Origin of the sequence: Nonomuraea sp. NPDC050202 (genome assembly GCF_040656115.1) — a bacterium.
In the GTDB taxonomy this organism is placed as follows: domain Bacteria; phylum Actinomycetota; class Actinomycetes; order Streptosporangiales; family Streptosporangiaceae; genus Nonomuraea.
Window position 1 is genome coordinate 1 of record NZ_JBFALF010000006.1, and the last position, 107700, is coordinate 107700.

Consider the following 107700-nt stretch of genomic DNA (forward strand, 5'->3'; position numbering starts at 1 on the left):
CGACCGGCCGCCTGCTCGGCCCTGAGCTCGCGCTCCAGCTTCTCCGGCAGGTGCTGGGACCACTCCTGCAGCAGCCGGGGGCGGCCGACCAGCACGGCATGGCCGTCCACAATGCCCTGCACGCCCAGCCCTTCGACGTTGGCGAAGTCTTCGACGGTGGCCTCCGAGCGGGCCTCGCGGGCGATGGCCTGCGCGATCGGGTGCTCCGAGGCGTGCTCCAGCGCCCCGGCCAACCGCAGCACCTCTTCCTCGTTCTCGCCCTCGGCCACGTGGACAGCCGTGAGCGTCATCTTGCCCTCGGTGACCGTGCCGGTCTTGTCCAGCACGACCGTGTCGATCCGGCGGGTGGACTCCAGCACCTCCGGCCCCTTGATCAGGATGCCGAGCTGGGCGCCCCGCCCGGTGCCCACCAGCAACGCGGTCGGCGTGGCCAGCCCCAGCGCGCACGGGCAGGCGATGATCAGCACCGCCACCGCGGCGGTGAACGCCGCCCCCACCCCGTCGCCGGTGCCCAGCCAGAAGCCCAGCGTGCCGAGAGCGAGGGCGATCACGATCGGCACGAAGATGCCGGAGATACGGTCGGCCAGCCGCTGCACCTGCGCCTTGCCGGTCTGCGCCTCCTCCACCAGCCTGGCCATCTGGGCGAGCTGCGTGTCCGCGCCGACCCGGGTAGCGCGGACGATCAGCCGCCCGCCCGCGTTCACCGTCGCCCCGGTCACCGGATCGCCCGGCCGCACCTCCACCGGCACCGACTCGCCGGTCAGCATCGAGGCGTCCACCGCCGAGGTGCCCTCCTCGATGACCCCATCGGTGGCGATCTTCTCGCCCGGCCGGACGACGAACCGGTCCCCGCTCTTGAGCTGCTCGACCGGGATCCGCCGGCCGTCGGCCAGCTCCACGTCCTTGGCGCCCAGCTCCATCAGCGCCCGCAGCGCCGCCCCGGCCCGCCGCTTGGAGCGGGCCTCGAAGTAGCGTCCGGCCAGGATGAACGCGGTCACCGCCGCCGCCGTCTCCAGGTAGATGTTGCCCGAGCCGTCGGTGCGCTCGATCGTGAACGCGAACGGGTGCGTCATCCCCGGCGTGCCCGCGCTGCCGAAGAACAGCGCCCACACCGACCAGCCGAGCGCGGCCAGCGTGCCGAGCGAGATCAGCGTGTCCATGGTGGCCGCGCCGTGCCGCAGGTTGGTCCAGGCGGCCTTGTGGAACGGCCAGCCCGCGTACGCCACCACCGGCGCGGCCAGCGTCAGCGACAACCACTGCCAGTTCGTGAACTGCAACGCCGGGATCATCGCCATCGCCACCACCGGCACCGACAACACCACCGAGACGATCAGCCGCTGCCGCAGCGACCGCAGCTCATCCACCGGCTCGTCCGGCGCCGGGGCGGCCTCGGGCAGCTCGGCCGTGTAGCCGGCCTTCTCCACCTCGGCGATCAACTGCCGCGCATCCACGTCCTCGGGAAAGGTGACCTTCGCCTTCTCCGTCGCGTAGTTGACCGTCGCCGTCACGCCGTCCAGCTTGTTCAGCTTGCGCTCGATACGGTTGGCGCACGATGCGCACGTCATGCCGCCGATCGTGAGTTCGACAGCTCTGTCCTGGGTGGCTCCGCCCAGAGAAGACATCACCTCTCCTTTCTTCAGCGGGTTTCGTTTCTCAGTGGCTGTGGTCGTGGGTCGCGGAGGGGGCGTGCCCGTCCGACAGGGTGGCCGTGGCGGTGAAGCTCGCCGTACGGACCTTGCCCTCGTGCTTGAAGTCGAGGAACAGCCGGTAGTCGCCGCGGCTGGGCGCCTGCGCGTAGAAGGTGATCTCGGGCCCCGCCTGCTTGCTCTCCTCCGGGTGTACGTGCAGGTACGCCAGGTCGCCCGCGCGCAGTGCCACCAGGTGACCGTACGCCCCAAGGTAGGGCTCCAGGTCGGTGACCGGCTCTCCGTCCTTGCTGACCGTCAGCGTGAGCTTGCCGGAACTGCCCGGGACCAGGTCGCCGGCCAGGTTGACCGTGTAGTCGTCGACGGCCGCCGTACGGCTGACGTGGGGCAGCGGCTCGGGCCGGTAGTCGCCCGCGGCCTGCAGGTCCGCGCCGAGCGTGAGCTTCTCCCCGCCCGCGGGGACGAAGTCGGCGAACGCCCGGTACGCGCCCGCCTTCGGCAGCGTCAGCTTGACCGACCACGTGCCGTCGGGGGCCAGGTCGGGGTGGAGGTGCTGGAAGCTCGTCAGGTCGCGGGAGGCGACGATGAAGTGCAGCTTCTTGTCGTGCTCGACCTGGTAGTCGGTGACGGGCTTGCCGTCGGGGCCGATCACGGTGAACTTGAAGTCGGTCGGAACCCCGGCCGTGAGCGAGGTGATCGGGTTGAGTGTGTAGCCGTTCTGCGACACTTGGAGCCCCCCAGGGGTATCGCTGGTCTTGCTTGCCGCTTGTTGCCGCTGCTCGGGCTGGGTGGCGTGGTCGTCGCCCGCGTGGCCTTCTGTCGCTGCGTGGCTGCCGGGGCCGTCCGCTGCGTGGCTGCCGGACCCGTCGGCTGCGTGGCCGCCCACGCCCGGGGCGGTCGCGATCGCCGTGCTCGCCGGGGACGGGCCCACCACCTTGCCCACGCCCAGGGCGCCGCCGAAGACGACGGCCAGGCCCAGGGCGTACGAGCCGAGCTTGGCGGCCGTGTTCATGATCGATCCGCCAGCTCGTAGCCGGCCTCCTCCACCGCGGTGGCGATCCTCGCGCGGTCGACGGGGCCTTCGCTGCCAACGGTCAGCAGGCCGGTGGCCAGGTCCACCTCGACGTTCGTGACGCCGGCGACCTCGCTGACCTCCTCCTTGACCGAGCTCACGCAGTGGCCGCAGGTCATGCCGTGCACGGTGTAGGTGGCGGTGCTCATCGCTGTCTCCTTGGACGTCATCGTCGTCTCCAGTCTCTGCTTCGAGTCTAACACCGTACCCCCCTAGGGTATTGGAGTCGGGGTCTTGTGAGATTCGGGTCACGTTTCTCTTGTGGATACGGATGGCGTACGCCTGGCGGCATGTCGTCACCCTGCCCGCTTCTCATACCCCTTGGGGGTATCTCCGAACGATCCGGAACCTAATACACCCCCCGGGGGTATGTCAAGCTGGCCGATGTGGCCCGAAAGCCTAGAGGCATTGACCTGGGTCAGCAGGTGTGTGGCGGAGGCCTGCGTGTGCTGTGTGCGGCGTTCTGGGACCAGCGATGAACGCCGGCAAGCGCACTCCCCCAGGCTCCCTGGAAGGGCGCTCGTCCCTCCTGCACCATGGACACGCGTCACCCCATCAGGAACCCCCTGCGCATCCGGGCTGGATATTTGGCATGATCGAGCTGTTGTCCCAGATGGGCCACACATTCGGCCCATCTGGTCAGAGCACAACACAGGGACCGCAGCCATACCTTGCTAGGCTGCTTGTCAACCGTTGGGTCTCACCCCGGCAGGTGAGACCGTCGAAGAAGTGGGGTCACACCGTGAAGAAGCTGCTCGTTCTGGCGCTGATCGCCCTCGGGGGGTTGCTGATCTGGCGTAAGGTGCAGGCCGACCGCGCAGAGCTCGATCTCTGGACAGAGGCGACCGGTAGCGAGAACTAACCGACCGGCGAGGCGATGAGTGACGTCGTCCCCATCAAGCTGGCGTGCCTGGACCTGGCAGGCACCACAGTCGGTGACATCGCCATGGTCGAGCGCGCCTTCGCCGAGGCGATCGCGACCCAGGGCATAGTGCCCGGGACCGGAGCGTACGCGCGTGCCATGGTTCACGTGCACCGGTCCCGGGGCTGCCCCAAGATCGATGTCTTCCGTGGGATCTTCCCCGGCAACGAGGCCCAGGCCCAGGCGGCTAACCTGACGTTCGAGCGCTCCTACGAGGGAGCGCTGGAGCGGGCAGGTCTCGTCCCCGTGCCCGGAGTCCTGGAGGTCCTCGACAAGCTCCGCGGCACCGGCATCAAGCTGGCCCTGATCACCGGCTTCAGCCGCACCACCCTGAGCCGTGTCCTGAGCGTCCTGGGCTGGCACGACAAGATCGACCTGGCCATCTCCCCCGAAGACGCCGGCGGCCGCGGCCGCCCCTGGCCCGACATGGTCCTCCACGCCGTACTCCGGCTGGGAGTGCCCGACGTACGCCAGGTGGCCGTCATCGGCGACTCGGAGAGCGACATGCTCTGCGGCAAGCGAGCCGGGGCATCGATCGTGGCAGGCGTCATGACGGGCGTGCACAGCAGAGAACGCCTCCTGAAGGGCGGCGCCACCCACATCCTCGACTCGATCGCCGACTTCCCGAACTTGATCCTGAGCGACGACCTTGGTACGACGCAGGTAGCTTCCTCCGCCCGGTAAGCTATCTTCGTCGAAGGGGCCTTAGCTCAGTTGGCAGAGCGCCTGCTTTGCAAGCAGGAAGTCAGGAGTTCGAATCTCCTAGGCTCCACCAGCAACAACGCACCCCCATCTAAGATCACTTAGTGGGGGTGCGTGACTGAGTGAGTGACTACGCCTCTTCCTGTACTGGGAAGATGCTGTCCATGGCCTCTGCTCCTTCCAACAACACCGGCCGGAGCTGGAACCGGTAGACCGTCTCCGTGACCACGGTGTTGGCGTGGCCCACCAACCGCGAGATGTCCTCGATCGGCACGCCGGAGTCCGACAGGAGCGACACGAAGCTGTGCCGCAGCTCGCGAGGCGTCCACTCAGCACCCGCCAGGCCCGCGCTCACAATGACTTTGCGGAAGTCCCGCCGCACGTTCGTAGCGGTCAGGGCCGTGCCGTTCTTCGTGCGGAACACCAGGCCGTCAGTCCCGCCGTCCACCGCGGCCGGCGCCTTCTCCTGGTCCTCCATCAGCAGCCGCAGAGCCTTCACCGCGCGAGCGGGCAGCTTCAGCGTCCGGCGCGACTTCACGGTCTTCGTGTCACCCTTTTTGCGCACGGATCGCCAGACGTACATCGCGAACTCCCGATGCGCCCACCCGGCCCCCGTGACCGGAAGCCACGCCTGGCGCCTCTCGTCGAAGGCCACGACGTGCGACCACGTCAGCGCCCGTACCTCTTCCGTACGAGCTCCAGTGAGCAGCGAGAGCAGGATGTACGCCCCGATCCGGATGTCTGCCTGTTCGGCCGCGACAACCACGGCTTCGGCTTGCGCCACGGACAGAGCTCGGGAAGGCCGGCCAGCCTGCCCATCGGGCACGTCGCACAAGTCCACGACATTCCGCCGCACCTTGTCTCGCTTCATCGCGTTCCTGATCGCCCGGTTGAGCACGGAGTGGAGCAGCTTCAGCGACCGCGTGCTCAGTACGGTGGCCTTGTCGGCCAGCCACTTGTCGACGTCCTCGACCGACAGGTCACGGAGCCTGCGGCGGCCCAGGGCGGGCACGATGTGGAGCCGGGCGAAGTCGGTGTAGAGCCTCACGGTCTTCTCATCCCGGCCCCGGAGCCCATGTTCCAGCCAATAGGCCACGGCGTCCGACACGGTGTAGTCGTGCGGCGCGATCGCCAAGCCATCCTCGTAGTCGCGAAGGATCTCCTTCAGCTTGGCCTTGGCCTCCGTCTTGGTCTTGCCGCTGCCCTTCTTGACGATCCGCTTCCCGGCCGCGTTGTAGCCGATCGTCACCGAGGCGATCCAGCGCTGCCGCCGCTCATCCCAATGAAGGCCGCCGTCACCAGGGCTCCTTCTCTTGGCCATCATCGAGCCTCCGCCTCACGTTCCAGGAGCGCGATGTACTCGCGGATGGCGGTCGAGGGAACCAGCCTGGTCCGTCCTTCCTTGACCGTGCGCAGTCGGCCTGAACGAATCAGCTCATAGATCGACGAACGGCTCTGCCCCAGGAGCGTCATGGCATCTCGGACTCGATAGAGCCGCACGTCGTCGGTCGCGTTCATGATGGATGGCCCTCCTTAGGCGGATCGAGAGAATCAATGAGCAGAGACTCGCCCGGCGTGTAGCCCTGGCCGGCGAAGCTCCAGTGAGCGAGCACGAGCGTGGTGTCGTCCTCTCGCGGCATCAGGCCGGCCGCGCGCAGCTGCTCATGCCGGTAGTCGGCGCGTTCCTGCCGGATGGCGCCGAGGGTGGTGGAGTAGGCACGGGACCGCGTGGAGAAGTGGCCGCGAAACCCGAGCATGTGGGCCCACTTGCGCAATCGCAGGCCGGTCAGCTCGGGGAAGGTGTCAGGGTGGCCGAGCCGCCAGGCCGTGCGAATCAGTCGTGCAGCGTGCGGGGTAGCTCCTCGCTCGTGCAGGTGGGTCAGGTCATGCTCGTGGACCCGGCGGTCCAGGGTCCCAGAGGTTTCCGCGGCCTTGGTGGCGTACTTGGCGATGTAGCCCGCGACCGCTTGTTCGGACAGCTCGCCGTCGAAGTCGCCGCCATGAACCGGCTTGACGTCAACCTGGCGACCCCAAACCAGGTACTCGGTCGGTTGCCCGAGCCGAGGTGCCTCCAGCCTTACGGCAGCGGCGGCCGAGCGGATCGCGCTGTCCAGCAGCTGCACCGTGGCCCACGCCGGAGGCGGCTCGACGTCGGTCGGCTCAGTGGTCCGGCCATCGAGGCGGATCACAGCGTGGAAGTGCACGACGCCACGAGCCTGGTATTCGGCGACCTTGGCGAAGGACACCCGTACCGCCTTGCTGAACGCGGTCTGGGTCAGCCCGGCCGAGGCCGCCAGATGACGCCGCAGGTAGACGGTGAAGCGACGCCAAAGGTCGCCCGCGTGCGCGTTCCACAGCACGTGACCGACGTAGTCGTAGGTATCTGGGTTGAGAGGCTGACCGATCCTGGTGTCGCCGGCCTGGTGGCGTTCGAAGCAGGCAGAGCCGGAGCGGCGGGGATGGCACACCGGAGCGACGCCATCTTTGCCGGGTCCCCGATGCACCGCACCGAACGTCGGAGCAGTCAGTGTGGCGAAGACCTTCGGATGCGCGCGCACGGTGGTGGGCACGCCCTTCGCGCCTCCGAGGAGCCCAGCCCGGATGAGGTGGTACGTGTCCCGGCGATACAGCTCGGAGCAGGACGGGCAGCGGGAAGCGCGTCGATTCCCACACCGGATGAGTAGCTGTCCGTGTGGCTCGTTATCCGTGCGGTAGTGGGCCAGGACTTCGCCGGACGCGGCATCAAGAGTGATGCTCTCGCCAGTCAGCCGGACCGGTTCTGCACAGCCGTGCAGACGATGGACTTGGTCTAGCCAGCGGATCAGGTTGGTGCTCGAATGCCGGGCCAGGTCACGAATGGCCGTCCCAGTCAGTACGGCGAGCGCCCCCGCATCGCTCACTGAATGATCCTCCTTACCTCGACGATCGTGATGTGCGGCCGACAGGCTGCGCACTGCTGGTCAGCGGGCAGACGACGACCGCAGGCAAGCTGTCGCTCGTGTCCCCGGGCGCGAACTCTGATGGGGCGCTGACACGCAGCGCTCGCGAAGTGGTTCACCACACGGCGGGCCACGCTCCACGCGTGGTGTCCACCAGTCGCCAGAGTCTCGATGACAACCACCTGGTAGCGGCTCACTGGGCTCCTTCCGGTCCCGTGGCGATCACGCAGGGCGTGAAGCTCCGGGCACCCGCCCAGCCCGGTGCAGAGCTGAGCGAGCACCCGCAACCTCAGCCGAACCAGCGCCCCAGGCCCTTACCTCGCGCGCCTGCCTGCCGCAGGGCGTCCTCACGCAGGCGCTTGGCCTTCCTCGTCCCGACCGCAGCCTCCAGTTGGGCTTCGGCCCTACGCCGCTCCACGCTGGTCACGCCGTGACCGTTCGCGGCCTGGGCCAGCTTGTTGAGCTCGTTGGAGTTCTGCGTCCTGGCCCTGAGCGCGGCCAGCTGCTCCTCAGTCATCCGGCTTCTCATTGGCCCGCCCCCCGGGCCTGCTCTCGCTCGGCCCGGTCGGCCTCGTCCTGGGCGAGCAGCTCGTCATAGGCGTCGCGCACGGTCTGGGGCTCACCGCCGGGCCAGATGCCCGGCTTGCCGGGGTGGAAGATCCGCGTCTTTGCTGCCATCGTGGAGTTCTCCTTCGTGGAGCCTCCAGGGCCGGGAATCTTGGTCGAGGATCGGCCCTGGGGGATTTTCGTTGTCTGCCTTCGTCGAAGCTGGACTTCGGTCTCACGGTCGACTCCAGGGATCGCTAGCCGTCCCGCTCGATCTCGTCGAACATGGCCTCCTCACGGGCCTTCAGATCGGCCTGTGCCTCAGCGAAGGCCTGCCGGTGAGCCTGGGTGAGGCTGTAGCCCTGCTCACGGAGCTGTCTCACCCGCCGGTCGTAGTCCATGGCTGTCTCCTCCTTCCGCCGCTCAGTCGTCGGTGTGGTTGTCGATGCCGGTGCCGGTGCAATCGCGGCAGGTCTGGTTGTCGTCATCGACGCCAGAGCCATTGCAGGTGCAGCACCGATAGGCCCCCAGCGGTGCGGGACGCCCGTTCGCTTCGGTCACCAGCCCGTCACCTCCCTTCGGGCCTGCCGAGGTCGGTCCACCAGCACTGATCCCCCTCGCATGTGATCGGCGGCGGCGTGCTGCTACTCGCCGGGCTCACGGGCGGCACCACGCGCGCCGGCGCGGCCGGGCCGCTCTCGCCGAAACCACCGGACAGACCCAGGGCGACCAGCGCCACGCCTCCGATGGCCAGCCAGGCAACCGCGCCACGGACCTGCCGACCCTGCTCCGGCAAGTACGCGCTCACGCTGTCGTCACCGCCCCTCGGTAACTCAGAGCCGCGGTGTACTCGTTCATGGCCTGCTCGCTGACCGCGACCGCGCAGTAGGTGATCGGTCCGAAGTCGCGCGTCGTCTGGTAGTGCGTCCCGCCACTGGCCGGTGCGCCGATCAGGTCGGCCACTCGGTCCACGGCCGCACACTGCTCCTGGTCGGTGCCACTGGCGTGGACGCTGATCGTCTCGCCATAGCTCGGCACGGGCACCTTGGGGTTGTCAGCCAGGAACCGCGCCAGCGCACGCAGCCCAGCGATGAACTCGGCTCGAACGGTGGAGTCGGTGGTCATCATCAACGAATCTCCTCGTCTCTCGATGTCGGTCGGAATTGACGTCTCAGCCGCCGCCAAGGCCCAGGCGGTCAGCCAGACCGGCGGCCAGCTCAGGGGCGACATTCATCCGGGTGCGCAGCACCTCAGTGGGGATCGGCCTGCCGTGCGCGGCCTCGTACTCGGTGGCCAGACGGCGCGCGTAGCCGAGCAGCGCAGGCGCCGGCACCGGCCCGTCCTCGTCCGGGGAAGCGGACGAAGGGGGAGCCTGTTCGAGCTGCGGTGGCACCCCGTCCTCCGGCGCAGCGGCCGGCTGCTCAGGCTCATCGACGCGGGCAGCATGAACACGCTGCGCAGGTCCTTCTTCTGCCGCAGGCTCCTCGTATGCGGGTGCAGCAGGCTCACTGCGGACGGCCACCGTGTCAGGGCCCGAATGGCTCGCACGCCGTTCCAGCATCGACATGGCGATGAGGAACGCTCCGGCCGGGGTCGCGGCCAGGATCCAGCCCCACGCACTCTGCGGCGCTTCCGCCAAGTTGGCCGCCAAGGTCAACACGATCCCGCCAGCCAGGACCAGCGCAGGCCATGACAGCAGTCCGCGGCGACGTCGGCCCGTGCGCTTATCCCTCTGGATCTCCCGCGCAGCCATCACGCACAGCAGGTCGATACAGACCGCCACCGCCCACGCCCGCCAGCCGTGCTGGCCATACTTGCGCGCCAGGCTGGAAATGTGATCGAACGATCCGACAGCCGCGATCACCGCTAGGACGGTCACCGGCGCAGAGTCGACCATCATCGAACGGAGCCGGTTCATCGTGCACTCTCGCGTTCCTGGCGACGGAGCGCTTCCCAGCGCTGGCCCTGCCGGTAGCTCACGCCGACGCGTTCAGCAGCCTGCGCGATGCTGTGGCCCTGCTCTTCACGCAGCCACGTGTAGTCCTCGCGCCGACCTGCCGCTTGCTCGGCGTACTTCGCGCGGGACTTGGCCGCGCCACGTTGCCGTGCCGCCGTGGCAGCACTCGGTCGTGCCTTCACGCTGATCTCCCCAATCGGGCATGGATCGGGTAGGGACGTGGCGTGATCAGGGCTCACGCCTGGCCCAGGGAGTTGCCGTCAGACGGCTAGACCGGCAGATCCTCGAAGTCGGGTTCGGTGAACTCCTCCACCGCCTGCTCCAACTCCGCCGCGTCGGCCACCTCGATCGCCGGTCCGCCAGTCAGCAGCGCCCACGACGGAGCCAGCTCCGCATGCTCCTCAGCCGCAGCTTCGGCTTCCTCCTCAGTGACGTGCACCGAGCGCTCCAGGTGCCACCTGCTATCGGCCCCCAGCACCACAGCCGTGCCCGGCCGGTCCGGAGAGATCTGCCGAGCCGCCACCACAGCCCGCGAGTCCATGTCACCCAGGCACATCTTGGCCGTCTCGTCGTCATTGACCATGTGGCAGATCCGGCCGGTCAGCTGCGCACGCAGCGCGGTCACACCTGGCCCCAGGTCCGAGCCCACGCGCTGCCCGCACACCACCAGGTAGATACCGAACGCGCGGCCCAGCTGAGCGATGCGCAGCAGCCGGGTGGCGACCGCGGCGACCTCTTCCTTCTCCGCCTTCGGATCGGCCATCAGGAAGAGCTCGGCCACCTCGTCCACCAGCACGACGATGGGCATCGGCCGCGCCTCGTCCGGCAGTCTCGGGTGCCAGATGTTCTTGACCCGGTACTGGCGGCACAACGCCATCCGAAACGTGATGATCCCGACCAGGTCGGCCAGCAGCCGCGCGCACTCGGCACGCTCGGTGGCCAGCGCCGACAACCGTCTCTGATACGGAGTGAACTCCACCCCGCCTTTGAGATCGAAGCCGACCAGCGCCACTGGCTGCGGCGCGAGACCCGCGATCAAGGCGTTGGCCAGATTCGACTTCCCGGACTGAGTAGCGCCCACGTTCAGCCAGTGCGGCACCTTCCGGAAATCGATGATGAACCACTCACCGGAGTCCAAACGGCCCACCCGCACCCGCAGCAGCCCATCAGCCAGGGACTGACCGCCGGCCACCGTCTCCAGCGGATCGACCATCGTCGCGGCCAGCGTCACCTTGCCCGGCCGCCAGCCGACCAGGCGCACACTGTGCACCCGCCAGGCGTGCGCCAGCTTGTCCAGCACCCGCTCGTAATCCTCGGGGGTCTGGCCGTCGTGCAGCCGTACCGTCACCCGGAAGCCCGTGGACGTCGGCCGCAACAGCCCCAGACGCGGAGCCCGCTCAACCTCCACCCGCCGCAAACTACGGCGTTGCTTGGTAAGCATCAGGCCCTTCACCTGGGGTACCTCCCCTTCGCGTAGGCGATGGCGTCGAGCACAGCGTTGCTCTCATGGTCGGCCAGCCAGGCCAGCGCACAGTCAGCCTGCTCCGGCGTCAGCTCCGCCAGCTCCGCGTTCAATCGCCTCCAGAACTCCGCGAGCTCCACGCCTCAGCCCCCCAACCCAGGAAAGCCGGGGAACGTCCACCGCCAGCGACGCCGATGCCTGGACAGACCGCAGCCCGAGGCCACCGCCCGCCACGTCCCGTACACCACCAGCGCCTTGACCGGAAACCCGATCACGTACCAGAACGAGGTCGGCGCCCACCGCCGCCACGCCCACAAGCCCGTGCTGACAGCCAGCAACGCCAGCCCCAGCCAGACCGCGAAGTCGGCCATACTAGACCGGTCTCCTCTCCTCTTACGTGGGTGGACGGAGACCCCGGAGCGGCCCAAGCCGCCAAGCACACGGCCGCTCCGGGACCTCTCGTATTAGGCCGCCTTCTCCGGCGCCGGCCGGATCGCCTCGCAGCGAAACCCCATCCCGGAACGCCCGTTCATCTGCCAGTAGAAGCAGGTCAGACCCACCGGCTTGACCTTGCTGCCGACCACGATCTGCGGGAAGTCCGTGGACGGGAACGTCACCGTGATCACCGGGTTGCGCCGGTCGTCGTTCGGCATGGGCAGCAGCGGCAGCGTGTACAGCTCGCGCCCCTCCGCGTCCTTCTTCACCTCACCCGTCGCGCGGTCCACGATCTTGGGCTCAGCCTCACCCGCGACCGTGAACGACAGCGACGCGATGTCCACCGGAATGTTGCGCATGCGCGCGTCCCCTCTCCGAGACGTAGCCTCTAGTCACCTACTCGACTAGAGGAGTTGCTTGATACATGTATAGAGGAGTAGAGCAGAGGTGTCAACGACTAGTGCGCAGGAAGTTCGTAGGACAGCAAGAACGCATCCCCAGACATGATCGTGTCGCACACCTCTACCGCCATACCTTCGAGGTCGTACGCCGTCCGTATGAGACGGAACACAGGAGTACCCGCGGACAGATTCAGCAGCTTGGCCTCGTCGCGCGTCGGCATGCGCGTGGACACGTCCTCTACGAACCGTTCCAGAGTGTGTCCCTGATCCTCGATGCGCGCGTAGATGCCACCCGGCCCGGAGTTCGGCTCCATGATCTGCGTTCCCCGCGCGATCTCCGCCGGGATGTACGAGGTCGCAAGCTCGACAGGGTGCCCGTCCCGGAGGTACCGCCGACTACGGGCCACCACGGCGGTGTCAGAGGCGATCCGCAGGCGCTCACTGATCTCCTGCGGTGGTTGTACCTCGCTGATGGCGATGTGATCGACTTGCGGCTTGACGCCCACAGCCTCCGATTCGGCGAGAAACGCCGCCTTCCCGTCCTTCCGGTGACGTCGGGCGAACCGGTCAGAAGCCAAGCGCTTCACTGGAGGGCGCCGGCGGACGAAGACCCCGCGGCCGTGCTCGGCAACCGCCAGGCCTTCGTTCCGCAGCTCTTGGATCGCTTGGCGTACCGTCATGCGAGCAACACCGTAGTGTTCGATCAACTCCGCTTCCGAAGGAAGCTTCTCGCCTTCCCTGAGCCGACCGCTCTCAATGGCCTGCCGTAGCTGGTCTGCGATCTGGCGGAACACGGCGCGATCGCTGGACGGATCGATCTGGTGGATCAGAATCCCTTCGTTGACCACGCCCAGCTCCTTCACTCGTCTGTACATCTACTACCGATACCCTATCCGTGGGAGGTAACTGATGGTCGAGCTCGACCGACGCCACTCGGTGAGCGTCGCTGGCGTGGTTGTCGACGACTCGGGTCGAGCCTTGTTGACGCGCCGGGCGGACAACGGGGAGTGGCAGGCCCCTGGTGGCGTACTCGAGATCGGGGAGACCATCACGGACGGTGTCCGTCGCGAGGTCCAAGAAGAGACTGGCCTGATAGTAGAGCCTCTGGCCCTTACCGGCGTCTACAAGAACATGGCCCGCGGCATAGTGGCCCTCGTGTTCCGTTGCAAGGCCGTCGGCGGTCAGCTCACCACCAACGACGAGGTCACCGCCTTCCAGTGGGCATCTGAACCTGAGATCAGAGACATGGTCACCGAGGCGTTCGCCATCCGCATCATCGATGCCCTCCACGAAGGAACCCCAGCGATCCGGCACCACGACGGAATCAGCCTCATGTGACCTCTGGTTGGGCTGTTACAACTTTCCCTGCGGTTTCAAGCCCGCCGCTGCGCGGCGGGAACCGCGCGATCTTGGGGCGGTAGAGAACGTCCGGCATCTGGGTGCCGGGGTATGGGCCTGGGAGGGGTCTCCAAGAAGAGGCCGTGAAGAGCGGCGTCAAAAGTACCGGCATAGAACCAGGCCAGCCCATCCGGACCCGTCTCCGTCGTGGGAGGCGTGATCCCCTCGAAGAACAGCTTCAGCGACTCTCCGCCCTACCTCAGTGCCCGCCGGCAGCGCACCGCCGCAGCGACCAACGACACAACGCCTGGCCCTGCGCGCTCGCTCGCGGCGGGCTGCGGCTCTTCGGCCGGTCCCGCCGCGGCGGCGCGCGTGCCGGCAAGCCGGCACCTCCGGAAGAAGGCGGCAAGAGTCGCCAGGCGCTGCGCCCTCTTCATGCATCTACGCTCTCAGCCCAACGATCGAGGAACCCAGGACAAGCAGCCCTCAAGCCTCAACCCGTGACTCTGCCTGGCGGAGACGGACGGCGGCCAGCTGCAGAAGGAAGGGAAGGCAGAGCACGCAAAGGGCAGAAGACCTTGGGGCTCTGCCCCAAACCCCGGCCCTCCTCGGAGATGAGCCAGACCCGCCCATCACGGGAAGTGGCTGAGGTCCTGTGCGGTCATCTCCTCGTCGGCCACCCAAGGGACACCAGACCAGCCGCACCAGGGCAAGCCGCCATGTGCGGGCAGGGCAACCAGCGCGCGAGGAAGCTCACCGGGACACATGTACACGCGAATGACGGCTTGCCCTGGCACGTCCGGCCCGGTATAGCTACGCCTGCCCGACGAGGAGATGACCGTGATTGCCATCCTATGGAGCCTGAGCTGCGCCAACGCTGGCTCAGAAATCCTTACACACTGGAAGTGCGCCCTAGGCGAAGCACGTGATAACTCGCCCTAACGTATATAGGTGTGATTATGTTCGCGCCGGTGGGTACTCAATTTTAGCCAGTTCTTCTCGTACCTTTTCCGCTGCAGAATCATCTTTCGGGATCATAAGCAAAGCTGGGCGCACCGATTCGGCAGAGCCGGGAGGGAGCCAATACACCGGATCCTTAGATTTGAAACCCTTATTGTCTTCATCCAATACGCGGCCCGCCATAGGCACAATTAAGCCGATATTCCGCAGTTTTTTTAGTGCAGCACCTATTGGTGACTCAAGAAGCTTATGGTATTGATTGGCTGACAGGTGGCCGCGGTGTTCTTGTCCTAGTTCTCTAATCAACTCTGTTGCTACGCTGCCGACGGTCAGCAGAGACGCCTGCGCTGCTGTGACTCTGTCTGAGAGACCACGATGGTTGGCGACTGCTTGAAGCTGGGCTTCGATGGTTTGGCTGAAATTCGCCAGGGCCTCCTTTATGGAATCAATCTCTTCCCTGGTTACAGCTTCGCCAGCGTCCAGCCGCTTCTGTCTATTTCGCAGAATTTCCCCTTGTAGCTCCGCTGTTAGTCCCTGTGCAATGGAATCTGATTCGATATTTGATGCGTCAAAGTTAGGCGGTCGATCGTCGTTGCTCACTAACATCTTGTCCCAAGCCGCTTTGATGAGCCCTGTCGTGTCGGCCGACAGTCGCTCTATTGTAAATTCTATCTTTGTCAAAGATGCTCGAGCTTGTTCATTGACTCGATTTGAATCCTTTTGTACGAGCACGGCAAAAGCGATTGCGACCACGGACAAAATAATGCCTGTGATTCCCGAGAAAAGCCCTACCCACGTACTTACAGTTTGCAGTCCAGAATCCATGATTTGGGACGTCCTTATCATCTGATAGGATCAACGGCAACCGACGAGTATAGTGGATGTCCCAGACCTACGAATGAGACATGGGACAGTAAAACAGTAACGCCAATCGACGGCCCGACGTGCTCAGGGCAGTCCGATCCCCCCGCCGAAGACGCACTCAAGCTGCAGCAGCATTGTGCAGCAACCCGACCGGCTACCAGAGACCGTTGCTAACCTTCGCTGCCAGGCCCAACCTTCAATGACCTTCATGCCGGGAGTTCGGGATGAAGAGGCAGTGTGCCACCGGCCACGCACAGCCCGAGGATGAGTGTCCAAATGGGTGACAACGGCCTATCACCACAACGCACCCTCCTGAACGCCTGTGGACGTAGACGGACCTGGAGCGCACCGTCCGCGCACGTGGGACATGTGTTCCACTTCGTTTGCAAGCAGGAAGTCAGGAGTTCGAATCTCCTAGGCTCCACATGTATGAAAGCCCAGGTCAATGGCCTGGGCTTTCGATCTTCTGTAGGGCTGTTCAGGGTTCCGTGCCCGGTGACCTCGCTAAGCGCCCCTCGGGCTACGTCGTTCAACTTTTGTGCGCTCCCGCTGTCGCGCGTCCGTCGAGTGCTGATAGATCAGGGTGGCCCGCGTGCTGGAGTGACCCATTCGAGCCATCAGGTCCCGTGTGGACGCCCCCGCGCTGGCAGCGAGCGTGTTGCCCGGTGTGTCGCAGGTCATGAAAGTGGATCTTCGGTACGCCCGCCTTCGAGAGCCTTGGCCCAGACGCGGCGGTTGAGGTTCGTGTTGCGGAGCGGGCCGTTGTCCGGGCCGACGAAGACGAGGCCCTCGTCCCCGTCAAGGGGCGGCGGCGCTGCGCGCCGTCGCCCATATGCAGCACGACGATCGCCACGGGGTGGCCGGTGTTCGATGTGGTCGGGGGCGATCGAAGATCCGGGGTTCGTTCCTCACCCCGGCTTACCAGGGACCGTGGCTGATCGTGCAGGGGCGACATCGTGATGTGTCCAAGATGCACCTCCGCCATCGTGCGCTGCTATAGAGAGGGTTCATGACCGGTACCGTCGCATCCCCGAAGCGAATCGCGTGGTTGGCCCCGCTCGCCGTCAACGTCCTGTTCGGTTACTTTGCGGTTTTTCCGCTGAGTCTCGTCTGGTACTACCTCACCAACTCTCCGCTAGTCGCTCTGGGCCTGACGGAACGGGACCCCACCGACAACGACGGAATTCTTGGTTACCTGATTGTGCTTGGCGGTGTAGGACTTTTCATCGCCCTGTGGGCGGTGGTCAATCTCGCACTCCGGGCGCTTTTGAGATTGCCTGCACGGTCCTATTGGCCGGTTTCGGTGCCCCCGTTGTTCGGCCCGTTCATCCTGACCTGGATGTTTCCCGCCGCATACGATCTTTGGAAGATGCCGCTGGGCTAGCCATGACCCACTCCTGCCCTCAACGGCCGTTCCCCGGCATCGCTCATGAGCGGTGTGGAGACGTGGGTGTACCGTTCGGTGGTGGTCACCCTCGAGTGGCCGAGGATCTCCTTAACCACGCCGTGCCCGTTGGGGCGGGAAACAAGGGGGAGCAGCGGGGAATCACGGGGAATGCGATCAGCGCTGTGATCTGCGTCTCCGCAGGTCGGCCAAGATCGGTATGCGTCTTTGCAAGCAGGAAGTCAGGTGTTCGAATCTCCTAGGCTCCACTGAACTTCGAAGGCCACTTCTTGTGATCGGGAAGTAGCCCTTTCAATTTTGTACAGCTGCAAAATACAGCTACGGTGACGACTCGCCCCGGCGTCAGGTGTTCGGCTCCCCTGAAAGCGAGTCGACGAACGCCTCAGCTTCTGACTGGCTCATGTCCTCGGTGTTTCCGCGCAAGGAAGACGGCTTGCTTCCGGTGGCCGGCCTCAATCAGTTTGCGGATCCGGGTGGGGAGGTCATCCTCATCGAACACCGGGAAGCCCGGCAGGGCCTCACCGGCACGTAGAACCTTCGCGACTTCCAATGCGGTCGGCCCGGACACCTGGGACTCCTTGCGGATCAGGTTCACAGCGTCATGAAACCGTCCCGCCTCGATCAGGTCGTGCGCCCGGCCCTGCACATCGACAGGAGTCATGAGGTCCAGTCCGACGTAGATACGCGATACCTTGCGTTGTCTCAGCCACACGGGCCCGGCTCCGCGTCCACGATGACCACCAGCTTGCCGCGCGTGTGCCCCTCCGCCAGGTCCTCGTAGGCACGTACCGCGTCGCTCAGGAGGTAGGTCCGGATCTCCGGCTCGGGCAGCGTGCCGTCCAGGACGTGGGCGGTGAGAGCGTCCATGGTGCCGGGGTGGAGGTCGGTGGTGCCCATCACCGTGGTGACCGCCGGGTGCGTCGGCGTGCCCGGCGTGGTGCTGAGCAGCCGTCCGCCGGGGCGCAGCGCCGTGGTCGCCGCGAGCACCGCCTCGCCGGTCAGCGCGAGGTTCACCACGGCGTCGACGCCTTCCGGGTGGCGGCGCCGTACCTCCTCGATCGGGTCGCTCTCGCGGTAGTCGATCACGTCGGCGGCTCCCAGGCTTCGCACGTAGTTCCCGTCGGGCGCGGTCGCGGTGGCCAGGACCGTGCACTGCCTGGCCAGCAGCGGCACCACGACGCTGCCGATGCCCACCGGCGCGCCGATCACCAGCACCGTTTCGCCCGGCCGGAACTGTCCGCGGCCGAGTACGGCGAGCCCGGTCATGCCGGTGCTGGGCAGGGCGGCCGCCGTGGTGGCGCTCAGCTTCGGTGGCCTCTTCGCCAGGTACGGCCCGGCCTGAAAGGTCGCGTACTCGGCCAGCGCCCCGGAGGTGACGGCCGGGATGCCCACGCCGGAGGCGAACGACGGCGGTGCGCCGAAGCCGAACACCTCCTCACCCACCTCGAATCCATCCGTCCCGGGGCCGAGCTTGGTCACCGTGCCGGCGACGTCGGTGCCGGGGACGAAGGGGAAGTCCAGCGGCACCATCTCGCGTACCGTGCCCGCGGTCATCAGCAGGTCGGCGGGATTGAGCGAGGCGGCCGCCACCTTGATCTGGAGTTGTCCCGGACCGGGCTCGGGAATCGGCAGGTCCTCGATGGCGAACGAGGCAGGCGTGCCGTACGTACGGACGACAAGGGCTTGCATGACCATCCTTACTGCGAGACAGGTTGTCTCTTTGCAGGCATACTGTCCGGCCCAGTACGAGGTGGACAGTCTCAACACTGGCGTTCCGTCTCAAACTGGACAGGCGGCCCGAAATGTCTCAGGAAATGTCCGAGTCCGGCGCATGAGGTATCCGCACGGCCGCCGCTTCCCGCGCACGCTCGGCCGGATCCATGAACCCTCTGACGGGCCGAGCAGCTCGTTCCTTGAGCGATACCCGTGCTCAGTAGCTGTCGCTCCAGCGGTACCAGTGGCCCTGGACGTGCTCGAACGACGAGGCGACAGACGGATCGGAGTCATCGGTCGGTACGCGCTCGGGGCTCCAGACGTAGCCGTAGGGATCCACGCTGGGCCCGTTCTCGCCCACCTGGAAATAGACCCGATCGCCCTCCCGATAGACGGCCTGGAATTCAACCTCCCCGACTTTCCGTGGCCGGCCGATTGAGCCGTCTTCCGGCCCGATCGCCCGGGCGACCTGCTCCATCTCGGCGAACGAACGCATGACGCGTTGCTTCTCGACGTACCCGCAGGACGTCAGCAACGCCAAGGCGGCGCAGGCCAGCAGTATTCTCATGCCTTCGGTCCTCGAAGAGGGGGCCAGTCCCGTGCTCGTGACGCTCCGTTCAGACGCGGCGGCCCGGTGCGGGGGGCACGCGTTCGAGCTTGGTCCACCCCGTCCAGCCTCGCTGCTGCAGCAGCTCGATCAGCCGGCGTGCCGGCGGCACGGTGTCGAACGCCAGCTTGTCCATCAGCTTGACCAGCGATGAGTCGATGTCGGTGTCGTCGACATAGTCCTCGCCCCGCTCCTCCGCCATTCGCGTGAGGTAGGCGGCCAGCTTGTCGGCCAGCTCGATCAGTCGCGGGTCGTCGTCGTCCCGGTCGAGAGCCTGGCCAAGGGTGAGGTAGAAGTCGACGAGCCGCGGGTCGGCGATCTGCTCCCGCTTGCGCGCCATCCACTCCGGGACTCGCTCGGGTGAGTGCGCGGCCAGCGGGATCCAGCCGTCGCGTTCGGCCTGGACGATCCGCTCGTCGACGCCGAGCACCCGCAACCGGTCGAGGTACTCGACCACTTCCGGGGGCAGTGCCAGGCTGTCGCCGGAGATGAGCCGGGCGATGCGTTCCCGGTGCCGCTGCCGTTGCGTGATCTCGGCGCGCAGCCGTCTGTCGATGTCCGCGACCGCCGCGGCGAACTCCTCCTCGTCGGCCTGCAGCAGCTCCCGCACCCGCGCCAGCGGGACCCCGGCCTCGGCCAGCGTCCGGATCTTGATCAGCTCCACCACTGCGGCGCCGTCGTACCTGCGGTAGCCGAAGTAGTCTCGCTCCGGCTCCGGAAGCAGCCCCTTGGCGTGATAGTGCCGCACGGCGCGCACCGTCACCCCGGTGTACGACGCCAGCTCGCCGATGGTCAGCATCAGGCCAGCCTCCCATGAGTCGCTCAGGAGGCCGTCCGGCCGGCCGGGCCGCGTGCGTCGCGGATGATCCGGGCGATCTCCGGGGCGTGCGTAAAGACCAGCTGGTGGTCGGCGTCGAGCCAGGACGTGGTGATGTGCGGCTGCTCGCGGACGAGCCGGTCGACGCCGGCACGCCAGTTCCGGTTGAAGCGCTGTGCGTGCTCCTCGCCGCTGTCGCCGGCCATCGAGGTCGACATGATCATACGGATGGGCCGGTCGATCTTCCTGTACCGGTCGAGAATCCCTGACCGGATCACATCGATCTCCAGGTTCAGGTCGAGGATCTCCTGGGAGGTGAGCAGCACCTGACGCGCGGTGCCCCGCTCGGCCTCCTGCTGCGCCGCCAGGCCCTCCCACATGGCGCGGAACTGCGGCAGGACGGCCTCGGTGATGAACGGTTCGGGCACCGGGTTCGCCCCGTCGATGAGTACGAGTTCCGCGACGGTGCCAGGATGCCGGGAGGCGTAGTGCACGGCCAGGTCCGCGCCCAGGGAGTAGCCCACCAGCACGGGCGGCGCATCCAGGTGGAGACGTTCCAGCTCTGTCATCACCGCGGCGAGATCGCCGAGGAACGCCTCGAAGGAGTAGCGGCCGGCGGCCGAGGCGAGGCCATGGCCCCGGAGGTCGAAGGTCACCACGTCGTGGTCGCGGCGCAGCAGCCCGGCCAGCTCGTGCAGGCCGGCCTGGGTCGAGTTCAGCCCCGGGCACAGGACCAGCGGTCGTCCCTGCCCGCCGCGGGACACCGGGATCGTGACGCCGTCGTGGTGGATCGTGAAGTGCCGCATCGTCCTGTCGCCTCTCTCAGCCTGCTCTCCAGCGCCGCCGTGGCCTGGCGACCTCGACCGCGCTGGTTTCGTGGTCATGGCGCCATGCTGAGGGGTTGCCCCTGCGTCAGGGGCAACCCTCGCGGCGGATCAGAGCGAGCTCTGGATTCAGCGATGACGTCCCATGCGCCACGGTCGCCGACGTGCACTCGTTCGCGGCGTGGGCCGGCCCGCCGATCAGGGGCGAGCGGCGGCGGCCTTGTGACGGTGAGAGGCGCGGGCCTTGCCGCGGTTCCATCGAGCACCAAGTGCGGCGCCGGACGTTCCTCCTCGGGGGTGGAACGTCGAAGCGGCCCTCCTCCGGAGCGCCGCCCGTGCTCTCCGCGGCATGACGTGTCACGGCGTCCGCCTGCACCGAGCCAGGGTCAGGGCTTCAACGCGATGGCGTGCACGGCCTCTTCGATCTTCTCCAACCCCCGCCTGAGAACCTGCGCCTGGTGCAGGCTCGCCCACACCTGCGCCGTGGCCACATCGCCCTTCTGCAGCGCCTTGCGAGTTTCGCTCTCGTAGTCGGTATTCCCGAACGGCTCCATCGGCTCCTCCTCGTGGCTGACGTACGGCCACTGCCCCCAGGAGGCCCGGCCCTCACCAGCCAGGGCGACATATGCTCGGCGGCCGATGGATCGTGAAGAGGAATCAGGGGTTCGCCGAACTACGGGTGTTCCGACGTAACAGCCTGAAAGGCCGGCATGCATGACCGCTCCCCTTCAAGACGCGGCGCCTCCCAGTGAGGACACCGACGCGCAGGTGATAGAGGCGTCGTGGCGCGACCCTGATCGCTTCGGCGCCGTCTTCGATCGTTACTTCGCCTCCATCCACCGCTACGTTCACCTGCGCCTGGGTGAGTCGGCCGCCGACGACCTCGCCGCGGAGACCTTCCTGCGCGCCTTCCGCAGCCGGGATCGCTTCGACCTCACCTGCCCCAGCGCCCGCCCCTGGCTGTACGGCATCGCCTCCAACCTGGTCGCCGACCATCATCGCGCCGAGGCGCGCCGGTATCGGGCGCTGGCCAGGAGCGTCGGTGCCGGAGAGGTCGCCAATCATGACGAGCGGGTGGTGCAGCGGGTCTCGGCGGCGGTCATGCAGCCGCGGCTGGCCTCCGGCCTGGCTCGGCTCTCGGCCGGGGACAGGGACGTCCTGCTGCTGGTCGCCTGCGCCCAGCTCAGCTACGAGGAGGTCGCCGCGGCGCTCGGCATCCCCCAGGGAACGGTGGGATCGCGCCTCAACCGGGCCCGCAAGAGGCTCCGCAAGATCATCGGTTCCGCCGGGGAGGCACTGTGATGAACGAACTCGAAGCGATCAAGGGCCACCACGACAGCCTGCCGGGACCCGCGCCCGAGGTGACCTCGCGTGCCTGGGCGCTGCTCACCGAAGAGGCCGAGCGGGCCGAAGGCGGCCACCCTGAGCGGCCCCTCGGCAGACCGCGAGGCAGGCGGTGGGTGGTGCGGGCCGGTGTGGCCGTGGGCCTGGCGGCGGCGGTGACCGCGGGGATGATCTTCGTGCGTGGTGGTGACGAGTCCGTTCCGTTCGGGACGGCTCCGGCCGGCGCCGCCGAGTTGCTCCGGCACGCCGCCACGGTCGCGGCGCGGGAGGAGGTCCAGCCAGGGCCGGGGCAGTTCCTGTACGTCGAGCAGAAGGACGTCACGTTCGCGTCCGACTCCGAGGGCGAGTACACCCAGGACGTGCGCCGGGAGGTGTGGATGCCGGGCGGGGATCCCGGCAAGGCCCTGACGCGCTCGACGTACGGGCGGACGACCGTCATCAGCGGCGGGCACCCGGAGCACGTGCAAGCCCCCGGAACGGTGGAGTACCAGCGGGCGGGGCAGTGCCGCGGCGGCTTCTCGGGCCTGCCGTTCCAGGCCGCCGATCTCCCTGGCGACCCCGACAGGGCGCTGGCGAAGGTCCGCCAGGAGGCGGAGACGTTCGTACGGTCGGACCAGCGCAGGCGAGGAGAGGCGGGCCTGAGCCGGAAAGAGATCGACATGCGGGTCGAGAAGGTCGTCGCGAGCTCGTTGCTCAGGCTGGCGCAGAACCCGCTCACCCCCTCCCGGACCAGGGCCACGGTCTTCGGCGCGCTGTCGAAGCTGGCGACCGTGACCGTCGTCCCGGATCTCACCGACCCGGCCGGACGGCATGGGGTGGGCGCCTCGATCAAGTTCGAGACTCCCGGCGGCGGCTGGGAGCGCGGAGAGCTCATCTTCGAGCCGGCGACGTACCGGTTTCTCGGCTACCGGAGCTGGATCGGGCAGCCCGAGGGCGGGCAGGTGAGAGAGATTCCGGGCGCGAGTACGGCGATGCTGACGGTGAAGGTCGTGGACTCCATGCCGGAGGTGCCGAAGGACGCCGGCAAGCCGATGTTCTGCTGATCTGGTCACCGAGTCGTGTCACGGGGATCCGGGGAGGATCCCCGTGACGAGTCGGAGTCGCCCATGGTGATCAGGCGGCGTCGAGGGCTTCGGTGATCTTGCGGGCCATCTCGGTCGTGGTGGGGTCGGGCCGGCCCTGCTGAGCGGCTTCGACGGAGACCAGGATGGTGCGGCGGAAGTTGTCGGCCTCTTCCGGAGCCTGCTGCTTGAGCAGGGTCATGGAAGCGGTCAGGGCGGGCAGGACGACGTCGGCGAGTGTGGCGGTGGTCCTGCCGTACTTGACGCCCTTGGGGGCCTTGGCCAGGACGTGTCCGGTCAGGCCGATGGCGGAGGTGAGGGCGATGGAGCCTTCGGTGGCGGCCTTGTGGGCGGAGGTGGCGGCTCCGGCGGCGGACATGAGGGAGACGGCGCCCCAGCCGGCGATGCGGAGGGTGAGCTGGTCCTGGGCGGTGAGGGTGACGGACATGGTGGTGTGCTCCTTCAACGGTGAGTCGGTTGAGCGGGCAGGTGCTGCTCCGTTCATGTCCTCTACGATCGACGGTCGCTCTGATACGGGGCCGTCGCCGTGCTGACGCCACCGCTGACACGCCCCCCCGCGGGGTCACCGGCCCCCTGACGCCTCCACGAGCACCTCCCCGGCCGCCGTCCGCCTGTACAGCACCGACCGGGGGCGCGGTGGCCCAGGTGACGTCGCCGGCCGCGGCGATGACGGTGCTGGCGGCCGGATCGGTCGCCGTGACCCTGACTCTCGCGGCGCTGGGCGGGCGCGAGGAACGGCGGCTGGGGCGTCCGGGCGTCTCCAGGACCGTGCACGTCCGTGACGTGCACGGGCGTCGGGTTCTCGCCCCGGGGATCGTGACGATCCTCGGCACGGAGGGCGGGAGTTATCACGTCCGCGACGCCGAGCCGCACGAGGCCGCCCGGGTGCTCTGCTCCGAGGAGACCTGGCAGGGGTAGCACCGCGATGGGCCGGCGCGCGATCATGGCCTGCGTGGCGATGCTCCGGTTACTGGCGATCAGCCTGCTCTGCGGTGCCGTGGCGGTGCCGTTCCTCGGGGAGCCACGTGGTGACGGCTTCGAGCACGCGAGGTTCGCGGTGCTCATGGCGCTGGTCGTGGGTCAGGTCATCACCGTCCCCATCGGGTCGGTGGCCGGTCTCGTGCTCGTCGCCATGGGCGCGTGTGCCCGAACCCCCGGCTACTTCCTGGGCGCGATCACGACGGCGTTCGGCGCGATCGTCGCCACCCAGGCCTGGCCCGCGACGAGCTGGGTCGACGGAAGTTCCGGCCTTGGCGATCCGGAGGCCGAATCCGTCGTGGCGCTTCTGGCCATTGCTTCCGGCCTGTTCACCCTTCTCATCGGCCTTTCCATCGTCTTGTTGCGATGGTCCGGCTACGACCCGCGAACCGCTCCGGTACGTCGCAGCAGGGTGAGACGTAAGCCGCGAACCCCCTGAAATCCCCCTTCAGTTCGCAACCTTGCCAAGACCGGCAATCCCCATCAGGATGAAAAGCCGATGAGATCGGCGAACGGGCGCCCCCGCGCCTTCCCCTTTTACATCGTCTGCGACGTCTCGCACTCGATGCACACCGCCCGCGACGACGGACGGCCCACCCCGTTCGAGGTGCTCTCCAACTGCGTGGGCGAGCTGCTCTTCGAGCTGGAGGCGGGCGATCCGGGCGTCAGCGAGGCCGCGCACGTGGCCGTGGTGTCGTTCTCCGACAAGGTCGAGCTGGTACTTCCGCTGACCAGGCCGTGCGACGCGATGAGGGTGCCGGCGCTGAGGCCGGGCAGGCAGACGGATTACCTGGCGGTCTTCAGCGAGCTCGTGAAAATCATCGAGAAGGATCACAGGAAACTCTCACGGCAGTTCGACGTGCGGGCGCCGGTGATCTTCTTCATCACGGACGGGGAGCCGTACGTCGGCAAATCCCATCAGGACGTCGAGATCTGGGGCCCCGCGCGCGACCGGCTGGCGAGCCTTCAACCGGCTCCGTACATCGTGGCGCTGGGGTTCGGGACGGTGCGGGAGGAGACGCTGCGGCGCGTCGCCTCCACGCTGAGGGGCGAGGTGCTGGCGTTCGCGGGCGAGGTCGCGACGGGGGCGGCCACCGTGCTGCACGGCATCGCGCAGGCCGTCTCCGACAGCATCAGCGCCTCCGTCAACAGGAACACGGCCGTGCTGCGCGGGCCTGACGGGATGCGGCAGCTGAGATGATCAGGGCGGCGCTGGCGGGGTTACTGCTGGTCATCGGGATGGGTCCGGTGGGAGTGCGGCCTGGTCCGGCGCCGGAGCAGGAGCTGGTGGCCGCGGGCCATGGGCCGGAACCGGTCGTGACGGTGACCGCGACGCCCGGCCAGCGCCAAGGCAGCGGGGAGACGGGGTCGGGCTGGCCGTGGTGGATCCTGTCCGGCATCGCGGGTGGCGGCGCCGTACTGCTCGGGCAGGTGCTGCTGCGGCGCAGGGCCCGCGCCGCGGCCAACGGCAGGACGCCGCTCGGCCCGTTGCCTCAGCCGCTGCCCGTCCTGCTGGCGGGCGGTGCGGACTCGCGCGCCCCCGGCGTCGCGCTCGACGGCGGCATGCTCGCCCAGACCACGGTCCGCGCCGTGAGCCTGCGCGGCCGGCGGCACCGCTACCGCGGCGAACCCCTGCAGGACGCCTACGCCGTACGGCTGAGCGCGGACGGGCGGTGGGTGATCGCGGCCGTGGCCGATGGGCTGGGCAGCACCCTGCACGCCGAACACGCGGCCGCGGTGGCCGTGCGCGCCGCCACGAACCTGGCCCTGACCCCCGGCCTCGGCTGGCACGCGGCCTTCGCCACCATCGCGGGGGAGGTCATGCGCGCCACCGCCAGGCTCGGCGACCGGCGCACCGGCAGGCACGGCGCCGGGGCATCGGATCCGCCCGCCACGACGCTGACGATCGGGGTGGTCCCCGCGGACGGCAGGCGCGGGATCGCCGCGTGCGCCGCCATCGGAGACTCCCCGGCGCTGTGGCTCCATGACGGCACGTGGACCGAGCTCTTCCCACCGGAGGGGCGGCCTGGCAACGTCACGTCCGCCCTGCCGGAGGACCTCGGCGAGCTGCGGGAACGGCAGATCGATTGGGGGCCGGGAGATGTGCTCGTCCTGTGCAGCGACGGCTTCGGAACGGCCCTGGGCGGCGGCGGAAGCGTGCTCGCCCAGCGGCTCGTCACCTCGTGGAGCTCCCCGCCCGCGCTGCGCAGCTTCCTGTGCGACGTGGACTTCCATCTGTCGACCTACGACGACGACCGGACGGTTCTGGCGTTGTGGGCGGGCCGTCACGACACGGCCGTCCTGTGACAGGAGTGCGGCGGCAGCAGCATGAACCCCCCAGACGTGGTCGAAGAGGCGGATCTGACGCCTTCCGCGGACGCCGACGGCTACTACCTGCGCCCGGGCGGTCAGGCGCGGAGCCTGGAGCCGTGCGAGGTCGGCGGCGTGCCCGGCCGGTTCCTGTTCAAGCGGTACGACGAGGAGACGCTGGCGGGGCTGGACGAGGACGCCCTGCTTGCCATGGTGCGCTGGCGGCGCGAACTCCCCCGGCAGGACCGCGCGGCACTCGACCGGCGCTGCGCCTGGCCGATCGCGGCGGTCGGGCGGGACCGGATCACCGGCATCCTGATCAGGCCCGCTCCCGAGCAGATGTTCGTCGAGCTGCGCGACCGGCGGGTCCCGCGGCACCTGGACGAGCTCACCCGGTCGCCCGAGCGGGTGGACGCCCTGCGCGACCACTACGGCACGCGCTACTACGAGCCGCCGTACAAGCTGGCCGTGCTCGGCCGGCTGCTCTCGACCGTGCAGTGGCTGCACGAGCAGGGCTACGTGGTGGGCGACCTGCAACTGCGCAACGCCGTCTTCACCATCGACCCGGCGCCCGCGGTGTACCTGCTGGACTGCGACTCCTGCCTGCCGGTCGGCGGGCGCGGTGCCCTGCCGGAGGCCGATCCCGAGCAGTGGAAGCTCCCCCGTGAAGGGGCGTTCACCCCCGAATCGGACTATTACAAGTTCGCCTGGGCCGTCGTACGGTGCCTCCAGGAGAGCGCCGAGACGTGGTCGCTCGACGAGACCGCGCTCGCCAGGGTCCTGCCGTCGCGGCATCGCCGCCTGATCGAGCAGTGCGTGGACGGCGCGCCCGCATCGGTGGACGTCGAGCGATGGCGGGCGGCGGGCGAGTCGTGGCGCTGGCTCGTCACTCCCGAGCGCATCTACGTCGAGACCGACTCCAACCTGCGCGAGGCGTGGCGGCGGGGGAGGTCCGCGGTCGGCGACGGCTCGCGCTCCCGGCACGGGGGAGTCGTGGTGCTGATCGTCGTCCTGGCGGCGATCGCCGTCGTCGCCCTGGTCACGTGGGGAGTCTGAATGAACACCGGCGAGCCACGGCGCATCGGGCCCTACGAGGTGCTCGGCCGCCTGGGCGCCGGCGGCCAGGGTACGGTCTACCTCGCGCAGGGTGAGGCGGGCCGGGTCGCGATCAAGCTGATCCACGCGCAGGGGGCGGCCGATCCGAAGGCGCGCAGGCGGTTCGCGGACGAGGTGGCCATGGCGTCGCGGGTGCCCAGGGCGTACACGGCGATGATCATTGACGCGGCCATCGACCGTGACCAGCCGTACATCGTGAGCGAGTACGTGGAAGGCCCGTCCCTGCAGGAGCTCGTCGAGACGCACGGGCCGCTGTCGGGATCCGCGCTCGAACGCCTGGCGACCTACACGGCCACCGCGCTGGCGGCGATCCACGGCGCGGGGGTCGTCCACCGGGACCTCAAGCCCGCCAACGTCATCGTCGGCCCGGACGGGCCGCGGGTCGTGGACTTCGGCATCGCGCGCGCCCTGGAGGCGACCGCCGCGATGACCACGCCGGTGGGGACCCCGGCCTATCTCGCGCCGGAGCAGGTGGGCGGGGTCGACGCCGAAGTCGGCCCGCCCGTCGACGTGCACGCCTGGGCGGCGACGGTGTACTTCGCCGCCACCGGCAAGGCGCTGTTCGCGGGGAGCAACGTGGCCTTCATCATCAACCGCGTCCTGAACGAGACCCCCGACCTGAGAGTGATCTCCGAGCCGCTGCGTTCACTGATCGCCGAGTGCCTGGCCAAGGACCCGGCGCGGCGGCCGGCCGCCATGGACCTGCTCGGCCGCCTCGTGGGGTACCAGTCGGAGACCACGGCGGCTACGATGCCGCGTACGGTGCTCCTGCCGGCCACCATCGGGACGCTGAAGGAGACCACCACGCTGGGCAGCGGGTCCGCGGCCGACATCGTGATCCACGGGGCGGGGATCGCCCCCGCGCACGCCACCGTACGCAAGGTGAGCGCGGGGTACCGGCTGCACGATCACAGCGGCGGGCTGGGGACGTTCATCGACGGCCGCCCTGTCCTGTACGCGACCCTGCGGCCGGGTGATCGGTTCAGGATCGGCACGGCGTTGCTCCGCCTCACCGCGGCGGGGGAGCTGGAGCGCGTACGGCTCAGCCGGATGTACCCCGCGCGCTGGTGGCTGCTGCTGCTCCTCGTCACGGCGGTGGCGCTGGCGGTGATCGTCGTGGTCACGGGATAGTCACGGGCGTGGGCGTGGTGACGTTCACGCGTTCCCCGGTCTTGGAGTCGAGGGTGAAGGCGCCGCTGGCGCCGCGGATGACGTTCGTGCCGGTGAACAGGTAGAGCTGCCCGCGCACCGCCGCGGCCGAGGGCAGGCTGAGCTGGGACGGGTCCACGCCGATGGCGGCCTTCTGCACCGCGGTCGCCGCGGCCGTCACCGCGTCGTACGCCAGGATCGCCAGCCCGCTGCCGAGATGCCCCGCGGGGAACGTCACCCCGTGGTGCGGCGCCACGAACTCGTTGCGGAAGTCCCGGTAGAGCTGGCGGTGCGGATTGTCCTCGTGGTCGAGCCGGTTGGGATCGGCGAGCGGCACGAACATCACCTTGATGGGCGCCTCCGGGTCGTGCAGCGACGGGTCGCTCGGGTCCTGGTCCTGGGCGTCGTCACCGGTGACGACGGTGATGGGCGTGGATCTGCAGGGCCGGCTGCGCAGCAGCTTGAGGAAGGTGGGCATGAACGCCTGACGGCCGGCGTAGAAGATCATGTCCGTCTTCGTCCCGCAGATGGTGTCGCTGATGGTCCGCAGGAGCGAGGGGCCGCCACGCGGGTCGAAGGGGAAGCTGAGCCCTGACCTGTCGACGTACGGCTTGAGCCCGAGTTTCGGGTCGAGGAAGGCGTCCTTCAGCGAGCGGGCGTACAGGTCCTTGGTGCCCTGCGGGGTCACGTCGGCCCACATCAGCGCCGCGTTCCCGCCGACCTTCTTCTTCTTGAACTCCTCGGCGATGGCGGCGAGCTGGGCCGAGGTGCTGACCGCGGTACGGGTGAGACCGGGGATGGGCCCGGCGGCGTCGATGTCGCCGGTGGTGTTGAACCCGGCCGCGGTGATGAAGTCGGCGACCATCGGGATGCCGGGATCCTTGGCCAGGGCGCGTGCGGCGTCGATGCTCTCCTGCTGGCTGGGGCCCATCCCGGTGACCGCGACGATCTGCCCGGGGCTGCCCGTCGCGCCCGTCGCGGCGTTCTTCCGCACCGCCTGCACCGTCGTCCGCCACTGCGAGCCGTCGTGCCCCGTGTTGGCCAGCAGGAGCCGGATCTTGGGGAACGTCTCGGACCGGTTGGCCCGGTACTGGCCGATGAACGCCCCTTCGAGCTGGTGGAGGGCGCGCTCGCCGACCAGCCCGCGCGGGCCCGCCCCCATCGGGGCCATGAGCGCGATCGTGCTGTAGTCCTTGCCCTGGGCGACCTGGCGGTTCTCCGCCGCGATGGCCTCCAGGATCTGCTGGTACTGCTTGCCCAGCACCATCGTCCCGTCGGCCGGGTCCATCAGCCCGACGCATTCACCGTCGACGTCCACGACGTCCGCGCTCCCGGTGTCGCAGCCGCCCCACGGCCACCAGCCCTGGGTGTAGTTCACGAGCACGACCGTGGAGATCAGGACGGCGACCACCACGACGATCACCACCAGGCGCCGCCGGAACACCGTTCCGACCTGGCGTAACAGGCTCAATGCGCGCGCGGCTGGGGAGGGTGCCGGTGCCGGTTCGTCATACATCTGGACTCCAAGGCCGTCACTGAACCCGTGACCGTGCAGCGCTCGCACGCTTTCCCTCCCTGAAGCGGCGGACGCCTAAACTCACCGTCATTAAAACGTGATCAATGGTGGCCGGACAACAGCCTGCGAACATGGTTCAGCATCACTCTTGGGACAGATGGGGCACAAGGTGATGCACTACAGCACAATCGAGGCATGGGAAACCCTCGGCAGCCCGCCCCGCGGGACTACCCCGGTGTGGTGGCCACCCTGGTGGCGATCCTGGCGGTCCTCCTGCCGGGCGGCCTGGCGTTCAGCGTCCACCGATACCTGAACGGCCCCGCCCCGATCACCGGCGTCGCCCTGTCGGCCACGGCCACCACCCCCGAGCCCGCCCGGCCGAGCCCCGGCAAGAAGGCACGCCGGGACGCGCCGATCAGCGACGACGAGTTCGGCGACTGGAACTTCCGCATGGGCGGTGTCGCGTTCAAGGCCAAGAGGGTGAGCGGCTGGACGTACGACTCCTGCGCCCCGGTCGACAGGCAGGGCGTGCTGGCGGAGAACGGCTGCGAGCGTGCCGTCCAGCTCGCCTACTCCGCCTACAGCGGGCATCTCACCGCGGTCCAGGTCATCCTGGCCTTCCCCAGCGACAAGGCCGCCAAGGCGACGGCCGCGCACCTGGCGAGCTCCTCGCGGGGCGTGAAGTGGCGGCGGGACAAGGTGCTCGACGCGTACGTCTACGGCAGGATCCGGTCGGGTGCGATCGGGCGGTACGTCGTCTACACCGCCGTCACCGCGGACAAGACGGCCCAGGCCAAGGCCGCGCGGTTCCACCGGTATCTGCAGGCGGACCACCTGAACTACTTCGTCTTCCGGGACGCGAACGTCACGGGCTGAGGACGCTCCACGAGGTCACGGGCAAGATCGACCAGGTGGGGCAGGCGCAGGGTTCGAGCCCGGTCGGCGGAGCCCACCTTCGTTGGTTCGGGGCCGGTGTGGCCGGCTGAGTGTTGACGGCTAACATCGCGATCGTGGCAGATTGGGAGCTTCGTCCGGCTTTGGCGGCGGACGTCGAGCCGGTGGCCGAGCTGCGGGCCCTGGTGATGCGTGCGGATCTCGAACGGCTGGGCCGCTACGACGAGCACCGCGTGCGGCAACGGCTGCGTGACGCGTTCGAGCCGGCCCACGCCTGGATGATCGAGGTGGGCGGGGCCTTCGCCGGCTGCGTCGCGCTGCGACCGGCGCAGGGCTCGTACTGGCTGGAGCACTTCTTCCTGGACCCGCGGCTGCAGGGCAGGGGCATCGGCTCGGCCGTGCTGGGCCGGCTGCTGGAGCGCTGCGACCGCGAGAACGCCGTGGTGAGGCTGAACGTGCTGCAGGGCAGCCAGGCGCGCCGGCTGTACGAGCGGCACGGGTTCACGGTCGAGTCCGAGGACGAGGTGGACGTCTTCATGGTGCGGGCGGTCAGCTCCCCGTCCAGGGACGGAGCTTCTCCGGGTTGAGCACCGCCCAGATGTGCTTGATGCGGTCGCCCACGATGTCGAACGCCAGCACCGACACGGTGACGCCGTCGAGCTGAGCCACCAGCCCTGGCTGGCCGTTCACGGTGCGCTCGACGAGCTCCAGGCCGGACCGCGTGTCCATCCGGTCGGCGAAGAAGTGCGCGATCGGCTCGGCGCCCTGGACGGGGTGGAGCGCGGCCGTGACGAGGCCGCCGCCGTCGCCGGTCGCCGTGGCCTCGGGGTCGAGGATGGCGATGAGGGCGTTGATGTCCTTGCCCTCCCAGGCCCGCTTGAAGGCCCTGACGACGCCGGCCTGCTGGGAGGACGGCGCCGCCGGGACCCGTGAGTCGCGGATGCGGCGGCGGGCCGAGGTGGCGAGCTGGCGGCAGGCCGCCGGGGTGCGGCCGACGACCGCCGCCACCTCGGCGAACGGGTAGCGGAACACGTCGTGCAGGATGAACGCGACGCGTTCCGCCGGGGTCATGGACTCGAGCACGACGAGGAAGGCCATGTTGATCGACTCGTCGAGCGTGACGCGGTCGGCGGGGTCGCCCGGCTGCCCGTCCGGCCACTCCGTACGCTCGGGCAGCGGCTCGGGGATCCACTCGCCCACGTAGCGCTCGCGCCGGGCGCGGGCCGAGCGGAGCAGGTCGAGGCAGATGCGGCCGGCGACCCTCGTCAGCCAGGCGGCCGGCGAGTCGATGGCCTCCTGCTGCTGCCGGGACATGGCGTACCAGCGGGCGTAGGTCTCCTGCACCACGTCCTCGGCGTCGGCCAGGGAGCCGAGCAGCCGGTAGGCGAGGTTGATCAGGTGCCGCCGCTCGCTCATGATCAGGCTCAGCTCGGGATCGGGTTGGGTGCCCATCGTGCCGCCGGCTCCTTCGGTCGTTGTGCCTTCATCCGCTTCGACGAGACACCGGCCCGGACTGTGAGGTCGCTCGTCGCCTCACATCGCGCGCGGCTGCGTCGTCGTACCGGCGAACCGAACGCCGAGAAGGGATCGATCATGGAACCCGTCAACGTCGCGATTATCTATTACAGTGCCACGGGCACCGTGCACGCCCTGGCGCAGGCCGCCGCCGAGGGCGCGGAGAAGGCCGGCGCCGACGTGCGGCTGCGCAAGGTCGCCGAGCCTGCCCCGCAGGAGGTGATCGACTCCAGGCCGGAGTGGGCCCAGCACGTCAGGGACACCGCCGGCGTCGCCGTGGCCGGCGCGGACGACCTGGCTTGGGCCGACGCGGTGCTGTTCGGCACGCCCACCCGCTTCGGCAACCCGGCCAGCCCGCTCAGGGTGTTCATGGAGAGCGTCGGCAACCTGTGGTTCCAGGGCAAGCTCGCGGACAAGGTGTACTCGGCGTTCACCGCCTCCAACACCGCCCACGGCGGGCAGGAGTCCACCATCCTGGCGCTGGCGAACACGTTCTACCACTGGGGCGGCATCATCGTGCCTCCCGGCTACACCGACCCGATCCAGTTCCAGACGGGCAACCCGTACGGCACCTCCCACGTGGCCGGCGACGGCCCGCCCAGCGAGGTCGCGCTGCAGGGGGCCCGCTACCAGGCCCGCCGCGTCGTGGACACCGCCGCCGCGTTCAAGGCGGGCCGCGCCGCCTGAGACGGTCGCGCGCGACGGCTGCCCGACCGCCGCCGTTGCCGCCGGACCACCTGTCGTGGCGCAGCGTCGAAGGTGCCTGAGACGGTCGCGGCGTCCGTATCATCTCGGCATGGAGCTGAACCCGGAGCCGCGCCTCAGCCGTCGGGTGGTGCTCCTGGCCGCCGGCGGGCTGCTGGCCGGCTGCTCCCGGCGGCCCGAGGCCGATCGGGTCCGGTTACGGCTGGCCACCGGGCCGGCGGGGGCGGTGTACCGGCGCATCGGCGGCTCGCTGGCGGAGCACATCTCCGAGCAGGTGCCGGGCGCCACGGTGACGACCGTGCCGAGCAGGGCGTCCACCGACAACATCCGGATGTTGCGGGCCGGCGAGGTGCAGCTCGGGCTGACGAGCCTGGACGCGCTGATCACGGCGGACGGCAGCGCCCCTGAGGGGCTCTCGGCGGTCTGCCGGCTGTACGACAGCCACCTGCACCTCGTGGTCATGGCCGGCTCGGCGATCGCCGAGTTCGGCCACCTGAGGGGCAGGCGCGTGTCCCTCGGCGCCCGCGACTCGGGCACCGAGTTCACCGCGCTGCGGGTGCTGCGGCTCGGCCGGGTGCGGGCCGACGCGCGTTACCTCAGCCAGGCCGAGTCGGCGGCGGCGCTGCGCGACGGCGGGATCGACGCGATGTTCTCCCTGACCGGCGTCCCGACACCGGCCATCACGGAGCTGGCCCAGCGGCACCCGGTGCGGCTGATCCCGCTGGAGGAGCAGGCGGGCGAGCTCTTCACCGCGTTCCCCGGCCCCTACACCCCGGCCATGATCCCCGCGACCGCCTACGCCGGGGTCCCGGCCACCCGTACGGTCGCCGTGCCGAACGTGCTGCTCGCCCGCAACGACCTGCCCGACGACCTGGTGTACGCCATCACCGACACGATCTTCACGCACACCGGCACGATCACCTCCGCCTCCCGTGACGGCGCCGGAGCCGTGCCCGACGCCGTTCCTGAGGCGTGGCAGATCAACGTGCGTACGGGGATCGCCACCGCGTCCATCCCGCTGCACCCGGGCGCGGCCGCCTGGTTCCGTGCCCGCAAGCACTAGTGCCCGCAAGCACTAGTGCCCGCCAGCGCTAGTCCCGGACGATCGGCAGCGCGACCACCGCGGCGAACCCGTGCCCCGACCCGTCCGGACGCGGCAGCCCCTCCTCCAGCAGCAGCTCACCCCCGGCCGCCCCGACCAGGTCGGCGCAGATCGCCAGCCCCAGCCCCGTCCCGGGCACGTTCTGGTGCCGCGGCGACCGCCAGAACCGCCGTAGCGCCTGGGCCCGCTCGGAGGCGTCGAGCCCCTGCCCGTCGTCACGGACGGCGATCGTCACCACGTCCCCACCGGTCCGGGCGGTCACCTCCACCACCTGTGCCTCCGACAGCCGCAGGGCGTTGCTGACCAGCTCGTCCAGGATGCTGCCGAGCCCGCCCGTGGGCTCCAGCAGCCGCAACCCGGGCGGCACGTCCACCGCCAGCGTCCGCCCCGACGTCGCCGTCAACGCCCGCCACCGATCCACCCGGGTGGCCAGCACCGCGTCCAGCTCGACCGGCGAGGCCGTCCGTATGCTCTCCATCCGCGCGCTGGCCTGCAGCGAGTTCAGCAGCCGCTGCATGGCCTTCACCTCGTCGACGGCCACCTCGTACACCGGCCGCCCGCCCCCTGCCAGGTGCGGCTCCATGCTCTCCACGGCGAGCCGGAGGCTGGTCAGCGGGTTGCGCAACTGGTGCGAGGCGTCGGAGACGAACGCCCGCTGCCGCTGCACGGCGTTCTCCACCGCGTCCATCATCGTGTTGAACGACCCGGCGAGCCGCCGCAGCTCGACCGGCCCGGCCTCGGCGTCCGCCCGGATCGTGAGGTCGCCCTGCGAGATCCGCGAGCTGGCGGCGTCCAGCTCCCGCACGGGACGCAGCACCCACGCCGACACCGGCCAGGCGACGGCGATCAGCGCGATCAGCGGCAGCAGCCCGAGCGCGGCGAGCTGGGCCCACTGCAGCAGGACGCGCGAGCGGGTCTTCGACAGGTCGGAGATGGTCACGACGGCGCCGACGACCTCGCTGTCCCGGCCCACGGGCTCCGCGACGACGAGCGCGGAGCCGTCCCACGGCGCCCATTCGCCCGACGGCTCCGAGCGTGTCCCGGCCAGCGCCGCGGTCACGATCCGGGGCAGCGCGGGCTCGGCGCGCGCCGCCTCCTGGTACGCGCGGGCCGGCCCGAGCAGCACCGTGCCCGAGGTGTCGATCACCGCGGCCGGGATGCCGTACAGCTCGTGGTAGCGTGCCAGCTCCTGCTGGAGGGCCTCGGTCCGCCCGGTCGACAGCGCGGTCTCGGCCAGCGACGCGAACCGGCCGACGTCGCCCAGCCGGTCCACGTACGTCTCCTGCATCTCCCGCTCGGCCAGCGTGACGCTGTGCGGCGCCCCGAGCGCGGCGACGAGCAGGACCGCGAGCGGCACCAGGACGATGAGCAGGCGGCGGCGCACGGCGCGTCAGCCGATCAGCTCCGGCTGGCCGGCCAGGAGCCGATAGCCGACTCCGTGGATCGTGCGGATGGGCACGGACGGGCCGAGCTTGTTCCGCAGCGCCGCGATGTGCGTGTCGAGGGTGCGGCTGGAGGACTCCCAGGTGGCGCCCCAGATCTGGTCGAGGATGACGTCGCGGCTGACCACGTTCGGAGCCCGGCGGGCCAGCAGCAGGAGCAGCTCGAACTCCTTGCGCGTCAGCGTGACGGGCGCGTCCTCGACGAAGACCTCGCGGGTGGCGACGGCGATCCGCATCGGGCCGAGCACGAGCGGCTCGTCCGGGTGGCTCAGCGCACGGGCCACGCGGGTGCGCCGCAGCACGGCGTCGATCCTGGCCAGCAGCTCGGGGACGCCGAACGGCTTGACGATGTAGTCGTCGGCGCCGGCGCGTAAGCCGCGTACTCGCTCGTGCTCCTCCGAGCGCGCGGTCACGGCGATGACGGCAGTCTCCGGCCGGTCGCGCAGCTTGCGGATCACGTCGAGACCGTCGCCGTCGGGCAGGCCCAGATCGACGAGCACCACATCGGACGGCGCGGCGCGCACGGCCTCCGCGGCGGTGGCGATGCGGTGGACCTCGAAGCCCGCCTGGGCCAGGACGGTCACCAGGCCCCGCGCCACGCGGTCGTCATCCTCGATGATGGTGATCCGCATACCGGCGGATTGTACGGCGCGGATCGGCGCTTGTGTTAGCCCTTCACTTCTTGGGATTCTTCTGACATCCAGCGCATTCCTTGAGATTTCTCTGACACCATCCGCGTCCCTGCCACCCGAGACTGAGGCCGCGCACTCACTGACTAACGGGCATGCGCTGACGAGGAGGTCGCCATATGAGAACGACCAGCAGGTACCGGGCCTCCGCCCGGATCATCACCGCGATCGGCGTCGTTTCGCTCGTCGCCGCCTGTGCCGGCAACGGCGGCACCACCGCCACGGGAGGCGCCACGGGCGGAGGCTACCCGGACAAGAACATCACGTTCGTCGTGCCGTTCAGCGCGGGCGGACCGACGGACACCGTCACCCGCATGATCGCCGAGCCGATGGCCGCCAAGCTCGGCGGCAAGATCGTCGTACAGAACGTCGAAGGCGCCGGCGGCACGGTCGGCGCCGGCGAGGTCGCGCGGGCCGATCCCGACGGCTACACCGTGCTCATGCACCACATCGGCATGTCCACGGCCCCCGCCCTCTACCAGAACCTCGACTACAAGCCGCTCGAGGACTTCCAGACGGTCGGGCTCGTCACCGAGGTGCCGATGACGATCGTCGCCCGCAAGGACTTCGCGCCCAAGACGCTCCAGGAGCTCGTCACCCACGTCAAGGCGAACGCGAGCAAGGTCACCCTGGCCAACGCCGGCATCGGCGCCGCCTCCCACCTGTGCGGCCTGCTGTTCCAGACCGCGACCGGCGTCAAGCTGCAGGAGGTCCCGTACGAGGGCACCGGCCCCGCGCTGACCGACCTCGTCGGCGGCCAGGTCGACTTCATGTGCGACCAGACGACCAACACCAGCGGCCAGATCACCGCGGGCGAGGTCAAGGCGTACGCGGTCACCACGCCGGAGCGGGTCAAGAGCCTGCCCGACCTGCCCACCACGACCGAGGCGGGCCTGCCGCAGCTCCAGGTCAGCGTCTGGCACGGCCTGTACGTCCCGAAGGCCACGCCGCCGGAGGTCGTCCAGAAGCTGACCGAGGCGCTGAAGGTGGCGCTGGCCGACCAGAAGGTCATCGACCAGATGGCCAAGCTCGGCACCGCGCCGGTCCCGGCCGAGGACGCCACTGCCGAGGCGCACCGGACCAAGCTCCAGGAGCAGATCGGCACCTGGGGCAAGGTGATCGCCGACGCCGGGGTCAAGGCCTCCTGAGGTGAAGCACCGCCGATCCTTCCCTGACGTCCTCGCCGGAGTCGTCTTCGTCCTGATCGGTGGCGCGTTCGCGGCGGGGTCGCTCGGCTACGAGCTGGGCACCCCGCTGCGGATGGGCCCCGGCGCCTTCCCCTTGCTGGCCGGCGCGGTCGTGGCCGCCCTGGGGCTGGCGATCGTCGTCAAGGGGCTCGTCGCGGGCGAGGTGGCCGCGTTCGGGCCGGTCCCCTGGCGGGCGATCGCCGTCATCGTGCTCGCGCTGCTGTTCTTCGGGTTCACCGTACGGGGCCTCGGGTTCGTGCCGGCGTCGGCGGTGACCGCCCTGCTCACGACGCTGGCCAGCACGCGCGTCCGCCCGCTCATGGCCGTGGCGGTGACGGCCGGGCTCACCGTGGCCGGCACGCTCATCTTCGTCGTCGGACTCCAGCTACGGATCCCGCTCGTGGGCCCGTGGCTGGGCTTCTGACGCTGCATCCGGATTGAGAGGGCATGGAACTTCTCGACAACCTCGCACTGGGCTTCTCGACAGCCCTCCTCGTCCAGAACGTCCTGTACTGCTTCGTGGGAGTGCTGCTCGGCACGGCGGTCGGCGTGCTGCCCGGCATCGGCCCGACGGCCACGGTGGCGATGCTGCTGCCGATCACGTTCAGCTTCGAGCCGGTGACGGCGCTGATCATGCTGGCCGGCATCTACTACGGCGCCCAGTACGGCGGCTCGACGACCGCCATCCTGATCAACCTGCCCGGCGAGTCGTCGGCCGCGGTCACCGCACTCGACGGTCACGAGATGGCCCGGCAGGGCAGGGCCGGCGTGGCGCTGGCCACCGCCGCCGTCGGCTCCTTCGTCGCCGGTACGATCGCCACCGTCGTGCTGGCCGTCGCGGCCCCGCCGCTGGCCAGGGTCGCGCTGCAGTTCGGCGCGGCCGACTACTTCTCGCTGGTGCTGCTCGGCCTGATCGTGTCGATCGCGCTGGCCCGCGGCTCGGCGCTCAAGGCCCTGGCCATGATCGGGCTCGGCGTCCTGCTCGGCACCGTCGGCCAGGACATCTACACCGGCACCCCCAGGTTCGTCTTCGAGCAGCGGGAGCTGTACGGCGGCATCGACTTCGTGTCGGTCGCCGTCGGCATGTTCGGGGTGGCCGAGATCCTGCGCAACCTGGAGAACGAGCGGACCCGCACGATGGTCGTCAGCAGGGTGAAGAACCTCTGGCCGACCCCCGAGGACCGGCGCAGGATCGTCGGCCCCATCCTGCGGGGCACCGGGCTCGGCGCCGCGCTCGGCGTCCTGCCCGGCGGCGGCCACGTGCTGGCCTCGTTCACCTCCTACGCCGTGGAGAAGCGGATCTCCAAGCGGCGGCAGGAGTTCGGGCACGGCGCGATCGAGGGCGTCGCCGGCCCCGAGTCGGCCAACAACGCCGCCGCCCAGACGTCGTTCATCCCGCTGCTCACCCTGGGCCTGCCCGCCCACCCGGTGATGGCGCTGATGGTCGGCGCGTTCATCGTCCACGGCATCACCCCGGGCCCGAACGTCCTCACCGACGAGCCGGAGCTGTTCTGGGGGCTGATCGCGTCGATGTGGATCGGCAACGTGCTGCTCGTGCTGCTGAACCTGCCGCTGATCGGCATCTGGGTGCGCATGCTGCACATCCCGTACCAGGTGCTGTTCCCGATGATCATCCTGTTCGCGGCGATCGGCACGTACTCGCTGTCGTTCAACGCGTTCGACGTCTACGCGATCGTCTTCTTCGGCCTTCTCGGGTACGTCCTGATCAAGTGCGGCTGCGAGCCCGCGCCCCTGCTGCTCGGGTTCGTCCTCGGCCCGCTGCTGGAGGAGAACCTGCGGCGGGCGCTCATCATCTCCCGCGGCGACGCGACGGTCTTCCTCACCCGCCCGATCTCCGCCGTCCTCCTGCTCCTGACCGTGGCGGCCCTGGTGGTCGCGGTCCTCCCGGCGATCCGCAGGCGCCGCGAGGTCGTCTTCTCCGAGGACGAGTAGGCCGGGCCGGGCGCGGGCGAGCCGGGTCCGCCGGGGCGACAGTCCTGTGCGAGCGGGCATGACGCCGCCCGCTCGCACAGGACCCCGCGCTACGTCACGCGGGTTCCCCGACCGAACCCGCTACGACGAACGAGATCAGACCAGGTCGAACCGGTCGGCGTTCATGACCTTGGCCCACGCCGCGACGAAGTCCCGCACGAACTTCTCCTTCGCGTCGTCGCTCGCGTACACCTCGGCCAGCGCCCGCAGCTCCGAGTTCGAGCCGAACACCAGGTCGGCCCGGGTGCCGGTCCACTTGAGCTCGCCCGTGTCGGCGTCGCGGCCCTCGAACGTGCTCTGGTCCTCGGACGTCGCCTTCCACGTCGTACCCAGGTCGAGCAGGTTGACGAAGAAGTCGTTGGTCAGGACGCCGGGGGTCGTGGTGAAGACGCCGTGCTGCGTCTGCTGGTGGTTCGCGCCGAGGACGCGCAGGCCGCCGACGAGGACGGTCATCTCGGGCGCGGACAGGTTCAGCAGGTTCGCCTTGTCCAGCAGCAGGAACTCGGCCGGCAGGCGGTTGCCCTTGCCGAGGTAGTTGCGGAAGCCGTCGGCGGTCGGCTCGAGCGCGGCGAACGACTCCACGTCCGTCTGCTCCTGCGTGGCGTCCACGCGGCCCGGCGTGAACGGCACCTCGATGTCGAAGCCGGCGTCCTTGGCCGCCTGCTCCACCGCCGCGCCGCCGGCGAGCACGATCAGGTCGGCCAGCGAGACCTGCTTGCCGCCGGTCTGGGCGCCGTTGAAGGCCTTCTGGATGCCTTCGAGGGTGCCGAGCGCCGTGGCGAGGCGGTCGGGGTCGTTGACCTCCCAGCCGATCTGCGGCTGCAGACGGACGCGGGCGCCGTTGGCGCCGCCGCGCTTGTCGCTGTTGCGGTAGGACGAGGCGGACGCCCACGCGGTGGACACGAGCTGCGACACCGGCAGGCCCGAGGCCAGGATCTGGCTCTTGAGCGCGGCGACGTCGTCGGCGTCGATGAGCTCGTACGTGCGCGCGGGCAGCGGGTCCTGCCAGGGCAGCACCTCGGACGGGACCTCCGGGCCGAGGTAACGCACGATCGGGCCCATGTCGCGGTGCGTCAGCTTGTACCAGGCCTTGGCGAACGCGTCCGCGAACTCCTGCGGGTTGTCGCGGAAGCGGCGCGAGATCTGGTCGTAGATCGGGTCGACGCGCAGCGAGAGGTCGGTCGTGAGCATCGTGGGCGCGTGGCGCTTGGACGGGTCGTGCGCGTCGGGGACGGTGCCCTCCCCGGCGCCGTCCTTCGGCCGCCACTGGTTGGCGCCCGCCGGGCTCTGGAACAGCTCCCACTCGTACCCGTACAGGATCTCGAAGAAGCTGTTGTCCCAGGTGATCGGGGTGTTGGTCCAGATGCCCTCGAGGCCGCTGGTGATCGTGTCGCCGCCCTTGCCGGTGCCGAACGTGTTGCTCCAGCCCAGGCCCTGCTCCGCCAGGGTGGCGGCCTCGGGGTCGGCGCCGACGTGGTCGGACGGGCCCGCGCCGTGGGTCTTGCCGAACGTGTGACCGCCCGCGATCAGGGCGACGGTCTCCTCGTCGTTCATCGCCATCCGGCGGAACGTCTCGCGGATGTCCCTGGCCGCGGCGAGCGGGTCGGGGTTGCCGTTCGGGCCCTCCGGGTTGACGTAGATGAGGCCCATCTGGACGGCGCCCAGCGGCGTCTCCAGCTCACGGTCGCCCGTGTAGCGCTCGTCGCCGAGCCACGTGGTCTCGGGACCCCAGTAGACGTCCTCCTCGGCCTCCCAGACGTCCTCGCGGCCGCCCGCGAAGCCGAACGTCTCGAAGCCCATCGTCTCCAGCGCCACGTTCCCGGCGAGGATCATGAGGTCGGCCCAGGAGAGGTTGCGGCCGTACTTCTTCTTGACCGGCCACAGCAGGCGGCGGGCCTTGTCCAGGTTGGCGTTGTCGGGCCAGCTGTTGAGCGGCGCGAAGCGCTGCTGGCCGGCGCCGGCGCCGCCGCGGCCGTCGCTGATCCGGTACGTGCCCGCGCTGTGCCAGGCCATCCGGATGATCAGCGGGCCGTAGTGCCCGAAGTCGGCCGGCCACCAGTCCTGGGAGGTGGTCAGCACCTCGGCGATGTCACGCTTGACGGCCGGGAGGTCGAGGCTGAGGAACGCCTCGCGGTAGTCGAAGTCGTCGCCGTAGGGGCGGGCCACGGCGGGGTTCTTGGCGAGGATCCTCAGGTTGAGCCGCTCCGGCCACCACTGACGGTTGCCGCCACCCTGGGTCGGGTGGGCAGCGCGCGTGTGCGCGACCGGGCAGCCGGCGCCTTCGCCCTCTGCCTTCGGGTCTGTGACGATCGCGTCATGGTTCTCGGTCATGGGAATCCTTCCAGGACTTGGGTTCAGCAGCTCACGCAGTGCGGTTGGTGGAGCAGTCGGGGCACCGGCCCCAGTAGATGACCTCGGCCTCGTCGATGGTGAAGCCGTGGTCGTCGGCGGCATGCAGGCACGGGGCATGACCGACCGCACAGTCGACGTCGGCGACCGCGCCGCACGACCGGCACACGATGTGGTGGTGGTTGTCCCCCACGCGCCCCTCGTACCGGGCCGGGCTCCCGGCCGGTTCGATCCGGCGCACGAGACCCGCCGCGGTGAGCGCGTGGAGGGCTTCGTACACGGCTTGCAGGGAGACATGACCCACACGCTCGCGCACCCCGGAGGCGATCGCCTCGACATCGAGGTGGTCGCCGTGCCGGACGGTGTCGAGCAACGCGACCCGGGCGGCGGTCACCCGCAGGCCGGCGCCGCGCAACTCCTCGGCGGTGGTCGGAGTCCTGGGTGCGGTCATGGCGCCACAACTTACCGGCATAAACACGAGAGATACAAGATAACGAACAGTCCCAGTTATGTCCCGGGTCAGGGTTTTACCGTCCGCCCGGCCGAGCTTGAGAAAACGGCTGCTCCGCACGTGTGCGAGAGTGAGCGTACGTGCCGCCTCGCCCCCCGGGAGCCGACAGCTCATGCCGCCCACCGACCCAGCTCGCCTGGCCGCCTACGACGCCGTGTCCACCGCGCTGGCCATGCTGAGCGACCGGGAGGTGGCCGAACTGGTCGCGGCGGCCGAGCCGCGCGGGACGGGCATCGGCGGGCGATCGGCGGAGCTGGAAGTGACCGGGACCCGCGTGTTCGTCAAGCGCGTTCCGCTCACCGACCTGGAGTGCCGCCCGGAGCACGTACGGTCGACGGCCAACGTCTTCGGCCTGCCGACCTTCTACCAGTACGGCGTCGGCTCGGCCGGGTTCGGCGCCTGGCGGGAGCTGGCGGCCCACGTCATGAGCACGAACTGGGTGCTGACGGGCGCCTTCGCCGGGTTCCCCCTCCTGTGCCACTGGCGGGTGATCCCCGATACCGCTCCGGAGGGGTTCGCCGACGAGTTCGGCGGCATCGACGGGGCCGTGGCGCACTGGGAGGGCTCCGGCGCCGTGCGCAGGCGCCTGGAGGCCATCGCGGCCTCCTCGCGCAGCCTGGTCCTGTTCCTGGAGCACCTGCCGGCGACGCTGGCGTCGTGGCTGTCGGAGCACCGGGCGAGCGAGCCGTACCCGTGGCTCGAACAGGCACTCGCCGGCGGCACCGGCTTCCTGAGCTCGCAGGGGTTCGTGCACTTCGACGCCCATTTCCTGAACCTGCTCACCGACGGCCGCGAGATCTACTTCGCCGATCTGGGGCTGGCCCTGAGCACGCGGTTCACGCTGTCCGCCGAGGAGTCCCGCTTCCTCGACGATCACCTCTCCTACGACCGGTACTACACCACCAGTCACCTCCTCCGCCACCATCTGCCGGGCGGCACGCGGGAGAGGCGGGAACACGTCCGGTTCCTGCGCGAGTGGGTGGCGGGCGGCGTCCGGCGCGATCAGCTCTCCGAGGCCGTCGCCGGGCTCGTCGATCGGCACGCCGCGACCGCTCTTGTCTTCGAGGAGTTCGCCGGGCGGCTGGTCGGCGAGAGCAAGCGGACGCCTTTCCCACGCGGGGAGCTCGACCGCGCGTAGCGGTCAGCCGGCGTGCCAGAACGTCGACAGCACCACGTGCACGGCGGTCGCGCCCAGGACGCTGATGACCGCGTTGCGGGTCTTCAGGTGCAGCCCGACCGCGGCCGCCAGGGCCAGGACGGCCGGCACCATGGCGGTCCAGGGCGTGGGGCGCAGGTCGCGCAGGGTGTAGAGGGCCAGGATCAGCATGATGCCGGTGGGCATCTGCAGGGCCAGGAACTGCAGGACGGACGAGCGCCGCAGCGGGCCCAGCACGGCGAAGGGCAGGGCACGCAGGCCCCACGTGATCGCGGTGCTGACGGCCACGACGGCGGCCAGGTAGAGCGGGGTGGGCACGGTGGTGCTACCTCTCCGGGCCCAGGCCCGAGGTCGATACCGGTACGGGTGAAGGGGCCGAGGGCGTCGGCCTGGTGGCCGTGGCGCCGGCAGTGACGGGTGCGGTGACCGGGGCCATGACCGGGGCCGGGCGGCGGTGGCGCAGGGCGTACCGGATGAGCAGGCCGGCCGTGAACAGGCCCATCGCGACCGGCAGGAGCTGCCCCGGGGTCAGGAGCGCGGCACCGGCGAAGCTGGCCGCGGCCAGCAGCGGCGTCGGCAGGTCGCGCCGGTCCCGCCAGGCGTCGATCGTCAGCACCACGAACAGGGCGGTCAGCGCGAAGTCCAGCCCGTGCAGGGTGACCGGGACCAGCGCGCCGGCGAGCGCTCCCGCGGTGGCGCCGCCGACCCAGTAGGCCTGGCACAGCGCCTGCATCCACAGGATGCGCGCGCCGCTCCAGCCGCAGGCGCGCCCGCCCGCAGTCAGCGCGTACGCCTCGTCGGTGAGCGCGAAGGTCGCGTAGAGGCGGCCGAGCGGGCGGACCTGGCGCAGCGGGAAGGACAGGGCGTAGAAGACGTGCCGCATGTTCACCAGCAGCGCCGTGACGGCGATCTGCGCCAGGGGCGTCGCGGCGGCGACCAGTCCGAGCAGCAGGAACTCCAGCGACCCCGCGTAGATCACGGCGGTGAACACCGTCGCCCACCACCAGTCCAGCCCGGCGTGCACCACCAGCACGCCGAAGCTGACCCCGAGGGGGAACAGGCTCAGCCCCACCGAGGCGGTGTCGGCCGCAGCCGCCGTGAAATCCCGCGTTCGCATGAAAAGCAATTTTAGTGCGTATCCCGCATAATATGGTTTCACGCGTTAGAGGAAATCGGATAGATGAGCAATCCTATTATCCTGGATCATGTTGATCGTGAAATTTTGTTCCAACTGGCCCAGGACGGCCGGATGTCGAACGTGGAGCTGGCCCGCCGGGTGGGGCTGACGCCGCCGCCGTGCCTGCGCAGGGTCAAGCGCCTGGAGGAGGCCGGGGTGATCGCCGGATACCGGGCGCAGATCTCGCCCGAGGCGCTCGGCCGCTCGCTGGAGGTGGTCGTGTCGGTGGAGATCGCGGTCAACGACCTGCAGACCGTCGAGGAGTTCGAGTCGCGGGTGGCGGCGCTGGAGGAGGTGCTGGAGTTCCGGCGGATGTTCGGGCGGCCCGACTACTACATGCGCGTGGCGGTGGCCGATCAGTTCGCCTACGAGAAGTTCCTCAGCCGGCAGATCCTGCCGCTGCCCGCGGTCTCCCGGGTGGACTCCCACCTCACCATGAAGCGCATCAAGGATTAGCGGCCGGGTTCTCCGACATGTAGGCTGCCTACGTGTAGCGTGCCTACATTTGTGAAGGAGACACCCACATGAGTGCGGAACAGGCCAGCGGATCCACCGGGCGGACGGTGCGGCTCGTCGTCCTCGTCATTGCGGGGATCGTCGCCGGGAACGTGCTGGTCACCCTGCTGATGACCCGGGACACCGGCCTCGGGGTGGACGAGCTCATCGCCTTCGCCGGAGGCGCCGTCCTCGGGCTCCTGGTCGAGTTCGGGGTCTTCCGGCGGTCCGGGCGCTGAGCCGTGGACGCGCTCGACCTGGCTCGGCTCGAGTTCGGGATCACGACGAGCCTGCACTTCCTCTTCGTCGCCCTGACGCTCGGTCTCGCCCCGCTGATCGCGTTCCTGCAGACGCTCTGGGTCGTCCGGGGCAACCCCCTGCACGAGCGGCTGACGAAGTTCTGGGGACAGATCTACATCGTCAACTACGGCCTGGGCATCATCTCCGGCCTGCTGCTGGAGTTCCAGTTCGGCCTCAACTGGAGCGGGCTGACGCACTTCGCCGGTGAGCTCTTCGGCGCGCCCATGGCGATGGAGACGCTCTACGCCTTCTTCGTCGAGTCGACGTTCCTCGGGCTCTGGATCTTCGGCTGGGGCCGGCTGCCGAAGGTGGTGCACCTGCTGACCTTCTACGTCGTGGCGATCGCGGCGATCGGCTCGGCGTACCTCATCGTGGTCGCGAACGGGTTCCTGCAGAACCCGGTGGGCTTCGAGCGGGCCGGCGACGCGCTGCGCGTGGTGGACGTCGGCGCGGTGTTCACCAACCCCGCCGCGCTCCTCGCCGTGGGGCACATCCTGCCCGCCGCGCTCATGGTCGGCGGCTTCTTCATGGCCGGGGTGAGCGCCTGGCACTTCCGCCGGGGGACCGGCGAGGTGCCCTTCTTCCGCCTGTCCATGCGGCTCGGACTCACCGTCGGGTACGTCGCCACCTTCTTCACCATCGGCTTCGGCGACGCGTCGGTGCTGTGGGTGGTGCGCAACCAGCCCACCAAGCTCGCGAGCGGCGCGGAGGCCCTGCGCGCCGCCGAGCGGATGGCCGCCGAGCACGGCCCCGGCGACTACCTGGCCCCCACCTGGGTGCCCATCGCGCTCACCCTGATGTTGTCGGTCGCCTACCTGTACGTGCTCTTCGCGCTCGTCCCCCTCGTGCTGCTCGGCCGGGGCCGGATCGAGCGGCGGCGTTTCCTGCTCGGGGTCGGGGTCTGGACGATCCCGCTGCCGTTCCTGACCGTGATCCTCGGCTGGACGGTCCGCGAGATCGGACGGCAACCCTGGGTGATCTACGACGTCCTGCCCACGAGCGAGGCCGTCTCGGACATCAGCACCGCGGGCGTCCTGGCCTCGCTGGTGATCTTCACGACCCTGTACGTGACGCTGGTGGTCATCGGCTACCTCGTGATCGCCAGGATCGCCAGGGCGGGGCCGCGCTCGCTGGTGCTCGGAAGTGTGCTGGGGGACGAGGAACTGGTCAGGGAGCGCTGATGGAGATCGTCTGGCTGCTCGTCGTCGGCCTGCTGCTGGCCGGCTGGTACGCGCTCGACGGGTTCGCGCTCGGCGCGGGCATGTTCCTGGCCGCGCTGCGCGGCGACGCCCGGGGCAGGCGCCGGGTGGTCGCCGCCATCGGGCCGTTCTTCCTGGCCGGCGAGGTCTGGCTGATCGCCTTCGCCGGCGTGCTGGCGGTGACGTTCCCCGACGCCGAGGCGGCGCTGTTCACCGCGCTGTACCCGGTGATCGTGGTGATGGTCGCGGCGTGGTTCGTCCGCGACCTCGGGATGTGGTTGCGCGCGCGCCGGCCGGAGCCCGGCTGGCAGCGGCGGTGGGAGACGGCTCAGGCGGGCGCGAGCGCGGTCTTCGCCGCGTCGGCAGGCCTCTTCCTCGGCAACGCCGTGCAGGAGCCCGGGGCCGGGGCGCTCTGGTGGCTGAACCCGTACGCGTTGCTCGGCGCGCTGGCCACGGTGGCGCTCTTCGGCCTGCACGGCACGGCGTTCCTGGCGCTGCGCGCGACGGGGGAGCTGCGCGAGCGGGGCAGGCGCGCGGGCGGGCGGCTGGCGCCCGTCGTGCTCGTGCTCCTGCTGGCGCTCCTCGCCACGGCCCCGCTCGCCTCCGCGCCGGGCCTCGTGCCCCTCGCCCTGGTCCCCGGTCTCGCCGGCCCGGCCGCCGTCGCGCTGGCCTGGCCGGCCCTGAGGAAGGGCCGCGACGGCGCGGCCTTCGCCGGGACGGCGCTCGCCGCGCTCTGCCTGCCGCTGACCGCCGGGGCCATGATGGCCGGGCGGCTGCTCGAAGGGGTGGCCGGGGCGAGCACGATCGACCAGCTCACGAGGGTGGCGCTGCCGATCCTGCCGTTCCTGCTGGCCGCCCAGGCGGTGCTGTGGTGGGTGCACCGGCACCGGCTGAGCGATCGCTCGGTGACGTTCTTCTGAGGCTCGGTGACGTCCTGCTGGGAAAGGAGATGAAGGCCGGGGCCCGCGCCTGATACGGTGCCCGCCGCTGAGCGAAGCGGCGTGCGACGCGAGGAGGACCCCGATGTCCCGTTGCCCTGAGTGCGGCGCCCCCGATGCGCCGAAAACCTGCGAGGAGCTGTTCCACGAGCTGCTGACGCTGGACTACTCGATGCGGCCGCCGTGGTCGCCCGTACACGCCGTCACGGTGGCCTGCTACTACCTGCAGCACCCCTCGCGCGGCGCCGGCTCGGCCACGCCGGCCCAGTGGGCGCTGCTGCACGTCTACCTGCGCGGCGGGCTCGCCGCCCTCACCCCGTTGACCCGGCGCGCCCGCCGGCTCAACTCCCACCGCCACGGCGGCCACACGCCCGGCGCGGACGACTTCCCCGGCGCGCCGCCCTTCCCCGGCGGCGCCACGCCGCCGTCCGGGTACGCCACGACGATCACCGACGTCGCCCTGGACGGCACCTTCCCGGCCGAGGGGCACGAGGAGCGCGTCAGGCGCTGGGCGGCGGACACGGTGGCGGCGTGGGGGTGGGCGTGGGGGTGAGGGTGTCGAGCAGCGTGCGGACGAACGAGGCCGCCGCCTCCTTGTCGTCCCGGAACCCCGCCTCCGACATGTGCTCCAGGAACGCGTACTGGAAGCAGGCCCCGAGCAGCAGCCCGGCCGCCGCCCGCACGTCCGCCCCGGCCCGCACCCGGCCCGCCGCCTGCTCGGCGCGCAGGTAGGCGGCCAGCGCCTCGTTCGGCTTGTGCGGCCCGGCTCCCTCCTGCCGTAGCTCTTCCTTGTGCGTGGTCAGGGTGGCCGGGTCGGCGAACACCGAGGCGAACATGGGGAACCCGGCGCGGTACAGCTCGATGGCCGCCCTGGCCACGGCGGTGAGGGCGTCCGCCAGGCTGCCCCCGCCGCGCAGTGCCCCGGCGAGCGGGGAGAAGTCGGGGGAACGCTCCCGCATCACGGCCACCATCAGGTCGGCCTTGCTGGGGAAGTGCTTGTACAGGGCCGCCTCGGTGAAGCCGGCGGCCCGCGCGATCTGGCGCGTGGTCACGTTGGCCAGTCCTCGCTCGGCCATGACCTCGGCCGCCGCGTCGAGGATCACGTCTCTGGTGCCCATGGTCGCCCTCTCGCCGTTGACATGGTTAGTAAACACTCACTAGCCTGCGATCCGGGTTAGTAAGTGTTTACCAACCAGGAGTTTAGATGAAGATCACCATTTCCGGCGCGCCGGGTGGCACCGGCCGGCACGTCGTGGAGCAGGCACTCGACGGCCCGGCCACGGCCGGCCACACCAGCTCCCTGGGGTCCTGACCGTGAAGAGAGCCATCGTCATCACCATCAGCCTGCTGCTCGCCGCCGCGCTCTGTGCCACCGGGACCGTCGCCTACCTCACCTTCCTCCGCCCCGCCGACAACCCGCCCGCCGACGCCTGCGCGACGCGGGCGGCCAGGCCGCGCGTCGTGGCGGCCGGAGCCAGCATGACCCAGGGCTCGCTCGGCGCCGACTGGGTGGCCTCGCTGCGCGCGGCGTTCCCCGCGTACGAGTTCGTCAACGCGGGCAGCAACGGCGACACCACCGCCGACCTGCTCCAGCGCGTCGACACCGACATCGTGGCCTGCCGCCCCGCCGCGGTGACGCTCCTCATCGGCACCAACGACGTACGCAACGGCGTCCCGCCGGCCGAGTACCGCGCCAACCTGCGCGCGATCGTGGACCGCGTCAGGAGCGGCACCGGCGCCCGCGTCGCCCTCATGTCCCTGCCCCCGCTCGGCGAGGACCTGAACGCCCCGATCAACCGCACCCTCACCGGCTACAACGCCGCCATCAAGGACCTCGCCGCCCGGACGGGAACGGACTACCTGGCCCTGCACGAGCGCATGGCGGACATCCTCCGGCACGGCACCCGGACGTCGTACGGCTTCAGCTTCCCGCTCGCCTTCACCGTCGCCGCCCAGCACTACCTGCTCCGGCGCACCTGGGACGAGATCGCCCGCGCGGGGGGCCGGGAGCTCCTCGTGGACCACATCCACCTGACGGACCGGGGCGGCGCCCTCGTCACCGAACTGGCCGGCGGCTGGCTGACCGGCATCAAGGGCACATGACCGGCGCAGGTCGTACGGGTGGAAGCCCGCGCCTCGCAGGCGCCTCGGGCCGGACAGGTGTCAGCCGAAAGCGGAAGCCCGCTGCGGGCAGGGCCGTCCTGATTACGCTCGGCCTCATGACCGAGACTTGGGACCCTTCAGCCACGGGCGTGCTGCGCCTGCCATCGGGCCGCCTCGTCCGCGGCAGGGGCCTGCGCCACCCCCTCCCCTCAGGCCCGCAGCCGGCCTTCGCCCTCTACCTCCTCGGCAAGGAGCCACCGGGCGTCGGCTGGGAGCACCGGTGGGTGCGCTGGCCCGACTTCTGGCTCCCGTCCGACCGCCCGGCCGCGGCCGAGGCCCTGCGCGAGGCGTGGAGCCGCGCCGCCACAGAGCGCGTCGAGGTCGCCTGCGGCGGCGGCAAGGGCCGCACCGGCACCGCCCTGGCCTGCCTGGCCGTGCTCGACGGCGTCCCCGGCGACCGCGCGGTGACCTACGTGCGCGAGCACTACGACAGGCACGCGGTCGAGACCCCGTGGCAGCGCCGCTTCGTCACCCGCTTCGACGCCTCCCCCGTCACCCCGTAGGAGGCGTCACTCCACGGTCCGCAAGATCCGCTCGATCGACTCCGTCCGGGAGCGCAGCTCCGCCAGCTCGGCGGCCATGCGCTCCTGCGCCTCCACCGTGCTCCGGGCGAGCTCCTCGAACCGCGCCACGAGCCCGCGCAGCTCCTCGGCCGCGTCGGCCTGCCGCCGGGACTTGCGGGACTCGAAGATCCCCACGGTGAAGACGCTGATCAGGAACGTGACGAGGATCAGCACCCCAAGGAAGAAGATCACCTCGGGCCAGGTGTACGACATCAGGAGCCCTCCTCGGGGTCCGGCCTCGTGAGCGTCCTGGCCGCCTCGGCCAGCGAAGACGCGGTCAGGTGCAGGCTGAAGTCCGTGACCTCGTAGTACTTCATGGCCTTGCCGTCGTCCGACAGCTCCAGGCTGCCGGCGATCAGCCCGGCGGCCTCCAGCCGCCGCAGGTGCATGTGCAGCAACGGGCGGCTGACGCCGATCTCGCGGGCCAGGTGGCTCACGTAGTCGCGCCCGGCCGCGAGCCGGGCGATGATGCGCAGCCGCAGCGGGTTGGCCAGCGCGGCGAGCATCTCGACCAGGTCGTCACCCGTCGGCCCGGCCTCCGTCATAGCTTCCCATCACCTGTGAGCGTCACCTTGCGGGGCACCGTAACACAGCGGTTCAGGCCGCCCTGACCGCTTCCGGCTCCTCCGCCGGCGCCGCCCGGTCCCCCTTGGCCAGGGCCAGCCCGGCCGCCAGGCAGATCAGCGGGATCGCCGGGATCACGTACCGTACGTCGAAGGCCGCCAGGAACGGCGGCGAGGCGACCAGCGCGAGCGCGGCCAGCCCCGGCAGCAGCGCGTCCCAGCGCCGCCTGGCCAGCGCCGCCGCCAGCGTCCCGAGCAGGGCCAGCGTGAGCAGCGGGAACGGCACGTACCCGAAGCGCTGGTAGGCCCGCAGCCACCCGGCGAACGGCTCCACCACCCGGGTCGCCGCCGGGCCCGCCTCGTACGACTCGGCCACCCCGCGCACCGACTCGCTGATCGGCCGCTCGGAGACGGGCAGCTTGTACGGCGTCTTCTCCTCCACCCCCGTGCGCTCCCAGCGCAGCAGCTGCTTGAGGTCGGTCGCCACCGCCCCCAGGTACGCGCCCGGCTGGGCGAGGATGGCCTGCCTGGCGAACTCGCCGGCGAGCTGGTTCCTGTTGGCCGTGCCCGGCACCTTGAGCAGCGGCGAGAAGCTCTCCCACAACCAGTGCGGCGGATACGGCCGCTGCTCGACCGGCATGTCCGGGCAGAGCACGGACAGCCGCTCCGGCGGCTTGATGACCGCGCAGTCGGCGAAGCTCATGGTCCTGGACCACAGGAAGTTCCCGTCGGCCTCGGTGAGGCCGAACTTGCCCTTCTCCACCTTCATCCAGGTCGCGTACGCGCCGAGCGGGATCGCCCCGGCCACCAGCAGCGCCACCAGGGGGCGCCAGCCGTACCGCCTGATCAGCAGGTACGCGGCGGTCAGGAGCAGCAGCGGCAGGCCGACGGTCCTGGTGATCCCGGCCAGGCCCAGCAGCATCCCGCCCACGGCGGCCGTGGCCGGGGTGACCCGCCAGACGATCAGCGCGATGGCCGCCGTGACGAGCACGACGAAGACGGCGTCCGCCATGATCATGTGCTCGAGCAGGATGAGGAACTCGTCGTAGAGCAGCGGCGTGACCAGCAGCGTCGCGCCCCAGCCCGGCAGGCCGCGGCGGCGCAGCAGCGCGTACAGGGCCACCGCCAGCGCGAGCATCAGCAGGTGCTGCAGGACCGTCACCAGCGTGAGGCTGTGCGCGGGCCGCAGCAGCGCCAGCAGCAGGGAGTAGCCGGAGGGGCGCGCGGTCCCCGGTGCCAGCTCCTCCTTGAGGAAGGCGAAGGAGTCGCCGTAGAAGAGGATCGCGGGCGGGAAGCCGAGCACCGCGAGCACCCGCAGCCCGATCGCCGGCAACATGGCGATGACCAGTGCGCGATGGGCCAAGACAGATCCGCTTCCTCGTGTGTCCGGGCCCCCACAATAGTGGACATCCCGGTCACCGCTCCGGGATACCGCGGGCCCCCTTGTCGGCGCCATTACCGAATGACATTCTGGAATTCGGTCGCCAATCTGTCGTCGCGTCTCGCGGAGGACATCCATGACCATCGACAAGGAAGCCCTGCGCCGGAAATATCGCGAGGAACGCGACAAGCGGCTGCGCCCGGACGGCAACGACCAGTACCTCCGCCTCACCGGCCGCTTCTCCCGCTACCTCGACGACCCGTACACCCCCCGGATCGAGCGCGACCCCAAGACCGACCACGTGACGTTCGCCTTCATCGGCGGCGGTTTCGCCGGGCTCGTCACCGGCGCCCGGCTGAAGGAGGCGGGGGTCGAGGACGTCCGCATCGTGGAGAAGGGCGGCGACTTCGGCGGCACCTGGTACTGGAACCGCTACCCGGGCGCGCAGTGCGACACGGCCTCGTTCGTGTACATGCCGCTGCTCGAGGAGACCGGCCACATGCCGACCGAGAAGTACGCGCACGCGCCCGAGATCCTCGAGCACTGCCGCCGCATCGGCAAGCACTACGGCCTGTACGACAACGCCCTCCTCCACACCGAGGTCACGGACCTGACCTGGGACGAGGCCCGCTCCCGCTGGCTGATCAGGACCGACCGCGGCGACGCGTTCACCGCCCAGTTCGTCGCCATGGGCATCGGCCCGCTGCACGTGCCCAAGCTGCCCGGCATCCCGGGCATCGACGACTTCCGCGGCCACGCCTTCCACACCAGCCGCTGGGACTACGCGTACACGGGCGGCGACCCCTCCGGCGCGCCGATGGACCGGCTGGCGGACAAGCGGGTGGCCGTCATCGGCACCGGCGCCACCGCCGTGCAGTGCGTGCCGCACCTGGCCAGGGCCTGCGCCGAGCTGTACGTCTTCCAGCGCACGCCGTCCTCCGTGGACGTGCGCGACAACCGGCCGACCGACCCCGAGTGGTTCGCCACGATCGCGACGCCCGGCTGGCAGCAGCGCTGGCTGGAGAACTTCACGGCCAACCAGACCGGCGCCCCCGCCGAGAAGGACCTGGTCATGGACGGCTGGACCGACATCTCCCGCCGCTTCCGCGCCAAGATCGAGCACCTGCGGCCCGAGGAGCTCACCCAGGAGAGCATGCTGGCCGCCTTCGAGGACGCCGACTTCGAGAAGATGGAGGAGATCCGCGCCCGCGTGGACGCCGTCGTCCAGGACCCGGAGACCGCGCGCAACCTGAAGGCCTGGTACCGCCAGCTCTGCAAGCGCCCCTGCTTCCACGACGAGTACCTCCAGGCGTTCAACCTGCCGAACACCCACCTCGTGGACACCGGCGGCAAGGGCGTCGAGCGCATCACGGCCCGGGGCGTGGTGGCGGCGGGCCGGGAGTACGAGGTGGACTGCGTCATCTACGCCTCGGGCTTCGAGGTCGGCACCGACTACACCCGCCGCGCCGGCTACGACCTGACCGGGCGCGGCGGCGTCCGGCTGTCGGAGCACTGGGCCGACGGCATGCGCACGCTGCACGGCGTCCACGTGCACGGCTTCCCCAACGCCTTCCTCGTCCAGCCGACGCAGGGCGCCAACCTCATCTCCAACATCCCGCACAACCTGACGGAGGCGGGCAGGACCATCGCCGTCACCGTCAGGCACGCCGTCGACCACGGGTACGCGGAGGTCGAGCCCACCAAGGAGGCGGAGGAGGGCTGGGTGGAGTTCCTCCTGTCGGGCACCGGCCGCCTGCTCGGCTCCCAGGACTGCACGCCCGGCTACTACAACAACGAGGGCCAGGATCCCGGCAGGAAGAGCTGGCTCGGCGTCGGCCACCCGCACGGGGCGATGGCGTACTTCGCCTACATCGACGGCTGGCGCGAGTCGGGCGCGTTCGAGGGCCTCGACTTCCGCCGCTGGCGCCAAGATCGGTAGCCGTCGCCGGCACCCGCGGCCTGCTCGGCGAGGTGCGCATCGTCGAGTACCCGCCGAACTGGGAGCTGGACCACGAGGGCAATCCGGGCGCGGCGGTGCCCGTGTTCGACGCCGTGGCGGACCAGTTCGGCCGCCGGGGGACCGCGAACTCCTGACCGCGGCGTGCGACAAGCGTGTCCGCAGGGTAGGCGTTTCGTGGGCCCGCCGATCAGACGGGGTAAACCAGCAATGTGACTCATGGAAGCCGGAAACCCCTGCGCAAAGGCGACGGCGGCCCTTTTGTACGGTTCCAGGTCCGCTATTACGGACGGCTCGGCGTGCCCGTGGGCATCTTCGCCGCCTGTCACCATCTCCGCCGCGCCGGTCGGCTGACCCCGGTGGACGACGAACTGTTCACGAAGGTGGACGACTGGTTCATCGCGCGGTTGCCGTACCCGCCGTTCTACGCGGACGGCAACACCATCCGCGCCGTCCCGTGGTTCAAGCCGGGCGCGGCCTGCCTCATCGACGCGCTCGCGCCGCTGGAGGACCTGCTGCGCCGGTACGGCGTCGCGTACGACGTCGTGCGCTCACCCGATCCCGGCACCATCATCTACGAGGACGACTTCCAGATCGGGGTGCTGCCCTACGTCAGGCGGCCCGCGGGAAGCCAGGTCAACGCGCCGGTGGTGTCCGGCGGCAACGGGCCGTACGGGTGACAGGCGCGGGCGCGGAAGCTATCCCTGGCACTACTGCGCGCCCCTGACCTCGGCCGATACGGTCACAGGGTGCTCAACAGGACCGCGCTCGAAGCCCTGACCCGGCACCCTCTGCCGTTCCTGGCCTCCGGCTGGCCCTGGCGCGGCGCGGCGTACCTGGCGGCCAGCGCCGTTCCCGGCGTGGCCGCGGGGTGCGTCGCGGCGGCCGCGGCCGCCGGCGGCACGCTCGTCACCCCGGCGCTGGGCGTCGTCACGGGCCTGGCCGCGCTGGCCCTGGGCAGCGTGCTGGTCGCGCCCTTCGAACGCCTCCGCCTGCGCCTGGTGGACGTCGTCCCCGTGCCCGAGGCGCCGCACCGGCGCTGGCGCGAGGCCGGGCTGGCGATCATGACTCTCCTCGTGCTGTGGTGGATCGATCTGATCATGCTGGCGTTCACGATCGGCGGCCCGCTGGTCCTGGCCCTGTCCCCGGTGCTCCAGGACGAGCTGACGCCGATCGCCGGCGTGCTGTCCACCCTCGCGGGCGCGCTGCTGCTGCCCGTCGCCGCGTACACGATCACCGCCTGGGCCGGCGCGCGCGGCGCGATGGCCCGCGCGATCCTGGCGCCTGCGCAGTCCGAGCTCACCGAGGTGCTGCGGTCGCGGGCGCGGCTGGTGGACGCGTTCGAGATGGAGCGCCGCAGGATCGAGCGGGACCTGCACGACGGCGCCCAGCAGCGGCTGGTCTCGCTGTCCATGTCGCTCGGCGTCGCCGGCCTGGACCTGCCCGAGGGGTCGGAGGCGGCCCGCCTGATCCGGCTGGCCCACGACGAGGCCAAGCAGGCGCTGGCGGAGCTGCGCGAGCTGATCAGGGGCGTGCACTCCCCGGTGCTCACCGACCGGGGGCTGGCCGCGGCGGTGCAGGACGTGGCAGGGCGCTCCCCCGTGCCGGTGGACGTGGACGTCGACCTGCCCGGCCGGCTGCCGGCCCCGGTCGAGGTGACGGCGTACTACGTGGTCAGCGAGGCCCTGGCGAACCTCGCCAAGCACAGCGGGGCCGCCAGGGGAGCCGTCACCGGCCGGATCGAGCGCGGCACGCTCGTCGTCGAGGTGCGCGACGACGGCGTCGGCGGGGCCGACCCCGGCAAGGGGACAGGGCTGACGGGGCTGGCGGACCGGCTGTCCGTGGTCGAGGGGAGACTGTCCCTGTCGAGCCCGCCAGGCGGCCCGACCCGGCTGCGGGCGGAGATCCCGTGCTGAGCGCGAGGGAAGGGGAGAGACCGTGCGCGTGGTGATCGCCGAGGACGCCGTCCTGCTCAGGGAGGGCCTGGCCGGCCTGCTCGAACGCTTCGGTCACACCGTCGTCGCCTCCGTCGGCGACGCGCCCGCCCTGGTCGAGGCCGTGGCCGAGCACCGCCCCGAGGCCGTGGTGACCGACGTGCGCATGCCGCCCGGCTTCGCCGACGAGGGCCTGCGCGCCGCGCTGGAGCTGCGCGCCCGCCACCCGGACCTGGCGGTGCTGGTGCTCAGCCAGTACGTGGAGCAGACGTACGCGGCCGAGCTGCTGGAGTCCGGCGGCGGCGCGGGCGTCGGCTACCTGCTGAAGGACCGCATCGGCGACGTACGCGAGTTCGTCGACGCCCTCGACCGCGTGGCGGGCGGCGGCACGGTCGTGGATCCCGAGGTGGTGCGCCAGCTCCTGAGGCGGCGGCGCGACCCGCTGGGCAGGCTCACCCCGCGCGAGCAGGAGGTGCTCGGCCTCATCGCCGAGGGCCGCGCGAACGCGTCGATCGCCAAGGAGCTCCACGTCACCGAGGCGGCCGTGGCCAAGCACATCGCCAACATCTTCACCAAGCTCGACCTGCCACCCGCCGCCGACGGGCACCGCAGGGTGCTGGCGGTGCTGGCGTACCTGCGGCGCTGATCAGGACACGCAGAACTCGTTGCCCTCCGGGTCGGCGAGCGTGACCCACCAGTTGGGCCCCTGGCGGCCCCGGTGCAGCTCCTTGGCGCCCCTGGCGGTCAGCCGCGCGACCTCCGCCTCGATGTTGCCGGCCCCGACCCGGATGTCGAGGTGCGCGCGGTTCTTGACCGACTTGGGCTCGGGCACGAGCTGGAACAGCACGCGCGGAGCACGTTCGAGGCCGTCGGGGTGCCTGATGGCCGCGCCCGCCTTCCACACCAGCGCGCCGTTGTGCGTCGTCGTGTCGTCCTCGGAGGCGTGACCCTTGTCGATCAACTCCCTGATGAACGACTCGTCCTGCGCCTCCACCTGCCAGCCGAGCGCGTCGGCCCACCAGTCGGCCAGGGGGTGCGGGTCGCCCGAGTCGACGACGACCTGGAAGTCATATGCCATGCAACGATCCTAAAAGTAGGGCTCAAAAGTTAGAGTCGGTGGACATGAACGAGCAATGGCAGGAGGTAGGCGACCGGGTTTACGTCCGGCGGCATCGGTCGTACGACCTCAACACCGGACTGATCGTGGGCGACGGGCACTGCCTGGTGCTCGACACCCGAAGCTCGCACCGGGAGGCGCAGGACCTCGTCGAAGCCGTCCGTACGATCACCACCAGCCCGTGGACGGTCGTCAACAGCCACTCCCACTTCGACCACTACTTCGGCAACGCGATCTTCCTGCCCGCCGAGATCTGGGGCCACGCCAGGTGCGTCGAGGAGATCGAGGCCGACGGGGAGCAGCAGCGCGCCGCCCTGATCGAGCGGCGGCCGGAGCAGCGGGAGGAGCTGGAGGAGGTGACGATCGTGCCGCCCGACCACACGTTCACCGTGGCGGCCGGCCTCGACATCGGCGGCCGCATGGTGCACCTGCGGTACTTCGGGCTCGGGCACAGCAGCAACGACGTGGTGGCGCACGTGCCCGACGCGGGCGTGGTGTTCGCCGGTGACCTGGTGGAGGAGGGGGCGCCGCCGGCGTTCGCCGACTCGTACCCGCTCGACTGGCCGGGCACCCTGGCGGCGATGCTCAACGAGATGCCCGAGCAGGTGATCGTGCCGGGGCACGGCGCGGTGGTGGACCGGTCGTACGCGCTGGCGCAGCACGACGAGCTGGCCCTGGTGGCCGACCTGGCCAAGCAGGCCCACGTGGAGGGGCTGCGCGACATGATCAAGTCGTTCCCCTACCCGGAGGACGTCTCCCGTCAGGCGATCGCCCGCGCCTTCATGCAGCTCGACGCCTAGGCCACGGGCATGGAATGGGGGCCGCTGAAACCCGAGGACGCCCACGCGCTGGCCGGCCTGTGGGCCGCGATGGCGGACGCCGACGGCGCCGGCGAGCGTCACAGCGTGGAGGACGTGCGCGAGCAGCTCTTCCACCGCCGGATCGACCTGGCGGGGAGCACGCTCGCGGCCAGGGACGGCGACCGCGTCGCGGCCTTCGGCCACCTGCCGGTCAGGCAGTCCGCGGAGGGCGGGGTGCACGTGCTGCGGCTGTGGGGCGGCGTGCACCCGGCCTACCGCAGGCGGGGATTCGGCAGGCGGATCGTCGGCTGGGCCGTCGGCGCGGCGCCGGCGCTCAGCGAGCGGGCCTTCCCCGGCGTTCGCACGGAGATCCACCTCGCCGCGGACGACCGCAACCCGGGCGCCCACGCGCTGGCCACGAGTGCCGGCTTCGCCGCCGTGCGCAGGTTCGCGCTGATGGAGCGGGGCCTGGAGGGCGGCCTGCCCGAGCCCAGGACCTCCGTCGGGGTGACGATCGCCACCTGGACGCCCGAGCTGGACGAGGGCGCCCGTCACGTACGCAACGAGTCGTTCAGGGACCATTGGGGCGCCGTGCCGCACACCAGGGAGAGCTGGGCCGGCCACATCACCGGCTCCCGCAACTTCCGCCCCCTGTCCTCGTTCCTGGCCCTGGCCGGCGGCCGGGTGGTGGGCGCGCTGATCACCCACGCCTCCGGCGACCAGGCCCGGATCATGATCGTCGGCACGCTGCGGGAGTGGCGCGGCAAGGGCGTGGCGAGCACGCTGATCGCTCACGCGCTGGCCGCCTTCGCGCGCCAGGGATATCGCAACGCCGGGCTGAACGTGGACCTCGACAACCCGACGGGCGCCGTCGGCGTGTACGAGCGGGCCGGTTTCATGGTCACCAGGAGCAGCACGACCTACGCGCTACCCGTCAGGCAGCGGGAAACACGCGACGAACCCCCGGTCGCCGTACACGAGTGACCCCTCGTGCAGGAGCGCGATGTCCCGCGCGATCGGCAGCCCCAGCCCGGCGCCGCCCGCGTCCCTGGCCCGCGCCTCGTCCAGCCGGGTGAACCGGCCGAACACCGCCTCCCGCTGGCCGGGCGGGATCCCCGGCCCGTCGTCCCACACCTCCAGCACCGCCTGCCCGCCGTCCGCGGCCACGCGGACCCGTACGGTCGAGGCGGCGTGCCGTACGGCGTTGTCGGCCAGGTTCGTCACCAGGCGGTCGAGGTGCGCGCTCGATCCCTTCATCACCACGTCGGGCTCGACGTCCAGCTCCACCCGCACCTCCGGCCGCCGCCTGGCCCGCAGCGCCGCCTCGGCGGCCACCTGGCCCAGGTCGAGCTCGGCCACGCGCAGCGGCTCGCCGGCGTCCAGCTTGGCCAGCATGAGCAGGTCGGCCGCCAGCGACTGCAGGCGCTCGACGTCGGCCAGGGCCTCCTCGGTGAGCTCGCTGGGCTCGGCCAGCTCCAGCCGGGCCCGCAGGGTCGCGATGGGGCTGCGCAGCTCGTGCGCGGCGTCGGCGACGAACCTCTTGTGCCGCTCCACGGCGGTCTCCAGCCGGTCGAGCGTGCCGTTCACGGTGGTCGCCAGCGCGGCGATCTCGTCCTTGGAGCGCGGTACGGGCACCCGCTGGTTCAGGTCGCGGGCCGTGATGTCGGCCACCTTGGCCCTGATCGCCGCCACGGGGCCGAGCGCCCGGCCCACCGAGAACCACGTCATCCCCGCCACCACGGCCAGCAGCGCGGGCACGCCGGGCAGCAGGGTCTGGTACAGCGTCTGGAGGGCCTGTTGCGCGCTGTCCAGCGACACCCGGGCCATCACCATGGCGGGCCCGGCCGCGGTGGCCACCTCGACCCCGGCGACCGCGTACTCGCCCGGGTCCGCCCATCCCGAGGCGGCGGCGGCCTGCTTCCTGGTCACCAGGAGGTCGGGGTCGGCGATCCGCACCGCCCTGCCGTCCTTCAGGCGCACCTCGCCGGCCTTGCCCTGGACGAGCGGGGCGGTCTCCGCCGGCGTGGCGGGCGTCACCGGCCGCAACCCGGCGTCGTCGGGCTGCTTGAGCTCGAGCGTCTCCGCGTACGGGGCCGCCGCCATGGCCTTCTTGGCCGCCTCGGCGTCGGCGGTGCTCACCAGGGTGCCGCGCAGCGCCACCACCAGGATCAGCGCCGCCAGCCCGAGCGCCAGCGCCACCACGAGCGTGGCCGCCACCGTCGCCCGCAGGCGCACGGAGGACAGCCCGGCCACCATCCACCCCCAGCGGCTCACGCGGCCTCCAGCCGGTACCCGGCGCCGCGTACCGTCATCAGCGTCGTCCTGCCGAACGGCACGTCGATCTTGCGGCGCAGCGCGCTGATGTAGACCTCGACGATGTTCGGGTCGCCGTCGTAGGCGAAGTCCCACGCCTGGGCCAGCAGCTCGCTCTTGGAGACCACCTCCCCGGCCCGGCGCGCCAGCGCGTGCAGCACCGCGAACTCCTTCGGCGTGAGCTGGATCTCCGTCTCGCCCCTGCGGCAGCGCAGCCCCGCCGGGTCGATCACGAGGTCACCGACGCCGATCGACACCGGCCGCTCGCGCCCGCCCCGCCGCACCAGCGCGCGCAGCCTGGCCAGCAGCACCACGTACGAGAAGGGTTTGGCCAGGTAGTCGTCGGCCCCGTTGTCCAGGGCCTCGGCCTCGTCGTAGATGCCGTCCTTGGCCGTGAGCATCATGATCGGCGTCCAGTCGCCCGCCTCGCGCAGCCTGGAGCAGACCGCGTACCCGTTCAGCCTGGGCAGCATCACGTCCAGGACGATCACGTCGTAGGCGTTCTCGGTGGCCATCCACAGCCCGTCGCGGCCGTCGTGGGCCACGTCCACCGCGAAGCCCTCGCCCGCCAGCCCGCCCTTGACCAGGTCGGCCAGCCGCTCCTCGTCCTCCACCAGTAACACTCGCACGCCGACCAGGGTGCCTCAGCGCACCTAAAGCCAACCTGAAGATCACTCAGGCGCTCTTCAGGATCACTTCAGGTACGGGTGGCCATCCTCGAGGCGTTCGGTTGTCCCCAGTGAGGAGAATCCATGTTCAAGCGTCGTCTCGCGGTGCTCGGCACGGTCGCCGTGCTCGCCATCACCGGCCTGGCCGGCTCCGCCATGGCCGACGAGCCCTCCCCGGCCGCGGGCTCGAAGGTGACCTGCACGACGCCCGACGGCAAGGTCGTCGAGGTGGTCCCGGCCCTGCCGGCCAAGCCGCTCAAGGAAGGCGTCGTGGTCGGCCCCGACGGCAAGGCGACACGTGTCGACGACAGCAGCGCGGTGAAGGTCGAGCGGCTGCCCGACGGGGGCGTGGCGGTCCGGAAGGCCGAGCCGCTCACGCCCGAGGAGATCGAGAAGTTCTCCAAGGTGAAGGAGCTCTCGCCGGAGGAGGCCGAGAAGCTCTCGCCGGACGACTTCGCCAAGGCGGTGCCCGCCCTGCCTGCCCTGCCCGCCGAGGGCGTCGAGCGTGTCGAGGGCGCCGAGCGCCTCGAGGGCGTGACCCCGCCCGAGGGCGGCCCGGCCGAGACCGTCAAGATCATCTGCAAGAAGCCCGCGGAGTAGGCGAGCCGGGGCTCGCCCGGGGGCTCATTCCGGGAACGACGGGTGCGGCCCCAGTGCCCAGTACTCGAAGAGCCCGTGGCCCACGAGCCCGTCGTACTCGAACCGCCCGACGGCGTCCACCAGGCCCCACATCCTGGCGGCGTCGTCGGGCAGCCGGTACGTCACGCCCTGCACGACGGGCCCGGCGCCCTGGTACATCCCGTGCCGCCACTCCTGCTCCAGCCCGTAGCCGGTGCCCACCATGAGATGGACGGGCAGCAGCGGCGTGCAGCGCACGTCGAACGGCTTGCCGCCGGGCGGCGCGAACGTGATCGTGGCCTCGACGACGTCGCGGGTGCCGGGGGCGTAGACCGGGCGGTACTCCGGTCTGCCGAGGTACTCCTCCTCGCGGCCGTCGGGCCACACGCGTACGGCCTCCTCCAGCAGCCGGCGGCCCCGCTCGTCCTCCTGGACGATGCAGAGGATGGCATGGTCGTCGAAGCGCATCGGCGCGTAGAGCCAGTAGAACGTCCCGGGGTTCTTGGCCATGATCCCGGGCGGCTCCGGCTCGCCGACGGGTCTGATCCCCCATGACCGGTCCCTGGTGCCCATCCAGCGGTCGGGTGTGACGGAGATCTCCCTCTCCCCGATCCTGATGTGTCCGGACCAGCGCCCCGTCTGGGCCATCCGTACCGAGTCGAACACCACCCGCTCCTGCCACCGCAGGAAGTGCCGCGGCTCCAGCACGGCCGGGATCGTCCCCTCCCACAGGAGGTCGAAGGACAGGCCGTGCTCGTTCGGCTCCAGGAGCACCCTGAGCCGCTTGAGCCCCTCGACGACCTCGACCCGGAACGGCCCGACCCGCGTGTCCATGCGGTCCGCGCCCAGCTCGCGCGAGGCGCGGACCACCCGGTGGAGGTCGGGGGTGCGTACGCAGGCGAAGGCGTCGGTGACGCCCAGGTTGGGGTACTGGCCGAGGCCGACGATGAGCATGAGCTCGTCGGAGGCGGCGTGGCAGTTGAAGTAGTAGCGGTCGTAGAAGTTGCGGTCTCCGGTGGTCACGTGCCGCATGACCTGGGCGGCCTGGTGGACGGGGTAGTCGTCGAGCGGTGACAGCGCCATGCCCGGCTTTCTAACAAGCGCTTGGTCTCACGTCAACGGGTCGCCGGCGGGAGCCGGGGTCGTCCGTCCGAGCCCCCGCACGCAGAGGCGCGCCCCCGTGACGGCGATCGTCACGGGGGCGCGCTACCGGCGTGCCAAGGCGGTCACGACATCCTGCGTGACGCCTCATCCGCCTTGTCCGACACGTTGGCCGCCATGCGGTCCGCGGACTCGGATGCCCTGTCAGCCTTCTCATTGACCCAGCGTGAGGCATCGGAGGCGGAGTCCTTCATGTGCTCGGTCCACTGCTGCGCGTTCCGGCGGTAGAACATGTAACCGATCGTTCCCACCGCAAGGCCGGTCAGCAGAGCGAGCATCGGCCACCGCCGCGACCGCGACGGTTTGGGATCGATTCGCCTGGCCGCGTTGGTCAGCATGGAGCTGACCTTGGGTGCGATCTGCTCCTCGAACCCGTGCGCCGCGGACTCCAGCCGCGGCGCCGCCCAGTAGCGGGCGTCTTCGATCCGGTGGGCGGCGGCCACCTTGGCCTGGTCCGCCATGGGCTGCATTCGGCGGCCGGTTCGTACGGCCTGGTCCTTCATGCGACCCACCCACGAGGCCGGTACTTCTATGGCCACGCGGCGTCTCTTCATTCTCAGGGACACGACAACCTCCCCTGTCGTTGGGGCCCCGCAGCCTGACCTGCCCCGGACAAGGCGGCTCAATCATCGCCGTCCATGGGAGGATGGCTCTGGAGGCCGTACGGCCATAATCCTCAAAACACCACAAAACCAACCCTGTGCATAGAGGGGGGCAGCTGTCTCGTGGCTGAGAAGCTGATCGCAAACCTGCAGACGAACCGCGGCAATATCAAGGTAGAACTCTTCCCCACCAAGGCGCCGAAGACGGTGCGCAACTTCGTGGAGCTGGCCGAAGGCTCCCGTGAGTGGACGCATCCGGGCACCGGCGAGAAGAGCACCGGCCGCTACTACGACGGCACGATCTTCCACCGGGTGATCTCCGGCTTCATGATCCAGGGCGGCGACCCGCTCGGCCAGGGCATCGGCGGCCCCGGCTACGAGTTCGACGACGAGATCCACCCGGAGCTCTACTTCAACCGCCCCTACCTGCTCGCCATGGCCAACGCCGGCATCCGCTTCGGCAAGGGCACCAACGGCTCGCAGTTCTTCATCACGGTCGTGCCGACGCCGCACCTCAACGGCAAGCACACGATCTTCGGTGAGGTCGTCGAGGGCCAGGAGGTCGTCGACGCCATCGCCAAGACCCGCACCGACCGCCGCGACCGCCCGGCGGAGGACGTCATCCTGGAGTCGGTCACCATCGACCGCGTCCAGGCCTGACGGCCCACCCGCCGCCCGCCCGCCCCGCCCCCGCTACGCCGGGGGCGCCGGCCGGGCTCGCCCTTCACCGATCGGCCCTCACGCGGCATGGTCGCGCAAGCCTTAGGCTTCGGTCATGACCAGCCAGCCGCCGAGCCCGCCCCCGCAGCCCGAGCAGCCCGCTGAGGCGGTGCCCACGTGCTACCGGCACCCCGACAGGGAGACCTGGGTCCGCTGCCAGCGTTGCGAGCGTCCCATCTGTCCCGACTGCATGCGTGATGCCGCCGTCGGCTTCCAGTGCCCCGAGTGCGTCGCCGAAGGCAACAAGGGCATCCGCCAGGCCAAGTCCACGTTCGGCGGCAACGTCGTACGCACGCCCATCGTCACGTACGTCATCCTGGCCCTCAACGTCCTGGTCATCGGCTCCCAGTTCGTCCTCGGCGATCGCCTCCTCAGCGAGCTGGTGATGTACGCGCCGGCGGTCGCCGAAGGCGACCAGTACTACCGCCTGATCACTGCCGCGTTCTCCCACCAGGACCTGGTCCACATCCTGTTCAACGGCTGGGCCATCTTCGTCATCGGCCCCTATCTCGAACGGGCCTTCGGGCACTGGCGCTACCTGGCCCTCTACCTGCTCAGCGCGCTGGGCGGCTCGGTGCTCGGCTTCTGGCTGGACCCGGTGAACACGGTGACGCTGGGCGCCTCCGGAGCCGTCTTCGGGATGTTCGGCGCCGTCTTCGTGGTGGGGCGCAAGCTCAACCTCGACGTGCGAGGCATCGCCGTGATCATCGCGCTCAACCTGGCCATCACGTTCGTGCTGCCCATCATCTCCGGCATCGGCATCAGCTGGACCGGGCACGTCGGCGGCCTGATCACGGGCACGCTGCTGTGCCTGGCGCTGGTCCACGCCCCGAAGACGAACAGGGCGCTGTGGCAGGGGCTGGCGATCGCTGGAGCGCTGGCCGTCTTGGTGGCGCTCGTGCTGGTCCGCGTCCCAGCGATTGTCAGCTTCGTCGGCTGAGCTTCCCCAGGCTGTGGAAAAGGCTGTGGAAAGAACTAACGCCAGCGGGTGGAAAGAACCACACCGAAGATGATGAAAACAAACCCGATCAACAGGTTCCAGTTCTGGAGGTCGCTGAAGAACGGCGCCTGTGGTGCGACGTAATAGATCGCGATCCACAGGATGCCGATGATCCATGCGGCGACCATCGTGGGGGCCAGCCAGCGCGGGCTGACCTTGACCTGCTGAGACCTCTGCGGCGGCGTGTAAACCGCCTTCTTGCGAGCCTTGGACTTGGGCACTGGGTAACTCCTGCTGAGGGCCTGGGCATCCGGATCGTCCACAGGCTCTTCGTTTAGCGTAGTTGAAGCGTGCCCCAGGATAGTCGCCACGCGCACGACATGGCGATCCCCAGGGCCCGCATCGCTGCCGAATACGCTGATCGAATGCGGGCCACGCTCCGGGCCGTGGGGGAGCTCAGCATCACCGCGGGCCTGATCCTCATGCTGTTCTGCGCGTACCTGCTCTGGGGTACCGGCGCCTACACCCAGAGCCAGCAGTCGCTGCTGCGCAGCGAGCTGGCCGCGAAGAAGCCCGGCCAGGTGAAGGTCCGGCCCGGGCAGGCACTCGCGATGCTGCGCATCCCCAGGCTGGGCCGCGACTACCAGTACGCCGTGGTCGAGGGCGTCGGGGCCGAGCAGCTCAAGAAGGGCCCCGGCCACTACCCCGACAGCGCCATGCCCGGCCAGGTCGGCAACTTCGTGCTCTCCGGGCACCGCACCACGTACGCGGCCCCGTTCAACGAGATCGACGAGCTCGAACGCGACGACGAGATCGTGGTCGAGACCCGCGACGCCCGCCACACCTACCGCGTCACCTCGCAGGACATCGTCAAGCCCGACGAGATCGACGTGCTCGCCCCCGTGCCCGGCAAGCCCGACATCCGCCCGATCCGCGCCTTCATCACGCTGTCCACCTGCCATCCCGAGTACTCGGCCGCCGAGCGCCTGATTGTCTACGGTGTGCTGAAGGAGAGCGAACCACGCGAGGAGTGACATGTACGCCTGGCTCTGGCGCAAGCTGCCCGGCCGCCCGCGCACCCGCATCCTGACGGCCGTCGCGCTGGTCGCCGCCGCGGGGGCCGTACTCTGGTATGCGGTGTTCCCGCTCCTGGAGCCCGTGGTGACGCTCGACGAGGTGACCGTAAGGAAATGACGCGCGTGCTGGTCGTGGACAACCACGACAGCTTCGTCCACACGATCGTGCAGTACCTGCGCGAGCTCGGCGCCGACTGCGACGTGCGGCCGCGCGACGACGTACGCGTGCACGACGCCGACGGCTTCGACGGCGTGCTCATCAGCCCGGGCCCCGGCACCCCCGAGGCGGCCGGCGTGAGCGTCCCCCTGGTGCACCACGCGGCCGGGAGCAACCGGCCGCTGCTCGGCGTCTGCCTCGGCCACCAGGCCATCGCCGTGGCCTACGGCGCCACCGTCACCCGCGCGCCCGACCTCTTCCACGGCCGCACCAGCGCCATCACGCACGACGGCAAGGGCGTGTTCGAGTCGTTGCCCTCACCCGTGCGCATGACCCGCTACCACTCGCTGGCCGTGCTGCCCGAGACCGTGCCCGCCGTGCTCGACGTGACCGCCCGTACGGAGGACGGGGTCATCATGGGCCTGCGGCACCGTGTGGCGCCCGTCGAGGGCATCCAGTTCCACCCCGAGTCCGTGCTGTCCGAGCACGGCCACCGGCTGCTCGAAAATTGGCTGCGCGCAATCGTGTAACAAACGTCTCGCGCAGAGCGACGTACAAGTGAGCGTCCCCGCCGTTGCCCCCGAGCGGCGGGGGCGTTCTCTGTTTCCCACGACACACCCCCGTACATGCGGAAGGGCCGCCCCCTGAGGGGCGGCCCTTCGCCGTGCGTGCGGGACCTCAGCCGCCGAAGTCGCCGCCGAGGCCGTCGTCACCGATCGGGTTGTCGTCGGTGGGCTCGTCCGTCGGGAAGTCGTCGGTCGGCTCGTCCGTCGGGAAGTCGTCCGTCGGCTGATCCGTCGGGAACCCGTCGGTCGGCTGATCCGGCGGGCCGGTCGAGACCACGATCGTGATCGCCGTGTTGGACGCCACCTTGGCGCCCTCACCCGGGTTCTGCTGCACCACAGTGCCCTCGGGCACCTCGTTCGACGCCTGCGGGACGACCCTGACCTTGAGGCCCGCGCCCTGGAGCTGCGCCTTGGCGTCCTCCTCGGTGAGGCCCATCACGCTGGGCACCTCGATGAGCGCCTTCGGGACGAACAGGGTGACGGAGCCGCCCTCCTCGATCTCCGTGCCGGCCTTGGGGTCGGTGGCGACGACCGTGCCCTGCGTCTTGGCCGAGTTCCGGGTCTTGATGACACCGGTCAGGCCCGCCTCCTCCAGGGCCTTCACGGCGTCGGCCTGCGGCATGCCGACGAGGTTGTCGGGCACCTTGACCTTCTTGGGGCCGCTGGAGACGACCAGCTTGACCGCCGAGTTCTTCTCGACCTTGGTGCCGGCCTTGGGCTCCGTCCGGATGACGGCGTCCTTTTCGACCTCGGTGCTGGCCTCCTGCACCACCTCGACCTTGAGCTCGAGGTCGGTGAGCTGACCCTCCGCGTACGACCGCTCCTGCGAGGCCAGGTCGGGGATCTGCACCTGGCTGTCGGTCGGCGTGCCCCCGCCGCCGCTGAACACCACGTAGCCGACCGTGATGAACCCGCCGATGATGAGCAGCGGGATGATGATCCACAGCGCGGTCTTGAGCGCGTTGCCGCCGCCCGAGGCCCTGCGCCGGCCGCCGCGCCCGCCGCCCTCGTCGTACTCGTACGGCGGGACCGCGGTGGTGCGCTGCGTGGCCGGCCCGTGAGCCGCCTGCGTGGCGGTCATCATGCGCGTGCCCTGGCCGAAGTTGCTCGTCATCGCCGTCGTCTGGGCGTCGACCGGCATGCCGGACATCGCGCGCTGGATGTCGGCGCGCATCTCGCCCGCGTTCTGGTAGCGGTGCGCCGGGTCCTTGGCCATGGCCTTGAGCACGATGGCGTCGGCCCACTGCGGGATCTCCGGGTCGATCTGGGACGGCGGGATGGGTTCCTCGCGCACGTGCTGGTAGGCGATCGCGACCGGGGAGTCGCCGGTGAACGGCGGCTGGCCGGTCAGCAGCTCGTACAGCACGCAGCCGGTGGAGTAGATGTCGCTGCGCGCGTCGACGCGCTCGCCGCGCGCCTGCTCCGGCGACAGGTACTGGGCGGTGCCGATCACCTGGGCCGTCTGCGTCATCGTGGCCGCGGAGTCGGCCATCGCGCGCGCGATGCCGAAGTCCATCACCTTGACGTCGCCGGCACGCGTGATCATCACGTTGGCCGGCTTGATGTCGCGGTGCACGATGCCGCCGCGGTGGCTGTAGTCGAGCGCGCGCAGGATGCCGTCGACCAGCTCGGCCGCCCGCTCGGGCATCAGCCGCCGGTCCTGGCGCAGCAGGTCGCGCAGCGTCCTGCCGTCGACGTACTCCATCACGATGTACGGCACGGGAGTGCCGTCGGTGACATCCTCGCCGGTGTCGTAGACAGCGACGACGGCCGGGTGGTTCAGGGAGGCCGCCGACTGCGCCTCACGGCGGAACCGGGCCTGGAAGGTGTGGTCGCGCGCCAGGTCGGAGCGGAGGGTCTTGATCGCGACTATGCGGTCCAGCCGGATGTCTCGGGCGCGATACACCTCGGCCATGCCGCCGCGCCCGACGACGCCGTCGAGCTCGTAGCGACCTCCGAGTAGCCGAGGCTGAGTCATTTCCTGCACTGTCCCTTACCGTTCATCTTGGGTACCGGCCTGCTCGGGGGGCCGCCGGTGTCCATCATCGACCCCATGGCGCATCACGTCTCCTCCTTGGGCGGGTTCGTATCACCCGGGTCCGGCGAGGCGGTGGGTGTCGGAGTTGTCGGTGTAGTGGTGGGCGTTGGGGTCGTCGGGGTGGGCGTAGGGGGCCGGGTGGTGGTGGTCCGGGTCGGTTTCGGCGTCGGCTTCTTGGTAGGAGTAGCCGACTTGCTTACGGTAGCCGACGGTGAGGGTATAGGGTTCGTCGACTTCACCGGAACCACCGGGGGCCGCCGCGTCTTCGTCTTCGTCTTCGTCGGCCTCACCCGCGGCTGCGTCGGCGTGGCCGTGACCGGCGGCTGCGACGGCTCCGCCACCTCGGGCGCCGTGCTCGGCTGCTCGCGGTTGGCGAACGTCACCGCCGTGAGCCCCACCGCCGCCACGCAGCCCGCCGTGGCGACCAGCGCCAGCGTCCTGGCGCCCCTGCGCCTGCCCGACGGCCTGTCCTGCACCGTGGTGGCCGGGGCGAGGTCGTCGGTCACCCGCTCGTCCTCGGGGGCCGGCTCGCGGACGCGGAAGCCGCCGGGGTCGGTGAGCATGCTGAGCTCGGGAACGTGCTCGACGCCCGCCAGCGACTCGCGCAGCACGTACGCCCGGTCGGCCACCTCCAGCGCCGAGCCGGGGCGCTGCGCGGGCTCCTTGGCCAGCAGCGCCATGACCAGCTCCCGCACCTGTGCGGGCACGTCCACGCCGAGCGGCGGCGGCTGCTCGTTGAGGTGCTGCAGCGCGATCGCCACCTGGCTGTCCCCGCGGAACGGCGTGCGTCCCGCCAGGCACTCGTAGGCCACCACGCCCAGGGAGTACAGGTCCGTCGCGGGCGTGAGCGGGAAGCCCTGCGCCTGCTCGGGGCTGACGTACTGGGCGGTGCCCAGCACGGTGCCGGTCTGCGTCACCGGCGCCGCCTCCAGGGCCCGCGCGATGCCGAAGTCCGTCACCTTGATGGTGCCCTCGGGGGTGACCAGCAGGTTGCCGGGCTTGATGTCGCGGTGGATGATGCCCGCCGAGTGGGCCGCGTGCAGCGCCTTGGCGGTCTGGTGCACCACGTCGAGCGCCACCTCGGGCCCGATGGCCCCGTTGCGGGCCAGGATGGCCGACAGCGGCTCGCCGTGCACCAGCTCCATGACGAGATAGGCCAGCTCGCTCTGCTCGCCGTAGTCGAAGATCTGCGCCACCCCCGGGTCCGCCAGCGCGGCCGTCAGCCGCGCCTCGTTGCGGAACCGTTCACGGAAGGTGGGATCGGCGTAGATGTGGCTGCGCAGGATCTTCACCGCCACCTCGCGCCCGAGCAGTTCGTCACGGGCGCGCCAGACCTCTCCCATACCGCCCGTGGCGATGCGGGAGACCAGAAGGTAGCGGTTACGGAGCCGCATGACCCAGCAGGTTACCGTCACTCACTTGTTCAGCACCGCCTCCAGCACGGCCTTTGCGATCGGCGCGGCGGTGTGGCCGCCGGTCGCCTCCGCCCCGACGTTGGCCGCGCCGGACTCGACGATGACCGCGAGGGCCACCTTCGGGTCCTCGGCGGGCGCGAAGGAGATGAACCAGGCGTGCGGCGGCGCGCCGTCGGCGGTCTCCGCGGTGCCTGTCTTACCCGCTACTTGGACGCCCGGGACCTGCGCCAGGTTGGCGGTGCCGTTGCTCACGACGCTCGCCATCATCTCGCGCAGCTTGGCGGCTGTCTCGGGGCTGACCGCGTCCGTCTTCAGCTCGTCGGGCTCGGCCTCCTCGATCGTGTCGTTCTTGGCGTCAGTGATCTTGTTGACCAGGTACGGCTTCATCACCGTGCCGTCGTTGGCGATGCCCGCCGCGATCATGGCCATCTGCAGCGGCGTCATCCGGTTGTCGCGCTGCCCGATCGAGGCCATGGCCAGCGCGGCCTTGTCGTAGTCCTTGCCGAAGTCGCTCTGGGCGGCGGCCATGGGCACGGACACCGGCGTGCCCATGCCGAACTTCTCCGTCTGCTCCTTCATCGTCTCGAAGCCCAGCTCCATGCCCATCGAGGCGAAGGGCGTGTTGCAGGACTTCTCCAGCGCGTACACCAGCGTCACCCGGCCGCTGCCGCAGGCCGCGCCGCCGTAGTTGGGCAGGCTGATGTTCGTGTTGGGCAGGGGCAGCCGCTGCGGCGCCTCCACGGTCGTCTGCGGGCCGCGCGAGGAGTCGGCCTCCAGGTACGCCGCCATCGTCACGACCTTGAACGTCGAGCCCGGCGGGTACGTCTGCGAGATGGTGCGGTTGAGCAGCGGCTGGCTCTTGTCCGCGTCCAGCTCGTCGTACCTCTTGAAGACCGTGCCCTTGTCGGTGCCCGACAGCTCCGCCGGGTCGAACGTGGGCAGCGAGACCATCGCCAGGATCGCCCCCGTCTTGGGGTCGAGCGCGATCACGGCGCCGCGCTTGCCGCTGTTGCGCAGCGCGTCGTAGGCCGCCTTCTGGGCCTTCGGGTTGATCGTGAGATCGACGCTGGCGCCCCTGGTCGGCTCGCCCGTGAACAGGTCGATGCTGCGCCGCAGCAGCAGGTCGGCGCTGGAGCCGTCGAGCAGGGCGTTCTCGCTGCGCTCGATCGCGCTCTCGCTCTCGGGCGAGAAGTAGCCCGTGACGTGCGCGTACAGCTTGCCGTCGGTGTACTTCCTGACGAACTTGAAGTCGTTGTCCTTGGTCTCGACGGACTGCGCGAGCACCTTGCCGCCGGCCGTGATGCGGCCCCGCTCGATGGCGTAGCGGTCGTAGTAGTTGCGGGTGTTGCGCGCGTCCGTGCGGTACTCCTCCGCCCGTACGGCCTGGAGGAAGTTCACGTTGATCATCAGGAGCGCGAACATGGCCAGGCACGCCACGGCCACGCGCTTCAGAGTGCCGTTCATCGCTGGAACACCTGCGTCAGTCCTTCGTTCTGGATCGCTTGAGGCGGGGGGCGTCTGGCGGCATCTGACGTTCGTACCAGCAGCGCGATAAGGATCCAGTTAGCCAGGAGGGCCGAGCCACCCTGGGACATGAACGGCGTCACCAGGCCGGTCAGCGGAATGAGGTTCGTCACGCCTCCGACGATGATGAAGACCTGCCAGGCCAGGATGAACGACAGGCCGCCCGCCAGGAGCTTGGAGAAGGGGTCGCGGGCCGCAAGCGAGGTGCGCAGGCCGCGCTGGACGATCAGCGCGTAGATCATCAGGATCGCCATCAGCCCGGTCAGGCCGAGCTCCTCGCCGGTGGCGTTGAAGATGAAGTCGGAGAAGGCCAGCGGGATCAGCTCGGGGTGGCCCTGACCGAGCCCGGTACCCAGGATGCCGCCGGCGCCCAGGCCGAACAGGCCCTGCATGATCTGGTAGCTGCCGCCGAACTCGCGCTCGTAGTACTCGTCGGAGCCGGGGTTGAGCCAGACGTCGAAGCGGTCGCCCACGTGGGAGAAGAGCTGCCCGGCCAGGAACGCGCCGCCGACGAACAGCAGGATGCCGATGAGCACCCACGACGTGCGCTGGGTGGCGATGTAGAGCATCACCACGAAGCCGCCGAACAGCAGCAGCGACGAGCCCAGGTCCTTCTGCAGCACCAGCACGCCGATGGCGACCGCCCAGGTGATCAGCACCGGGCCGAGGTCGCGCGCCCTGGGCAGGTCGATGAAGAGCAGCCGGCGCCCGGCCAGCGCCAGCACGTCGCGCTTGGCGACGAGGTAGCCGGCGAAGAAGACGACCAGAGCGATCTTGGCGAACTCGGCCGGCTGGATGGTCGCCGAGCCGAACCCGATCCAGATGCGCGCGCCGTTGATCTCCTTGCCCAGCCCGGGCACCAGTGGTGAGACGAGCAGGACCACTCCGACCAGCCCGGCCGTGTACGTCATCCGCTGCAACGCCCGGTGGTCACGCAGCACCAGCAGCGTCACGGCGAAGAGCACGACGCCGATCCCGGTCATGATGATCTGGTTCGTCGCGGATGCGCCCTTCATGGGAGCGCTCTCCAACCGGTAGATCATCACCAGGCCGATGCCGTTGACCAGCGTCACCAGCGGCAGGATCAGCGGGTCGGCCCAGGGGGCGAACTTGGCCAGCACCAGGTAGGCGGCCAGCATCAGGCCACCCAGGCTCAGGCCGTACGTCAGCATGCCCGCGGGCACCTGGCCGTCGATCGCCAGACCCACGTTGGCGTACGCGCCCATGATGATCAGCACCGCGAGGGCGAGCATGATCAGCTGCGCCCCGCGCCGCTTGGCCGGCATCGGGACGGGGGAGACGGCGACTTCGCTCATCTACTGCTGTTTCGTCTTGGTGGCGGTGGCGGACACGGTAGGCGTGGGGGTGGGGCTCGCCTCCGCGGTGGCCTCTTCCTTCGGTTCTGAGTCGGCGAACTTCAAGCTGTTGATCCTCGTTATGCCTTCGGCCTCGGTGGTGACCGGGATGCCGCTCTTGATCAGAGCCTGGTCCGCCTCCGACAGGCTGGACAGCTTCTTGCCTGTGGGCTTGGAGACGTGGAACAGCGGGATAGGCCCCAGCTCCCTCTGGATCCCTTGGAACACGACCACCTCGTCGCCCCTCGCTCCGACGAAGAACTGGTCCTGAGTCCACTGCCATCCAAAGTAGCCGCCGACGCCGACGGCCACGACGCCAATGCCGAACACGGTGACCAGCACGGGCCACACGCGACGACGCCTGCCCGACCGCCGGGACGCCTGGGGGGCGTCCGGCTCGTCGAACTCGTCATCGGTGATCACCGGCTGGGGTGCGGTCACCGCGTTGGCTCGCCCCGGCGAGGTGTCCTGCGGACTGCCGTGCAGCCGGGCCATGCCCGCGGCGCCGACGACGGCGGCCTCGGCCGGCACCTGCTGACCGTCGGTGATCTCCAGCACGTCGGCCAGCACGCACGTGATGTTGTCCGGCCCGCCCCCTCTGTTGGCCAGGTCGATGAGCTGGCGGACGACCTCTTCCGGGTCGTCGATGTTGGTGAGCGTGGCGTGCAGCGTCTCGGCGCTCACCACGCCCGACAGGCCGTCGGAGCACAGGAGGTAGCGATCGCCCACCTGCGCCTCGCGGAGCGTGAGGTCGGGATCGACCTCGCCGCTGCCGTCGAGCGCGCGCAGCAGGATCGAGCGCTGCGGATGCGTGGCCGCCTCTTCCGGTGTGATGCGCCCGTCGTCGACGAGCTGCTGCACCAGCGTGTGGTCATGCGTGATCTGGTAGAGCTCCCCGCGTCTGAGCAGGTAGGCGCGCGAATCGCCCACGTGCACCAGCGCGACCTGGGTGCCGTTCCAGAGCATGGCCGTCAGAGTCGTGCCCATGCCTTTGAGGCTGGGATCCCGCCCCACCATTTCGTGCAGCTTGCGGTTGGCGTCGCGTACCGCTGCCTCGATGGCGTTGAGCAGGTCACCCCCCTGTTGGGCCTCTTCCAGAGAGGCCATGGCGGCGATGGCGACTGAGCTCGCCACCTCGCCGTGTGCGTGCCCGCCCATGCCGTCGGCGACGGCGAGCAGGCGGCCGCTAGCGTACGCCGAGTCCTCGTTCCCTTCGCGGAGGAGGCCGACGTCCGAGCGGGCGGCGTAGCGGAGTGCGATGGTCATTTGCGCAATTCAATGACTGTTTTGCCGACGCGGATCGGAACACCGAGCGGCACCGGGGTCGGGCGGGTGACTTTCGAGCGGTCGAGATACGTGCCGTTGGTGGACCCAAGATCTTCCACGATCCATTGACCGTCCTGAGGAAAGAGCCGGGCGTGCCGGCTGGAAGCGTAGTCGTCGGTGACTACCAGCGTGGCGTCATTGGCCCGGCCAATGGTGATGGGCGTCTCCGTGAGGTCGATGGTGGTGCCTTGGAGTGGGCCACCGGTGACGATGAGCTGGCGTGGCTCGCCCTTCTTGCTCTTGGGCTTGACCACGGGTTTGGCTGGTTTCGCGGCCTTACGTGCGCCCGCGGGAGCCGTGCGTGAGCCGAACAAGTCAGTCCGGATCACGCCGACTGCGGCAATGACGAAGAACCACAGCACCGCCAGGAAAGCGAGCCGGATCAGCAGCAGCGTGAGCTCGGACATGGACCGTCTGTCTACCCCTAATCGCGCCGGAACACCAGAGTCGTACGCCCCAACGTCACTCGCGTGCCGTTCTGGAGCTCGATCCTGCGTACCGGCTGGCCATTGACGAAAGTGCCGTTCGTCGATCCGAGATCCACGAGAACCACGGTCTGGCCCTCGACGCGCAGCTCCGCATGGTGCCGCGACACTCCTGGATCGACGAGACGAAGATCGCAGTCGGTGCCCCTGCCGAGCAAGGTCACCGGAGTGGTGAGCTCGTAGGAGCGGTCGCCCTGCGGATCATCCTGGGTGGAGACGAGCAGCCGTGGCCGCCCGTTGAACGCGCCGGGCCTCGACGGAGGCAGGTCGCTCGCCGGCTGGCGGATCTCGTCCTGCTCGACCGTCGCGCCACGGATGACGCCCGATCTGATGCGGAACAATCCCACAGCCAGGTCGCCGGCGGTCTCGAAGCGAACCCGGACCGGTCCCACAAAGGAGTAGCCCTGTTCCTTGGCGTACTCCCTGGCGAGGTTGGCCAGCTCGTGGCTGATGCTGTCGGCGTAGACCTCCAGCCTCTCGCTGTCGGTCGTCGACAGCTCCACCACGAAGTCGTTGGGCACGAGCGTGCGACCTTGAGCGACGATCGCCGCACGCTCATCCATCTCCCGCTGAACCGCGCTGGCGACCTCGACCGGCTGAAGGTCAGATTTGAACGCCCGCGCAAAGGCTCCCTCCACCAGGCCTTCGAGCCTTCGCTCGAAGCGCTGAAGGACTCCCACCGGGTACCTCCCTTCCTCCGTGCATATGATCGCGGCCCCGAGACGCTATCGGCGCCCGGTCTCCGCTCGTTCCACGTGACGGTCTTCCAGGCGCTCGTCGGCCCTCGCGCCCAGCTCCTCCGCTCCCGTGTCTTATGCGATCGTATCCGGGTTCAGTACCAGTGGCTGTTCCGTGCTAATGTTCTTTCCGCACCCACAAGGGCGGGTGGCGGAACGGCAGACGCGCACGGTTCAGGTCCGTGTGTCCGAAAGGACGTGAGGGTTCAAATCCCTCCTCGCCCACTCAGGGTCACCGATGAAATCGGCAGACCCACACTGACGAAACAAGCCCCGGTTCGCAAGAGCCGGGGCTACTTCTTTGTCGCGACCTTGTCAGTACGGGCTGTGCTCCGCATGGAGACCCTGGATGCCCTCACTTGCAGATCACTTTCGAATGGCCTGAGTGATTTAGCTCACACTGCCGTGCCGAGGTGAAACGGGGGCGCGCCGGTCCGGCGGCCCCCGCACACCTGTTCTACGCCGCTCTGGTGTCCAGCAGCTCGCCGACCAGGTCGGTGAGGCTCACCATCCCGATGACCTCCTGCGCCGCGTTCGTCACCAGGGCCAGGTGGGACCTGGCCTCCTGCAGGGCCGTGACGGCCTCGGGCACCTGGGTGGTGCACGGCAGCCTGGGCAGCGGCCTGATCAGGTCCGCCGCCTTGCTCTCCGGCTTCAGCAGGGCCTCCCGGACGTGCAGGGCGCCCTCCACGCCCTGCGGACCCTCCACCAGGAGCCTCAGGTGGGCGCTGCCCGCCGCCGTCGATCTGATCTCGGCGGCCGTCGCCGTCGCCCTGACCTTGACCGCCCGGTCGATGGGCACCATGAGGCGCTCGATGCCCTCGTCGTCCAGGCGCAGGGCCCTGGTCAGGAGGTCGTGCTCCTCCCGGTCCAGCAGGCCCATCCGGCCCGACTCGCCCACCAGCATGGCGAGCTGGCGCGGGGTCCTGGTCGTGGCCAGCTCGTCCCTCGCCTGGACGCCGAAGAGGTGCAGGATCAGGTTCGTCAGCGCGTTCAGCGTCGAGAGCAGCGGGCGCATGACCGTGGTGAAGGCCCTGAACGGGAAGGTCAGCAGGAGCGCCGCCCGCTCGGGGTGGGTCAGGGCCCACGACTTCGGGGCCATCTCGCCGATGACCATGTGCAGGAACGTCACCAGGGCCAGGGCGATCACCAGCGCGATGGGCAGCCGCATGGCCTCGGGGACGCCTATCGCGGCGAAGACCGGCTCCAGGTAGTGCTCCAGCGCGGGCTCCGTCACCTGGCCGAGGCCCAGGGTGCACAGCGTGATGCCGAGCTGGGCGCCCGCCAGCATCAGGGAGAGCTGGCGGCTGCCACCCGCGGCCGATCTGGCCGCGATCCTGACGAGCCGGTTGCCGCCCGCCGCCATCTCCTCCAGGCGATGCCGCCTGGAGGAGACGAAGGCGAACTCCGCCGCCACGAAGAGCGCGTTGAAGGCCAGCAGCGCGAGGCTTAGAATGATCATGGTCATCGGGACGTCGCCTCCGCGTGCCGCAGCGGCGTCAGGCGCACCCATTCGGGCACCCGCCGGTTGAGCGAGATCACCGTCAGCTCCGCCTGGTGCCCCTCCACGTCTTCCGCGAAGGGGTCGGTGTTGGTGTCGATCGGTACGGTCACCGTGTCGCCGGGGTTGGGCATCCTGCCCAGCTCGGCCAGCACCAGGCCGGCGAGGGTGTCGTAATCGTCGCTCTCCGGCAACGCCACCCCTGTCGCGCGCTCGACCTCGTCGAGGCGGAGGCTGCCCGGCACCTCCCAGATGCCGCCCGGGTGCTCGACGGCGCCCACCGGCTCGGGGTCGTTCTCGTCCACCAGCTCACCGACCAGCTCCTCGGCCAGGTCCTCGATGGTGATGACGCCTGCCAGGCCGCCGTACTCGTCGATGACGCAGACGATGTCGTCCTTGGCCGCTCGCATCCTGTCGAGGACGGCCGGGAGCGGGACCGAGTCGGGCACCAGCAGGGCGGGGCGGGTGATCGCGGAGATGCTGCCCTCCTCCAGGCCGGACGTGAGCAACTCGCGCACGCCCGTGACGCCTGTCACGTCGCCGTCCTCGCCGACCACGGGGTAGCGGGAGTGGCCGCACTCGCGCATGACTTCGAGAAGGTCGCTGATCGGCTGCGAGGCACGCAGGACCACCACCCGGGGGCGGGGGACCATGATCTCCTCCGCCGTGCGGTCGCCGAACTCCAGCGCCCGCTCCAGGAGGTCGGAGAGCCTGGGCGGCAGCTCGCCCGCCTGGGTCGACTCCGCGATGATGCGGGAGAGCTCCTCGGGGGTGGCGCCGTGCTCCACCTCCTCCACGGGCTCGATGCCGACGCGCCTGAGCAGGCCGGTCGCGGCCGAGTCGAACAGCTTGACCACCGGGCCCACGATGGCCAGGTAGACCAGCGTGGAGCGGGCCAGGAACTTGGCCACCTGCTCGGGTCTGGCGATGCCCAGGTTCTTGGGCGCCAGCTCGCCGAACACCATCTGCACCACGGTCGCCACGAAGACGCCGGCCGTCACGGAGACACCCGTGATCATGGCCTCGGACAGGCCCGCGCCGGCCAGCCAGGGCCGTATGAGCGTGGCGATCGCGGGCTCGGCCAGGAATCCGACCAGCAGCGCCGTCACCGTGATGCCCAGCTGGGCGCCGGAGAGCATGAAGGACAGGCGGGAGGTGACCTGGAGCGCCTTCTCGGCGGAGGCGTCGCCGGCGGCGGCCTGCTCGCGCAGCACACCCCGGTCGGCGGCGACGAAGGCGAACTCCTGGGCGACGAAGTAACCGGTCGCCGCGGTGAGAAGCAAGAGGGCCAGCAGCCCGAGATAGGCGCTCACCGCAGTGAGCCCTCAGAGGAACCCGTGCCCGTGCACGGGCGAAGACTCCACGGGTCCGGATCGGACACGATCATCCCTTCGATAGAGGTCGTCCATAACCGTAACGACGCTGGTGGCATCTATGTTTCCGCAGTGACTCTCAGCTAGTTCCGCGTACTTTTCCGTGGAGAAACCTTGGCGGAACGTCTTCACTGCTGGGGGGTTGGACGTAGCGTCTATGACAAAGCGAAGGGAAGAAGGCGAAGTGACCGAGGACGACCGGACCCGGGCCATGCGCTCACCAGGCGACGGCCGCCCGCTCCCGCCACGGCCCAGTGACGGCCTGCGCTCGGGGGGCGCGCCCGCTCACCGGCTCCCCTCGGGAGGGCCAGGAGCGCCTACTCACAAGCTTCCCACCGCCGCTCAGGTTCCCGAGTCGCCACGGGTCGAGGAGCCTGCGCGGGCGAACTCGCGGGTCTACGGACGCGAGCGGTCGGGCCGGAACCCGATCAGGCCGTTCAAGTCGCGTGGCGAGGAGCCGCCCAGAGGGCCGGGAGGTCCCGCCGGGGGCCGCCGCGGGCCCGGGGGGCCGCGCAGGAGGATCTCCTGGAAGGCCGTCGTGACCATCGTCGCCGGGCTGCTGGTGGCGTTGCTGGTCGCGGCCGTCGCGCTGTTCTTCGTGATCGACTCGCGGCTGTCGGGCATCGACGGGGTGCTCGACGACTACGAGGGCCGGCCCGCCGACACCCCCGGCACCAACTGGCTGCTCGTCGGCTCCGACAGCCGCAAGGGCCTGACCGCCGCCCAGCGCAGGAAGCTGGCCACGGGGCAGGCCGCCGGGCAGCGTACGGACTCGATGATGCTGCTGCACATCCCCGAGGGCAGCGACAAGCCCACGCTGGTCAGCCTGCCGCGCGACTCGGCCGTCACCATCCCGGGCAAGGGCCGCGACAAGCTCAACTCCGCGTACGCCATCGGCGGCCCCAAGCTGCTCGTCCGCACCGTGGAGACGGTCACCGGGGTGCACGTCGACCACTACATGGAGATCGGCTTCGCCGGGTTCGTGGACATCGTGGACGCCATCGGCGGGGTCGAGATCAACGTGCGCGCGGCCGTGAACGACCCCAAGGCCGGCCTCAACCTCAAGAAGGGCGTCCAGGAGCTCAACGGCTCCCAGGCGCTCGGCTACGTGCGCACCCGCAAGGGCGGCGCGCTGCCCGACTTCGAGCGGACCAAGCGGCAGCGGCAGTTCCTCGGCGCGGTGGTGAAGAAGGCCGCCAGCCCGGGGGTGCTGCTCAACCCGTTCACCTCGATCCCGCTGGCGTTCAGCGCCACGGACGCGGTCGAGGTCGACTCGGGCACGGGCGCGTTCAACATGCTCTCGCTGGGGCTGGCCATGGGCGACAGCCCGACGACCACGGTGGTGCCGTTCGGCGGCAACGAGGTGATCCCGGGCGGTGGCACGGCGGTCAAGTGGGACCGGGTGAAGGCGCTGGCGCTGTTCGACGCGTTGAAGGCCGACAAGCCGGTGCCGAAGGAGATCGTGGACGCCGGCTGAGTCCCGCTCAGCCCCCGCCTCCACCCCCGCCTCCACCCCCGCCTCCGCCGTCGCCGCCTCCGCTGGAGGAGTTGGCGGCCACGACGGCGGAGTTGATGGCGGCGATGGCCTGTGCCACCGCCGCGGCCGCCCAGGCGCCTTCGGCGATGTGCTTGAGGCGCTTCCTGTCCGCGCCGGGGAAGGCCTTGCGGCTGAGGCCGGCGGCGTGGACGAGCGCGATCAGCGCGGCGGTGCGGTCGTCGGGGCCGGCGCCCGCCAGGACGGCGTCGAGCTCCTCGTCGCCCAGCGGAGTCGGGTCCTTGACCACCAGCTTCCTGCCCATCAGCTTCCTGCCGGTCAGCTCCACCCGGTCGCGGACGGCCAGCTCCGCCAGGATCGCGCCGGCGACGGCCGGGTCGAGGTACATGGTGTTGATGAGCGGCTTGCCCTTGTCGTCGCTGTAGGCGAGCAGGAGGAGCTCCTCGGCGATCGTCACCGTCATGCCATGAACACTAATCTCCCAGCCATGAGCATTTCGGATAAGTTGCACGCCATTGGCCGCCCGTTGCTCCAGGCGCAGCTCGACCACGCCACGGTGGCCGGGATCGGGCGCGGGGACCTGCCGGAGCCGGTGTTCCGGTCGTGGCTGGAGCAGGACTACCTGTTCCTGCTGGACTACGTGCGGGTGTTCGCCAGGCTGGCCTGGCAGGCGCCGGACGCTCATCTGGGTGACCTGGTGGATCTGGCGCACACCACCTTCCACGACGAGCTGAGCCTGCACCGGTCGATGTCGGCGGAGTTCGGGGCCGATCTGGAAGGGGCGGTGAAGGGGCCGGCGTGCGCGGCGTACACGGAGTTCCTGCTGGAGTCGGCGAGCTCGTACGGGGAGGGGCTGGCGGCGCTGTACCCGTGCATGTGGGGATATTCGAACCTCGGGCGGATCCTGGCGGAGGACCCGCCCGAGGAGCCGCGGTACCGGGCCTGGGTGGACACGTACGCGGATCCGGGGTTCGCCGCGCTCACGGTGCGGATCGGGCAGATGATCGACGAGGCCCGGCCGGATCCGGCCCGTGCCGAGGAGCTGTTCACCGAGGGGATGACGCACGAGCTGGCGTTCTGGGACGTGCCGTAGCCACCGGGTGGGGACACGTACCCTGGTGGCATGCCCGAACTTCCCGAAGTGGAGTCACTCACCCACTTCCTGCGCGAGCGGGCGGTGGGCCGCACGATCCTCGGCGTCGACGTGGTCGCCATCCAGGCGCTCAAGACGTTCGATCCGCCGGTCACGGCGCTCGGCGGGCTGACCGTCACGGCCGTGGCCAGGCACGGCAAGTTCCTCGACCTCGACTGCGACGGCCTGCACCTGGTCATCCACCTGGCCCGCGCGGGGTGGCTGCGCTGGCGTGACGACCTGTCCGGCGCCAAGCCGGTACGGCCGGGCAAGGGGCCGCTGGCGGTACGGGTCAGGCTGGCGCCCGACGACGAGGGCCTGGCGCCGGGGTTCGAGCTGACGGAGGCGGGGACGCAGAAGCGGCTCGCCGTCTATGTCACGAAAAATCCGGACGAGGTGCCCGGTGTCGCGGCGCTCGGCCCCGACCCGCTCGCCGAGTCCTTCACCGTCGACGCGCTCAGGCGCATCGTCGGCGGCAACCGCACCCAGATCAAGGGCCTGCTGCGCGATCAGAAGGTGATCGCGGGCATCGGGAACGCCTACTCCGACGAGGTGCTGCACGCCGCCAAGATGTCCCCGTTCAAGATCGCGGCCACGCTGACCGACGCCCAGGTCGCCGATCTGCACGAGGCCATCGTCACCACGCTGCGCGACGCGGTCGAGCGCGCGCACGGGCTGGCGGCCAAGGACCTCAAGGCGGAGAAGAAGTCGGGCCTGCGCGTGCACAACCGCGCGGGGCAGTCCTGCGACGTGTGCGGCGACACGATCAGGGAGGTCTCGTTCGCCGACTCGTCGTTGCAGTACTGCCCCACCTGCCAGACAGGCGGCAAGCCACTGGCCGACCGCCGCCTGTCCAAGCTGCTCAAGTAGCGCTCAGCACCTGCTCCTCGGCGGGCTTGCGGGCTCGCGCGCGCAGGCCGGCGACGGCGATGACGGTGGCCAGCAGCGTGGCCGTGACGGGCACCACCAGGGCCGTGCGCATCGCCTCCAGTCCGGCCTCGGCGCCCGTCGCCGCGCCCAGGGCGGCCACGTTGACGGCGGTCACCATCGACAGGCCCAGGGCCGCGCCGAACTGGAACGAGGAGTTGATCAGGCCGCCGGCCAGGCCCTGCTCGTGCTCGGCGATGCCGTCCGTGGCCACGATCGTCAGCGGGCCGTAGACGAAGGCGAACATCAGGCCGATCAGCAGCATCGACGGCAGCATGGCCGCGTACGTCCAGTCCAGGCCCACCCCGAGGAACAGCGCGTACGCCAGCAGCCCCGACACCAGGCCGCCGAGCACGACCTTGGCGTTGCCGTACCGGTTGACCAGCCACGGCGTGAGCGTGGGGGCCAGCACCACGTCCGCGGCGGCCGCCAGCAGGGCCAGCCCCGTCTGGATGGTGGACCAGCCGCGCAGCTCCTGCAGGTAGAGCGTGATCAGGAACTGGAAGCCGAAGAACGAGGCCGTGAGCAGCGCGGCCATGACGTTCGCGCGGACCAGCGGGCCCGAGCGCAGGATCCCCAGGCGGACGAGCGGGCTGGCGGAGCGGCGCTCGACGGCGACGAAGAGCGCGAGCAGGGCCAGGCCCGCGGCGAAGGCCGCGGCCGTCAGGAGCGGGCCGTCGGAGGGGTGTTCCAGGCGGACGACGCCGTAGACGAGCAGGATCATCGCCCCGGTGATGCTGATCGAGCCCGCCACGTCGAAGCCGCCCGTAGCCGCCGGGCGCTCCCCCTGATCCTTGATCAGGGGGATGGCGGCGATCAGGATGACCAGCGCCAGCAGGACCGGGGCGAAGAACACCCAGCGCCAGCCGATCGCGGTCAGCAGCCCGCCGATCACCAGCCCGAGCGCGAAGCCGCCCGCGGCCGTGCCCGCGTAGATGAGCAGGGCCCTGTTGCGCTGCGGGCCCTCGGGGAAGTTCGTGGTGATCAGGGACAGGCCGGCGGGCGTCATGAACGCGGCGGCCACCCCGGTGACGAACCTGGCCACCAGCAGCACCCACCCCTCGTCCGCGAAGCCGCCCAGCCCGGAGAACAGCAGGAACACCACCAGCCAGAACAGGAACATCCGCCGCCGCCCCAGCAGGTCGGCCGCCCGGCCGCCGAGCAGCATGAAACCGCCGTAGCCGAGCACGTACGCGCTCACGACGCCGCTCAGCATGCCGGTGGACAGCCCGAGGTCGGCCCGGATGGACGGGAGGGCGACGTTCAGCATCGCCACGTCGATGCCCTCCAGGAAGATGGCTCCACACAGAACGATCAGTACGCCCCAGGTACGGGCGGTGACAGGCACAACAAGCCCCCGGTTATGAATAGGCAGTCGGTTATCTCTTGTAACCGCCCACATCATGCGACAGCATGAAATCTCGTGGAAGACGGCACTTTCAGATCACTCAGTTACTGCGAAGGCACCGTGGACGACGACTACGACGCGCGCCAGTGGGACGTGCGGGAGGACTGCGAGGTCCGCCAGATCCTCGACCGCATCGCCGACAAGTGGTCGCTGCTGGTGATCGCGCTGCTCGACTGCCAGAGCCTGCGCTTCACCCAGCTCCGCCGCGAGATCGACGGCATCAGCCAGCGCATGCTCAGCGTCACCCTGCGCCAGCTCGAACGCGACGGCCTGGTCACCCGGACGGTCCACCCGGTCGTGCCGCCTCGCGTGGACTACGCGCTGACGCCGCTCGGCCGGACGCTGCACCAGACCATCAAGTCCCTGGTCACCTGGACCGAGCAGCACCAGGAGGAGATCATCGCGGCGCGTGCCGCCTACGACGCGCGGCGCGAGATGATGGAGTCATGACCGTTCCTGAGATCGAGGCCACCGCCGTTCCCGCAGACGCTTACCTGCTCGACGTCCGCGAGCAGGACGAATGGCTGGCCGGGCACGCGCCCGAGGCCGTGCACATCCCCATGACCCAGATCCAGGGCCGGGTCGACGAGGTGCCCGCCGACCGCACCGTCTACGTCGTCTGCCGGGTGGGCGGGCGGTCCATGAACGTGGCGGCCTGGCTCAACCAGCTCGGGCGCGACGCGGTCAACGTGGGGGGCGGCATGCAGGCGTGGGAGTCCGCGAGCAAGCCGATGGTCAGCGAGACGGGGCAGCCGCCGTACGTGGCCTGAACCCACCCACTATGGCGGTTCAGCCGCCATTGAGGCATGATGAGGGCGCAAACTACAGATCGTCGCGGGAGCTCGGGGTGCCGGGCTGAGAGGGCAGCTACCTAGCCGCTGCCGACCGCCTGAACCTGTCCGGGTAATGCCGGCGTAGGGAGTGTGCGATGACGCATGTCGCCGACGAAGTTCCGCTGACACTCGAAGGCCGGCCGCCGAAGACGCTGGGCGTGCTCGACCAGGGCGCGCTCTGGGCGAACCTCGGCGTCAGCCTTCTCGGCTTCTCCGGGGCGATGTTCCTGGTCAACCCGCTGGGCAACGCCCCGCTCAGCCTCGCGGCGGCGCTCGTGGCGACCGTGGTCGGCAGCCTGATCGGCACGGCGATGGTGGGCCTGTCGGCCGTTCCCGGGACGCAGACGGGGCAGCCTGCGATGGTGCTGCTGCGCGGGCTGTTCGGAGCGAAGATCTCCTACGTGCCGACGGTGCTGAACATCGTGCAGATGCTCGGCTGGGGCGCGTTCGAGCTCTGGGTGATCGCCATGGGCGCCGGCGCGATCTTCCCCGCGGTGCCGTACGCGGTGTGGGTGATCCTGGCGGGGGTGCTGACCACCGCGCTGACGATCTGGCCGCTCGGGTCGATCCGGGTGCTGCGCCGGTACGTGACGATCGGCGTGATCATCGCGATGGTCTGGTTCACCTGGTTCTTCCTGCGGCAGGCGCCGGCGCAGGAGGGCGGCTCGTGGACCGCCTTCCCCGCCGCGGTCGACTACGTGATCGCGCTGTCGGTGTCGTGGGTGCCGATGGCGGCCGACTTCGCCCGGCACTCGCGCTCCACCGGCGCGGCCTTCACCGGGGTGGTCGGCGGTTACACGCTGGCGCAGGTGGCGTGCCTGGGGCTGGGCGTGTACGCGGTGGCCATCGCGGGCAACGCGGACGCCGTGTTCGGCACGTTCGTCGCGGTGCCGCTGGGGGCGCTGTTCTTCGCCATCCTGGTGCTGCGCGAGACCGACCAGTCCTTCGCCAACGTCTACTCGACGACGGTCTCGCTGCAGAACCTGATGCCGCGCGTGGACCGGCGCGCCTTCTCCGTCGCCATCGGGGTGCTCACCGTCGTGATCGCCCTGCTCGTGGACGTGACGTCGTACGGCGCGTTCCTGGGCGTGATCGGGGCGGTGTTCGTGCCGATGTTCGCGGTGCTGGCCGTGGACTACTTCCTGCTGGGCGGCGCCCGCCGCTGGAACACCGAGGAGAACGCGCCCTCCCGCTGGTCGATGCTGGTGCCGTGGGCGCTGGGCTTCGTGGCCTACTGGCTGACGACCTCGACACCGACCGTCGCGGCGTGGGACGGCTTCTGGGCGGGCGTGCGCGAGGCCATCGGCTTCACCCGGCAGGTGTGGATGAACGGCGCGCTGGGCGGCGCGCTGGTGGCCGCGCTGGTCACGCTGCTCATCGGCCTGCTGCTGCGCGGGCGCCGGTGAGGGCTACCTGCCCGCGTCGACGGTACGCCGCTCGACGTTGAGCAGGTGCTGCTTGGCGGCCGGACCGCCCGCGTAGTCGCCGAGCGCGCCGTCCTCGCGCACCACCCGGTGGCAGGGCACGATCACGCAGACGGGGTTGGAGGCCAGCGCGTTGCCGATCGCCCGCAGCGCGCGCGGCCGGCCGATGCTCTCGCCGATCCGCTCCAGCGTCGTGGTGGTGCCGTAGGGCACGGCCGTGGTCTTCTGCAGCACCGAGCGCGCGAACGGCGTGGCCAGCGCCAGGTCCACCGGCGTGGTGAACGTGCGCAGCCGCCCGGAGAAGTACGCGTCGAGCTCCCTGCGCACCGGGTCGAGCCGCCTGGCCTCAGGCCCGATGAAGCTGCCCACATGCCTGGTGACCAGCTCGTACACGTCGTTCTCCGCCTCGAAACTGCACGCCGCGATGCCCTTGCCCGTCACGGCCAGCACCAGCCTGCCCACGGCGCCGTCGTAGGTGCCGAAGGCGATGTCGGGCGGTGTCTCACCCCGATAGGTGCTGGAGGTCACCCGCAACAGGGCATCGAGATCGTTGCTCGACATGCCTCGCACCCTCCCACCGCCGGGAATCACCGTGACCGCAGCGTATCGGACGGATCTCCCGACGCACCCACCGCACCGCGTGCACTATGGAGTAGTGGGGGACGAATGGGCCGGTAGTGACGATGAGATCGCTCGCGCGGCGCTCGCCAGCTCGCCCAACGCCGTCGTGGCGCTCGACCGGGACCAGAGCGTGCTGGTGTGGAACGCCGCGGCGGAGCGGGTGTTCGGCTGGAGCGCGGACGAGGTGATCGGGCGCAGGGCGCCCATCGTGCCGGACGAGCTGACCACCGAGCACACCGCCGCGCTGGAGCGGGTACGCACCGGCGAGCCCGTGTCGCTGCGCACCAGGCGCCTGCACAGCAACGGCACCCTGCTCGACCTGCGGGTGGACATCAGCGCGTTGCGCCTGGGCAGCGCCGTGGGCGGCTACGTGTGCGTCTACCACCCGGCGCTCGCCGACCACGTGGCCAGGGAACGCGGGGCGCGCCGGGCCAGGCTCGTGCGCCGCCTCACCGACGTGGTCGGCGACATCAACTCCGAGCTGGAGCTGTCGGCCGTGCTGGACCGGATCTCGGCCAGCCTCACCGAGCTCACCGGCGCGGACGCGGGCGGGTTCGTGCTCATCGAGGGCGAACGGCTGCGCCTGGTCAGCACGTACCAGTTGCCGGCCTCGATCAGGGGGACCACCACCGAGCTGCGGACGAGCCTGGTGGACAAACTTTTACGCACGGGCAAGACCGTGCTGCTGGAGTCCCACGGGCTGGACGGCCTGGTGTGGGCCCGGCTGAGCGGGCTGCACACGATCGCGCTGGGGCTGGCGGCCGTGGGCGGGCGGCCGTACGGCGCGCTCTACGCGCTGTTCGCCAACAGCACGCCCGGGCATGTCGAGCTGGAGCTGCTGGAGCTGCTGGCCGGGCACGCGGGCATCGCGGTCGGCAACGCGGTGGCCTACCAGGAGGCGGTGCGGCAGCGGGCGCACGAGCGGGCGGTGTTCGACGCCAGCGCCGACGGCATCGCCGTGCTCGACCAGGCCGGCCGGGTCGTGCGCTGGAACCCGGCCGCGGCGGAGCTGACCGCGCTGCCCGGCGAGTCCGTCATCGGCGGGCCGCCGCCGTTCCCGGTGCCGGGGGCCGGGGAGAAGGGCACCTTCCAGCTCGACAACGGGCGGTGGCTGGACGTGGTCAGCGCGCAGATCGAGGAGACCGGCGAGTTCGTGGTGGACTTCCGCGACGTGACCGCGGCCAAGGAGCTGGAGGAGGCCAAGGACCTGTTCCTGGCCACGACCAGCCACGAGCTGCGCACGCCGATCACGATCGTGCGGGGGTTCGCCAGCACGCTCGACTCGCGCTGGGACAAGATGAACGATCCCGAGCGCCGCTCGGCCGTGCACACCATCGCCGAGCGGGCCAGGTCGCTGGGCGAGCTGATGGATCATCTGCTGCTGGGCGCCAGGGCGGGGGCCGACGAGCTGAAGGTGCGGATCGAGGAGTTCGACCTGGCCGAGCGGATCGACGGGGCCACCCTGGGGCTGCCCGCGCTGTCGGACAAGCACCGGGTGGAGGTGGACCTGGCCGAGGGGCTGCCGTACGTGCTGGGCGACGCCCTGGCCACCGACATCATCCTCGGCCAGCTCCTGGAGAACGCGTTCAAGTACTCGCCCAGGGGCGGGCTGATCAGCGTCGGGGCCTGGCCCGAGGAGGACAACGTGGTCGTGGTGGTCGACGATGAGGGGATCGGTATCGCCCCGCCTGACCGGGAGCGGATCTTTGAGCGCTTCGTCCAGGTGGACAGCGGCGACCGGAGACGGTTTGGTGGAGTAGGGCTCGGTCTCTACATCGTCCGCAGCCTCGCCAGGGCACAGGGGGGAGATGTCAGCGCGCATCCAAGGCCGGAAGGAGGCACCAGAATGCGCCTCGTACTCAGGTGTGCTGTCCCTATCCGATCCGACACACCGATGCGGTAACGAGGTGGTCACGGTTGAGCTGATCTATCGTCCAATGTGTACAAGCTGTGATCGAGATGCGGTTTCTGGGATCGAGTAACGGGGCATTTCGGTCGTACCGGGGAGTGTTCCCGCGGGGGGCACAGGTAACGGGGAGGTGGGTGTGTCAAGCGTGGTGCTGCTGCCGTACGCGCCGTCCAGCGTTGCCGTCGCCCGCCAGCGTCTGAGCACTGACCTGCAGGACTGTGGGGTCTTTGCCGCCGCGATCGACGATGCAGTGCTGGTGGTGAGCGAGTTGCTGAGCAACGCGCTGCGGCACGCGCATCCGCTGCCGTCGGGCATGGTCAGGGTGGCCTGGCTACGCAGCGACGATCACATCGAAGTGGCGGTGAGCGACGGGGGAGCGGCCACAGAGCCGCGGGCGGGCCGCCCGACCCTGTCCTCGCTCGGGGGCCGGGGGTTGGGCATCGTGGAGTACGTGGCGGAGAGCTGGGGGGTCAGGCACGACGGTGACACGACGACCGTCTGGGCCATCCTGCCCGCTCCGAGCCAGTCGATGAACGGGCAGGTGGCGGCCCTGAGAGAGGTCAGCTAGGCGGGCTGGAGCGCCCTGTTGAGCGCTGCTCGCTCGGTGACCGCCCACACCGTCGAGACGAGCAGGTAGAGCCCCGCGGCCAGCGGCAGGAAGAGCGCCGCCAGCACCGAGCCGTACGGCAGCAGTCGCATGATCTTCTTCATCAGCTCCGGCTGCTCCTCCGCGATCTTCATTTGCCTGGCGGAAAGCCAGGCCGCCGCTGCGACCAGTGCGATGACCAAGACAAAGACCAAAACTGGCCCGCTGACCAGACCGTAATTAGCCACCACCCCGGCGACCTGCTGCCCCAGCGGTGCCCCGAAGAGCTGATGGCCCACGAGCGCGGTCGGGTGCGTGGCGACGCTGTACATCAGCCACATGAACGGCAACTGCGCCAGCATCGGCAGGAACCCGGCGAACGGCGAGGTGCCTTCCTTGGCGTAGAGCGCCTTCAGCTCCCTCGACAGCCGCTCGGGGTTTCGCCCGTGGCGCTTGTGCAGCTCACGCAGCTTCGGGGCGAGCTTCTCGCGGATCTTCATCGTACGGGCCTGGCGGACGTTGAGCGGCAGCAGCAGGAGCCGTACGGCCAGCGTGAACAGCACGATGCCGAGCGCGGCGCTGCCGCCGGACATGCCGATGACGAACGTGACAAGAGAATCGATCATGAGCCCTGTTTCCTCGAAGGGGAATGTCCGGGCTCGCTCGTTGTCGAGAGAGCCCCGCTTGACGTGACGTGACGTGGAAGCGGGGCACGCCTAAGGCGCTCGTGGACGCGACCGGCCGGCCGCGTCGGGGTCACGCTGCCGCTGGAAGGCCGTGCGGCGCGCGTAGGACAGCGGGAAGCTCGGCGGCTCTCCGCTGAGGGCGGGCAGCAGCGTGGCCGCCCATGTGGCCAGCAGCAGGATCGCCACCATGGTGATCCCCACCAGCCACGGATCGAACAGAAGCTGCATCGAGCGTCAGTGGGAACGCGACGACTTGCCCACCACGGCGACCGCCACGAAGACGAGGACCGCGATGACGCCGATGATCAGAGCGAGCTTGATCAGGCCTGCCAGCATCGGCAGCAGGAAATTGAACAGCACGAAGAGACCCAGCAAGGTCCCTATGACGAGCATCACGACTCTACCCATGGGGCCACCGTACGTCCTCGGGACATGATCCGCGAGCCTTACGAAGCGATGACGCGCACATCACTTCCCGGCGGCCTGGCCGTACCGTGAAGAGGTGAACACACGCATCCTGGTGGTGGACGACGATCCGACCGTGTCCGAGGTCGTGGCGCGCTATCTGGAGCGTGACGGGCACGAGGTCGAGTGCGTCGGCGACGGTGCCGAGGCGCTGCGCAGGGCGCTGGCCCGGCCGCCCGACCTCATGGTGCTCGACCTGATGCTGCCCAAGCTCGACGGGCTCCAGGTGTGCAGGAAGCTCAGGGAACGCTGGCCGGTCCCGGTGATCATGTTGACCGCCCTCGGCGAGGAGATCGACCGCGTGGTCGGGCTCGAGACCGGGGCCGACGACTACGTGACCAAGCCGTTCAGCCCGCGCGAGCTGGCGCTGCGCGTGCAGTCGGTGCTGCGGCGGGCGCGCGGGGCTTCGGTGACCGGGGGCACCGGGGTGCTGCGCGACGGGGACCTGGTGGTGGACGTGGGGGCCCACGAGGTGCGGCTGCGGGGCGAGGAGGTGCTGCTGACGGCCCGCGAGTTCGACCTGCTGGCCCACCTCATGCGCAACCCTCGGCAGGCGTTCAGCCGGTCGGCGCTGCTCAACCAGGTGTGGGGGTGGTCGTTCGGCGACTCCTCGACCGTGACCGTGCACGTGCGGCGGCTGCGGGAGAAGATCGAGCCCGATCCGACCGATCCGCGAAGGATCGTCACGGTGTGGGGGGTCGGCTACCGGTACGAGCCCCTGGACGACGCCTGATGCCCCGGCCGGGCGACCTGCCCATGATCGTGGCCGTCACGGCCGGGCTGGGGCTGCTCGTCGCGCTGTCGGGCATCTGGCTGATGTGGCGGCTGCGTACCAGGTCGATCGGGGTGATGCTGGCCGTGGTCGTGGTGGTCGCCGTGACGGCCACGCTGGCCGGCGTCGTGGCGATCATCAACAAGATGATCATCGAGGGGGCGACCAAGGACTTCGTGCTGAGCGTGGTGGCCGTCGGCGGGCTGGTGGGGCTCGGCGTGGCGTTCGTGCTGGCCAGGCGGGTGGTCGGGGAGAGCAGGCGGCTGGTGGAGGCGGTGCGGGTCGCGCCGTTCACAGCCCCTCAGGGGTTGCCCGCCGAGCTGCAGACGATCGCGAACACCCTGGAGGAGGCGTACGCGCGGGAGCGGGCCCTGGAGGGCGCCAGGCGCGAGCTGGTCGCATGGGTGAGCCACGACCTGCGGACGCCGCTGGCCGGGATGCGGGCCATGGCGGAGGCGCTGGAGGACGGCGTGGTGTCCGACCCGGAGACGGTCGCGCGCTACCACGGGCAGATCAAGCTGGAGGTCGAGCGGCTGTCCGCCATGGTGGACGACCTGTTCGAGCTGTCGCGGATCCATGCCGGGGCGCTGCGGCTGTCGCGGGCCAGGATCGGGCTCGCGGACCTGGTCGCCGACACGCTGGCCGGCGCGGAGCCGCTGGCCAGGGCCAAGGGCGTGGTGCTCACGGCCGAGGCGTCGGCCGCCGTGCCCGTGGAGGCCGACGCCGGAGCCCTCGGCCGGGCCCTGGGGAACCTGGTGGTCAACGCCATCAGGCACACGCCGTCCGATCAGAGCGTGGTGCTGCGGGCCGAGGTGGACTCCTCGGGGATGGCCTGTCTGTCGGTCACGGACTGTTGCGGGGGGATACCCGAGGAGGACCTGCCGCGGGTGTTCGAGGTGGCCTTCCGGGGGGAGGCGGCTCGTACCCCTACCGCTGACGGAGGGGCCGGGCTCGGGCTGGCCATCGCGCAAGGGATCGTCGAGGCGCACGACGGGGTGATCGAGGTGGTCAACGACGGGCCGGGGTGCCGGTTCGAGATCCGGCTGCCCCTGGTCGGCGGCTGACTTCCGCACACCTCCGCTCAGGCGCTCTCCGGCGGCCGACTTCCGCGCACCCTCGCTCAGGCGCTCTCCGGCAGGTCCCGAGGCTCGCCGAACGACTCGGCCATCGCCCGGAACGTCGGGCACGGCCAGCGCCACATGCAGCTCCGGCACCGCAGAATCGGGTGGGCGGTGTCACTCGTGATGCCCCCCGCGTCGCGCGGCTGATGGAGATCGAGCAACCTGAGCCCGAGCTCCGAGAACCTGAGCAACTCGGTGCGTGCCCCGGCGAGGAACTCCAGGTCCTCGATCGCGAGCCTGGTGCGGATGGGGACGTAGCCTTCGTGGTTCACCAGGCCGCGCAGGCGCCCCGCTTGGTCATGCCATGACGTCGCCTTCTCTGTGCTGATTTGGATGGTCTCTAGGCGTTCTCGCAGCCCCTGGCGCTGAGCGTCTTCGGGTTTCTCGGCTTTCATCGATGCGGGGCCCGTCGGTCGTGCCCCGGCCCCTCCTTCTCCACGAAGCGGTGGCGGTTCCCGTGTCACGCTGTCAAGCTTCGCGTACTCTCCGTTTTCATGGAGCCCAAACGGAGGACAAAAACCTGTGGTTCCCCTATCGGCGTGACAACGTGACCGGAAGCGCTCGCGCCGCTAGCCTGCCCATGTGGAGCTCAAGGTCTCGACTCGATCACATGCCGGGTGCGCACTCGTTGCCATAACCGGAGAAATCGACCTCTATACGGCGCCCCACCTGCAGTCCGAGTTCACTCGGCTGCTGCAGGACGGGCCTGGCCGGGTGGTCATCGACATGTCCGCCGTGGATTTCTGCGACTCCACGGGGATGAACGTGCTGCTCTCGGCGCTCAAGCGGATGAAAGAGCAGGGAGGGGCGCTGGAGGTGGCCGCACCGCGTCCCGCCGTACGCAAGATCCTGCAGGTCACGGGGCTCGACTCGGTGTTCACCGTGCATGATGAGGTGCCGCAGGAGTTCCTCATCGCAGAGGGCTCATGACGGGTTCGTACGTCGCCGCGGAGGCGATGACGGGTGAGGGGGACGCGACGAGCGATCTGCGCGGATGCGACGACCGGGTGAAGGATGACCGGGTGAAGGTGGACGACGCGACGAACGACCTGCGCGGAGGCGATGACCGGTGAGTGCGGACGCCACGGGCTACTTCCGTGGAGGCGATGACCGGTGAGTGGCGACACGGCGGTCATCATTCCCGCCGTCAACGAGGCCGATCGCATCTCGGCCACCGTCAGGGCCGCAGCGGCCCTGCCCGGCGTCGACCTCGTCGTGGTCGTGGACGACGGCTCGACCGACCAGACCGGCAGGGTGGCCCGCGCGGCCGGCGCCCGGGTGGTGCGTCACAGCCGCAACCGCGGCAAGGCCGCCGCCATGGAGACGGGCGCCGAGGCCGTACGCCTCCTCGACGAGGACGCCACCCCGCGCCACCTCCTCTTCCTCGACGCCGACCTCGGCGCGACGGCCCAGGCCGCGGCGCCCCTCATCACGCCCGTACGCGAGGGCGAGGCGGACATGACGATCGCCGTGTTCACCACGAGGGTGAGGCTCGGGGGGCACGGATTAGTCGTACGGCTGTCCAAGGAGGGCATCCGCCGAGCCACCGGCTTCGACCCCGCCCAGCCGCTCAACGGGCAACGTTGCCTCAGCCGAGCCGCGTTCGAGGCGGCGCGGCCGCTGGCGCACGGGTTCGGCGTGGAGACGGCGCTGACCATCGACCTGCTGCGCAAGGGGTACCGCGTCGTCGAGGTCGAGGTGGACATGGCCCATCGGGCCACGGGCACCGACTGGCGGGCGCAGCTGCACCGGGCCCGGCAGCTGCGCGACGTGGCTCGGGCGCTGGCGGTGCGGGAGCCTGTGGTCGTGCAGAACCTCGACAAGCTCCGGCATCGACGCTGACGCCCTTGCCCCTACAATTTCGGCATGCCCGACATTGACGAGCAGGGTCGTCCGGAACCTCCCCTCGACGGCGACGAGACCGCCACCCTCGTGGGTTACCTGGAGTTCCACCGGGCCACCTTCGCCTGGAAATGCGCCGGGCTGGACGCGGGCGGGCTCAAGGCCACCGTGGGGGCGTCGTCGATGACGCTGGGCGGGATGCTCAAGCACCTCGCGTACGTGGAGAACCACTGGTTCTCCCGTCACCTGCACGACCGCGAGGGCCAGTCCCTGTGGACGACGGTCGACTGGAAGAGCGACCCCGACTGGGAGTGGCACTCGGCCGCCGGGGACACTCCCGAGGAGCTGCGCGACCTCTGGCAGGACGCCGTGTCCCGCTCCCGCCTCCTGCTCGACGAGGCGCTGGCCGACGGCGGCCTGGACCGCCTGTCGCGGCGCGCCTGGGCCGACGGGCGGCGGGTCAGCGTGCGGTGGATCCTGGTGCACATGATCGAGGAGTACGCGCGGCACAACGGTCACGCCGACCTCATCCGCGAGTCGGTGGACGGGCTGACCGGCGAGTGACGCGTCCCCTGGAGCTGGTTGTCCACAGGTGACCGCGCTTCGTCGGAAGGCGTCTCGCGAGTGTGCTGGAATTTCCCGGTGACTTCGCAGACGCATCGCGATGAGGCGCGGGGCCGGCCGGCAGGGGCCGCCACGGCGGCGATCTGCGTCTCGGTCCTGCTGACGATCACCATCGGCCTCCTGGGGCCGTCGCCGATGGTGCCCGCGTTGGGTGGCCCGGCCTGGCTTCCGCCCTTCTCCTTGGACGTCGAGCCCGAGCCGCACCTGGTGATCGCCCTGGCGGCGGCAGCCATCGTCCTCGGCGGCTTCGGCCTGCTGGCCGCCCTGCTCGCCCTCTCCCCCGAGGCTCGGCGGCGGCTGCCCGACCCGCGACGGCTCGTCCTCGCCGGCTGCCTCGCCGCCGGCATCCTGGCGTTCCTGCCTCCCTCGGGCTCCGGCGACCACCTCAACTACGCCGCATACGGCCGGATGGTGACACTGGGCCTCAGCCCCTACACCCACGGCGCCATCGACCTCCCGGGCGACCCGATCGCGGAGGCGGTGGAGGAGCCCTGGCGCGAGGAGCCGAGCGTCTACGGCCCGGTGGCCACGGCCGTGCAGGCGCTGGCGAGCTGGATCGGCGGCGACTCGCTCAAGCTGACGATGTTCGTCCTGGCCCTCGTCAACGCCGCCGCGTTCATCGCGACGGCCCTGCTGATCGACCGCTTCACCAGGGACGACCCCGCCAGGCGCCTCCGGGCGGCCCTGCTCTGGACGGCCAACCCCCTCCTGCTCTACCAGCTCGTCGCGGGCATGCACGTCGACACCCTCGCCATCGCCTGCATGGTGGCCGCGCTCCTGGCCAGGAGCCGCCCCGTCGGCGCGGGTGCCCTGCTGGGGCTGGGGGTGGCGGTCAAGGTCAACGCCGGTCTGGTGGCTCTCGGGCCGGCGTGGGAGCTGCGGCGACGCCCCGCCCGCCTGGCCCTGATGGCGGGGTGCGCGGTCGTGGTGGTGGTCGTCGGGTACGTGATCGTCGGTCCCGAGGCGATCGCGCCGATGACCCGGACGAGCAAGTCGATCTCGCACGCGTCCCCCTGGAAGCTGGTCCAGGGCTGGCTCCAGTCGATCGTGGGCACCGGAAGCGCGTATCGGGGGGAGATCCAGGTCGGCTCCCTCCTGCTGCTGGCGCTCATCGCCTGGGCGCTGCTCCGCCTGGCCGCACGCAGGGGGCTGCTGGGCGGAGGGCTGCCGGGCGGAGGGCTGCCGGGAGGAGGGCATGGCGGCGGGCTGGAGGCGCCCGTCGTGGCGGTGGGGCTGGTGGTGGCCTACCTGTTCGCCACGCCGTACATCCTGCCCTGGTACGACGGGCTGGCGTTCGCGCTGCTGGCCCTGGTCGCGGCCTCCGCGCTGGACACGTTCGTGGTCGTGCACCTGCTGGTCCTGTCGCTGGCGTACCTGCCTGCCAGGGTGGAGGGCGTGCCGGTCGACCTCGGATGGCTCAGCAAGGTGGTCAGGCCTCAGCTCGCCTGGGTGCTGCTCGCTCTGACCGCCGCGCTGGTGGTGTGGGCGTGGCGAGCTGCAGGGCACGCACGCAGGCCGCGAGAGTCAGCGGCACGGCCACCGTCAGGGCCATAGCGGGGATGGCGATGCCGGAGTCGTTCATCAGGAAGCCGACGAAGGCGCACGTGAGAGCGCCGAACAGGCCCGCTCTGAACGCCGGGGCCTGCTGGTAGGCCAGGCCCAGGGCGGCGGCGCCCCAGCGCGAGGGGCGGGCCAGCACCAGGAACAGGAAGGCCAGCGCGACCAGCGAGAGGAGGGTCAGCGACCAGTTCCCCACGGTCACACCGATCATGGCGCCGAACTTGCGGGCGATGACGGTCCACGCCTGACCGTCGATGATCTGCTGCACGAAGTTGCCCAGGTGGGTCCGCTGGGTCTCCGGCCGCAGCCAGTCGACGACCGACAGAGCGCCCACGATCGCGGCCCCCGCCAGGCCCACCAGCACGAGTCTCAGCAGCGACACCCGCTTGCCCGACAGCAACATCAGGAAGACGGCCAGACCGATCACGAACGCCGGAACACCGCCGAAGTCCGCTCCCCAGGAGGGCCACCCGTCCGCGAAGACCGCGAATCCCCCGTACAGCGCGCACAACGTGACGACCACGGCCCTGGACACACCCCTGCCGAGCAGCCACTGAGCGATCCCTGCGAGCCCGAGGACGGTGCCCGTGGCGTAGATGGCGAAGGCGATGTTGCTGAAGCCGTAGAAACGTCCTCCGGTCACGGGCTCGTAGCCGGTCACGGCGTTCACCTGGAGCTTCGAGCCGGTCATGACGTCGATGAGGAGGGCGAGCGAGGTGATGGCGGCGACGGTGGTGAGGGGGCCCAGCACATGGGCCCGCCAGGGGCCGGCGAAGGCGACGGCGGTGATGAGACCGGCGATGGCGAGGATCGTCAGGATCACCGACAGCATCGGCACCGGCAGGGTCCACCAGGGCACGAGCTGGGCCAGGAACGTGGACACGGCGATGGCGCCGCTGATCACCGCGACGATTTGGACGGATCTCAGCAGTTTGGAGGTGCTCGCATGCTCCTCGCCGGCGTCCTGCGTGGCGGCAGCGCCCTGCGTGCCGTTCGCGTCGTGGGTGACGAAGGTGCCGTGGGCGCCGTGAGTGTCGTGAGTGCCATCGGTGGCAGGGGCGGCGGGGGTGTTCTGGACGCCCCCGGTGTCTTGCGTGCCGATCGGGTGTTGGTCCGGGCTTGCATGATCCGCCGCCAGGCCGTTCGGGGGCGATGGGCGGGAGGCCGCGCGGGGTGTGCGGCGGCGGCGCAGGGCGAGGGCGGCGAAGGCGTAGAAGAGGAGCTGGACCGTGACCAGGACGGCGAAGAACGGGCCGCGCACCTCGCGCAGCACCTGGCTGGCGAGGTCCCCGTCGGCCAGCTCCGTCACCGTCTCGGACGTCATGGCGGGGGCGGGGCCGCCGGGCTGCCAGGGGCGGCCGACCACCTCGCGGGCAGCGGGGAGGCCCAGGAGCTGGAGGGTGGTGGCGGTGAGGTCGGTGATCGAGACCAGGGCGTCCTGGCGGGTGGAGGTCGCGGTGAGGTGGCCGCGGGGGTACGGGCGGCCGTCAGGGGAGGGGCCAGTGGCGATGGCGACGTGGAGGTGGGCGTTCGGGGTCACGTCCGCGATGCCCGCCAGCAGGACGGTGGTGCCGGCGGGGAGCCGGGTGGTCAGGGTCCCGATCTGCTGGTCCGCCCGCGTCACCGCCGCCTGGCGGGCGGCCGTGGAGAGGGGGGCGGGGACGCCGTACTCGTCGCGGGGCTGCTCGGCCCAGGCGTTCGCGAGGTCGGCGGCGTCGAGGACGATCAGGGTGTAGGGGGCGAGATCGCCCAGCGCGTCGAGAGTGGGGGCGTATGTGGCGATATTTCCGGACTTGTCGGCTGCGGCCAGCGCGGCGCCCGGGCCGATCGCGGCGACCTTGCCGCCGCCGTCCGCGACGAGCTGGCCCAGCGTGCCGAGCTGGGCGTCGTAGCCGGTTTCCGACTGGTACGCCGCCAGGGCCCGCCAGTTCGGGACCGTGGCGCCCTGGCCGTTCTGCTGGGGGGCGGGAGGTGGCGGGCACCCCTTGCCCTCCGTGCCGGCCCGTTGGCCTGCGGAGACGGTCAGCCAGCCGGCGGTGGGGCAGGTGATGCCGCGGTCCGGGGGCGGGACGGCTCGGGTGGAGAGGGAGGCTGAGGCTCCTTCGGCGACCAGGCGCCACAGGTTGGGGGTTCTGGTCTCGTCGAGGTCGCTCCACTGCAGGCCGGGAACGCCGATGAGGGCCACGCGCCGCTGGGGGGCGACAGACGCCGGCCCTGTGCGCGGGGGGGTCCCTGTCTTGCCACTGCCCGCCGCCGTGCTGCCCGCCGCCGTGCTGCCCGCCGCCGTGCTGCCCGGTGCCGTGCTGCTGCCCGCTGCCGCGCCGTTGTTCGCCGCCGTGCTGGTGTTCGCCGCCGTGCTGGTGTCCGCTGCCGTGCCGGTGGCCGTCTCCGTGCCGGTGCTGGCGTCCAGACCCACGCCTGAGGCCGCGTGAGAGGTGGTGATGCCGAGGCCCGCGCCTGCGTGAGAGGTGGCGGTGCCCAGGCCCGCGCCTGCGTGCGTGGCGTGGGCAAGGCTGCCCGGGCCTACGTCTGTGCGCTTGGCAGGGGTGGTGGTGCCCGGGCCGGCGCCCGCGTGCGGGGCGGGGGCGGTGGTGTCCGGGCGCGTGACGGTGGTGGTGCCCGGTTCGGTGGCGCTCAGGGCGGGGGCGGCGGTGAGAGGGGTGAGAGAGAGGGCGAGGAGGGCGATGGTGAGGGGACGGGTGACCCGGTGGCCGAGGCGTGGGCGCGCCCCGTACCGGCCCTGAGGCGGGTACGGCGTGGCGTTCGGCATGTACGGACCCCCAGTAGTCTGCCCCTCGATCAACAACAGCCACGGTAACGTGCCACACCGTGACAAGTGGCGAGGTGCGGGTGATCCGGCGGCAGTGGTGGGCGTGGGCGATCGTGGTGCTCGTCGTCGCGGCGGCCGTGGCGCCGCTGGTGCACACGTGGCTGACGAACCCCGACGACCAGCGGCTGGTTGACCTGGACGTTTACCGTACCGGCGGGCAGATGCTGCTCGACGGCCGGCCGGTGTACGACTACGTCACGCCCGCGCCGCAGCTGCTGCCGTTCACGTACCCGCCCATCGCCGCGATGCTGGCCGTGCTGCTGGCCGGGATGTCGTGGGAGACGGCGCAGTGGGTGTGGACGGCCGGGATCTTCGTGGCGCTGGCGGTGACGGTGGGGTTCTCCTTCCGCCAGGTCCTGGAGCGACAGGAGCTGCGCAAGTACGCGCCCTGGGTGTTCGCGCTGCTCATGGTGGCGTGCACGTACCTGATGCCGATCAGGGACCAGGTCCGGTTCGGGCAGGTGGACATCCTGCTGGTGGCCCTCTGCCTTGCCGACTGCGTGGCGAAGCGGCCGTGGTGGCCCAGGGGGTTCCTGATCGGGCTGGCCACGGCGGTCAAGCTGACTCCCGGCGTCTTCCTGATCTACCTGCTGGTCACACGGCAGTGGCGGACGTTCTTCATGGCGTCGTTCGCGGCGGCGGTGCTCACGTTGCTGCCGTTCGCGGTGATCCCGCAGGACGCGGTGGACTTCTGGTTCTCGGCGCTGCTCGACCCCGAACGGCTCGGCGCGAACGCGGCCACCACCAACCAGTCGATCCGGGGCATGCTGATCCGGTTGTACCTGCCGCAGGAGTGGCTGACCTCGCTCATCTGGCTGGCGATCGTGGCCGTGGTCGGCTGGCACGGGTTCAGGGGGGCGCGGGAGGCGTACCAGGCGGGCGATTCGCTCACCGCGGTCGCGCTGGTCGGGCTGATGGCGGTGCTGTTGTCGCCGGTCGCCTGGATCCACCACCTGGCGTGGGTGGTCGTGGTGATCGCGGCCATCGTGGGCGACGGGCGTGACCCGGTCAGGCTGCGGGTGGCGGCGGGGGTGTGGCTGTACTACGTGGTGCCGGTCCCGTGGTGGGGCGTTTCGCTGGTAGCCGCCCAGATCCCCGTGGTCAGCCTGGTGCTCGGGAAGATCGTCCAGAACGGGTTCGGGCTGGGCGCGGTGGCTCTGGTGTGGTTGTTGGTGTCCTGGCTCCCGAAACGGCGACAGATCGCTTGACTCAGCCGTTACCCTCTGTGCGTGCTCGTTACCACATGGGTGATCGTGGGTGTCGTCGCCGGGGTCAGTGGCGTGATGATCGGTTACCTTGCGCTGCGCCAGGCCAGGGCCACGGTGGAGGACTGCCGGCGCCTGCTCTCCCGGCAGATCAGCGAGGGGCGGGGGGATCTCAAGGCCATCAGGGACGTCGCCGTGTGCCAGTACGACGCGCTGTCGGAGATGACCGGGAGGAGGTCGTTCTCGGTGGCGATGATCAACGGGCTGGGCGACGGGATCGTGCTGACCTCGATCAACGGGCGCAGCGAGACCCGGACGTACGTGCGGGCCGTGGTGGGCGGGAAGGGGCAGCAGCCGCTGTCGCCGGAGGAGGAAGAGGCGGTGCGGGCTGCCAGGCTCGGGCACGGGCCGGTGGTCCCCTGCCGGGCCGCCGAGCTTCCGTGAGCCGACCGGCCAGGAGCAGGCCGCCGGGTGAAACGGCCGCCGGCGCTGCCCACCTGCGGATAGCCTGTAAGCATGCCCAGACTCGCCTATCTCGGACCGGAAGGGACCTTCACCGAAGAGGCCCTGCGGCTCCTGGACCCCGCCGCCGAGCGGCTGCCCTGCGCGACCGTGAGCGCCGCGCTCAACGCCGCACGCTCCGGTGACGCCGACGGCGCGGTGGTGCCGCTGGAGAACTCCATCGAGGGCGCGATCACCACGACGCTCGACGAGTTCGCCTGGGGCGAGCCGTTGCTGATCAATGCCGAGCTGCTGCTGCCGGTGCAGTTCTCGCTGCTGGCCAGGCCGGACACCGAGATCCCGCACATCAAGCGGGTCTACACGCATCCGGCCGCCATCACCCAGTGCCGCGCCTACATCTCGCGCGAGCTGCCCGACGCCGTCGTGGTGGCCGCCCCTTCGACGGCCGCCGCCGCGCAGGAGGTGTCGCTGCCGGGCTCGCCGTACGACGCCGCCATCGCCGCGCGCATCGCCGGTGAGCACTACGGGCTGGTGGAGCTGGCCACCGACATCGGTGACAGGTCCGACACCGTGACCAGGTTCGTCAAGGTGAGCCGTCCGGGGCCGCTGCCCGAGGCGACCGGCTCCGACCGCACCACGCTGGTGGTCTTCCTGGCCGACGACCACCCGGGCGCGCTGCTGGAGATGCTGACCGAGTTCTCCGTGCGCGGGGTCAACCTGACGCGCATCGAGTCGCGGCCGACCGGCGACGGGATCGGGCGCTACTTCTTCCACTTCGACTTCGAGGGGCACGTCGCCGACGCCCGGGTGGGCGAGGCCATCGCCGGGCTGCACCGGATCTGCGGCGAGGTGCGCTTCCTCGGGAGCTATCCGCGGGCCGACGGTGTGGCGCCGCAGATCAAGCGTGGCACGTCCGACCCGGAGTTCGCCGAGGCGGGCGACTGGCTGGCGAGGATCCGGGCGGGGCAGGTCTGAGCGTCGCCGCCGGGTGAGGTGAGCCGCCCGCGCGGCGCGCGGGTCGGCGTACGGGAAAGCAGGGGCGGGACGCCTCCCCGCGCCGGTAGCCTTTCCTTGTGATTGACCTGCGTACCCTTCGTGAGGACCCCGACCGGCTACGGGCGTCGCAGCGTGCCCGCGGTGAGGACGACTCGGTCGTCGACACGCTGCTCGACCTCGACGAGCGCCGCCGATCCGCGCTGACCTCGTTCGAGTCTCTGCGCGCGGAGCAGAAGAGCATGGGCAAGTCGGTCTCCAAGGCGCAGGGCGAGGAGAAGGCCGCGCTGCTCCAGCGGGCCAAGGACCTCGCGGGCCAGGTCAAGGCCGCCGAGTCCGAGGCCGAGAAGCTGGGCGCCGAGCTGGACGAGCTGCTCCAGACGGTGCCCAACATCGTCGAGGAGGCGGCGCCGCCCGGCGGCGAGGACGACTACGTCGTGCTTGAGACGTACGGCGAGCCCCGCGAGTTCGACTTCGAGCCGAAGGACCACCTGGAGCTGGGCGAGGCGCTCGGCGCCATCGACATGGAGCGGGGCGCCAAGGTCTCGGGCTCGCGCTTCTTCTTCCTCAAGGGCGTCGGCGCGCGGCTGCAGCTCGGCCTGCTCAACATGGCCATGCAGCAGGCGATCGAGGCCGGGTTCACGCCGATGATCACGCCGGTGCTCGTCAAGCCGGAGACCATGCAGGGCACCGGCTTCCACGTGTCCCACGACAAGGAGATCTACCGGCTGCCTGAGGACGACCTCTACCTCGTCGGCACCTCCGAGGTGTCGCTGGCCGGCTACCACGCCCAGGAGATCCTCAACGCCGACGAGCTGCCGCTGCGCTACGCGGGCTGGTCGTCGTGCTTCCGCCGCGAGGCGGGCTCCTACGGCAAGGACACCAGGGGCATCATCCGGGTCCACCAGTTCGACAAGGTCGAGATGTTCTCGTACGTGCGGCCCGAGGACGCCCAGGAGGAGCACCAGCGGCTGCTGGCCTGGGAGAAGGAGATGCTGGCCAAGATCGAGGTGCCGTACCGGATCATCGACACGGCGGCGGGCGACCTCGGCATGTCGGCGGCCCGCAAGTTCGACTGCGAGGCGTGGATCCCCACCCAGGGGCGTTACCGCGAGCTGACCTCGACGTCCAACTGCACCGAGTTCCAGGCCCGCAGGCTCGCCGTCCGCTTCCGCGACAAGGACGGCAAGCCCCAGCACCTGGCCACGCTCAACGGCACGCTCGCCACGACCCGCTGGATCGTGGCGATCCTGGAGAACCACCAGCAGGCCGACGGCTCCGTGGTGGTCCCCAAGGCGCTGCGCCCCTACGTGGGGCTCGACGTGCTGGAGCCGGCCAAGTAGAGCCTCACGGGCCGGCGTAGGGGGCCGGATTCGCGCGGCGGGCGTCGCTCCTGACGGCGGCGGCGCTCGCCAGCACGACCAGGCCGGTCAGCAGTACGGCGAACGCGAACGCGACCGCGTACGAGTCCGGCGTGCCCTCAGCCCAGCCCACGAACGGCAGGTAGACGGCCAGGTAGACGAGCGGCGAGGCCAGCACCCCGACGGCGGCGGGCACGGGCCGGGCCCGGCCCGTGAATCCCAGGACGAGGGAGCCCACGACGCCCGCCAGGATCATGAGCAGGCCCAGGGTGGAGAAGGGCATCCCCGGGGCGTAGAACGAGTCCGGCAGGGTGCTGTCGCCACTCACCAGGAGCAGCAGGCCGAGGCAGGCGGTGAGCGCGGAGCCGGTGTAGGCGACGGTGTACTGGCGCAGCCCGGCCCCCGCCCCGGCGAACAGCATGCAGGCGGCGAGGAAGATCGCCACGTTCCGCTCGGGACCGGTGTCCACCTCGGCCGAGGTGGTGCCGGGCCAGCCCAGGCGCCGCCACGTGCCGGACGCGTCCCGGACGGTGATGCCCGCCATGCCGGTCGCCACGACGACGACGTGCCCGCCCGCCTGCGCCTGCACGGCCAGCGACGTGGCACGCACACCGGAGGAGTCGTACTGTCTGGTCAGCCGCTTCAGCTCGTCCGCTGAGGGCTCCCACGACGGGCGCCACGTGACGCCGGCGTCGTCCGACTGCTCCACCGCCGTCCGGCCTGTGCTCAGTCGGTAGCAGCGGGTGGCCTGCTGCGGGACGCACTGGGCGCTCTGCGACGGCCGCTGGGTGCTCTCGCCGGTCGTCTCCGTCCAGGTGCGGCCGCCGTCCTGCGACACCCAGTCCATCGGCGTGTCCGTGTGGACGGTGACGCGTCCCGTCCGGTCCACCTCCACGGCCTGGGCGGAGGGTGGCGGGGGCGCGGCGCTGGTGGCGGTGACGGCGATCAGGGCCAGCGGAACCGTGACGATGATCCGCCAGCGGGCTGAGGCGGGATGGTGGAGGGTGCGCCGGCGTACCCACCACGCCAGGGCGAGGGCCGGGAGTGCCAGCAGGTCCGTAGGATCGGCCAGGACGCGCGACGGGCCCGCGACGAGGGTCCAAGCCTGGGAAGCGAGCTGCGCGCCCGTCTCCGTGGTTTTGACGGCCGTGAAGAGGGCGCCGGTGAGCACCGTGGCCGCCAGGTCGGCCCGCCGCCAGAACAGCAACGCCAGCAGCGCGGGCGCCACGACGAGCCCGGCGACATCGCTGAGCTTGCCCGTGACGAGGCCGGGCCAGGCCTGCTTGAACAGGTGGTCGTTGACCAAAAGCACGAGAACCCCGGCAACGGTCACGGGGTGACACAACCACGCGTACCTCATACTCAGGTCGATGGCCTGAGGAGGCGGACGGTTCAAGGGGTGTGTGAGTCGAGTCACAGCCGTGACCGATCCGACACCGGCTTCGTGATCTTTCTCACGTTCGGGTCCGTCCGGGACCCCGGCTACCGGGCGGCCCGTCATGGCCGGTCCCGGACAAGCAAAAGACCGAGGCCCGCTGGGAGCGAACCCCGGTCTATCTCGCTGCTAACAGGTTAGAGGGCTCGGACCTGAGAGGCCTGCGGCCCCTTCTGGCCCTGCGTGATCTCGAACTCGACCCGCTGGCCGTCTTCAAGGCTGCGGTAGCCGTTGCCGACGATCTCGGAGAAGTGAACGAACACGTCCGGCGCACCGCCGTCCGGGGCGATGAAGCCGAAGCCCTTCTCGGCGTTGAACCACTTGACGGTTCCCTGAGCCATAAAAGCTCTCCCTCAGGATGTGAATCTATGGGACCCACACCTCGTGGGTCCCGGTGTGTCGTACAGCAAGCACCCGGGGTGGCTCAGACAAAGTCATGCTGGTTTTCACTACGGGATCAGCTAATACAACGCCATCACATCTAACACCATTCTGGAGCGTTGGTGTTCCCCTCCTCAGGAAGATTTCTGTCAGGCGGCATCACCGGGCAAACTGGAACCTGTTATGCAGAGTCTTCCCGCACCGCGTCTAGTGGCCACCGACCTCGACGGAACCGCGCTGCGTACGGACGGAACCGTGTCTCCCCGCACGGTCGCCGCCTTCGCCAAAGTCGAGGAATCAGGGGCTGTGCTGGCCTTCGTGACGGGGCGTCCGCCCCGGTGGATGGGCGGGGTGGCCGGCGCCGTACGCCACCGTGGCCTGGCCATCTGCGCGAACGGGGCCCTGATCTACGATCTCCATACCGAACGGATAGTGGAATCTCACCTCATCGCCGTGGAGGTGCTCGAGGAAGTCGTCGCTCAGCTAAGAGCGAACGTGTCCGAACTCGTATTTTCGGTCGAGTATGAAGCCGGTTTTGCGCATGAGTCCGATTTCCTGCTGGGCGGCCTGGACCGCCGCCTGGGGGCGGTGCGGATCGACTCGGTGACCGCCAAGCCGTGCGCCAAGCTGCTGGCCCTGCACCCCGCCATGGGCGCGGACGAGCTGCAGGCCATCGTGCACGAGCTGGTGGGGCACCTGGTGACGGCCACCCACTCCAGCCGCAGAGGCCTGATCGAGATGAGCGCCCAGGGCGTGACGAAGGCGAGCGCCCTGGCGGCGTTCGCCGCCGAGCGGGGGATCAAGGACACGCAGAGCGTCGCCTTCGGTGACATGCCGAACGACCTGCCCATGCTGAGCTGGGCAGGTACGTCGTACGCGGTCGCCAACGCGCACCCCGACGTGCTGGCGGCGGTCGATCACGTGACCGCGACCAACGACGACGACGGTGTCGCGCGGGTGATCGAGGAGCTCTACCGGTAGCCGCGTCCAGCGGCAGAGGCAGGGCCCCTGACCGCCGTGCCTAGAGGTAGGGCCCCGAGCCGTGGGGGCGCTGGCCCTCTTCACCGGGCACGCCAGGCACGCCGGGCAGCGCTCTGCGCATCTGCTCGAGCTGGGCCCGAGCCGCCATCTGCTGCGCGAACAGCGTGGTCTGGATGCCGTGGAACAACCCTTCGAGCCAACCCACCAGCTGGGCGTGCGCGATGCGCAGCTCCGCCTCGCTCGGCGGTGTGCCGTTGTCGTCGGTGAACGGGAGCGAGAGCCGCTCCAGCTCGTCGACCAGCTCCGGCGCCAGCCCGTCCTCGAGCTCCTTGATGGAGGACTCGTGGATCTCCTTCAGCCGCTTGCGGCTGGCCTCGTCGAGAGGGGCCGCGCGCACCTCCTCGAGAAGCTGGCGGATCATGCTGCCGATGCGCATCACCTTGGCGGGCTGCTCGACCAGGTTGGTGACCGATCGATCATCCTCGCCGCTATCGCCCTGACCTTGGAAGTCAGGGCCCACCACCACGATGTGGGGGGTGTTGTTGTCCTCAGCATTCATAACACTCACCGTACTAGCAGGATCTTGCCGACGTGCTCTCCCGAATCCAACATTCGGTGAGCTTCCGCGGCCTCGGACATGGGTACCTCCGCGTACACGACAGGACGCACCGCACCCGCTCCGACCAGGGGCCATACGTTGTCGACCACACTCCGCACGATGACGCCCTTGTCGTCGACGGGACGGGCGCGCAGCGTCGTGGCGTGCACCGACAGGCGCTTGGCGAGCATGGCGCCGAGGTCGATCTCGCCCTTGCGCCCGCCCTGCAGCCCGATGATCACCAGCCGCCCGCCGGCGCGCAGCGCCCGGACGTTGCCCGCGAGGTACTTCGCGCCCATGATGTCGAGGATGACGTCGGCGCGTACCTTGTCGGCGAAGTCCTCCTCGCGGTAGTTGATGACCTCGTCCGCGCCGAGCTCCCTGACGCGCTCGCCCTTGGCCGCCGAGCCGACGGTGGTGACGACGTGCGAGCCGAGCGCCTTGGCGAGCTGCACCGCGAACGTGCCGATGCCGCTGGCCCCGCCGTGCACCAGCAGCGTCTCGCCCCTGCGCAGCCGGCCGACCATGAACACGTTGGACCAGACCGTGCACGCCACCTCGGGCAGGCCCGCGGCCTCGCGCAGCGACACGTTCTCGGGCACGGGCATGACCTGCTGCCAGGGCACGGCTACGCGCTCGGCGTAACCGCCGCCACCGAGCAGCGCGCAGACCTCGTCACCCGGCTTGAAGTGCTCCACGTCCTCCCCGATCTCGACCACCACCCCGGAGACCTCCAGCCCCGGGTAGGGCGAGGAGCCGGGGGGCGGGTCGTAGAATCCTTGCCGTTGCAGGACGTCGGCTCGGTTCACCGCCGAGGCGGTCACGTCGATGAGCACGTCCCCGCGCTCGACGTGCGGCTCCGGCACCTCGCGCCACTCCAGCACCTCTGGTCCGCCTGGCCTGGCGATCTCAATGGCTCGCATGCGATCCACGGTAGCCGGGCAAAGAAGTTGTGGGTTGCCGGGCTGCGAGGGAACTCATGGCGTTAACCTGCAAGGTATTTGCTGCCCCTTTAGACCCACCCGAGGGGGAACACGGTGGCAAGACACGATCGAGAGGAATCTCTCGAGGAACAGCTGGCCTGGCTGGACGCGATCAAGGAGACGGAGGAGGCGCCTGTCCCTGTCAGCGCCTCCGGAGCTCTCGCCGACGAGCCGGTCGCATCGCCGTACCCCAAGGACCCGTGGGCGCTGGTGCCCCAGCACCATGACACCCCGACGCCGCCGCTGTTCCGCGCGGC

General features: G+C 70.1%; 126 protein-coding genes, 2 tRNA genes, 1 pseudogene and 1 riboswitch (1 of these 130 only partly in view). Of the genes and pseudogenes, 64 read left to right on the plus strand and 65 right to left on the minus strand.

The features are described from left to right. The 3 genes from AB0I79_RS18770 to AB0I79_RS18780 form a co-directional block, all read right to left on the minus strand. On the minus strand, positions 1–1622 hold a 1622-nt coding region (locus AB0I79_RS18770; RefSeq protein WP_357874291.1), incomplete at its 3' end, for a heavy metal translocating P-type ATPase. 31 nt (positions 1623–1653) lie between these two features. Further along, positions 1654–2658 (minus strand): hypothetical protein, encoded by a 1005-nt coding sequence (locus AB0I79_RS18775; RefSeq protein WP_357874294.1) that lies wholly within the window; start codon positions 2656–2658, stop codon positions 1654–1656. After that, positions 2655–2867: a cation transporter gene (locus AB0I79_RS18780; RefSeq protein ID WP_357874297.1), complete on the minus strand. Its 213-nt coding sequence runs from the start codon at positions 2865–2867 to the stop codon at positions 2655–2657. Before AB0I79_RS18780 ends, AB0I79_RS18775 begins: the two co-directional genes overlap by 4 nt. Before the next feature lie 593 nt (positions 2868–3460). Between AB0I79_RS18780 and AB0I79_RS18785 the strand changes: the two genes are divergently transcribed. The 3 genes from AB0I79_RS18785 to AB0I79_RS18795 all read left to right on the plus strand — a co-directional run bounded on the left by AB0I79_RS18785 (position 3461) and on the right by AB0I79_RS18795 (position 4415). Continuing rightward, on the plus strand, positions 3461–3580 hold the full coding sequence (locus AB0I79_RS18785) for a DLW-39 family protein (RefSeq protein ID WP_020542320.1): 120 nt from the start codon (positions 3461–3463) through the stop codon (positions 3578–3580). A 15-nt stretch (positions 3581–3595) separates the two neighbouring features. Next, on the plus strand, positions 3596–4324 hold the full coding sequence (locus AB0I79_RS18790) for an HAD-IA family hydrolase (RefSeq protein ID WP_344476575.1): 729 nt from the start codon (positions 3596–3598) through the stop codon (positions 4322–4324). Between the two features lie 15 nt (positions 4325–4339). Beyond that, positions 4340–4415 (plus strand) — tRNA-Ala (locus AB0I79_RS18795). A gap of 57 nt (positions 4416–4472) precedes the next feature. Here AB0I79_RS18795 and AB0I79_RS18800 read toward each other — a convergent pair. From AB0I79_RS18800 to AB0I79_RS18870, 15 genes are all read right to left on the minus strand, one after another. Beyond that, positions 4473–5666, minus strand: a complete 1194-nt coding sequence (locus AB0I79_RS18800) for a tyrosine-type recombinase/integrase (protein ID WP_357874301.1) — start codon at positions 5664–5666, stop codon at positions 4473–4475. Next, the gene (locus AB0I79_RS18805; RefSeq protein ID WP_168022033.1) at positions 5663–5860 is read right to left on the minus strand and encodes a helix-turn-helix domain-containing protein; all 198 of its coding nucleotides are present in this window, start codon (positions 5858–5860) and stop codon (positions 5663–5665) included. The genes AB0I79_RS18800 and AB0I79_RS18805 overlap by 4 nt, the downstream gene beginning before the upstream one ends. Beyond that, positions 5857–7242: a replication initiator gene (locus AB0I79_RS18810; RefSeq protein ID WP_357874304.1), complete on the minus strand. Its 1386-nt coding sequence runs from the start codon at positions 7240–7242 to the stop codon at positions 5857–5859. The genes AB0I79_RS18805 and AB0I79_RS18810 overlap by 4 nt, the downstream gene beginning before the upstream one ends. 328 nt (positions 7243–7570) lie before the next feature. Next, positions 7571–7798: a hypothetical protein gene (locus AB0I79_RS18815; protein ID WP_357788643.1), complete on the minus strand. Its 228-nt coding sequence runs from the start codon at positions 7796–7798 to the stop codon at positions 7571–7573. An 8-nt stretch (positions 7799–7806) separates the two neighbouring features. Beyond that, the gene (locus AB0I79_RS18820) at positions 7807–7959 is read right to left on the minus strand and encodes a hypothetical protein (RefSeq protein WP_357874306.1); all 153 of its coding nucleotides are present in this window, start codon (positions 7957–7959) and stop codon (positions 7807–7809) included. Between the two features lie 125 nt (positions 7960–8084). After that, on the minus strand, positions 8085–8228 hold the full coding sequence (locus tag AB0I79_RS18825; RefSeq protein ID WP_168022037.1) for a hypothetical protein: 144 nt from the start codon (positions 8226–8228) through the stop codon (positions 8085–8087). Positions 8229–8250: 22 nt separating this feature from the next. Further along, positions 8251–8388 carry a hypothetical protein gene (locus tag AB0I79_RS18830; protein ID WP_357874308.1) on the minus strand — a complete coding sequence of 46 codons (138 nt, stop codon included), beginning with the start codon at positions 8386–8388 and terminating at the stop codon, positions 8251–8253. Positions 8389–8631: 243 nt separating this feature from the next. After that, on the minus strand, positions 8632–8955 hold the full coding sequence (locus AB0I79_RS18835) for a hypothetical protein (protein ID WP_357874311.1): 324 nt from the start codon (positions 8953–8955) through the stop codon (positions 8632–8634). 43 nt (positions 8956–8998) lie between these two features. Continuing rightward, a complete protein-coding gene (locus AB0I79_RS18840; protein WP_357874313.1) occupies positions 8999–9745 on the minus strand; it encodes a DUF2637 domain-containing protein in 747 nt (248 codons plus the stop codon). Then, positions 9742–9966, minus strand: coding sequence for a helix-turn-helix domain-containing protein (locus AB0I79_RS18845; protein WP_357874316.1), 225 nt, complete (start codon positions 9964–9966; stop codon positions 9742–9744). The genes AB0I79_RS18840 and AB0I79_RS18845 overlap by 4 nt, the downstream gene beginning before the upstream one ends. An 86-nt stretch (positions 9967–10052) precedes the next feature. After that, the gene (locus AB0I79_RS18850) at positions 10053–11237 is read right to left on the minus strand and encodes an FtsK/SpoIIIE domain-containing protein (protein WP_357874319.1); all 1185 of its coding nucleotides are present in this window, start codon (positions 11235–11237) and stop codon (positions 10053–10055) included. After that, a complete protein-coding gene (locus AB0I79_RS18855; protein WP_357874322.1) occupies positions 11234–11386 on the minus strand; it encodes a hypothetical protein in 153 nt (50 codons plus the stop codon). Before AB0I79_RS18855 ends, AB0I79_RS18850 begins: the two co-directional genes overlap by 4 nt. Before the next feature lie 3 nt (positions 11387–11389). Further along, positions 11390–11617: a hypothetical protein gene (locus AB0I79_RS18860; protein ID WP_357874325.1), complete on the minus strand. Its 228-nt coding sequence runs from the start codon at positions 11615–11617 to the stop codon at positions 11390–11392. A 93-nt stretch (positions 11618–11710) separates the two neighbouring features. Then, complete coding sequence (locus tag AB0I79_RS18865; protein WP_168022044.1) at positions 11711–12040, minus strand: hypothetical protein; 330 nt, start codon at positions 12038–12040, stop codon at positions 11711–11713. Between the two features lie 98 nt (positions 12041–12138). Beyond that, on the minus strand, positions 12139–12930 hold the full coding sequence (locus AB0I79_RS18870; protein ID WP_357874328.1) for a GntR family transcriptional regulator: 792 nt from the start codon (positions 12928–12930) through the stop codon (positions 12139–12141). A 61-nt stretch (positions 12931–12991) separates the two neighbouring features. Here AB0I79_RS18870 and AB0I79_RS18875 point away from each other — a divergent pair, with 61 nt between their 5' ends. Then, a complete protein-coding gene (locus tag AB0I79_RS18875; protein ID WP_357874332.1) occupies positions 12992–13420 on the plus strand; it encodes an NUDIX domain-containing protein in 429 nt (142 codons plus the stop codon). A gap of 957 nt (positions 13421–14377) precedes the next feature. Here the strand turns inward: AB0I79_RS18875 and AB0I79_RS18880 are convergent. Continuing rightward, the gene (locus AB0I79_RS18880) at positions 14378–15205 is read right to left on the minus strand and encodes a hypothetical protein (protein ID WP_357874335.1); all 828 of its coding nucleotides are present in this window, start codon (positions 15203–15205) and stop codon (positions 14378–14380) included. A gap of 1048 nt (positions 15206–16253) precedes the next feature. Here AB0I79_RS18880 and AB0I79_RS18885 point away from each other — a divergent pair. After that, positions 16254–16628 (plus strand): hypothetical protein, encoded by a 375-nt coding sequence (locus tag AB0I79_RS18885; RefSeq protein ID WP_357874338.1) that lies wholly within the window; start codon positions 16254–16256, stop codon positions 16626–16628. Positions 16629–17031: 403 nt separating this feature from the next. On the opposite strand, the gene AB0I79_RS18890 is transcribed toward AB0I79_RS18885, so the two are convergent. The 6 genes from AB0I79_RS18890 to AB0I79_RS18915 form a co-directional block, all read right to left on the minus strand. After that, positions 17032–17310, minus strand: coding sequence for a hypothetical protein (locus tag AB0I79_RS18890; protein WP_357874341.1), 279 nt, complete (start codon positions 17308–17310; stop codon positions 17032–17034). 41 nt (positions 17311–17351) lie between these two features. Next, on the minus strand, positions 17352–18338 hold the full coding sequence (locus AB0I79_RS18895; protein WP_357874344.1) for an NADP-dependent oxidoreductase: 987 nt from the start codon (positions 18336–18338) through the stop codon (positions 17352–17354). Positions 18339–18579: 241 nt separating this feature from the next. Then, positions 18580–18930 (minus strand): hypothetical protein, encoded by a 351-nt coding sequence (locus AB0I79_RS18900; protein ID WP_357874347.1) that lies wholly within the window; start codon positions 18928–18930, stop codon positions 18580–18582. Positions 18931–18979: 49 nt separating this feature from the next. Beyond that, a complete protein-coding gene (locus tag AB0I79_RS18905) occupies positions 18980–19768 on the minus strand; it encodes a MerR family transcriptional regulator (RefSeq protein ID WP_357874350.1) in 789 nt (262 codons plus the stop codon). 23 nt (positions 19769–19791) lie between these two features. Continuing rightward, positions 19792–20592, minus strand: coding sequence for an alpha/beta fold hydrolase (locus AB0I79_RS18910; protein WP_357874353.1), 801 nt, complete (start codon positions 20590–20592; stop codon positions 19792–19794). A 404-nt stretch (positions 20593–20996) separates the two neighbouring features. Next, positions 20997–21164 carry a hypothetical protein gene (locus AB0I79_RS18915; protein ID WP_357874355.1) on the minus strand — a complete coding sequence of 56 codons (168 nt, stop codon included), beginning with the start codon at positions 21162–21164 and terminating at the stop codon, positions 20997–20999. A 160-nt stretch (positions 21165–21324) separates the two neighbouring features. Between AB0I79_RS18915 and AB0I79_RS18920 the strand changes: the two genes are divergently transcribed. Then, positions 21325–21912 carry an RNA polymerase sigma factor gene (locus AB0I79_RS18920; protein ID WP_357874357.1) on the plus strand — a complete coding sequence of 196 codons (588 nt, stop codon included), beginning with the start codon at positions 21325–21327 and terminating at the stop codon, positions 21910–21912. After that, positions 21912–22997 carry a CU044_5270 family protein gene (locus tag AB0I79_RS18925; RefSeq protein ID WP_357874360.1) on the plus strand — a complete coding sequence of 362 codons (1086 nt, stop codon included), beginning with the start codon at positions 21912–21914 and terminating at the stop codon, positions 22995–22997. The genes AB0I79_RS18920 and AB0I79_RS18925 overlap by 1 nt, the downstream gene beginning before the upstream one ends. Positions 22998–23067: 70 nt before the next feature. On the opposite strand, the gene AB0I79_RS18930 is transcribed toward AB0I79_RS18925, so the two are convergent. Then, complete coding sequence (locus AB0I79_RS18930) at positions 23068–23463, minus strand: hypothetical protein (protein WP_357874362.1); 396 nt, start codon at positions 23461–23463, stop codon at positions 23068–23070. A 218-nt stretch (positions 23464–23681) separates the two neighbouring features. Between AB0I79_RS18930 and AB0I79_RS18935 the strand changes: the two genes are divergently transcribed. From AB0I79_RS18935 to AB0I79_RS18960, 6 genes are read left to right on the plus strand one after another with little or no spacing between them, the layout of a single operon-like run. Continuing rightward, positions 23682–23954 (plus strand): hypothetical protein, encoded by a 273-nt coding sequence (locus tag AB0I79_RS18935; protein ID WP_357874365.1) that lies wholly within the window; start codon positions 23682–23684, stop codon positions 23952–23954. A gap of 7 nt (positions 23955–23961) precedes the next feature. After that, on the plus strand, positions 23962–24453 hold the full coding sequence (locus AB0I79_RS18940) for a hypothetical protein (protein WP_357874368.1): 492 nt from the start codon (positions 23962–23964) through the stop codon (positions 24451–24453). Between the two features lie 60 nt (positions 24454–24513). Next, positions 24514–25215, plus strand: coding sequence for a vWA domain-containing protein (locus tag AB0I79_RS18945; protein WP_357874370.1), 702 nt, complete (start codon positions 24514–24516; stop codon positions 25213–25215). Continuing rightward, positions 25212–26321 (plus strand): protein phosphatase 2C domain-containing protein, encoded by a 1110-nt coding sequence (locus AB0I79_RS18950; protein WP_357874373.1) that lies wholly within the window; start codon positions 25212–25214, stop codon positions 26319–26321. The genes AB0I79_RS18945 and AB0I79_RS18950 overlap by 4 nt, the downstream gene beginning before the upstream one ends. Before the next feature lie 21 nt (positions 26322–26342). Continuing rightward, on the plus strand, positions 26343–27380 hold the full coding sequence (locus AB0I79_RS18955) for a hypothetical protein (RefSeq protein WP_357874375.1): 1038 nt from the start codon (positions 26343–26345) through the stop codon (positions 27378–27380). Continuing rightward, positions 27381–28571, plus strand: coding sequence for an FHA domain-containing serine/threonine-protein kinase (locus AB0I79_RS18960; RefSeq protein WP_357874378.1), 1191 nt, complete (start codon positions 27381–27383; stop codon positions 28569–28571). It abuts the gene before it with no gap. Here AB0I79_RS18960 and AB0I79_RS18965 read toward each other — a convergent pair. After that, positions 28561–30033 carry a hypothetical protein gene (locus AB0I79_RS18965; protein ID WP_357874381.1) on the minus strand — a complete coding sequence of 491 codons (1473 nt, stop codon included), beginning with the start codon at positions 30031–30033 and terminating at the stop codon, positions 28561–28563. The genes AB0I79_RS18960 and AB0I79_RS18965 overlap by 11 nt on opposite strands. A 267-nt stretch (positions 30034–30300) precedes the next feature. Between AB0I79_RS18965 and AB0I79_RS18970 the strand changes: the two genes are divergently transcribed. Then, positions 30301–30981, plus strand: coding sequence for a hypothetical protein (locus AB0I79_RS18970; protein WP_357874383.1), 681 nt, complete (start codon positions 30301–30303; stop codon positions 30979–30981). A 134-nt stretch (positions 30982–31115) separates the two neighbouring features. Continuing rightward, positions 31116–31586, plus strand: a complete 471-nt coding sequence (locus tag AB0I79_RS18975; protein WP_357874386.1) for a GNAT family N-acetyltransferase — start codon at positions 31116–31118, stop codon at positions 31584–31586. Here the strand turns inward: AB0I79_RS18975 and sigJ are convergent. After that, the gene (gene sigJ / locus AB0I79_RS18980; RefSeq protein WP_357874389.1) at positions 31549–32451 is read right to left on the minus strand and encodes an RNA polymerase sigma factor SigJ; all 903 of its coding nucleotides are present in this window, start codon (positions 32449–32451) and stop codon (positions 31549–31551) included. The two genes, AB0I79_RS18975 and sigJ, sit on opposite strands and share 38 nt — an antisense overlap. Positions 32452–32592: 141 nt before the next feature. On the opposite strand from sigJ, the gene wrbA reads away from it, so the two are divergent. Next, complete coding sequence (gene wrbA, locus AB0I79_RS18985) at positions 32593–33201, plus strand: NAD(P)H:quinone oxidoreductase (RefSeq protein ID WP_357874392.1); 609 nt, start codon at positions 32593–32595, stop codon at positions 33199–33201. Between the two features lie 109 nt (positions 33202–33310). Beyond that, the gene (locus tag AB0I79_RS18990; RefSeq protein WP_357874394.1) at positions 33311–34282 is read left to right on the plus strand and encodes a TAXI family TRAP transporter solute-binding subunit; all 972 of its coding nucleotides are present in this window, start codon (positions 33311–33313) and stop codon (positions 34280–34282) included. A gap of 28 nt (positions 34283–34310) precedes the next feature. On the opposite strand, the gene AB0I79_RS18995 is transcribed toward AB0I79_RS18990, so the two are convergent. Both AB0I79_RS18995 and AB0I79_RS19000 read right to left on the minus strand, forming a co-directional pair. Then, complete coding sequence (locus tag AB0I79_RS18995) at positions 34311–35705, minus strand: ATP-binding protein (protein ID WP_357874396.1); 1395 nt, start codon at positions 35703–35705, stop codon at positions 34311–34313. Between the two features lie 6 nt (positions 35706–35711). After that, the gene (locus AB0I79_RS19000; RefSeq protein ID WP_357874399.1) at positions 35712–36395 is read right to left on the minus strand and encodes a response regulator transcription factor; all 684 of its coding nucleotides are present in this window, start codon (positions 36393–36395) and stop codon (positions 35712–35714) included. Between the two features lie 176 nt (positions 36396–36571). On the opposite strand from AB0I79_RS19000, the gene AB0I79_RS19005 reads away from it, so the two are divergent. Genes AB0I79_RS19005 through AB0I79_RS19015 form a run of 3 tightly spaced genes read left to right on the plus strand, consistent with a single transcriptional unit; the run spans position 36572 to position 39592 of the window. Beyond that, positions 36572–37600, plus strand: a complete 1029-nt coding sequence (locus tag AB0I79_RS19005) for a tripartite tricarboxylate transporter substrate-binding protein (protein WP_357874402.1) — start codon at positions 36572–36574, stop codon at positions 37598–37600. 1 nt (position 37601) lies between these two features. Beyond that, on the plus strand, positions 37602–38063 hold the full coding sequence (locus tag AB0I79_RS19010) for a tripartite tricarboxylate transporter TctB family protein (RefSeq protein ID WP_357874405.1): 462 nt from the start codon (positions 37602–37604) through the stop codon (positions 38061–38063). A 23-nt stretch (positions 38064–38086) separates the two neighbouring features. Further along, positions 38087–39592 carry a tripartite tricarboxylate transporter permease gene (locus AB0I79_RS19015; RefSeq protein WP_357874407.1) on the plus strand — a complete coding sequence of 502 codons (1506 nt, stop codon included), beginning with the start codon at positions 38087–38089 and terminating at the stop codon, positions 39590–39592. Positions 39593–39727: 135 nt separating this feature from the next. Here the strand turns inward: AB0I79_RS19015 and katG are convergent, their stop codons facing one another. Both katG and AB0I79_RS19025 read right to left on the minus strand, forming a co-directional pair. Then, positions 39728–41962: a catalase/peroxidase HPI gene (gene katG / locus AB0I79_RS19020; protein ID WP_357874410.1), complete on the minus strand. Its 2235-nt coding sequence runs from the start codon at positions 41960–41962 to the stop codon at positions 39728–39730. A 31-nt stretch (positions 41963–41993) separates the two neighbouring features. After that, positions 41994–42431: a Fur family transcriptional regulator gene (locus tag AB0I79_RS19025; RefSeq protein ID WP_357874413.1), complete on the minus strand. Its 438-nt coding sequence runs from the start codon at positions 42429–42431 to the stop codon at positions 41994–41996. 172 nt (positions 42432–42603) lie between these two features. Here AB0I79_RS19025 and AB0I79_RS19030 point away from each other — a divergent pair, with 172 nt between their 5' ends. Next, positions 42604–43629, plus strand: a complete 1026-nt coding sequence (locus AB0I79_RS19030; RefSeq protein ID WP_357874416.1) for a protein kinase family protein — start codon at positions 42604–42606, stop codon at positions 43627–43629. 3 nt (positions 43630–43632) lie between these two features. Here AB0I79_RS19030 and AB0I79_RS19035 read toward each other — a convergent pair whose 3' ends face one another. Beyond that, on the minus strand, positions 43633–43965 hold the full coding sequence (locus tag AB0I79_RS19035; protein WP_357874419.1) for an AzlD domain-containing protein: 333 nt from the start codon (positions 43963–43965) through the stop codon (positions 43633–43635). 7 nt (positions 43966–43972) lie between these two features. Continuing rightward, positions 43973–44764 (minus strand): AzlC family ABC transporter permease, encoded by a 792-nt coding sequence (locus AB0I79_RS19040; protein ID WP_357874421.1) that lies wholly within the window; start codon positions 44762–44764, stop codon positions 43973–43975. A gap of 63 nt (positions 44765–44827) precedes the next feature. Here AB0I79_RS19040 and AB0I79_RS19045 point away from each other — a divergent pair, with 63 nt between their 5' ends. From AB0I79_RS19045 to AB0I79_RS19065, 5 genes are all read left to right on the plus strand, one after another. Then, the gene (locus AB0I79_RS19045) at positions 44828–45280 is read left to right on the plus strand and encodes an Lrp/AsnC family transcriptional regulator (RefSeq protein WP_357874423.1); all 453 of its coding nucleotides are present in this window, start codon (positions 44828–44830) and stop codon (positions 45278–45280) included. A gap of 68 nt (positions 45281–45348) precedes the next feature. Continuing rightward, a complete protein-coding gene (locus AB0I79_RS19050; RefSeq protein WP_357874426.1) occupies positions 45349–45558 on the plus strand; it encodes a hypothetical protein in 210 nt (69 codons plus the stop codon). Between the two features lie 3 nt (positions 45559–45561). Beyond that, complete coding sequence (locus AB0I79_RS19055; RefSeq protein ID WP_357874429.1) at positions 45562–46800, plus strand: cytochrome ubiquinol oxidase subunit I; 1239 nt, start codon at positions 45562–45564, stop codon at positions 46798–46800. Then, positions 46800–47738, plus strand: a complete 939-nt coding sequence (locus tag AB0I79_RS19060) for a cytochrome d ubiquinol oxidase subunit II (RefSeq protein WP_357874431.1) — start codon at positions 46800–46802, stop codon at positions 47736–47738. The genes AB0I79_RS19055 and AB0I79_RS19060 overlap by 1 nt, the downstream gene beginning before the upstream one ends. A 103-nt stretch (positions 47739–47841) precedes the next feature. After that, the gene (locus tag AB0I79_RS19065) at positions 47842–48309 is read left to right on the plus strand and encodes a DUF5946 family protein (protein WP_357874434.1); all 468 of its coding nucleotides are present in this window, start codon (positions 47842–47844) and stop codon (positions 48307–48309) included. Here the strand turns inward: AB0I79_RS19065 and AB0I79_RS19070 are convergent. After that, positions 48257–48874: a helix-turn-helix domain-containing protein gene (locus AB0I79_RS19070; RefSeq protein WP_357874437.1), complete on the minus strand. Its 618-nt coding sequence runs from the start codon at positions 48872–48874 to the stop codon at positions 48257–48259. The two genes, AB0I79_RS19065 and AB0I79_RS19070, sit on opposite strands and share 53 nt — an antisense overlap. 196 nt (positions 48875–49070) lie before the next feature. On the opposite strand from AB0I79_RS19070, the gene AB0I79_RS19075 reads away from it, so the two are divergent. Both AB0I79_RS19075 and AB0I79_RS19080 read left to right on the plus strand, forming a co-directional pair. Then, positions 49071–49859, plus strand: a complete 789-nt coding sequence (locus AB0I79_RS19075) for a GDSL-type esterase/lipase family protein (protein ID WP_357874439.1) — start codon at positions 49071–49073, stop codon at positions 49857–49859. 116 nt (positions 49860–49975) lie between these two features. After that, positions 49976–50422 carry a protein phosphatase gene (locus AB0I79_RS19080; protein WP_357874441.1) on the plus strand — a complete coding sequence of 149 codons (447 nt, stop codon included), beginning with the start codon at positions 49976–49978 and terminating at the stop codon, positions 50420–50422. Between the two features lie 6 nt (positions 50423–50428). Here the strand turns inward: AB0I79_RS19080 and AB0I79_RS19085 are convergent, their stop codons facing one another. The 3 genes from AB0I79_RS19085 to AB0I79_RS19095 are packed head-to-tail and all read right to left on the minus strand — an operon-like array spanning position 50429 to position 52408. Continuing rightward, positions 50429–50695, minus strand: a complete 267-nt coding sequence (locus AB0I79_RS19085; protein WP_357874444.1) for a hypothetical protein — start codon at positions 50693–50695, stop codon at positions 50429–50431. Then, positions 50695–51027: a winged helix-turn-helix domain-containing protein gene (locus AB0I79_RS19090; protein ID WP_357874446.1), complete on the minus strand. Its 333-nt coding sequence runs from the start codon at positions 51025–51027 to the stop codon at positions 50695–50697. The genes AB0I79_RS19085 and AB0I79_RS19090 overlap by 1 nt, the downstream gene beginning before the upstream one ends. Before the next feature lie 52 nt (positions 51028–51079). Further along, positions 51080–52408, minus strand: a complete 1329-nt coding sequence (locus tag AB0I79_RS19095) for a hypothetical protein (protein ID WP_357874449.1) — start codon at positions 52406–52408, stop codon at positions 51080–51082. Between the two features lie 154 nt (positions 52409–52562). Between AB0I79_RS19095 and AB0I79_RS19100 the strand changes: the two genes are divergently transcribed. The 5 genes from AB0I79_RS19100 to AB0I79_RS19120 all read left to right on the plus strand — a co-directional run bounded on the left by AB0I79_RS19100 (position 52563) and on the right by AB0I79_RS19120 (position 56963). Further along, the gene (locus AB0I79_RS19100) at positions 52563–54365 is read left to right on the plus strand and encodes an NAD(P)/FAD-dependent oxidoreductase (protein ID WP_357874451.1); all 1803 of its coding nucleotides are present in this window, start codon (positions 52563–52565) and stop codon (positions 54363–54365) included. 32 nt (positions 54366–54397) lie between these two features. Further along, complete coding sequence (locus AB0I79_RS19105; RefSeq protein WP_357874454.1) at positions 54398–54520, plus strand: hypothetical protein; 123 nt, start codon at positions 54398–54400, stop codon at positions 54518–54520. A 222-nt stretch (positions 54521–54742) separates the two neighbouring features. After that, positions 54743–55063 (plus strand): hypothetical protein, encoded by a 321-nt coding sequence (locus AB0I79_RS19110; protein ID WP_357874457.1) that lies wholly within the window; start codon positions 54743–54745, stop codon positions 55061–55063. 69 nt (positions 55064–55132) lie between these two features. Further along, the gene (locus AB0I79_RS19115; RefSeq protein ID WP_357874460.1) at positions 55133–56299 is read left to right on the plus strand and encodes a histidine kinase; all 1167 of its coding nucleotides are present in this window, start codon (positions 55133–55135) and stop codon (positions 56297–56299) included. Positions 56300–56321: 22 nt separating this feature from the next. Then, positions 56322–56963 carry a response regulator transcription factor gene (locus AB0I79_RS19120; protein WP_357874462.1) on the plus strand — a complete coding sequence of 214 codons (642 nt, stop codon included), beginning with the start codon at positions 56322–56324 and terminating at the stop codon, positions 56961–56963. On the opposite strand, the gene AB0I79_RS19125 is transcribed toward AB0I79_RS19120, so the two are convergent. Continuing rightward, a complete protein-coding gene (locus AB0I79_RS19125) occupies positions 56964–57395 on the minus strand; it encodes a VOC family protein (protein ID WP_357874465.1) in 432 nt (143 codons plus the stop codon). 44 nt (positions 57396–57439) lie between these two features. On the opposite strand from AB0I79_RS19125, the gene AB0I79_RS19130 reads away from it, so the two are divergent. Beyond that, a complete protein-coding gene (locus AB0I79_RS19130) occupies positions 57440–58234 on the plus strand; it encodes an MBL fold metallo-hydrolase (protein ID WP_357874467.1) in 795 nt (264 codons plus the stop codon). 9 nt (positions 58235–58243) lie between these two features. After that, on the plus strand, positions 58244–59218 hold the full coding sequence (locus AB0I79_RS19135; protein ID WP_357874469.1) for a GNAT family N-acetyltransferase: 975 nt from the start codon (positions 58244–58246) through the stop codon (positions 59216–59218). Here the strand turns inward: AB0I79_RS19135 and AB0I79_RS19140 are convergent. Next, a complete protein-coding gene (locus AB0I79_RS19140) occupies positions 59162–60508 on the minus strand; it encodes an ATP-binding protein (RefSeq protein WP_357874471.1) in 1347 nt (448 codons plus the stop codon). The genes AB0I79_RS19135 and AB0I79_RS19140 overlap by 57 nt on opposite strands. Beyond that, positions 60505–61176 (minus strand): response regulator transcription factor, encoded by a 672-nt coding sequence (locus AB0I79_RS19145; RefSeq protein WP_357874474.1) that lies wholly within the window; start codon positions 61174–61176, stop codon positions 60505–60507. Before AB0I79_RS19145 ends, AB0I79_RS19140 begins: the two co-directional genes overlap by 4 nt. A gap of 123 nt (positions 61177–61299) precedes the next feature. Here AB0I79_RS19145 and AB0I79_RS19150 point away from each other — a divergent pair, with 123 nt between their 5' ends. After that, complete coding sequence (locus AB0I79_RS19150; RefSeq protein ID WP_357874477.1) at positions 61300–61815, plus strand: hypothetical protein; 516 nt, start codon at positions 61300–61302, stop codon at positions 61813–61815. Between the two features lie 24 nt (positions 61816–61839). Here the strand turns inward: AB0I79_RS19150 and AB0I79_RS19155 are convergent, their stop codons facing one another. Further along, positions 61840–62916 (minus strand): hypothetical protein, encoded by a 1077-nt coding sequence (locus tag AB0I79_RS19155; protein WP_357874480.1) that lies wholly within the window; start codon positions 62914–62916, stop codon positions 61840–61842. A 143-nt stretch (positions 62917–63059) separates the two neighbouring features. Then, positions 63060–63497: a YtxH domain-containing protein gene (locus tag AB0I79_RS19160; RefSeq protein ID WP_357874483.1), complete on the minus strand. Its 438-nt coding sequence runs from the start codon at positions 63495–63497 to the stop codon at positions 63060–63062. A 222-nt stretch (positions 63498–63719) separates the two neighbouring features. Here AB0I79_RS19160 and AB0I79_RS19165 point away from each other — a divergent pair, with 222 nt between their 5' ends. Further along, on the plus strand, positions 63720–64256 hold the full coding sequence (locus AB0I79_RS19165; RefSeq protein ID WP_357874486.1) for a peptidylprolyl isomerase: 537 nt from the start codon (positions 63720–63722) through the stop codon (positions 64254–64256). Positions 64257–64371: 115 nt separating this feature from the next. Further along, positions 64372–65256: a rhomboid family intramembrane serine protease gene (locus AB0I79_RS19170; RefSeq protein WP_357874489.1), complete on the plus strand. Its 885-nt coding sequence runs from the start codon at positions 64372–64374 to the stop codon at positions 65254–65256. 35 nt (positions 65257–65291) lie between these two features. Here the strand turns inward: AB0I79_RS19170 and AB0I79_RS19175 are convergent, their stop codons facing one another. Then, entirely contained in the window at positions 65292–65537 is a 246-nt protein-coding gene (locus AB0I79_RS19175; RefSeq protein ID WP_148442372.1) for a cell division protein CrgA, read from the minus strand. Between the two features lie 144 nt (positions 65538–65681). Here AB0I79_RS19175 and AB0I79_RS19180 point away from each other — a divergent pair, with 144 nt between their 5' ends. From AB0I79_RS19180 to AB0I79_RS19190, 3 genes are read left to right on the plus strand one after another with little or no spacing between them, the layout of a single operon-like run. Then, complete coding sequence (locus tag AB0I79_RS19180; RefSeq protein WP_357874492.1) at positions 65682–66290, plus strand: class E sortase; 609 nt, start codon at positions 65682–65684, stop codon at positions 66288–66290. A gap of 1 nt (position 66291) precedes the next feature. Then, complete coding sequence (locus tag AB0I79_RS19185) at positions 66292–66450, plus strand: hypothetical protein (protein WP_357874495.1); 159 nt, start codon at positions 66292–66294, stop codon at positions 66448–66450. Continuing rightward, on the plus strand, positions 66447–67019 hold the full coding sequence (locus tag AB0I79_RS19190; protein ID WP_357874498.1) for a gamma-glutamyl-gamma-aminobutyrate hydrolase family protein: 573 nt from the start codon (positions 66447–66449) through the stop codon (positions 67017–67019). Before AB0I79_RS19185 ends, AB0I79_RS19190 begins: the two co-directional genes overlap by 4 nt. A 148-nt stretch (positions 67020–67167) precedes the next feature. Here AB0I79_RS19190 and pknB read toward each other — a convergent pair whose 3' ends face one another. The 7 genes from pknB to AB0I79_RS19225 form a co-directional block, all read right to left on the minus strand. Beyond that, entirely contained in the window at positions 67168–69033 is a 1866-nt protein-coding gene (gene pknB, locus AB0I79_RS19195; protein WP_357874500.1) for a Stk1 family PASTA domain-containing Ser/Thr kinase, read from the minus strand. Positions 69034–69116: 83 nt separating this feature from the next. Beyond that, the gene (locus AB0I79_RS19200; RefSeq protein ID WP_357874503.1) at positions 69117–70487 is read right to left on the minus strand and encodes a serine/threonine-protein kinase; all 1371 of its coding nucleotides are present in this window, start codon (positions 70485–70487) and stop codon (positions 69117–69119) included. Between the two features lie 21 nt (positions 70488–70508). Then, on the minus strand, positions 70509–71972 hold the full coding sequence (locus tag AB0I79_RS19205) for a penicillin-binding protein 2 (RefSeq protein ID WP_357874506.1): 1464 nt from the start codon (positions 71970–71972) through the stop codon (positions 70509–70511). Then, positions 71969–73348 (minus strand): FtsW/RodA/SpoVE family cell cycle protein, encoded by a 1380-nt coding sequence (locus AB0I79_RS19210; RefSeq protein ID WP_357874509.1) that lies wholly within the window; start codon positions 73346–73348, stop codon positions 71969–71971. The genes AB0I79_RS19205 and AB0I79_RS19210 overlap by 4 nt, the downstream gene beginning before the upstream one ends. After that, positions 73349–74653: a Stp1/IreP family PP2C-type Ser/Thr phosphatase gene (locus AB0I79_RS19215; RefSeq protein ID WP_357874511.1), complete on the minus strand. Its 1305-nt coding sequence runs from the start codon at positions 74651–74653 to the stop codon at positions 73349–73351. Further along, complete coding sequence (locus AB0I79_RS19220) at positions 74650–75120, minus strand: FHA domain-containing protein (protein WP_357874513.1); 471 nt, start codon at positions 75118–75120, stop codon at positions 74650–74652. Before AB0I79_RS19220 ends, AB0I79_RS19215 begins: the two co-directional genes overlap by 4 nt. A gap of 17 nt (positions 75121–75137) precedes the next feature. Beyond that, positions 75138–75878 carry a DUF3662 and FHA domain-containing protein gene (locus AB0I79_RS19225; protein WP_185111214.1) on the minus strand — a complete coding sequence of 247 codons (741 nt, stop codon included), beginning with the start codon at positions 75876–75878 and terminating at the stop codon, positions 75138–75140. A 199-nt stretch (positions 75879–76077) separates the two neighbouring features. Between AB0I79_RS19225 and AB0I79_RS19230 the strand changes: the two genes are divergently transcribed. Further along, positions 76078–76160: transfer RNA gene (locus AB0I79_RS19230), tRNA-Leu, on the plus strand. Positions 76161–76392: 232 nt separating this feature from the next. Here AB0I79_RS19230 and AB0I79_RS19235 read toward each other — a convergent pair. Together AB0I79_RS19235 and AB0I79_RS19240 are read right to left on the minus strand one after the other, a co-directional pair. Then, positions 76393–77403, minus strand: a complete 1011-nt coding sequence (locus AB0I79_RS19235; protein WP_357874515.1) for a hemolysin family protein — start codon at positions 77401–77403, stop codon at positions 76393–76395. After that, positions 77400–78749 carry a hemolysin family protein gene (locus AB0I79_RS19240; RefSeq protein WP_357874518.1) on the minus strand — a complete coding sequence of 450 codons (1350 nt, stop codon included), beginning with the start codon at positions 78747–78749 and terminating at the stop codon, positions 77400–77402. Before AB0I79_RS19240 ends, AB0I79_RS19235 begins: the two co-directional genes overlap by 4 nt. 598 nt (positions 78750–79347) lie before the next feature. Between AB0I79_RS19240 and AB0I79_RS19245 the strand changes: the two genes are divergently transcribed. Further along, a complete protein-coding gene (locus tag AB0I79_RS19245) occupies positions 79348–80286 on the plus strand; it encodes an LCP family protein (RefSeq protein WP_357874521.1) in 939 nt (312 codons plus the stop codon). A gap of 7 nt (positions 80287–80293) precedes the next feature. Here AB0I79_RS19245 and AB0I79_RS19250 read toward each other — a convergent pair whose 3' ends face one another. Then, entirely contained in the window at positions 80294–80767 is a 474-nt protein-coding gene (locus AB0I79_RS19250) for a GPP34 family phosphoprotein (protein ID WP_357874524.1), read from the minus strand. A 24-nt stretch (positions 80768–80791) separates the two neighbouring features. Between AB0I79_RS19250 and AB0I79_RS19255 the strand changes: the two genes are divergently transcribed. Together AB0I79_RS19255 and AB0I79_RS19260 are read left to right on the plus strand one after the other, a co-directional pair. Further along, the gene (locus AB0I79_RS19255) at positions 80792–81397 is read left to right on the plus strand and encodes a TenA family protein (protein WP_357874526.1); all 606 of its coding nucleotides are present in this window, start codon (positions 80792–80794) and stop codon (positions 81395–81397) included. Positions 81398–81427: 30 nt separating this feature from the next. Further along, positions 81428–82306 (plus strand): DNA-formamidopyrimidine glycosylase family protein, encoded by an 879-nt coding sequence (locus tag AB0I79_RS19260; RefSeq protein WP_357874529.1) that lies wholly within the window; start codon positions 81428–81430, stop codon positions 82304–82306. Here the strand turns inward: AB0I79_RS19260 and AB0I79_RS19265 are convergent. Next, positions 82299–83711 (minus strand): MFS transporter, encoded by a 1413-nt coding sequence (locus AB0I79_RS19265; RefSeq protein ID WP_357874532.1) that lies wholly within the window; start codon positions 83709–83711, stop codon positions 82299–82301. The two genes, AB0I79_RS19260 and AB0I79_RS19265, sit on opposite strands and share 8 nt — an antisense overlap. A 120-nt stretch (positions 83712–83831) precedes the next feature. Between AB0I79_RS19265 and AB0I79_RS19270 the strand changes: the two genes are divergently transcribed. From AB0I79_RS19270 to AB0I79_RS19280, 3 genes are all read left to right on the plus strand, one after another. Further along, on the plus strand, positions 83832–84221 hold the full coding sequence (locus AB0I79_RS19270) for a helix-turn-helix domain-containing protein (protein WP_357874535.1): 390 nt from the start codon (positions 83832–83834) through the stop codon (positions 84219–84221). Beyond that, positions 84218–84541 carry a rhodanese-like domain-containing protein gene (locus AB0I79_RS19275; protein WP_357874538.1) on the plus strand — a complete coding sequence of 108 codons (324 nt, stop codon included), beginning with the start codon at positions 84218–84220 and terminating at the stop codon, positions 84539–84541. Before AB0I79_RS19270 ends, AB0I79_RS19275 begins: the two co-directional genes overlap by 4 nt. A 54-nt stretch (positions 84542–84595) precedes the next feature. Further along, positions 84596–84710, plus strand: a riboswitch (TPP riboswitch). Beyond that, a complete protein-coding gene (locus AB0I79_RS19280) occupies positions 84700–86010 on the plus strand; it encodes a cytosine permease (RefSeq protein WP_357874542.1) in 1311 nt (436 codons plus the stop codon). (Overlaps the previous riboswitch by 11 nt.) A 3-nt stretch (positions 86011–86013) precedes the next feature. On the opposite strand, the gene AB0I79_RS19285 is transcribed toward AB0I79_RS19280, so the two are convergent. Further along, on the minus strand, positions 86014–86589 hold the full coding sequence (locus AB0I79_RS19285) for a methylated-DNA--[protein]-cysteine S-methyltransferase (RefSeq protein ID WP_357874545.1): 576 nt from the start codon (positions 86587–86589) through the stop codon (positions 86014–86016). 94 nt (positions 86590–86683) lie between these two features. Between AB0I79_RS19285 and AB0I79_RS19290 the strand changes: the two genes are divergently transcribed. Then, on the plus strand, positions 86684–88552 hold the full coding sequence (locus AB0I79_RS19290; RefSeq protein WP_357874547.1) for a PAS domain-containing sensor histidine kinase: 1869 nt from the start codon (positions 86684–86686) through the stop codon (positions 88550–88552). Positions 88553–88694: 142 nt separating this feature from the next. Next, the gene (locus AB0I79_RS19295; protein ID WP_357874550.1) at positions 88695–89126 is read left to right on the plus strand and encodes an ATP-binding protein; all 432 of its coding nucleotides are present in this window, start codon (positions 88695–88697) and stop codon (positions 89124–89126) included. Here the strand turns inward: AB0I79_RS19295 and yidC are convergent. The 3 genes from yidC to AB0I79_RS19310 form a co-directional block, all read right to left on the minus strand. Continuing rightward, the gene (gene yidC, locus AB0I79_RS19300; RefSeq protein ID WP_357874553.1) at positions 89123–89770 is read right to left on the minus strand and encodes a membrane protein insertase YidC; all 648 of its coding nucleotides are present in this window, start codon (positions 89768–89770) and stop codon (positions 89123–89125) included. The genes AB0I79_RS19295 and yidC overlap by 4 nt on opposite strands. Before the next feature lie 90 nt (positions 89771–89860). Then, positions 89861–90058 carry a DUF6412 domain-containing protein gene (locus tag AB0I79_RS19305; RefSeq protein ID WP_253754533.1) on the minus strand — a complete coding sequence of 66 codons (198 nt, stop codon included), beginning with the start codon at positions 90056–90058 and terminating at the stop codon, positions 89861–89863. A gap of 6 nt (positions 90059–90064) precedes the next feature. After that, entirely contained in the window at positions 90065–90238 is a 174-nt protein-coding gene (locus AB0I79_RS19310; RefSeq protein WP_155128785.1) for a hypothetical protein, read from the minus strand. 94 nt (positions 90239–90332) lie between these two features. On the opposite strand from AB0I79_RS19310, the gene AB0I79_RS19315 reads away from it, so the two are divergent. Continuing rightward, positions 90333–91028 carry a response regulator transcription factor gene (locus AB0I79_RS19315; protein ID WP_357874556.1) on the plus strand — a complete coding sequence of 232 codons (696 nt, stop codon included), beginning with the start codon at positions 90333–90335 and terminating at the stop codon, positions 91026–91028. Continuing rightward, positions 91028–92131, plus strand: a complete 1104-nt coding sequence (locus tag AB0I79_RS19320; protein WP_357874559.1) for a HAMP domain-containing sensor histidine kinase — start codon at positions 91028–91030, stop codon at positions 92129–92131. Before AB0I79_RS19315 ends, AB0I79_RS19320 begins: the two co-directional genes overlap by 1 nt. Positions 92132–92187: 56 nt before the next feature. Here the strand turns inward: AB0I79_RS19320 and AB0I79_RS19325 are convergent, their stop codons facing one another. Continuing rightward, the gene (locus tag AB0I79_RS19325) at positions 92188–92460 is read right to left on the minus strand and encodes a hypothetical protein (protein ID WP_240973466.1); all 273 of its coding nucleotides are present in this window, start codon (positions 92458–92460) and stop codon (positions 92188–92190) included. A gap of 310 nt (positions 92461–92770) precedes the next feature. Here AB0I79_RS19325 and AB0I79_RS19330 point away from each other — a divergent pair, with 310 nt between their 5' ends. The 5 genes and pseudogenes from AB0I79_RS19330 to mptB form a co-directional block, all read left to right on the plus strand. After that, the gene (locus AB0I79_RS19330) at positions 92771–93118 is read left to right on the plus strand and encodes an STAS domain-containing protein (RefSeq protein WP_357874562.1); all 348 of its coding nucleotides are present in this window, start codon (positions 92771–92773) and stop codon (positions 93116–93118) included. Beyond that, a complete protein-coding gene (locus tag AB0I79_RS19335; protein ID WP_357874565.1) occupies positions 93115–93261 on the plus strand; it encodes a hypothetical protein in 147 nt (48 codons plus the stop codon). Before AB0I79_RS19330 ends, AB0I79_RS19335 begins: the two co-directional genes overlap by 4 nt. A gap of 40 nt (positions 93262–93301) precedes the next feature. Continuing rightward, positions 93302–94030, plus strand: a complete 729-nt coding sequence (locus tag AB0I79_RS19340) for a glycosyltransferase (RefSeq protein ID WP_357874568.1) — start codon at positions 93302–93304, stop codon at positions 94028–94030. A gap of 24 nt (positions 94031–94054) precedes the next feature. After that, positions 94055–94594 (plus strand): DinB family protein, encoded by a 540-nt coding sequence (locus AB0I79_RS19345; protein WP_357874571.1) that lies wholly within the window; start codon positions 94055–94057, stop codon positions 94592–94594. Between the two features lie 195 nt (positions 94595–94789). Beyond that, a pseudogene (gene mptB, locus AB0I79_RS19350) lies at positions 94790–95788 on the plus strand (polyprenol phosphomannose-dependent alpha 1,6 mannosyltransferase MptB); the annotation flags it as partial. A gap of 295 nt (positions 95789–96083) precedes the next feature. Here mptB and AB0I79_RS19355 read toward each other — a convergent pair. Then, positions 96084–98399, minus strand: a complete 2316-nt coding sequence (locus AB0I79_RS19355; RefSeq protein WP_357874574.1) for a hypothetical protein — start codon at positions 98397–98399, stop codon at positions 96084–96086. 52 nt (positions 98400–98451) lie between these two features. Between AB0I79_RS19355 and AB0I79_RS19360 the strand changes: the two genes are divergently transcribed. From AB0I79_RS19360 to serS, 5 genes are all read left to right on the plus strand, one after another. Continuing rightward, positions 98452–98646 (plus strand): hypothetical protein, encoded by a 195-nt coding sequence (locus AB0I79_RS19360; protein ID WP_357874577.1) that lies wholly within the window; start codon positions 98452–98454, stop codon positions 98644–98646. A gap of 397 nt (positions 98647–99043) precedes the next feature. After that, the gene (locus AB0I79_RS19365) at positions 99044–100252 is read left to right on the plus strand and encodes a glycosyltransferase 87 family protein (protein WP_357874580.1); all 1209 of its coding nucleotides are present in this window, start codon (positions 99044–99046) and stop codon (positions 100250–100252) included. Positions 100253–100273: 21 nt separating this feature from the next. Beyond that, a complete protein-coding gene (locus AB0I79_RS19370; protein ID WP_357874582.1) occupies positions 100274–100693 on the plus strand; it encodes a DUF4446 family protein in 420 nt (139 codons plus the stop codon). A 72-nt stretch (positions 100694–100765) separates the two neighbouring features. Then, positions 100766–101686, plus strand: a complete 921-nt coding sequence (gene pheA, locus AB0I79_RS19375; protein ID WP_357874584.1) for a prephenate dehydratase — start codon at positions 100766–100768, stop codon at positions 101684–101686. Between the two features lie 98 nt (positions 101687–101784). Then, a complete protein-coding gene (gene serS / locus AB0I79_RS19380) occupies positions 101785–103047 on the plus strand; it encodes a serine--tRNA ligase (protein WP_357874586.1) in 1263 nt (420 codons plus the stop codon). A gap of 4 nt (positions 103048–103051) precedes the next feature. Here the strand turns inward: serS and AB0I79_RS19385 are convergent, their stop codons facing one another. Together AB0I79_RS19385 and AB0I79_RS19390 are read right to left on the minus strand one after the other, a co-directional pair. After that, positions 103052–104377, minus strand: a complete 1326-nt coding sequence (locus AB0I79_RS19385; protein ID WP_357874589.1) for a hypothetical protein — start codon at positions 104375–104377, stop codon at positions 103052–103054. 260 nt (positions 104378–104637) lie between these two features. Next, entirely contained in the window at positions 104638–104841 is a 204-nt protein-coding gene (locus AB0I79_RS19390; protein WP_080043977.1) for a cold-shock protein, read from the minus strand. A gap of 223 nt (positions 104842–105064) precedes the next feature. Between AB0I79_RS19390 and AB0I79_RS19395 the strand changes: the two genes are divergently transcribed. Then, entirely contained in the window at positions 105065–105862 is a 798-nt protein-coding gene (locus AB0I79_RS19395; protein ID WP_357874593.1) for an HAD family hydrolase, read from the plus strand. Positions 105863–105902: 40 nt separating this feature from the next. On the opposite strand, the gene AB0I79_RS19400 is transcribed toward AB0I79_RS19395, so the two are convergent. Both AB0I79_RS19400 and AB0I79_RS19405 read right to left on the minus strand, forming a co-directional pair. Continuing rightward, complete coding sequence (locus AB0I79_RS19400) at positions 105903–106421, minus strand: bacterial proteasome activator family protein (protein ID WP_357874596.1); 519 nt, start codon at positions 106419–106421, stop codon at positions 105903–105905. A gap of 5 nt (positions 106422–106426) precedes the next feature. Continuing rightward, positions 106427–107383, minus strand: coding sequence for an NAD(P)H-quinone oxidoreductase (locus AB0I79_RS19405; RefSeq protein ID WP_357874598.1), 957 nt, complete (start codon positions 107381–107383; stop codon positions 106427–106429). A 114-nt stretch (positions 107384–107497) separates the two neighbouring features. Between AB0I79_RS19405 and AB0I79_RS19410 the strand changes: the two genes are divergently transcribed. Next, positions 107498–107700 carry the beginning of an AAA family ATPase gene (locus AB0I79_RS19410; RefSeq protein ID WP_357874600.1) on the plus strand. The gene runs 1984 nt beyond the window's last position, so only the first 203 of its 2187 coding nucleotides appear in the window; its start codon is at positions 107498–107500; its stop codon lies off the right edge, out of view.

Excerpts from the sequence above, each read along its gene's own strand:
- AB0I79_RS18945 (WP_357874370.1), top strand. The coding sequence starts at position 24,514 with ATGAGATCGGCGAACGGGCGCCCCCGCGCCTTCCCCTTTTACATCGTC.
- AB0I79_RS18775 (WP_357874294.1), bottom strand. The coding sequence starts at position 2,658 with ATGAACACGGCCGCCAAGCTCGGCTCGTACGCCCTGGGCCTGGCCGTC.
- AB0I79_RS19345 (WP_357874571.1), top strand. The coding sequence starts at position 94,055 with ATGCCCGACATTGACGAGCAGGGTCGTCCGGAACCTCCCCTCGACGGC.
- AB0I79_RS18880 (WP_357874335.1), bottom strand. The coding sequence starts at position 15,205 with ATGGATTCTGGACTGCAAACTGTAAGTACGTGGGTAGGGCTTTTCTCG.
- AB0I79_RS19040 (WP_357874421.1), bottom strand. The coding sequence starts at position 44,764 with ATGCGAACGCGGGATTTCACGGCGGCTGCGGCCGACACCGCCTCGGTG.
- AB0I79_RS19155 (WP_357874480.1), bottom strand. The coding sequence starts at position 62,916 with ATGGCGCTGTCACCGCTCGACGACTACCCCGTCCACCAGGCCGCCCAG.
- AB0I79_RS19030 (WP_357874416.1), top strand. The coding sequence starts at position 42,604 with ATGCCGCCCACCGACCCAGCTCGCCTGGCCGCCTACGACGCCGTGTCC.
- AB0I79_RS19235 (WP_357874515.1), bottom strand. The coding sequence starts at position 77,403 with ATGACCATGATCATTCTAAGCCTCGCGCTGCTGGCCTTCAACGCGCTC.
- pheA (WP_357874584.1), top strand. The coding sequence starts at position 100,766 with ATGCCCAGACTCGCCTATCTCGGACCGGAAGGGACCTTCACCGAAGAG.
- AB0I79_RS18910 (WP_357874353.1), bottom strand. The coding sequence starts at position 20,592 with ATGCGGCACTTCACGATCCACCACGACGGCGTCACGATCCCGGTGTCC.
- AB0I79_RS18820 (WP_357874306.1), bottom strand. The coding sequence starts at position 7,959 with ATGGCAGCAAAGACGCGGATCTTCCACCCCGGCAAGCCGGGCATCTGG.
- AB0I79_RS18970 (WP_357874383.1), top strand. The coding sequence starts at position 30,301 with ATGGGAAACCCTCGGCAGCCCGCCCCGCGGGACTACCCCGGTGTGGTG.
- AB0I79_RS18950 (WP_357874373.1), top strand. The coding sequence starts at position 25,212 with ATGATCAGGGCGGCGCTGGCGGGGTTACTGCTGGTCATCGGGATGGGT.
- AB0I79_RS18835 (WP_357874311.1), bottom strand. The coding sequence starts at position 8,955 with ATGATGACCACCGACTCCACCGTTCGAGCCGAGTTCATCGCTGGGCTG.
- AB0I79_RS19400 (WP_357874596.1), bottom strand. The coding sequence starts at position 106,421 with ATGAATGCTGAGGACAACAACACCCCCCACATCGTGGTGGTGGGCCCT.
- AB0I79_RS18925 (WP_357874360.1), top strand. The coding sequence starts at position 21,912 with ATGAACGAACTCGAAGCGATCAAGGGCCACCACGACAGCCTGCCGGGA.
- AB0I79_RS18840 (WP_357874313.1), bottom strand. The coding sequence starts at position 9,745 with ATGAACCGGCTCCGTTCGATGATGGTCGACTCTGCGCCGGTGACCGTC.
- AB0I79_RS19160 (WP_357874483.1), bottom strand. The coding sequence starts at position 63,497 with ATGAAGGACCAGGCCGTACGAACCGGCCGCCGAATGCAGCCCATGGCG.
- AB0I79_RS18890 (WP_357874341.1), bottom strand. The coding sequence starts at position 17,310 with ATGACTCCTGTCGATGTGCAGGGCCGGGCGCACGACCTGATCGAGGCG.
- AB0I79_RS19320 (WP_357874559.1), top strand. The coding sequence starts at position 91,028 with ATGCCCCGGCCGGGCGACCTGCCCATGATCGTGGCCGTCACGGCCGGG.
- AB0I79_RS18815 (WP_357788643.1), bottom strand. The coding sequence starts at position 7,798 with ATGACTGAGGAGCAGCTGGCCGCGCTCAGGGCCAGGACGCAGAACTCC.
- AB0I79_RS19180 (WP_357874492.1), top strand. The coding sequence starts at position 65,682 with ATGCGGGCCACGCTCCGGGCCGTGGGGGAGCTCAGCATCACCGCGGGC.
- wrbA (WP_357874392.1), top strand. The coding sequence starts at position 32,593 with ATGGAACCCGTCAACGTCGCGATTATCTATTACAGTGCCACGGGCACC.
- AB0I79_RS19125 (WP_357874465.1), bottom strand. The coding sequence starts at position 57,395 with ATGGCATATGACTTCCAGGTCGTCGTCGACTCGGGCGACCCGCACCCC.
- AB0I79_RS19135 (WP_357874469.1), top strand. The coding sequence starts at position 58,244 with ATGGAATGGGGGCCGCTGAAACCCGAGGACGCCCACGCGCTGGCCGGC.
- AB0I79_RS19085 (WP_357874444.1), bottom strand. The coding sequence starts at position 50,695 with ATGTCGTACACCTGGCCCGAGGTGATCTTCTTCCTTGGGGTGCTGATC.
- sigJ (WP_357874389.1), bottom strand. The coding sequence starts at position 32,451 with ATGGGCACCCAACCCGATCCCGAGCTGAGCCTGATCATGAGCGAGCGG.
- AB0I79_RS19395 (WP_357874593.1), top strand. The coding sequence starts at position 105,065 with ATGCAGAGTCTTCCCGCACCGCGTCTAGTGGCCACCGACCTCGACGGA.
- AB0I79_RS19080 (WP_357874441.1), top strand. The coding sequence starts at position 49,976 with ATGACCGAGACTTGGGACCCTTCAGCCACGGGCGTGCTGCGCCTGCCA.
- AB0I79_RS18825 (WP_168022037.1), bottom strand. The coding sequence starts at position 8,228 with ATGGACTACGACCGGCGGGTGAGACAGCTCCGTGAGCAGGGCTACAGC.
- AB0I79_RS19405 (WP_357874598.1), bottom strand. The coding sequence starts at position 107,383 with ATGCGAGCCATTGAGATCGCCAGGCCAGGCGGACCAGAGGTGCTGGAG.
- AB0I79_RS19260 (WP_357874529.1), top strand. The coding sequence starts at position 81,428 with ATGCCCGAACTTCCCGAAGTGGAGTCACTCACCCACTTCCTGCGCGAG.
- AB0I79_RS19000 (WP_357874399.1), bottom strand. The coding sequence starts at position 36,395 with ATGCGGATCACCATCATCGAGGATGACGACCGCGTGGCGCGGGGCCTG.
- AB0I79_RS19090 (WP_357874446.1), bottom strand. The coding sequence starts at position 51,027 with ATGACGGAGGCCGGGCCGACGGGTGACGACCTGGTCGAGATGCTCGCC.
- AB0I79_RS18905 (WP_357874350.1), bottom strand. The coding sequence starts at position 19,768 with ATGCTGACCATCGGCGAGCTGGCGTCGTACACCGGGGTGACGGTGCGC.
- AB0I79_RS19070 (WP_357874437.1), bottom strand. The coding sequence starts at position 48,874 with ATGGGCACCAGAGACGTGATCCTCGACGCGGCGGCCGAGGTCATGGCC.
- AB0I79_RS18895 (WP_357874344.1), bottom strand. The coding sequence starts at position 18,338 with ATGCAAGCCCTTGTCGTCCGTACGTACGGCACGCCTGCCTCGTTCGCC.
- katG (WP_357874410.1), bottom strand. The coding sequence starts at position 41,962 with ATGACCGAGAACCATGACGCGATCGTCACAGACCCGAAGGCAGAGGGC.
- AB0I79_RS18915 (WP_357874355.1), bottom strand. The coding sequence starts at position 21,164 with ATGGAGCCGTTCGGGAATACCGACTACGAGAGCGAAACTCGCAAGGCG.
- AB0I79_RS18860 (WP_357874325.1), bottom strand. The coding sequence starts at position 11,617 with ATGGCCGACTTCGCGGTCTGGCTGGGGCTGGCGTTGCTGGCTGTCAGC.
- AB0I79_RS19005 (WP_357874402.1), top strand. The coding sequence starts at position 36,572 with ATGAGAACGACCAGCAGGTACCGGGCCTCCGCCCGGATCATCACCGCG.
- AB0I79_RS19060 (WP_357874431.1), top strand. The coding sequence starts at position 46,800 with ATGGAGATCGTCTGGCTGCTCGTCGTCGGCCTGCTGCTGGCCGGCTGG.
- AB0I79_RS19185 (WP_357874495.1), top strand. The coding sequence starts at position 66,292 with ATGTACGCCTGGCTCTGGCGCAAGCTGCCCGGCCGCCCGCGCACCCGC.
- AB0I79_RS19100 (WP_357874451.1), top strand. The coding sequence starts at position 52,563 with ATGACCATCGACAAGGAAGCCCTGCGCCGGAAATATCGCGAGGAACGC.
- AB0I79_RS19215 (WP_357874511.1), bottom strand. The coding sequence starts at position 74,653 with ATGACCATCGCACTCCGCTACGCCGCCCGCTCGGACGTCGGCCTCCTC.
- AB0I79_RS19065 (WP_357874434.1), top strand. The coding sequence starts at position 47,842 with ATGTCCCGTTGCCCTGAGTGCGGCGCCCCCGATGCGCCGAAAACCTGC.
- AB0I79_RS19255 (WP_357874526.1), top strand. The coding sequence starts at position 80,792 with ATGAGCATTTCGGATAAGTTGCACGCCATTGGCCGCCCGTTGCTCCAG.
- yidC (WP_357874553.1), bottom strand. The coding sequence starts at position 89,770 with ATGATCGATTCTCTTGTCACGTTCGTCATCGGCATGTCCGGCGGCAGC.
- AB0I79_RS18900 (WP_357874347.1), bottom strand. The coding sequence starts at position 18,930 with ATGAGAATACTGCTGGCCTGCGCCGCCTTGGCGTTGCTGACGTCCTGC.
- pknB (WP_357874500.1), bottom strand. The coding sequence starts at position 69,033 with ATGACTCAGCCTCGGCTACTCGGAGGTCGCTACGAGCTCGACGGCGTC.
- AB0I79_RS19310 (WP_155128785.1), bottom strand. The coding sequence starts at position 90,238 with ATGGGTAGAGTCGTGATGCTCGTCATAGGGACCTTGCTGGGTCTCTTC.
- AB0I79_RS18920 (WP_357874357.1), top strand. The coding sequence starts at position 21,325 with ATGACCGCTCCCCTTCAAGACGCGGCGCCTCCCAGTGAGGACACCGAC.
- AB0I79_RS19220 (WP_357874513.1), bottom strand. The coding sequence starts at position 75,120 with ATGTCCGAGCTCACGCTGCTGCTGATCCGGCTCGCTTTCCTGGCGGTG.
- AB0I79_RS19170 (WP_357874489.1), top strand. The coding sequence starts at position 64,372 with ATGACCAGCCAGCCGCCGAGCCCGCCCCCGCAGCCCGAGCAGCCCGCT.
- AB0I79_RS19305 (WP_253754533.1), bottom strand. The coding sequence starts at position 90,058 with ATGCAGCTTCTGTTCGATCCGTGGCTGGTGGGGATCACCATGGTGGCG.
- AB0I79_RS19285 (WP_357874545.1), bottom strand. The coding sequence starts at position 86,589 with ATGTCGAGCAACGATCTCGATGCCCTGTTGCGGGTGACCTCCAGCACC.
- AB0I79_RS19130 (WP_357874467.1), top strand. The coding sequence starts at position 57,440 with ATGAACGAGCAATGGCAGGAGGTAGGCGACCGGGTTTACGTCCGGCGG.
- AB0I79_RS18960 (WP_357874378.1), top strand. The coding sequence starts at position 27,381 with ATGAACACCGGCGAGCCACGGCGCATCGGGCCCTACGAGGTGCTCGGC.
- AB0I79_RS19335 (WP_357874565.1), top strand. The coding sequence starts at position 93,115 with ATGACGGGTTCGTACGTCGCCGCGGAGGCGATGACGGGTGAGGGGGAC.
- AB0I79_RS19050 (WP_357874426.1), top strand. The coding sequence starts at position 45,349 with ATGAGTGCGGAACAGGCCAGCGGATCCACCGGGCGGACGGTGCGGCTC.
- AB0I79_RS18805 (WP_168022033.1), bottom strand. The coding sequence starts at position 5,860 with ATGAACGCGACCGACGACGTGCGGCTCTATCGAGTCCGAGATGCCATG.
- AB0I79_RS19250 (WP_357874524.1), bottom strand. The coding sequence starts at position 80,767 with ATGACGGTGACGATCGCCGAGGAGCTCCTCCTGCTCGCCTACAGCGAC.
- AB0I79_RS19150 (WP_357874477.1), top strand. The coding sequence starts at position 61,300 with ATGTTCAAGCGTCGTCTCGCGGTGCTCGGCACGGTCGCCGTGCTCGCC.
- AB0I79_RS18885 (WP_357874338.1), top strand. The coding sequence starts at position 16,254 with ATGACCGGTACCGTCGCATCCCCGAAGCGAATCGCGTGGTTGGCCCCG.
- AB0I79_RS19200 (WP_357874503.1), bottom strand. The coding sequence starts at position 70,487 with ATGCGGCTCCGTAACCGCTACCTTCTGGTCTCCCGCATCGCCACGGGC.
- AB0I79_RS19390 (WP_080043977.1), bottom strand. The coding sequence starts at position 104,841 with ATGGCTCAGGGAACCGTCAAGTGGTTCAACGCCGAGAAGGGCTTCGGC.
- AB0I79_RS19015 (WP_357874407.1), top strand. The coding sequence starts at position 38,087 with ATGGAACTTCTCGACAACCTCGCACTGGGCTTCTCGACAGCCCTCCTC.
- AB0I79_RS19280 (WP_357874542.1), top strand. The coding sequence starts at position 84,700 with ATGACGCATGTCGCCGACGAAGTTCCGCTGACACTCGAAGGCCGGCCG.
- AB0I79_RS19205 (WP_357874506.1), bottom strand. The coding sequence starts at position 71,972 with ATGAACGGCACTCTGAAGCGCGTGGCCGTGGCGTGCCTGGCCATGTTC.
- AB0I79_RS18990 (WP_357874394.1), top strand. The coding sequence starts at position 33,311 with ATGGAGCTGAACCCGGAGCCGCGCCTCAGCCGTCGGGTGGTGCTCCTG.
- AB0I79_RS19190 (WP_357874498.1), top strand. The coding sequence starts at position 66,447 with ATGACGCGCGTGCTGGTCGTGGACAACCACGACAGCTTCGTCCACACG.
- AB0I79_RS18875 (WP_357874332.1), top strand. The coding sequence starts at position 12,992 with ATGGTCGAGCTCGACCGACGCCACTCGGTGAGCGTCGCTGGCGTGGTT.
- AB0I79_RS19025 (WP_357874413.1), bottom strand. The coding sequence starts at position 42,431 with ATGACCGCACCCAGGACTCCGACCACCGCCGAGGAGTTGCGCGGCGCC.
- AB0I79_RS18955 (WP_357874375.1), top strand. The coding sequence starts at position 26,343 with ATGAACCCCCCAGACGTGGTCGAAGAGGCGGATCTGACGCCTTCCGCG.
- AB0I79_RS18780 (WP_357874297.1), bottom strand. The coding sequence starts at position 2,867 with ATGAGCACCGCCACCTACACCGTGCACGGCATGACCTGCGGCCACTGC.
- AB0I79_RS18865 (WP_168022044.1), bottom strand. The coding sequence starts at position 12,040 with ATGCGCAACATTCCGGTGGACATCGCGTCGCTGTCGTTCACGGTCGCG.
- AB0I79_RS18940 (WP_357874368.1), top strand. The coding sequence starts at position 23,962 with ATGGGCCGGCGCGCGATCATGGCCTGCGTGGCGATGCTCCGGTTACTG.
- AB0I79_RS19275 (WP_357874538.1), top strand. The coding sequence starts at position 84,218 with ATGACCGTTCCTGAGATCGAGGCCACCGCCGTTCCCGCAGACGCTTAC.
- AB0I79_RS18790 (WP_344476575.1), top strand. The coding sequence starts at position 3,596 with ATGAGTGACGTCGTCCCCATCAAGCTGGCGTGCCTGGACCTGGCAGGC.
- AB0I79_RS19210 (WP_357874509.1), bottom strand. The coding sequence starts at position 73,348 with ATGAGCGAAGTCGCCGTCTCCCCCGTCCCGATGCCGGCCAAGCGGCGC.
- AB0I79_RS18800 (WP_357874301.1), bottom strand. The coding sequence starts at position 5,666 with ATGATGGCCAAGAGAAGGAGCCCTGGTGACGGCGGCCTTCATTGGGAT.
- AB0I79_RS19045 (WP_357874423.1), top strand. The coding sequence starts at position 44,828 with ATGAGCAATCCTATTATCCTGGATCATGTTGATCGTGAAATTTTGTTC.
- AB0I79_RS18930 (WP_357874362.1), bottom strand. The coding sequence starts at position 23,463 with ATGTCCGTCACCCTCACCGCCCAGGACCAGCTCACCCTCCGCATCGCC.